Origin of the sequence: Steroidobacter flavus (assembly GCF_042651805.1) — a bacterium.
GTDB lineage: Bacteria > Pseudomonadota > Gammaproteobacteria > Steroidobacterales > Steroidobacteraceae > Steroidobacter > Steroidobacter flavus.
In genome coordinates, this window is the sequence record NZ_JBHSDU010000003.1 from 2,527,750 (window position 1) to 2,610,526 (window position 82,777).

Annotated in this window: 81 protein-coding genes (1 of these 81 cut by a window edge); 34 read left to right on the plus strand and 47 right to left on the minus strand. The window is 62.1% G+C overall.

The window, feature by feature from the left end; genetic code table 11:
- Positions 1-3,034: the 3' portion of an ABC transporter permease/M1 family aminopeptidase gene (locus ACFPN2_RS16550; RefSeq protein ID WP_380598415.1), read on the plus strand. 647 nt of this gene lie to the left of the window's left edge; the window shows 3,034 of its 3,681 coding nt (coding positions 648-3,681); its start codon lies beyond the left edge, outside the window; its stop codon occupies positions 3,032-3,034.
- Between the two features lie 184 nt (positions 3,035-3,218).
- Here the strand turns inward: ACFPN2_RS16550 and ACFPN2_RS16555 are convergent, their stop codons facing one another.
- Entirely contained in the window at positions 3,219-4,136 is a 918-nt protein-coding gene (locus tag ACFPN2_RS16555; RefSeq protein WP_380598417.1) for a pirin family protein, read from the minus strand.
- A 179-nt stretch (positions 4,137-4,315) separates the two neighbouring features.
- On the opposite strand from ACFPN2_RS16555, the gene ACFPN2_RS16560 reads away from it, so the two are divergent.
- The gene (locus tag ACFPN2_RS16560) at positions 4,316-4,747 is read left to right on the plus strand and encodes a VOC family protein (RefSeq protein ID WP_380598419.1); all 432 of its coding nucleotides are present in this window, start codon (positions 4,316-4,318) and stop codon (positions 4,745-4,747) included.
- 8 nt (positions 4,748-4,755) lie between these two features.
- The gene (locus ACFPN2_RS16565) at positions 4,756-5,136 is read left to right on the plus strand and encodes a hypothetical protein (protein WP_380598421.1); all 381 of its coding nucleotides are present in this window, start codon (positions 4,756-4,758) and stop codon (positions 5,134-5,136) included.
- 8 nt (positions 5,137-5,144) lie between these two features.
- Here the strand turns inward: ACFPN2_RS16565 and ACFPN2_RS16570 are convergent, their stop codons facing one another.
- Genes ACFPN2_RS16570 through gcvA form a run of 3 tightly spaced genes read right to left on the minus strand, consistent with a single transcriptional unit; the run spans position 5,145 to position 6,721 of the window.
- Positions 5,145-5,537 (minus strand): type II toxin-antitoxin system VapC family toxin, encoded by a 393-nt coding sequence (locus ACFPN2_RS16570; RefSeq protein ID WP_380598423.1) that lies wholly within the window; start codon positions 5,535-5,537, stop codon positions 5,145-5,147.
- Positions 5,534-5,770 (minus strand): FitA-like ribbon-helix-helix domain-containing protein, encoded by a 237-nt coding sequence (locus ACFPN2_RS16575; protein ID WP_380598425.1) that lies wholly within the window; start codon positions 5,768-5,770, stop codon positions 5,534-5,536. Before ACFPN2_RS16575 ends, ACFPN2_RS16570 begins: the two co-directional genes overlap by 4 nt.
- 42 nt (positions 5,771-5,812) lie before the next feature.
- Positions 5,813-6,721 (minus strand): transcriptional regulator GcvA, encoded by a 909-nt coding sequence (gene gcvA, locus ACFPN2_RS16580; RefSeq protein WP_380598426.1) that lies wholly within the window; start codon positions 6,719-6,721, stop codon positions 5,813-5,815.
- Between the two features lie 145 nt (positions 6,722-6,866).
- On the opposite strand from gcvA, the gene ACFPN2_RS16585 reads away from it, so the two are divergent.
- From ACFPN2_RS16585 to ACFPN2_RS16595, 3 genes are read left to right on the plus strand one after another with little or no spacing between them, the layout of a single operon-like run.
- Entirely contained in the window at positions 6,867-7,052 is a 186-nt protein-coding gene (locus tag ACFPN2_RS16585) for a hypothetical protein (RefSeq protein WP_380598428.1), read from the plus strand.
- Positions 7,049-7,255 carry a hypothetical protein gene (locus ACFPN2_RS16590; RefSeq protein WP_380598430.1) on the plus strand — a complete coding sequence of 69 codons (207 nt, stop codon included), beginning with the start codon at positions 7,049-7,051 and terminating at the stop codon, positions 7,253-7,255. Before ACFPN2_RS16585 ends, ACFPN2_RS16590 begins: the two co-directional genes overlap by 4 nt.
- Positions 7,256-7,267: 12 nt before the next feature.
- Positions 7,268-7,405 (plus strand): hypothetical protein, encoded by a 138-nt coding sequence (locus ACFPN2_RS16595; protein ID WP_380598432.1) that lies wholly within the window; start codon positions 7,268-7,270, stop codon positions 7,403-7,405.
- 40 nt (positions 7,406-7,445) lie between these two features.
- On the opposite strand, the gene ACFPN2_RS16600 is transcribed toward ACFPN2_RS16595, so the two are convergent.
- On the minus strand, positions 7,446-8,882 hold the full coding sequence (locus ACFPN2_RS16600; RefSeq protein ID WP_380598434.1) for an aminotransferase-like domain-containing protein: 1,437 nt from the start codon (positions 8,880-8,882) through the stop codon (positions 7,446-7,448).
- Positions 8,883-8,981: 99 nt separating this feature from the next.
- On the opposite strand from ACFPN2_RS16600, the gene ACFPN2_RS16605 reads away from it, so the two are divergent.
- The gene (locus ACFPN2_RS16605) at positions 8,982-9,950 is read left to right on the plus strand and encodes an EamA family transporter (protein WP_380598436.1); all 969 of its coding nucleotides are present in this window, start codon (positions 8,982-8,984) and stop codon (positions 9,948-9,950) included.
- On the opposite strand, the gene ACFPN2_RS16610 is transcribed toward ACFPN2_RS16605, so the two are convergent.
- Entirely contained in the window at positions 9,901-10,797 is an 897-nt protein-coding gene (locus ACFPN2_RS16610; RefSeq protein WP_380598438.1) for a DMT family transporter, read from the minus strand. The genes ACFPN2_RS16605 and ACFPN2_RS16610 overlap by 50 nt on opposite strands.
- A gap of 73 nt (positions 10,798-10,870) precedes the next feature.
- Here ACFPN2_RS16610 and pcaF point away from each other — a divergent pair, with 73 nt between their 5' ends.
- Entirely contained in the window at positions 10,871-12,073 is a 1,203-nt protein-coding gene (pcaF, locus tag ACFPN2_RS16615) for a 3-oxoadipyl-CoA thiolase (protein ID WP_380598440.1), read from the plus strand.
- Here the strand turns inward: pcaF and ACFPN2_RS16620 are convergent, their stop codons facing one another.
- Positions 12,074-12,526: a hypothetical protein gene (locus tag ACFPN2_RS16620; protein WP_380598441.1), complete on the minus strand. Its 453-nt coding sequence runs from the start codon at positions 12,524-12,526 to the stop codon at positions 12,074-12,076. It abuts the gene before it with no gap.
- Positions 12,527-12,778: 252 nt separating this feature from the next.
- Here ACFPN2_RS16620 and ACFPN2_RS16625 point away from each other — a divergent pair, with 252 nt between their 5' ends.
- From ACFPN2_RS16625 to ACFPN2_RS16635, 3 genes are read left to right on the plus strand one after another with little or no spacing between them, the layout of a single operon-like run.
- Positions 12,779-13,270, plus strand: coding sequence for a hypothetical protein (locus ACFPN2_RS16625; RefSeq protein WP_380598443.1), 492 nt, complete (start codon positions 12,779-12,781; stop codon positions 13,268-13,270).
- Positions 13,271-15,535, plus strand: a complete 2,265-nt coding sequence (locus ACFPN2_RS16630) for a tetratricopeptide repeat protein (protein WP_380598445.1) — start codon at positions 13,271-13,273, stop codon at positions 15,533-15,535.
- Positions 15,536-15,583: 48 nt separating this feature from the next.
- Complete coding sequence (locus tag ACFPN2_RS16635) at positions 15,584-16,945, plus strand: phospholipase D-like domain-containing protein (RefSeq protein ID WP_380598447.1); 1,362 nt, start codon at positions 15,584-15,586, stop codon at positions 16,943-16,945.
- Here the strand turns inward: ACFPN2_RS16635 and ACFPN2_RS16640 are convergent.
- Complete coding sequence (locus tag ACFPN2_RS16640; RefSeq protein WP_380598449.1) at positions 16,923-17,615, minus strand: response regulator transcription factor; 693 nt, start codon at positions 17,613-17,615, stop codon at positions 16,923-16,925. The genes ACFPN2_RS16635 and ACFPN2_RS16640 overlap by 23 nt on opposite strands.
- Before the next feature lie 30 nt (positions 17,616-17,645).
- A complete protein-coding gene (locus ACFPN2_RS16645; RefSeq protein WP_380598451.1) occupies positions 17,646-18,470 on the minus strand; it encodes a sensor histidine kinase in 825 nt (274 codons plus the stop codon).
- Between the two features lie 211 nt (positions 18,471-18,681).
- On the opposite strand from ACFPN2_RS16645, the gene ACFPN2_RS16650 reads away from it, so the two are divergent.
- Positions 18,682-19,776: a helix-turn-helix domain-containing protein gene (locus ACFPN2_RS16650; RefSeq protein ID WP_380598453.1), complete on the plus strand. Its 1,095-nt coding sequence runs from the start codon at positions 18,682-18,684 to the stop codon at positions 19,774-19,776.
- Between the two features lie 9 nt (positions 19,777-19,785).
- Here ACFPN2_RS16650 and ACFPN2_RS16655 read toward each other — a convergent pair whose 3' ends face one another.
- The 6 genes from ACFPN2_RS16655 to ACFPN2_RS16680 form a co-directional block, all read right to left on the minus strand.
- Complete coding sequence (locus ACFPN2_RS16655) at positions 19,786-20,652, minus strand: DUF481 domain-containing protein (protein ID WP_380598455.1); 867 nt, start codon at positions 20,650-20,652, stop codon at positions 19,786-19,788.
- Positions 20,653-20,730: 78 nt separating this feature from the next.
- On the minus strand, positions 20,731-21,876 hold the full coding sequence (locus ACFPN2_RS16660) for a DUF1513 domain-containing protein (protein WP_380598457.1): 1,146 nt from the start codon (positions 21,874-21,876) through the stop codon (positions 20,731-20,733).
- The gene (locus ACFPN2_RS16665) at positions 21,873-23,225 is read right to left on the minus strand and encodes a di-heme oxidoreductase family protein (RefSeq protein ID WP_380598459.1); all 1,353 of its coding nucleotides are present in this window, start codon (positions 23,223-23,225) and stop codon (positions 21,873-21,875) included. The genes ACFPN2_RS16660 and ACFPN2_RS16665 overlap by 4 nt, the downstream gene beginning before the upstream one ends.
- A 78-nt stretch (positions 23,226-23,303) precedes the next feature.
- Positions 23,304-24,515 (minus strand): imelysin family protein, encoded by a 1,212-nt coding sequence (locus tag ACFPN2_RS16670; RefSeq protein WP_380598461.1) that lies wholly within the window; start codon positions 24,513-24,515, stop codon positions 23,304-23,306.
- Positions 24,516-24,616: 101 nt separating this feature from the next.
- The gene (locus tag ACFPN2_RS16675; protein ID WP_380598463.1) at positions 24,617-24,811 is read right to left on the minus strand and encodes a hypothetical protein; all 195 of its coding nucleotides are present in this window, start codon (positions 24,809-24,811) and stop codon (positions 24,617-24,619) included.
- A 180-nt stretch (positions 24,812-24,991) separates the two neighbouring features.
- A complete protein-coding gene (locus tag ACFPN2_RS16680) occupies positions 24,992-25,600 on the minus strand; it encodes a superoxide dismutase (RefSeq protein WP_380598465.1) in 609 nt (202 codons plus the stop codon).
- Positions 25,601-25,953: 353 nt separating this feature from the next.
- Here ACFPN2_RS16680 and ACFPN2_RS16685 point away from each other — a divergent pair, with 353 nt between their 5' ends.
- Positions 25,954-26,319: a hypothetical protein gene (locus ACFPN2_RS16685; protein WP_380598467.1), complete on the plus strand. Its 366-nt coding sequence runs from the start codon at positions 25,954-25,956 to the stop codon at positions 26,317-26,319.
- On the opposite strand, the gene ACFPN2_RS16690 is transcribed toward ACFPN2_RS16685, so the two are convergent.
- On the minus strand, positions 26,316-26,993 hold the full coding sequence (locus tag ACFPN2_RS16690) for a nitroreductase (RefSeq protein ID WP_380598469.1): 678 nt from the start codon (positions 26,991-26,993) through the stop codon (positions 26,316-26,318). The two genes, ACFPN2_RS16685 and ACFPN2_RS16690, sit on opposite strands and share 4 nt — an antisense overlap.
- Positions 26,994-26,999: 6 nt before the next feature.
- On the opposite strand from ACFPN2_RS16690, the gene ACFPN2_RS16695 reads away from it, so the two are divergent.
- A complete protein-coding gene (locus ACFPN2_RS16695) occupies positions 27,000-27,869 on the plus strand; it encodes an alpha/beta hydrolase family protein (RefSeq protein ID WP_380598471.1) in 870 nt (289 codons plus the stop codon).
- 370 nt (positions 27,870-28,239) lie between these two features.
- Here ACFPN2_RS16695 and ACFPN2_RS16700 read toward each other — a convergent pair whose 3' ends face one another.
- Positions 28,240-28,650, minus strand: coding sequence for a hypothetical protein (locus ACFPN2_RS16700; RefSeq protein ID WP_380598473.1), 411 nt, complete (start codon positions 28,648-28,650; stop codon positions 28,240-28,242).
- 318 nt (positions 28,651-28,968) lie between these two features.
- Here ACFPN2_RS16700 and ACFPN2_RS16705 point away from each other — a divergent pair, with 318 nt between their 5' ends.
- Positions 28,969-29,589: a hypothetical protein gene (locus ACFPN2_RS16705; protein ID WP_380598475.1), complete on the plus strand. Its 621-nt coding sequence runs from the start codon at positions 28,969-28,971 to the stop codon at positions 29,587-29,589.
- 7 nt (positions 29,590-29,596) lie between these two features.
- Here ACFPN2_RS16705 and ACFPN2_RS16710 read toward each other — a convergent pair whose 3' ends face one another.
- The 3 genes from ACFPN2_RS16710 to galB form a co-directional block, all read right to left on the minus strand.
- The gene (locus ACFPN2_RS16710) at positions 29,597-30,340 is read right to left on the minus strand and encodes an AAA family ATPase (protein ID WP_380598477.1); all 744 of its coding nucleotides are present in this window, start codon (positions 30,338-30,340) and stop codon (positions 29,597-29,599) included.
- On the minus strand, positions 30,337-31,071 hold the full coding sequence (locus tag ACFPN2_RS16715) for a PEP-CTERM sorting domain-containing protein (RefSeq protein WP_380598479.1): 735 nt from the start codon (positions 31,069-31,071) through the stop codon (positions 30,337-30,339). The genes ACFPN2_RS16710 and ACFPN2_RS16715 overlap by 4 nt, the downstream gene beginning before the upstream one ends.
- A 118-nt stretch (positions 31,072-31,189) precedes the next feature.
- Positions 31,190-33,901 (minus strand): beta-galactosidase GalB, encoded by a 2,712-nt coding sequence (galB, locus tag ACFPN2_RS16720; RefSeq protein ID WP_380598481.1) that lies wholly within the window; start codon positions 33,899-33,901, stop codon positions 31,190-31,192.
- Positions 33,902-34,032: 131 nt separating this feature from the next.
- Between galB and ACFPN2_RS16725 the strand changes: the two genes are divergently transcribed.
- A complete protein-coding gene (locus ACFPN2_RS16725; RefSeq protein WP_380598483.1) occupies positions 34,033-34,890 on the plus strand; it encodes an alpha/beta hydrolase in 858 nt (285 codons plus the stop codon).
- A 71-nt stretch (positions 34,891-34,961) separates the two neighbouring features.
- Here the strand turns inward: ACFPN2_RS16725 and ACFPN2_RS16730 are convergent, their stop codons facing one another.
- From ACFPN2_RS16730 to ACFPN2_RS16750, 5 genes are read right to left on the minus strand one after another with little or no spacing between them, the layout of a single operon-like run.
- The gene (locus tag ACFPN2_RS16730; RefSeq protein WP_380598485.1) at positions 34,962-35,864 is read right to left on the minus strand and encodes an Fpg/Nei family DNA glycosylase; all 903 of its coding nucleotides are present in this window, start codon (positions 35,862-35,864) and stop codon (positions 34,962-34,964) included.
- Positions 35,865-35,888: 24 nt separating this feature from the next.
- Positions 35,889-37,082: an ABC transporter permease gene (locus ACFPN2_RS16735; protein ID WP_380598487.1), complete on the minus strand. Its 1,194-nt coding sequence runs from the start codon at positions 37,080-37,082 to the stop codon at positions 35,889-35,891.
- A 19-nt stretch (positions 37,083-37,101) separates the two neighbouring features.
- Positions 37,102-38,259: an ABC transporter permease gene (locus tag ACFPN2_RS16740; protein ID WP_380598489.1), complete on the minus strand. Its 1,158-nt coding sequence runs from the start codon at positions 38,257-38,259 to the stop codon at positions 37,102-37,104.
- Positions 38,260-38,263: 4 nt separating this feature from the next.
- Positions 38,264-38,956, minus strand: coding sequence for an ABC transporter ATP-binding protein (locus ACFPN2_RS16745; protein ID WP_380598491.1), 693 nt, complete (start codon positions 38,954-38,956; stop codon positions 38,264-38,266).
- Between the two features lie 4 nt (positions 38,957-38,960).
- Positions 38,961-40,205: an efflux RND transporter periplasmic adaptor subunit gene (locus ACFPN2_RS16750; protein WP_380598493.1), complete on the minus strand. Its 1,245-nt coding sequence runs from the start codon at positions 40,203-40,205 to the stop codon at positions 38,961-38,963.
- Positions 40,206-40,440: 235 nt separating this feature from the next.
- Between ACFPN2_RS16750 and ACFPN2_RS16755 the strand changes: the two genes are divergently transcribed.
- The 4 genes from ACFPN2_RS16755 (at position 40,441) to ACFPN2_RS16770 (ending at position 44,704) form a co-directional block, all read left to right on the plus strand.
- Positions 40,441-41,583, plus strand: coding sequence for an efflux RND transporter periplasmic adaptor subunit (locus ACFPN2_RS16755; RefSeq protein ID WP_380598495.1), 1,143 nt, complete (start codon positions 40,441-40,443; stop codon positions 41,581-41,583).
- Positions 41,580-42,248, plus strand: a complete 669-nt coding sequence (locus tag ACFPN2_RS16760; RefSeq protein ID WP_380598497.1) for an ABC transporter ATP-binding protein — start codon at positions 41,580-41,582, stop codon at positions 42,246-42,248. Before ACFPN2_RS16755 ends, ACFPN2_RS16760 begins: the two co-directional genes overlap by 4 nt.
- A gap of 99 nt (positions 42,249-42,347) precedes the next feature.
- Positions 42,348-43,505 (plus strand): ABC transporter permease, encoded by a 1,158-nt coding sequence (locus ACFPN2_RS16765; RefSeq protein WP_380598499.1) that lies wholly within the window; start codon positions 42,348-42,350, stop codon positions 43,503-43,505.
- Entirely contained in the window at positions 43,505-44,704 is a 1,200-nt protein-coding gene (locus ACFPN2_RS16770; RefSeq protein ID WP_380598501.1) for an ABC transporter permease, read from the plus strand. Before ACFPN2_RS16765 ends, ACFPN2_RS16770 begins: the two co-directional genes overlap by 1 nt.
- A gap of 119 nt (positions 44,705-44,823) precedes the next feature.
- Here ACFPN2_RS16770 and ACFPN2_RS16775 read toward each other — a convergent pair whose 3' ends face one another.
- Positions 44,824-45,885, minus strand: a complete 1,062-nt coding sequence (locus ACFPN2_RS16775; RefSeq protein ID WP_380598503.1) for a sensor histidine kinase — start codon at positions 45,883-45,885, stop codon at positions 44,824-44,826.
- A 582-nt stretch (positions 45,886-46,467) separates the two neighbouring features.
- Here ACFPN2_RS16775 and ACFPN2_RS16780 point away from each other — a divergent pair.
- The 4 genes from ACFPN2_RS16780 (at position 46,468) to ACFPN2_RS16795 (ending at position 52,987) form a co-directional block, all read left to right on the plus strand.
- Positions 46,468-47,037 (plus strand): TetR/AcrR family transcriptional regulator, encoded by a 570-nt coding sequence (locus ACFPN2_RS16780; RefSeq protein ID WP_380598504.1) that lies wholly within the window; start codon positions 46,468-46,470, stop codon positions 47,035-47,037.
- A gap of 124 nt (positions 47,038-47,161) precedes the next feature.
- Positions 47,162-48,340, plus strand: coding sequence for an efflux RND transporter periplasmic adaptor subunit (locus ACFPN2_RS16785; protein WP_380598506.1), 1,179 nt, complete (start codon positions 47,162-47,164; stop codon positions 48,338-48,340).
- A complete protein-coding gene (locus tag ACFPN2_RS16790) occupies positions 48,337-51,510 on the plus strand; it encodes an efflux RND transporter permease subunit (RefSeq protein ID WP_380598508.1) in 3,174 nt (1,057 codons plus the stop codon). Before ACFPN2_RS16785 ends, ACFPN2_RS16790 begins: the two co-directional genes overlap by 4 nt.
- Positions 51,511-51,520: 10 nt before the next feature.
- Complete coding sequence (locus ACFPN2_RS16795) at positions 51,521-52,987, plus strand: efflux transporter outer membrane subunit (RefSeq protein ID WP_380598510.1); 1,467 nt, start codon at positions 51,521-51,523, stop codon at positions 52,985-52,987.
- Positions 52,988-53,064: 77 nt separating this feature from the next.
- On the opposite strand, the gene ACFPN2_RS16800 is transcribed toward ACFPN2_RS16795, so the two are convergent.
- The gene (locus ACFPN2_RS16800; RefSeq protein ID WP_380598512.1) at positions 53,065-55,488 is read right to left on the minus strand and encodes a putative bifunctional diguanylate cyclase/phosphodiesterase; all 2,424 of its coding nucleotides are present in this window, start codon (positions 55,486-55,488) and stop codon (positions 53,065-53,067) included.
- 379 nt (positions 55,489-55,867) lie between these two features.
- Between ACFPN2_RS16800 and ACFPN2_RS16805 the strand changes: the two genes are divergently transcribed.
- The 4 genes from ACFPN2_RS16805 to ACFPN2_RS16820 all read left to right on the plus strand — a co-directional run bounded on the left by ACFPN2_RS16805 (position 55,868) and on the right by ACFPN2_RS16820 (position 59,936).
- Positions 55,868-57,427 carry a serine hydrolase domain-containing protein gene (locus tag ACFPN2_RS16805; RefSeq protein ID WP_380598514.1) on the plus strand — a complete coding sequence of 520 codons (1,560 nt, stop codon included), beginning with the start codon at positions 55,868-55,870 and terminating at the stop codon, positions 57,425-57,427.
- A gap of 120 nt (positions 57,428-57,547) precedes the next feature.
- Positions 57,548-57,874: a hypothetical protein gene (locus ACFPN2_RS16810; RefSeq protein ID WP_380598516.1), complete on the plus strand. Its 327-nt coding sequence runs from the start codon at positions 57,548-57,550 to the stop codon at positions 57,872-57,874.
- Between the two features lie 74 nt (positions 57,875-57,948).
- The gene (locus ACFPN2_RS16815; protein WP_380598518.1) at positions 57,949-58,932 is read left to right on the plus strand and encodes an SRPBCC domain-containing protein; all 984 of its coding nucleotides are present in this window, start codon (positions 57,949-57,951) and stop codon (positions 58,930-58,932) included.
- Positions 58,933-58,934: 2 nt separating this feature from the next.
- The gene (locus ACFPN2_RS16820; RefSeq protein WP_380598520.1) at positions 58,935-59,936 is read left to right on the plus strand and encodes an acyl-CoA desaturase; all 1,002 of its coding nucleotides are present in this window, start codon (positions 58,935-58,937) and stop codon (positions 59,934-59,936) included.
- Here the strand turns inward: ACFPN2_RS16820 and ACFPN2_RS16825 are convergent.
- The 4 genes from ACFPN2_RS16825 to ACFPN2_RS16840 all read right to left on the minus strand — a co-directional run bounded on the left by ACFPN2_RS16825 (position 59,838) and on the right by ACFPN2_RS16840 (position 63,400).
- Complete coding sequence (locus tag ACFPN2_RS16825; protein WP_380598522.1) at positions 59,838-60,920, minus strand: serine hydrolase domain-containing protein; 1,083 nt, start codon at positions 60,918-60,920, stop codon at positions 59,838-59,840. The genes ACFPN2_RS16820 and ACFPN2_RS16825 overlap by 99 nt on opposite strands.
- A gap of 37 nt (positions 60,921-60,957) precedes the next feature.
- Positions 60,958-61,989: a LacI family DNA-binding transcriptional regulator gene (locus tag ACFPN2_RS16830; RefSeq protein ID WP_380598524.1), complete on the minus strand. Its 1,032-nt coding sequence runs from the start codon at positions 61,987-61,989 to the stop codon at positions 60,958-60,960.
- A 49-nt stretch (positions 61,990-62,038) separates the two neighbouring features.
- Positions 62,039-62,950, minus strand: a complete 912-nt coding sequence (locus tag ACFPN2_RS16835; RefSeq protein WP_380598526.1) for an alpha/beta hydrolase fold domain-containing protein — start codon at positions 62,948-62,950, stop codon at positions 62,039-62,041.
- An 84-nt stretch (positions 62,951-63,034) separates the two neighbouring features.
- Positions 63,035-63,400: a cupin domain-containing protein gene (locus ACFPN2_RS16840; protein ID WP_380598528.1), complete on the minus strand. Its 366-nt coding sequence runs from the start codon at positions 63,398-63,400 to the stop codon at positions 63,035-63,037.
- Positions 63,401-63,541: 141 nt separating this feature from the next.
- Between ACFPN2_RS16840 and ACFPN2_RS16845 the strand changes: the two genes are divergently transcribed.
- Together ACFPN2_RS16845 and ACFPN2_RS16850 are read left to right on the plus strand one after the other, a co-directional pair.
- Positions 63,542-64,282, plus strand: coding sequence for a YceI family protein (locus ACFPN2_RS16845; RefSeq protein ID WP_380598530.1), 741 nt, complete (start codon positions 63,542-63,544; stop codon positions 64,280-64,282).
- A gap of 81 nt (positions 64,283-64,363) precedes the next feature.
- On the plus strand, positions 64,364-65,167 hold the full coding sequence (locus tag ACFPN2_RS16850; RefSeq protein WP_380598532.1) for an outer membrane beta-barrel protein: 804 nt from the start codon (positions 64,364-64,366) through the stop codon (positions 65,165-65,167).
- A gap of 3 nt (positions 65,168-65,170) precedes the next feature.
- Here ACFPN2_RS16850 and ACFPN2_RS16855 read toward each other — a convergent pair whose 3' ends face one another.
- From ACFPN2_RS16855 to ACFPN2_RS16875, 5 genes are all read right to left on the minus strand, one after another.
- Complete coding sequence (locus ACFPN2_RS16855) at positions 65,171-66,307, minus strand: dipeptidase (RefSeq protein ID WP_380598534.1); 1,137 nt, start codon at positions 66,305-66,307, stop codon at positions 65,171-65,173.
- A 77-nt stretch (positions 66,308-66,384) separates the two neighbouring features.
- Positions 66,385-66,912 (minus strand): GNAT family N-acetyltransferase, encoded by a 528-nt coding sequence (locus ACFPN2_RS16860; protein WP_380598536.1) that lies wholly within the window; start codon positions 66,910-66,912, stop codon positions 66,385-66,387.
- A gap of 2 nt (positions 66,913-66,914) precedes the next feature.
- On the minus strand, positions 66,915-67,676 hold the full coding sequence (locus tag ACFPN2_RS16865) for an ABC transporter permease (protein ID WP_380598538.1): 762 nt from the start codon (positions 67,674-67,676) through the stop codon (positions 66,915-66,917).
- A complete protein-coding gene (locus tag ACFPN2_RS16870; protein ID WP_380600153.1) occupies positions 67,673-68,608 on the minus strand; it encodes an ABC transporter ATP-binding protein in 936 nt (311 codons plus the stop codon). The genes ACFPN2_RS16865 and ACFPN2_RS16870 overlap by 4 nt, the downstream gene beginning before the upstream one ends.
- 91 nt (positions 68,609-68,699) lie before the next feature.
- Positions 68,700-69,614, minus strand: a complete 915-nt coding sequence (locus ACFPN2_RS16875) for a DMT family transporter (RefSeq protein WP_380598540.1) — start codon at positions 69,612-69,614, stop codon at positions 68,700-68,702.
- 71 nt (positions 69,615-69,685) lie between these two features.
- On the opposite strand from ACFPN2_RS16875, the gene rocF reads away from it, so the two are divergent.
- Positions 69,686-70,654 (plus strand): arginase, encoded by a 969-nt coding sequence (gene rocF / locus ACFPN2_RS16880; RefSeq protein WP_380598542.1) that lies wholly within the window; start codon positions 69,686-69,688, stop codon positions 70,652-70,654.
- A gap of 22 nt (positions 70,655-70,676) precedes the next feature.
- The gene (locus ACFPN2_RS16885; protein WP_380598544.1) at positions 70,677-71,717 is read left to right on the plus strand and encodes a YVTN family beta-propeller repeat protein; all 1,041 of its coding nucleotides are present in this window, start codon (positions 70,677-70,679) and stop codon (positions 71,715-71,717) included.
- Between the two features lie 282 nt (positions 71,718-71,999).
- On the opposite strand, the gene ACFPN2_RS16890 is transcribed toward ACFPN2_RS16885, so the two are convergent.
- The 5 genes from ACFPN2_RS16890 to ACFPN2_RS16910 all read right to left on the minus strand — a co-directional run bounded on the left by ACFPN2_RS16890 (position 72,000) and on the right by ACFPN2_RS16910 (position 76,152).
- Positions 72,000-72,680: an SOS response-associated peptidase gene (locus ACFPN2_RS16890; protein ID WP_380598546.1), complete on the minus strand. Its 681-nt coding sequence runs from the start codon at positions 72,678-72,680 to the stop codon at positions 72,000-72,002.
- Positions 72,681-72,830: 150 nt separating this feature from the next.
- Entirely contained in the window at positions 72,831-73,331 is a 501-nt protein-coding gene (locus tag ACFPN2_RS16895) for a metallophosphoesterase family protein (RefSeq protein ID WP_380598548.1), read from the minus strand.
- Between the two features lie 80 nt (positions 73,332-73,411).
- Positions 73,412-75,094: an RDD family protein gene (locus ACFPN2_RS16900; protein WP_380598550.1), complete on the minus strand. Its 1,683-nt coding sequence runs from the start codon at positions 75,092-75,094 to the stop codon at positions 73,412-73,414.
- An 18-nt stretch (positions 75,095-75,112) separates the two neighbouring features.
- A complete protein-coding gene (locus tag ACFPN2_RS16905; protein ID WP_380598552.1) occupies positions 75,113-75,565 on the minus strand; it encodes a hypothetical protein in 453 nt (150 codons plus the stop codon).
- Positions 75,566-75,576: 11 nt separating this feature from the next.
- Positions 75,577-76,152: an RNA polymerase sigma factor gene (locus tag ACFPN2_RS16910; protein WP_380598554.1), complete on the minus strand. Its 576-nt coding sequence runs from the start codon at positions 76,150-76,152 to the stop codon at positions 75,577-75,579.
- A 284-nt stretch (positions 76,153-76,436) separates the two neighbouring features.
- Between ACFPN2_RS16910 and ACFPN2_RS16915 the strand changes: the two genes are divergently transcribed.
- Entirely contained in the window at positions 76,437-77,690 is a 1,254-nt protein-coding gene (locus ACFPN2_RS16915; protein WP_380598556.1) for a fimbria/pilus outer membrane usher protein, read from the plus strand.
- Here the strand turns inward: ACFPN2_RS16915 and ACFPN2_RS16920 are convergent.
- Entirely contained in the window at positions 77,687-78,163 is a 477-nt protein-coding gene (locus ACFPN2_RS16920) for a GNAT family N-acetyltransferase (RefSeq protein WP_380598557.1), read from the minus strand. The two genes, ACFPN2_RS16915 and ACFPN2_RS16920, sit on opposite strands and share 4 nt — an antisense overlap.
- A 61-nt stretch (positions 78,164-78,224) precedes the next feature.
- On the minus strand, positions 78,225-79,013 hold the full coding sequence (locus ACFPN2_RS16925) for a DUF4159 domain-containing protein (RefSeq protein WP_380598559.1): 789 nt from the start codon (positions 79,011-79,013) through the stop codon (positions 78,225-78,227).
- A gap of 136 nt (positions 79,014-79,149) precedes the next feature.
- On the opposite strand from ACFPN2_RS16925, the gene ACFPN2_RS16930 reads away from it, so the two are divergent.
- Complete coding sequence (locus ACFPN2_RS16930) at positions 79,150-80,028, plus strand: acyltransferase (RefSeq protein WP_380598561.1); 879 nt, start codon at positions 79,150-79,152, stop codon at positions 80,026-80,028.
- A 1-nt stretch (position 80,029) separates the two neighbouring features.
- On the opposite strand, the gene ACFPN2_RS16935 is transcribed toward ACFPN2_RS16930, so the two are convergent.
- The 4 genes from ACFPN2_RS16935 to ACFPN2_RS16950 form a co-directional block, all read right to left on the minus strand.
- Positions 80,030-80,317, minus strand: coding sequence for a ubiquitin carboxyl-terminal hydrolase 14 (locus tag ACFPN2_RS16935; protein ID WP_380598563.1), 288 nt, complete (start codon positions 80,315-80,317; stop codon positions 80,030-80,032).
- Positions 80,318-80,401: 84 nt separating this feature from the next.
- Positions 80,402-80,971: a glycine zipper 2TM domain-containing protein gene (locus ACFPN2_RS16940; RefSeq protein WP_380598565.1), complete on the minus strand. Its 570-nt coding sequence runs from the start codon at positions 80,969-80,971 to the stop codon at positions 80,402-80,404.
- 97 nt (positions 80,972-81,068) lie between these two features.
- Positions 81,069-81,977, minus strand: coding sequence for a formylglycine-generating enzyme family protein (locus ACFPN2_RS16945; protein WP_380598566.1), 909 nt, complete (start codon positions 81,975-81,977; stop codon positions 81,069-81,071).
- Between the two features lie 95 nt (positions 81,978-82,072).
- Positions 82,073-82,645: a hypothetical protein gene (locus tag ACFPN2_RS16950; RefSeq protein ID WP_380598568.1), complete on the minus strand. Its 573-nt coding sequence runs from the start codon at positions 82,643-82,645 to the stop codon at positions 82,073-82,075.
- Positions 82,646-82,777 lie beyond the last annotated feature (132 nt).

Consider the following 82,777-nt stretch of genomic DNA (forward strand, 5'->3'; position numbering starts at 1 on the left):
CTCGCAGGTCATGCGCTATTGGTCGGTGGTCGAGCGCAACACGCTGTTGCCCGAGCTGAGCGGTCTGGTGCTGTTGAATCGCCTGATCTGGGCGGGCGTGGCGATTGTCATGCTGGTAGCAACGCAGCTGCTGTTCAAGCCGCAGCGGCAGCGGGCGAAGAAACATTGGTGGCAGCGCTCGGCGCAGAGCGAGGAAGTCTCCGTTGCCGCACCGGCGCGGCGTGGCGAAGTGCCGGCTTCCGTGCCTGCCCGGCCCGTGGCCCGGGCGTTGGCTGCACCGCATGACTTCGATGCCTCGGCGGCCTTCGGTCAATTCACTCATCTGGTGTGGTTCGACACCAAGTCGGTGCTCCGGAGCATTCCGTTCCTGGTGCTGCTGGCGTTCGGCCTGTTCAACTATCTCGGCGGCTCGCCGGCGATGGAGAACACCTTCGGTACTTCGGTGTATCCGGTCACGGCGCTGATGATGCAGTACATGCAGGGCAGCTATCAGTTCCTGTTGGTCATCATCGTCTCGTTCTACGCGGGCGACGTGTTGTGGCGAGAGCGCGATGCCAAGCTCGCGGAAGTGACCGATTCGCTGCCGGTGCCGAACTGGGTGCCGCTGCTGTCGAAGTTGGGCGCGGTCACCGCAGTCGTTTTCGCGTTCATCGTATTCGGTGTGATGGCGGCGATCGGTTACCAGCTGTGGCACGGCTACACGAGGCTCGAGCCGCTGCTGTATTTGCAGGCCGCGTTCATCGATTCCTGGCCGTTCGTGTTGATGGGCGCGCTGGCGCTGTTCCTGCAGATCATCAGCAATCATAAGTTTCTCGGCTATCTGCTGCTCATCCTGGCAATGCTGGCGCAGATCGTGCTCAGTCAGATCGGCTACGAGCACAACTTATATAACTACGCCGGCGCGCCGCAGATGACGTACTCCGACATGAATGGCTACGGTCATCTGTTGAAGCCGTGGGCTTGGTTCCAAACTTACTGGACGCTGTTCGCGGCGATATTGATCGTGCTCGCGAATGCATTCTGGGTGCGAGGCACGGCGTCGCGGTGGAGCCTTCGTTGGCGCGAGGCGCTACGGAGCTTGCGCGGTCCGCAGGCTGTGGCGCTCGCGAGTCTGGCATTGGCGTTCATCGTCACGGGCGGCTGGATTTTCTATAACACCAACATCCTCAACGAGTATGTGCCCGAGGACGTGGCGTTCGATCGCCAGGCCCGTCTGGAAAAGGACTATCGACAGTTCAAGGATCTGCCGCAGCCCCGGGTCGTCGACGTGCGTGCTGATGTGGATATCTATCCCGAGGAACGGCGCTCGGTGATTCGGGGTCACTATCATCTGATCAACAAGCACGACGTGGCGATCCCCGAGTTGCACGTCTATACCAATCCGCTGGCGCGCATTGAAGTGGTCGCGCCGGCCGGCGTGGTCATGAAGAAGGAAGATCGCGAAGCCGGCATGCGCATCTTCGCGCTACGCGAACCGTTGGCGCCGGGTGCGGCGCTCGACTTCGACTTCATCGTCGAGCGTGCCGAGCGGGGCTTCACGAACAGCGGTATGCCGCGCTCGACCGGGGGCGGCGATCTGCGCTCGACGCTCAATGCCAACGGTACGTTCTTCACCAGCAACGAAATGCCGCATTTCGGCTACGACGAGTCGCGCCAGCTCCTGGATCGCAACGAGCGTCGCAAGCGCGGCCTGGGCGACGTGCCTCGCAAGCCGAAGCTGGAAGACGAGCAGGCGCGTTACAACATCGGCATCGTCGATTCCGACTGGATCAACTTCGAAGCGACGGTGAGCACGAGCGCCGATCAGATCGCGCTCGCTCCCGGCTACTTACAGCGTGAGTGGACCGAGAACGGCCGGCGCTACTTCCATTACAAGATGGATCGGCCGATGTTGCCGTTCTACTGTTTCCTGTCGGCGCGCTGGGATGTGAAGCGCGGCGAGTGGCATGGCCTGCCCATTGAGATCTATCACGATCCCAAGCATGCCTATAACGTCGACCGCATGATCGACGCGACGCGCAAGTCGCTCGACTACTTCACGACTCAATTCTCGCCGTACCAGAGCAAGCAGGTGCGCATCCTCGAGTTCCCTCGCTACGCGAAGTTTGCGCAGAGCTTTGCGAACACGATTCCGTTCTCGGAGAGCATCGGTTTCATCGCCAATCTCACCGATCCCGAGAGCATCGACTATGTGTTCTACGTGACCGCGCACGAGATGGCGCATCAATGGTGGGGTCATCAAGTCGTCGGCGCGGATGTGCAGGGTCAGACCATGCTGATGGAGTCGATGTCGCAGTACTCGGCGCTCATGGTCATGGAGAAGGAATACGGACGCGAGCATATGCGTCGCTTTCTCAAATACGAGCTGGATCGTTATTTGCGTGGTCGCGGCGGCGAGCTGATCGAAGAGTTGCCGCTGATGCGCGTCGAGGATCAGCAGTACATTCACTATGCCAAGGGCTCGCTGGTGCTGTATCGGCTGCGTGACGAGATCGGCGAGGAGAATCTGAATCGCGCGCTGGCGAATTACATCCGAGATAAAGCGTATCAACAGCCGCCGTACACGACGACGCTCGAGCTGGTCGACTACATTCGCGCCCAGACGACGGCGGACAAGTACCCGCTCATCGACGAGTTGCTCGCGAAGATCATTTTCTACGACAACCGTGTGGTTTCAGCGTCAGTGACACCGCGCAATGGGAAGTACGATGTGACGATCGAGTACGGAGCTGCCAAGCGCGAAAGCGATGGCGCGGGACGAGAGACGCAGGTGGCGTTGGATGATTGGATCGAGGTGGGTGTGTTCGCTCGTGCGGCAGGCAAGGGTGAGCACACGGAGAAGCCGCTTTATCTGGAGCGGAAGCGAATCACGCAATCGAGCGGCAAGTTCACAATGACGGTGGACGCGATGCCTTACGAAGTGGGCTTCGATCCGTATAACAAGTTGATCGATCGGTTGCCGGATGACAATCGGAAAACCGTTGAGATTAGAGCGGCGGCTCCCGCAACGAATGACGCGCCGAGTAAGACCTAGATGCCCGCGCGGCGCAGTCGTAACGAATGACACGCCGGGTAGGAGTTAGATGCCGGCGCGGCGTCAGCCGTGCGCCGGGCAAGAGCTAGATGAAGCACCGGCGCGGCGTCAACCGCGCCATGAGCCGGGTAAGAGCTGGAATGAAATCGGCGCGGCTCGCATGAGCTGCGCCGGTTGCGTCGGCTCACGTCCGAGGCGGAATCAATCCAAACTGTCCGCTCTGATAATCGCGGAACGCCTGCTCGATCTCCTCGCGCGTGTTCATCACGAACGGGCCATATCGCGCGACGGGCTCGTTCAACGGCTTGCCCGAGAGCAACAAGATCTCCGCCGGACCGGTCTCATCGGCGCTCACACCGATGTTGACCGAGTCACCGGAGCCCAGCAGCGCCGCCTGACCTTCGACGATCTGGCGTTGATCGCCACCGATGATCGCCTTGCCTTTGAAGACATACAGCAAGCCGCTCTGCTCGGCAGGCACCGACTGCAGCAGCTCACCACCCGGCTGGATCGTGAAATGCAGCATCTGGATCGGCACTCGCGTGTCGATGCGCGCGGCCTTGCCAAGCGACTCGCCGGCAATGACGCGAACCTTCACGCGACCGTCGTCAGTGCTCGCCTGCGGAATGTCCGAGGCGCGCAGCGTCTGATAGCGCGGCGTCATCATCTTGTCGACAGCCGGTAGGTTGACCCAGATCTGGAAGCCTTCCTGATTGCCGCCTTCGCGATGGAAGCGCTCGGTCGGCATCTCGGAATGGATCACACCGCCGCCGGCGGTCATCCACTGCACGTCGCCCGGCCGCAGCACGTCGGCGTTGCCGTACGAGTCGCGGTGTTCGTTTTCACCGGCGAGCACGTAAGTCACGGTCTCGAAGCCGCGATGCGGATGATCGGGCGCGCCCAACGGGCCGCCCGGCGGCCACTGCACGGGGCCGAGGTGATCGATCAGCAGGAACGGATCGAAGTGGCTGAAGCCCTGGATGGGAAACGGCCGCCGGACCGGGAAGCCGCCGCCTTCGATGGTGCTGACGGACTGCACCACCCGGGCGACTCGCCGCGGCTGACTGGAAGTGTTCGAAGCTAAGGGATTGATGGCGTTCATGGGTAGCTATCCTGCCACCGATATTGAGGCAGATCTGCACGCGACAAGGCATGAGTGTTATCACGGCGCATCATGGCCCAGCGGTCGTCGTCCGTTGGCGACCTGCTGTGTTATAGGCAGGGACGCGTTAATCTCGCTCTCTTTTACGTAAGCGCTGTGCGCCGACCCCGAGGGATACGATGACCGTCAAAATGCTGGTCAATATCGACGTCGACGATTTGACCAAAGCCACCGATTTCTATTGCAAAGCTTTCAATCTGCACGTCGGCCGCCGCTTCGGCCCGGACGCGGTTGAACTGCTCGGCGGCACTTCGCCCATCTATCTGCTGGTGAAGCCCAATGGCACCACGGCGTCGGCGACCAGCCGGCACCTGCGCTCGTACGCGCGTCACTGGACGCCCGTTCACCTGGACTTCGTCGTCGACGAGATCGAGGGCGCGTTGGATCGAGCCCGAAATGCGGGCGCGCGTCTCGAGACGCAAGTGAAGACCAATAACTGGGGCAAGATCGCCATGCTCGCGGACCCGTTCGGTCATGGCATCTGCCTGATCGAATTCGTCGGCAAGGGCTACGACGAAATCGCCACCAGTCACGATCAGAAGCATCGATAGGGGTAGCCGTGGCATTGGTCTGCTGGAAATGCGGCGCGTCCCTGGCAGACCTCAGTCTGCCTCTGCGCCGCCTCGACGAATGCCGCGTGTGCCATGCCGAGCTCCACGTTTGCAAACTGTGCGAGTGGTACAGCATCAGCGTCGCGAAACATTGTCGCGAGACGGTGGCTGAGGAAGTGAAGGATAAAGAGCGGGCGAACTTCTGCGATTACTTCAAGCCTCGGCAGGACGCTTACTCGGCGAAGAGTACGGAGGCGACGTCGAAGGCGCAGTCGGAGCTGGATGCGTTGTTCGGCGGCGGTTCTAAAAAGGCAGACGACGCTGCTCAACCCTCGGCTGCGGACAAAGCGCGGGCTGAGCTTGAGGCGTTGTTTGGGAAGAAGTCTTAGCTGTCAGTTCAGGGTGTCAAGAACCGACACTTGGCGCTACGAGATTTAGCGAGTTTCGTGTCCAGTGTCGCGAGCGGCAGCTGCAATGCCTCGGCCAACGCCACGTACCAAGCGTCGTAGCTCGTGATGGTATGTCGCAAGTCCCAGATGCGTTCAGCGAACGGATCGAATCCGAACGTTTCCAGATTGAGTTGCATGAGGTCGTCCAGGGCGGAGTTGGCCTCTGCGGACGAGATGTTCTTGGAGCGTTCGAGTCGACGGAGAATGTTGGTGGCTTCGACCCGAGCGAGTTCCGGAGCATGCAGCGATCCGGAAATGAGTACGTCCTCCGCCCATGCGCCTCGCTGGCTCGAATCGATCAGCGCGGCCACCAGTACCGAGGCATCGACGACGACGCTCATCGTCGATCAGTGTCTCGGTGCCTGAGAATTTCGGTGGCGGACACTTGGGTATTCGCCGCTCGTTTTCTTCTGCGTACCTGCTCGACCCAGGATTCAACGGAGGGGCGCGCGGCAAGGCGCTCCAGTTCGGCGCGCAAATATTCCTGCATGGACTTGCCCTGCAGGGCGGCCCGGGAGGCCAGTTCATCCCGGACCTGTTCGGGGACGTCCCGAATGGTGATCTGGATGGTCATGCTGGCATTATGCCAGCGTCAGGGGCGATTTGCATTCCCGCCTTACTCCGACGGCGGCGGCGAAGCGTCGCGCGAGGACTTCGCTTCATTGGCCAGCCACTCCATGACTCCCGAGACCATCGGATCATTCAATCGCCGCGGCAGGCACACGGCGTAGATTGCATATTCCGACGCCACTTCATTCTCGAACACTTTTACCAGCCGTCCCGCTGCCAACTCCGAAGCTGCGAATACTTCAGACGCGATCGCCACACCTTGCGCGGTGAGCGCTGCTTGGAGCATGGAATTACGGTCGCCACAAACGATGCCCCGGCGGGCGTCGATTCCTTTGGCGCCGACGGCATTGAGCCAGCGTGCCCAGGAGTGGTGCGAGTCGTCGTGAAGCAAGGTGAAGTTGCGCAGATCGCTAATTGTTTTTAATGGCGGGCCGCCCTTCAGCAGGGCCGGGGCGCACACCACGATCTCCCGCGGCCGGAACAGACACATTACGTGAAGTCCCGGGTAGTTACCGCCGCCGAAACGGATGCCGATATCCACATCCTCACGCGCGAAATCGACTAATTGGGCGGTCGTGATCACTTGAAGATCGACGTCCGGGAACAATATAGAGAACGAGCGTACGCGGGGCATCAGCCAGCGCGCGTTGAAAGAAGAGAAAGTCGAAATGGTCAGCTTCCGCCGCACAGTCGGCGTCGATACATCCTCCAGTGCACTAGCCAGGCGGTCGAACGCGGCCCGCGTTCCTTCAGCCAGGAGCGCACCCTGAGCCGTTAACCGCAATCCCCGCGGTAAGCGCTCGAACAACTTTACTCCGAGGCGGTCCTCGAGCTGTTTCACCTGCCGGCTTACGGCAGCGTGAGTCACGTTCATTTCTTCCGCCGCGGCACTCAAGTTCAGGTTCCGGGCGGCAACGTCAAAAGCCCGCAGAGGGCCCACGGGGATGCGCTTCATGGCAGTCCACTGATGTCGGCTTGGGATGGCTACTGATATGACTTTAAATCATAGATCTCGGGTACAAAGTATCGCTATTCGCGGCAAATGGCCAGGGCCACACTACGCCTCCATTACCGAGATGCATATCTCGAAGGAGGCTCAAATGGACGAGTACCTGTTCATGACCCTGGCCAGATTGAAAGCCGACCGTCTGAAATTGGAGCGGGAACAGCGCCCCGCGGCGCCCGATCCCGAGCAGCTTCGTCTTGAGTGGGTCGAGCCGGTCGATAGCCGTCGACATTCGGCCCGTTGGTTTTCGCAGCAGCCCTTATGGAGGGAACAATCATGAGTAGTACGAGAACGGTATTGAGTCTGGTAGCGGCAGTGATCATCAATGCGAGCGCATTGGCCGCCTGGGAATGGAACGTGAACGAGCAGGTCACGCCTGCGGGTCAGGTCACCATTACTCAGATCGAGGAGCCGACCCCGGTGGCGTCATTGGCGCAGACCCAGGTCGACGGTCAGGTCGTGCAGACGACCCATCGTTTGTAACGGAGAAGTGCCATGGCCTTCGTATTGATAACGTTGACCGCGTCGCTGATTCTGAACCTGGCGGTGTTGGCCTTGTTGAAGATCGGCCTGAAAGACGATGTGCGTAGTGGCGGATCGGCCGGAGATTTTTCCGGCCGATTGCCGTGCTGAGTCACGCCCGCTCAATGCACCGATGCGCGCCTTCGCCCGCTCAAGCCGCCTTGGCGATTCCCGCCACGAGTCGGCCGAGCTTTTCGATGGCGCGCTCGATGGTCGGCGTCCACAGCATGCCGCAGCTGATACGGATGTAATTGCGATAGTCCGCCTTGGCGGAGAACACCAGCCCGGGCGCAATGCCGATGCGGCTGGCCAGCGCGGTACGAAACAACTCTACGCCATCCACGCCCGCGGGCAATTCGATCCACAGCACGATGCCGCCACTGGGCCTCGCCACGCGAGTTCCCGGCGGAAAGTAACGAATGATTGCATCGACCGCGCTCTGCGAATTTGCCGCGAGCGTCGTGCGCACTCGTCGCAGATAACGGTCGTAGCCACCGCTCCCGTAGTAACGAGCCAGCACCAGTTGTTGCAACGTCGGACAAGCAACCGACGAGAAGAATTTGGCCCGCGCGATATCGGTATGGAACTGTGGCGACACCGCCCAACCAATCCGATAGCCGAGCGCGATGGTCTTGGAGACCGAGCCGCAGGAAATCACCAGGCCCGCATCGTCATACGCACGCAACGACGTCGGGCGAGTATTGCCGTAATGCAGATCGCCGTAGATGTCGTCCTCGATGATGGGTACTTCGGCGGCGCTGAGAATCGAGACAATTTCGCGTTTCGCATCGTCCGGTGTGACGCTGCCGGTCGGATTGTTGAAGTTCGGCATCAGCACCGCCGCGGCCAGCCGCGTGGTGCGTGCGATGTTTCTAACAGCGTCGACGTCGATGCCCGTGCTGGTGTGATTCGGCACCTCGACCACTTTCAGTCCGAGGTACTCGACCACCTGCAACACGCCGAAATATGTCGGCGACTCCACCAGCACTGTATCGCCGGCCTTGCACAACACCTGCAACGACATGGTGATAGCATCCATCGTGCCGCTGGTGATCACGACGTGCGCGGGATCGGCGGGCGCGCCGGCGAACGTCATGCGCTTGGCGACCTGTCGGCGCAGCTCTTCATGGCCGGGCGGCAGCAAACATTCGCCCGCGTGAGCAGGATGATCGCGCAACACTTCACGGATCAGATTGTTCAGCCGTTGATTCGGATACAGCGTCGGCGAGGTGAACGCGCCGTTGAGCTGCAGGATGTCCGGCCGGGCCAGCGCTTCACGACAGGTGTCGAGCGTTTCCGCCGCGATGGACGTCGGTCGCCGCGAGCGACTGACTTTCGGTCGCGGTGGCGGCACGCTCGCGCGCGTCGGCGGGCGGACATAGAAACCGGACTGCGGCCGCGCTTCGATCAGCCCAATGTTTTCCAGGTGCAGGTACGCCTGCACGACCGTCGAGATGCTGACCTTCGCCGTGCGGCTCATGGAGCGCACCGAAGGAATGCGCTCATTGCCACGCAAGGCGCCGCTCGCGATCTGCGCTTCGACCAGGCGCGCGACGCGTTCGTAGAGCAGCGGTTCTTCGGCAGACATAAGCCACCTCAACTGTATTGGTCGGGGGTCAGTCTACCTGAGTCTGTACTGGTTGCCAGTCTTGGGTAAAGTGTCCAACCGCGCCAAAGGATTTTCTTGATGTCTCTTCCAGCCACCTCGACGCGACTGTCGGTGGGCATGCTCGCCGCTTTCGCCGCCATCTACTTTTTCTGGGGCACCACGTATCTGGCCATCGCGGTCGCGATCCGCGACATCCCGCCGCTGATCAGCGGCTCGATGCGTTTCGTGCTCGCCGCTTTCGTCATGTATGTCTGGCTGCGCTGGCGCGATGCCAAGCCGCTGGCCAATGTCGATTTGAAAATGGCCGCGCTCGCGGGCGTATTGCTCTCAGGCATAGGGAATGGTTTTGTGGTGTGGGCTCAGCAGGGCATCCCTTCGGGGATCGCGGCGCTGACCGTCGCCGCCATGCCGGTCATCGTGTTGCTGCTGGATTGGGCGTTTTTCAGTAAGCGTGCGCCGACAGGCCAGGCGTTGCTGGGCACGGCGGTCGCGTTGATCGGTGTCGTCACCATCGTGACTCACACGCGCTCGATCTCAGGCGAAGCGCACCCGTTGTATGTGGTGGCGTTGCTGCTGGCGACGGTGGGCTGGAGCTTCGGCACGTTGATTCAGAAACGGGTGGTGCAGCCGGGTGCGGTGCTGAGCTTCACCTGCGCGCAAATGTTCTTCGGCGGATTGTTTCAGCTGTTCCTATCTGTCGTGGACGGTGAGTGGGCGCACTTCGATCCGTCGGCCGTGACCTGGAGCTCGCTGGGCGCGGTGGCGTATCTGGTCGTGTTCGGCAGCATCCTCGGCTTGAATTGTTATTTGTGGCTGCTGACCAAAGTGGCCGCGCCGAAAGTCGCGACCTACGCGCTGGTCAATCCGGTCGTGGCGCTGCTGCTGGGAGCGGCGATTCTGGGCGAGCCGCTCACCTCGCTGGTGATCATGGCGACGGTGCTGGTGCTGGTCGGCGTGGGTCTGGTGGTGTTCCAGGGCGTGCTGAACCCGTCGCGGCTCAGGTCGTTTGTGTCACGGCGGGGGCCTGCAATCGCTCCCGGTGAATGACGTAGAGCCCGCTCGCGACGATGATGGCGGCGCCGATCAGCATGCGCTGGTTCGGCACCGTCATCCATAACAGCCAGTCGAACAGCATGCCCCACGCGAGCGCCGTGTATTCCAACGGCGCGATCACGGACGGCGCCGCCAATCGGAAGGCTTCCGTGAGGAAGTGCTGACCGAGCGCGCCGGTGACGCCGATGATGACGATCCAGTACCAGTGCTCCCACAGCACTGGAACCCAGCTGTCGATAGAGAAAATGCCTGCGAACGTGGCGGTCAGAAACAGCGCCCAGAACATGGTCGCCGCGCTGGTCTCCGTCGGCTTGAGCACTCGAATCAGCAGCACGCCCAGCGCATAGGCCGCGGCGGCGGCGACTGCGGCCACGCTGCCGAGTAACGCCGCTCCACCCAATGCCAGGCCGTCGCCGCCCGGTCGCACGACGACGAGCACACCGATCATGCCTACGATGACGGCGACCCACCGATGCCAACCGACGCGCTCACCGAAGAACGGCACGGACAGCGCCGTGATCATCAGCGGCCCGGACATGAAGATGGTGTATGCGGTAGCTAACGAAAGCCGACTCACCGCGTAGACAAAAAAGTACAGCGTCGCGACCTGCAGTACACCGCGCAACAGGTGCAGCCCCCAGCGATTCGGCAGCAGATCGCGCCAGCGCCCCATCGTGCCAGTTGCGAGCAGCAGAAAGGGCAACGAGGCGAGGCCGCGAATGAACGTCACCTGCATGGCAGGATAGGTTTCGGCCAGGCGCTTCATGCTCAGATCCATGACGGCGAAAATCGCCACCGCGGCCAGCATGCTGAGAATTCCTCGGACATTACTCGCGGGCATAAGAAACCTATGCTACGCGAGCCGTCCCAACGCGGCTAGAATGTTCCTTGCTATCAGTTATCGAGCCCGAGTCATGCGCCAAGTCTTTATCTGCGATGCCATCCGCACTCCCATCGGCCGCTACGGCGGCGCTCTCGCCGGCGTGCGTGCCGACGATCTGGGTGCGATTCCCATCAAAGCGTTGATCCAGCGTAACGCCAAAGTCGATTGGGCCGCGGTCGACGATGTTTACTACGGCTGCGCCAATCAGGCGGGCGAAGACAATCGCAACGTCGCGCGCATGGCGGCGCTGCTCGCCGGTTTGCCGGACGTCGTTCCCGGGGCGACCATCAATCGTTTGTGTGGCTCAGGACTGGACGCGGTGAATCTCGCCGCGCGCACCATTCGCGCCAACGAAGCTGAGCTGATGATCGCCGGCGGTGTGGAAAGCATGACGCGTGCACCGTTTGTGATGGGCAAGGCGGACAGCGCGTTTTCGCGGACCGCGAAGATTGAAGACACGACCATCGGCTGGCGCTTCGTCAATCCGTTGATGAAGGCGAAGTATGGCATCGACTCCATGCCCGAGACCGCCGAGAACGTCGCGGCGGAATTCGGTATCGCTCGTGCCGATCAAGACGCATTCGCTCTGCGCAGTCAGCAGCGATATGCACGCGCGCACGCCGCGAAGTTTTTTGAAAGCGAGCTCGTGCCAGTTGAGATTCCGCAGAAGAAGGGCGATCCCATCAAGTTCAGCGCCGACGAACATCCGCGCGAGACGTCGCTCGAAGCGCTCGCGAAGTTGAAAGGTGTGGTGAAGCCCGACGGCACGGTGACGGCGGGCAACGCGTCCGGTGTCAACGATGGCAGCTGTGCAGTGTTGCTGGCGAGTGAAGAAGCTGCGGCGAAGTACGGTTTGAAGCCGCGTGCGCGAGTGATCGCGACGGCGACGGCCGGTGTCGCGCCTCGCATCATGGGCATCGGCCCGGCGCCAGCGTCGTTGAAGGTGTTGAAACTCGCCAAGCTCGAGATCGGTCAGATGGATGTGATCGAGCTGAACGAAGCGTTCGCCGCGCAGGGTCTGGCGGTGACACGTCAGCTCGGCCTGCCGGACGACGCCGCGCATGTGAATCCGAATGGTGGCGCGATCGCCATCGGTCATCCGCTCGGCGCGAGCGGTGCGCGTCTGGTGACGACGGCGTTGAATCAGCTGGAGAAGACGTCGGGTCGCTATGCTCTGTGCACGATGTGCATCGGTGTAGGGCAGGGTATCGCCATGGTGATCGAGCGCGTTTGATTACTGGCAGGCAGCCTGGCAGTCGCGCAGCTCCGAACGACAAATGGTCTGCGCGTCGCGCTCATTGAGATAGCAGTCGTAGCGCATCGAGGCGATATTCTGTTGCATGACATCGATGCACAGGTTGTAGTGCTGGGTGAATCGATCGCTGAAATTGCCCGGGCCGCGCCGGCCCGGGTTGCGAAAATAGCTGCAGAAGTAGGTGTAGTCGCTATTGCGCATCGTCATCGGGTCGCGCCCGCTGTTGGCGGCCTTCTTCGAGCACTCCTGGCGCGCCTGACGCACTTTGCTGTTGCAAGTCCCGTTGGAGATTTCACACTGACTGACGCAGGACTTGCGCGCGGTGTCGGCGGCCGTTGGTGCTGCCTTGGCGGTGTCTTCAGCAACGCCGACGCCGAGCCATGCCAGCGCCACGCATAAACTTCCCAACCGGACCACGGCTTTGCCGTTCATTTTCTCATTGCCCCGCGTTTGATTGGCGCATCGTCGCCAGCGGGACACGGGCCGTCAAGGCACTGTCGGGCGACCTTGGACATCAGTACTAGTCGCTGCGCGCCGACTCGGGAACCCGCGGCGTCATCGCTGGTCTTCTTGGTATCCGCAAATATTCCTCGCCGCGACGGGTCCCACTAGTTGATCACGGGGCCCGCCGCGTTATGCTGCGGCGTGTCCCGTCCGCGAGACTGTCACCGAAAGCGCACCCTCATGAGTCAACAGTCCGAAGAGTGCCTGCCCGAATCGGCCTCAGCCGAGCAGAGCGATGTGCCCGGCGCACGCATACTGCATATGAAAGGGCGCCAGTACGACTTGCAGAAAGCCATTCAGCAACGCGCGCAGGAATCCGTCGAGCGTGAAGCCGCGATGGATCAGGAGCAGCGCCGGCCCAAGCCGCTCAAGTGGGCCATCGCCCTGCTGATCGCGGCCATTCCGATCGCCTTGACCCTGACCGCCGCGGAAACGTTCCTGCGAGCCTTTCACAGATACCTCGACGTGACCGTGGAAACGGCCAACAAGCAAGCTGAGGAGCAGGCGGCAGCCGCGGCTGCGGCCGCAGCGGCTGCTGAGGCAATGGCGCCAGTGACGTCCGATGATCCCGATGTCGTGATGCTGTCACCGTTGCTGGTTCCTCCCGACAACAAGGCGCAGTCGGCGGCTCCGCAGTCCCAGGCTTCGCCCGCGCCCGATCCCAAGAAATAAATGCGCCGGTTCGGGCGTCGCGCATGGGCCGCGTCGCTGGTTTTAATCGCCCTCGTCGGTGGCGGCCTCGCGCTGCTGCTGTTTCGTCAGACTGAATCGCCTGCCAAGACTGCCGCGCCAACTGCGGCGGTCCCCGCGCACGCGACTGTCGCGGCGACGTTCGTTGACGAGTCAGCATGCGCGACTTGCCATGCCGATCAGGCGAAGGCGTGGCATGGCTCGCATCACGACCTCGCCATGCAAGAGCCGAACGCGTCCACGGTGCTTGGCAATTTCGATAACGCCAGTTTCAGCAAGGACGGGGTCCGCACCCGATTTTTCCAACGCGATGGCAAGTACTGGATCAACACCGACGGCGCCGACGGCAAGCCCGCCGACTTCGAGGTCAAGTACACGTTCGGCGTCGAGCCGCTTCAGCAATATCTGATCGAGCTGGATCGCGGGCGACTGCAGGCGTTCACGATCGCGTGGGACGTGCGGGCGCGGCGGTGGTTTTCTCTTTATCCCAAGGAACGCATCGATCATCTCGATCCGTTGCACTGGACCCAGCCGTCGCAGAACTGGAACTTCATGTGCGCGGAGTGTCACTCCACCGACTTGAAGAAAAACTTCGATCTGCAAACCAACAGCTACAAGACCAGCTGGAAGCAGATCGATGTCGGGTGTCAGGCGTGCCATGGTCCCGCGTCGACCCATCTCGAGTCGCCGGCGCCGGGCAAGAAAGACTTCCCGGTGGACTTCGCCGGGCCCGACGCGACCGTCCAGGTCGAAACGTGCGCTCGCTGTCACTCGCGGCGGTCGGTGATCTCAGAAAACTATCGTCACGGCGAGAAGCTGATGCAGACTCATCTGCCGGCGTTGCTCACGGACGATTTGTATTTTCCGAACGGCAAGATTTTCGACGAGGTGTACGAGTACGGCTCGTTCCTGCAGTCGAAGATGCATGCCAAGGGCGTTCGTTGCAGCGACTGTCACGAGCCGCATTCGCTGAAGCTGCGTCGTGAGGGAAATCAGCTGTGCGCTGGTTGCCACAACGCCAGTGCGCCGGCGGCGCGGCCCAGTATCGACACGTCCGGCCTGCACAAGAAAGAATACGACTCGCCTGAGCATCACTTTCACAAACCGGGCACGCCGCGCTCGCAGTGCGTGGACTGTCATGCGCCATCGCGCGTGTACATGCAAATCGATGCTCGTCGCGATCACAGCTTCCGTATTCCGCGACCGGATCTGACGGACGGGCCGGATGCTTGCACGGAATGTCACAAGGCGCGCGGGCCGAAGTGGGCGGCGGAACAAATCGCCAAGTGGTACGGCCCGAACCGGCGTCACGAGACGATGTTTGGAGAAACCTTTGCCTGGTACCGCGAGGCGCAGGGTGTCAACGGAGTTCGTCCGGTTCGCTGGGCCACGCCCGAACTGGTGAATCAGTTATCTCACATCGCCACGGATGCGAGCGAACCCGCCATCGTTCGTGCTTCGGCCGTTGCTCGGCTGACGACCTATCCTGGCGAGACTGCGCTCAATGCATTGAATTCAGCCGTGCGTGATGCAGATCCGCTGGTGCGTGCGGCCGCGGCCGATGCGTTCAGTGCGTATCCGCCGGCGCAGCGTTCAGCACTACTGCCACTGCTTACCGATCCAATCCGCGCGGTGAGAGTTTCGGCGATCGCGTCGGCGCCGCCAGAAAGTTTGAGTGCCTCGGCGATCTCCGAATATGAGCAAGCTCAGCTGGCCAATGCTGACCAGCCGGGCGCTCATATCAATATCGGTAACCTGCGGGCCTCGCTCGGTCAGGTACCCGAAGCCGAGGCGGCCTATCAAACAGCGATTCGACTCGATCCCACCTTCGGTCCCGCGTATGTAAACCTGGCCGATCTGAAGAGCCGCACCGGTGAAAACGCCGTGGCGATCGCGGTGCTGAAGACCGGGCTGGAGGCTCAGCGCGAGGAAGGCCCGCACTCCGCCGCCTTACATCATTCGTTGGGCCTGGCGTTGATTCGAGAGCGTCGCTATGACGACGCCATCGCCGAGCTGAAGGCGGCGGCGCAAGCGGCGCCGACCTACACCCAATACGCATATGTGCTCGGGGTCGCGCTGTACGACACCGGTAAGAAGAAGGAAGGGATGCAAACCCTGGAGAATGCGCTCCGCCTTCGTCCCTATGACCGGAGCTTGCTCACCGCGCTGGCGGCCTACGCGCGGGAGGCTGGCAACGAGGCGGCGGAAAAGACGTATTTGGAAAGCCTGTCGCGGGCCCTGCCGTAGCAATTCTGCTACCCTGCGCCCCCTTCCGGGGCAGGGGATGCGAGCCCAATGATCGTCGATTGGCTGCCGACTCCTTCGCAGCACTTCCTGGTCAGCGCGATTGCGCTCCTCGTTTATATCCTCACCAGTCGCGCGCTGGATCAGCGGCGTGCGCCGACCTCCGCGATTGCCTGGGTGCTGGGCCTCGCGCTGGTTCCCTATGTCATGTTGCCGCTGTACCTGCTGTTCGGGCAGCGCAAGCTGAAGCCGGTCGCGATTCCGTATGCGGGTGTGGTTGTCGAAGGGCCGCATTGGGCGGCGGAGTTGATCGAGAGTTTCGGCCTGGCGCCTCCGTCCTCCTGCAACGTTCGGATGCACGCCGACGGCATGCAGGCGCGCGACGCGTTGTTCAAGCTCATCGACGACGCGCGTCAGACCATCGACATCAGCACATTCATCATTGGCAACGACGCATTCGGTAGTGACGTCGTCGCGCGCCTGGCCCGTCGTGCTCGAGAAGGCGTGCAAGTGCGACTGCTGCTCGATGGCTTCTTTGCCATTCTCGCGCCACGTCGTTACATGAAAGAGTTGCGAGGCGCCGGTGCGAAGGTGGCGGTGTTTCGTCCGTTCTTCAGCTTGCGTCGTCTCGGTCCGCGTAATTTGCGTAACCATCGCAAGCTGGTCGTGGTCGACGATCGTTTGCTCTGGTGCGGCGGTCGCAATCTCGCCGCTGAATATTTCCTCGGCGACGCGAGTGGCACGCTCTGGCCGGATCTTTCTTTCGATCTGGAAGGGCCGGTGGCTTCGGCCGCGGGCCGGCAGTTCGATCTCGATTGGAACACCACGCATCTGCGCGCACCCATTCGCGAGCGCGTGGCCGTAGATGTTGTAGGTGGCGAGCTGGCGCAATTTCTCCCGAGCGGTCCGGATCAGGTCGAGGACACGGCGCAGTCACTGCTGATCGACGGCTGTTATCGCGCGCGACGACGTTTGCTCATCGTCACGCCGTATTTCGTGCCCGACGACAGTCTGCGAGCGGCGATGCGCTTGGCGGCGCGTCGAGGCGTGAAGGTGACGATTGCGATTCCGCAGCGCTCGAATCATTTGCTAGCGGACTTTGTGCGTTCACGGCCGATGCGAGATCTGGCGGCTGCCGGCGTGGAGTTTCGTCTGCTGCCGCGAATGGTTCATGCCAAAGGTGTCGTGATCGACGAGACGCTGGCGATGTGCGGCTCGATCAATCTGGACTTGCGAAGTCTGCTGCTCAACCATGAAGCCGCAGTCGTGTTTTATGGCCGGCAGACCATCGACTGGCTGGCTGACTGGATCTCGGCGATGGCAGAGCAAGGCGAGTTGTATCGCGCCGAGCCGCCCGGGCTGCTGCGCGACATCGCTGAAGGCGTGCTGCTTACGGTTGCCTTTCAGTTGTAGGGCCGTTGTCGAACGACAGTTTCAGTCCCACCATCTCCGCTGCGCGAACCACATCCACCAGGCGCGTGAGCTGGAGCTTCTTCATCATCTTGGCCCGCTCGGACTTGATGGTGCGCTCGCAGGCGCCGACTTCCACCGCAACTTGTTTGTTGAGCTTGCCTTCGGCGACGCCGGCGAACACGGCGCGCTCCCGGTCGGTCAATGTTCTATAGCGTTCCAACAGATCGCGAACTTCGGTGCGCGCGGCATAACGCCGCAGGGCGACCTTGCGCGCATGCTCGATCGTTTCCAGCAGCAGTTCGCTGCGCACGGGCTTGGTCAGAATATCCAGCGCGCCCGATTTCATGACTCGGACGCTGATGGGAATATCGGCGAAGGCGCTGATGAAAATCACCGGCAGCACCGAGTCGTCGCCCATCAGCCGCTCGAACATTTCCAGGCCGTCGCCGTCGGGCAGGCACAGATCGAGCAACAGGCAGCCGGGCGTGCTGTCGACATCGGCGCGCTGAAACTCGGCGAGCGTGGCGTAGCCCACCGCCTGGATGTTTTTCGAGCGGAACAAGCGCAGCAGGCTGGTACGAAAGCTGTCGTCGTCGTCGATGATGTGTACGACGAAGCGTTCCGCCGCCGCGTATATCCGGTCGTCCGCGCGACCGTCCCCAGTTTCCATCCGCTGTCCCTCTCCCTCACTACATTCCGTTCACGCCGCCTGCAGTGGAATCGTGAACTTGAAGGCGGCACCCCCGGCGGAGGTTCCCTCCTGCCAGATTTTGCCGCCGTGTGCATGCACGATGGTGCGCGCGATGGCCAAGCCCAACCCCATGCCTTCTTTTTTGGTACTGAAAAAAGAATCGAAAATCCTGGGCCGATATGCCGCCGCGATGCCCGGTCCGGTATCGGTGACCGTGATGGCCGCGGAATACTTGTCATAACGGCTGGTAGCGACGTCGAGGATACGCTCGGTGGGGCCGTCTGCGGTATTAGAGGCCATCGCATCCATGGCATTCATCATTAGATTCAGTAACACCTGTTCGAGGTGGATGGCATCGCCTCGAATCGGAGGTATTGTTGCGTCGAGGGAACTGCGTACAGTCACCAGTCGCTTGCGGGCGACGGGTTGAATCAAACTGAGCGCGGTCGATGCGACCTCGTTCAGGTCGATCATGGTGGTGTGTAGCTCGCGACGCTTCAGCAGGGAATGCAAATGGCGCACGATATCGTTGGCCCGCAAGTCATCCCGCCGGATATCGGCGAGCATGCGACGGATTTCATCCAGCGGCGGCTGCGGCTCGCCCAGCAGGTTTTCGGCGGCGTCCGCATTGGTCAGAATGGCGCTGAGCGGCTGGCTGATCTCGTGCGCGATGGAGCCGGCGATTTCGCCGACCAGCGCCAGGCGGCCGGCATGGGTGTCGGCACTGTGGATGCGCCGGGCTTCACGGTGCGCCGAGCGGAACCGACGGTCCCTAAACCCCCAATAAATGAGCACGGCGCTTTGCGCCACCACCAACAACACCAGTAATGACAACAGGACCGGCTGCCTCACGGGAATGACGCCGCAAACGATCGATGGCGGTGTGGATCAGTAAACACACGACTTTGCCCATTCCGCGTATGTACGGCTGTGAGGATTCGGCAACAATTGCGTCCGCTGATAACAAGTTAACGGCAGATTACGGCACTATAGGAATTTCGACGGATCGTTGATCGGATCTCAGTCAGGCAAGGGAGGAAACGCCATGACAAGACTGGTATTTCGGGACTTCGATGAGTTTGCCGAAGCGATTACAGGAGTGGACGGTCGCTTCATTCCGACGGCGCGCTCGACCTCCGAATGGTGGTCGGAAGCGGTACGCCCCGGCGTGGTGTCGCTACAGCAGATTCAGATCGGCAGCCCGACCACGTTCGCCGGCGACGGCGAGCCAGGCCGCTTCACGCTCGGCTTGCCGATGACCGATCCCACCCAGATCCGCATCGACGGGCACTTTCTCGAGCCTGACGGTTTCATCACCCTGCACGAAGACCAGCCGTTCACGTTCACTGGCCAGGACGTGGTGCGCTGGGCCGGCATCAGCGTGCCCCAGGACACCAAGCTGGTTTCCCTGGAGCTGCTGAATACTGCGCGTGCCGGTGGCGGTCCACGCACGCGTTCCGCACTGTCGTATCTGGACCGGTTGCGCTGGGTCGCCGAGCGGGCGATCTCCGCCAACCTGGATCTGAGCGAGCCTGCGTCCGTGCAGGCGGTCGAGGAAGAGGTCGCGATCTGTCTCACTCACGTGCTCGAGCGGAGCATGAAGGTGCACGATCGTCACGTCGGCCGGCCGCAGTTCTCTCGCAGCCGGGTCATCGCCCGCACCTTGCAGCTGATCGAGGCGAACGAAGGCCAGCCGTTGTTCATCGACGATCTGTGCAAGGCGACCCAGGTCAGCGAGCGCACGCTAAGAAACATTTTCCACGAGTTCTTCGGCGTCGGTCCGATGCGGTTGTTGAAGGTTCGTCAGTTGCGCGAGATTCGCGCAGCGCTGTTACGAGCCGATCCGCAACGTGACACGGTGACGCGCATCGCCGCCCGTTTCGGCATCTGGGACTTCAGTCTGTTCGCACGTAACTACAAAGCGTTGTTCGGCGAGTCGCCGTCACGCACGTTGCGTACGCCGCCGACCGAAGTGAAGGTGCGGTCGTCGCTGTCGTGGCTGCACTATGCGTCGAAGATTTTTATCGATGACATGCGGCCCGCGGCCCATCCGCATGTCCTCGACAGCAATGGCGACGATGCCGAGACCCCGCTGGTGATCCAGCCGGTCGACTCGTTCCCGCTGCGGGCTAAGAGCTGAAAGGGGCGGTTACAGGCTGGCCCGCATGAACAACAGCGGGCCGGCCATCTTCATATCGAAGATGCCCGGATCGTCGACGTCGCGGGAGTCCACTTCCACGTGGAAGTCCCGATAACCCAGCCCGAACACCAGATACGGATTCATGCGCCAGGTGAGCGCGGCGCGTGCATCCAGCACCGAGCCGTCGATCTCGTCGAACTCCACCGACAGATATTGAGCGCGGGCTTCGAACGACCAGCGATCGGTGAAATCGAACCGGCCTTCGATGCCCGCCAGCGGCAGCGGCGTCACGCCCGTTTCAGAATCGCGCACCACCCGGCTGCGTACCACGGCGTTGGCTTCGACTTCGACGATCTGCACGCCGAACGACAGCGCCAGGTCCATGCGCCGTGTCTTGACCACGCTGTAGCCGTAGGTGAGACCGAACGAAGTCAGGTTGAGCGTGCTGTCGACGCGTTCGCCGGGGCGATAGGTCTGGTCGTCGAACACGATGGTTTGATCGATCGCCTTTTCGGCTGAGCGCCGCACGCTGAAGCCGCTGAGCCGGATCAAATGACGATCGCCCGGCAGCAACGTGAGCTCGACCAGCGGCAACAGCTTGTTGTCGTCCAGGCCGAGATCGTCCTCGGCATTGATCAACGTGCCCTGCGTGATCACGCTCGGATCGATGCGAATATCGGTGTCGAGCTCGGCGCTCAGCGTCATGACTTCGAGACGGAAGCGATCCTCGATGACGTGCGGCTTCGGCTTCGGCGCCCAGTCCGGCAGCTTGTCGTTGGTGGGCTTCTTGTCGGCGGCGTGCGCCACGCCGAGCAAGCTCAGCGCGAGGCTCAGGACGAGTGACTGACAGGCGACGTGGCGGCGTTCAGAAATCACTGCGGACTCTCCGATGGGTGCCGAGCCTCGTAGAGACCACTGGCTCTGGGATTTAGTCCAATTAGTATGCCCGTGCGCTCACGCGGTCGCGACCCAGTGATCGTCCCAACGGATCGGTTGCGCGCTCGCGATCTTTAGAAACTGTGAACGCAGTCGACTTTCATCCAGGCCGTACGCGGTGCCGTCGCGCTGAGAAGCGAGGATGGAGCCGTCGGCAACTCGCGACAAACCATATGTTTCCGACGCGGCGATGAAGCCGAGATAACGCTCGTCGCTGATCGACCAGCACGCGACGCCGTTGCCGTACGGACAGGCGGCGGCAATCAGATCGTGCGCTTCGCTGATCGCGACGCTCGCAACGTAGCCCTGGAACTTCGGCAGTTCCTTGGCGGGCGCCGTCAACAAGCTGAAGCGCGCCTGCTGGCCGGCCTGGGCGGGACGATACAAAGCAACGATGCCGGGGGCTTTGTTTTTATCCTCGCCTTCGTACTGCAAGCCTACTGCGGTGATGCCGGTGCTGGTCATCGATACGTGTCGAATGCTCAGCAGATGCTCCGGCAATCGCCACTGTTCCTTGCGTTGGCCGCTGGCGGCGTCGATCACACACAGCGACGGGTCCATCGTCGGAATGTTCAACTTGCGACGGAACGTGCGTGGGTGGGTCATGATGCCGCCATTGGCGACCAGCAATGACTCATGGCCGGGCATCCAGGCGACTTCGTGCGGATCGATGCCGTTCGTGTCGATCTCACCGACGACTGCAAAGTTACGAGCGTCGCGCACGACCACGACGCCACGTGCGCGTTCGTAGTCATGTTCAGGGGTGAGGATCAAGCTGCCGTCAGCTGAATACGTGCCGTGACCTGCAAGATGACGGCCCGGCTCGGTTGTGAACACGGTGCGTGCCTGCATCGTCGTGCGATCCAGCTCGAACGCCTGCGTTCCCGGTCGACGCGCGAAAAATAAAACGCGATTGGGATCGGTGGGATGAACGGCGCACCCGTGAGCTCGCATCGGCACGCGAGCGCCGAAGACTCGTTCATCCTGCAGTGACAAGCCGCCGATATATTGATCGCCGCGTGCATCTTCATACGCCGAGAGCAGCGTGTCCGTGTGCGCTTTGCTCTTCGACGAGAACAACAAACCGCCGGCCGCGACTGCACTCAACGACGCCGTTGCCAGCAGCACCTGACGACGCGACCACTTCATGTTGGGCGTGTTCATAGGGAGTCGATGAACCTCAACAAAGCCTCGCGATCCTGCTGAGACAGAGTGCGAAATGCTTCCTTGGCCCGTTCGCCTTCGCCACCGTGCCACAGAATCGCTTCACTCACATCGCGTGCGCGGCCGTCGTGAAGCAGACGCGTGTGACCATTCACCGTCTTCTGCAAGCCGAGGCCCCACAGCGGCTGCGTGCGCCATTCGCTGCCGCTCGCGGCGAAGTCGGCGCGACCGTCGGCCAGCCCTTCGCCCATGTCATGCAACAGCATGTCTGTGAACGGATGGATGGTTTGATCGCTCAGCCAGGGCTGGTCTTTGACCGTGCCGGTCTTGAATGTCGCGCGATGGCAGGACTCGCAGCCGGACTCGAGGAACACTGTGGCGCCACGTTTCACTTCGGGCGCGTCGAGATTCCGACGCATCGGCACCGCGAGCATGCGTTGATACGTGACCATGTGCTCGAAGATTTCGTCGCTGATCTCGGGCTCACCGCCACTCGGTGCCGCCAGACAGGCGGTTTGCACCGAGGTGCAGATTTGCGCCGGACGGAACGAGGAAGTCATGCCGATCTCGCTGGAGAACGCGGCGGCGGTTTGATGCGCGATGTCGGGTTGATTCAACTTCCAGCCGAAGCGTCCGAGCACCGCGCGGCCCACGAGCGGGTCCCACACGTGATTCGGCCGGCCCGAGATGCCATCTTTGTCGGCATCGTCCGGATCGCTGCGCTCCATGATCTGCGCTTCCGGAATCGCTTCGAGCAAGCCCGAGCCGAACACAGCAGGCGCGACCCGCGGCGACAACTTCGTATCGGCGGCGAGCCCGCCATAGGCCAGTTCTTCGAAGGAATATTCGGGTGCGAGCAGGGTGTACGACGTGCCGTCGCCGTAAGTGCCGGCGATTTCACGATGACGAATGCGCAGTTTTCCTTCCGCCGCTACGCCGCCAATACCGAATGGATTGAAGTTCACACCGTAGTTGGGATCGGCCTGGGGCTCGTTATTGGCGCCGGGCGTCGGCGTCGCAAATTGAATCACCATCGAGACCGGCTGCTCGTCGTCCTTCGACGGCGGTTGACCGCGACCGTCATTGTTGTGGCACTGATCGCAGCTGCGCGCGTTGAACAGAGGGCCCAGTCCGTCGCGTGCTCCGGCGCTCGCGGGAGCAACCACCCAAGGGCTGTTGAAGAACGCGTTGCCGATGAAGAACTCACCGCGCTGGGCGACAGTGAGATTGTTGGAGGGCCGCGAGAACGCGTGACGCGAGGACTCGCTCACGGTCATGGCGCCACCGGAGTTGGGTTGTAACAGCTGCTCGGTCGAATGGCCTTTCGAGCAGCCGCTGAGAAATGACATTGCGCTCCACACCGCCGCGAGGCTGATGAGCTTGGCGACGTGGGCTGGCTCTGGGGGAATGCGGATCATCGGAGTCTATTAATCTCCCAGCCCTTCCAGATCGGACAGGAAGATTTCAATCGAGCGGGCACCGCGCGAGATCGACAACGCTTGAGCGCGTAACGAGTCGATGGCGGCTTGCATGCGAGCGCGACCTTCGGCGTTGTCGGCCAGGATTTCGCGATCGAACGGATTCTTTACCGCTCCTACGGTTTCGCGTGTGCGTGCGAGGCGCGCTTCGATTTCCTCGGCCGCGCGTGCGTCCTTCGCTTTCACCAGATCGGCCAGGCTCGGCCCGCTGATAGTCGTGCCATCGAGCCGTTTGTATCGACCGAAATATACATTCTCGATGCCCTGCGCGTTGGCGCGCAGCTCGTCGGCGGTCATGTCGCTGAAGCAGGACTGCTCTTCCTCCTGGTCGGACGACAGCAGCGGCACGTTCATGCGCTCGCCGGCCATTTCCACTTCAGACAGCGCCGCGGCGCCCGTGAGCATGTGCTTCAACCCGGTGTACACGTCGCCGGTGACGAACGCGGTCCGGTAGTTCGGCTCCTTCGATTCCCGCCACTGCGCGGCCACCGATTCGAGATCGCGGATGATCAGTGTCGTCGCCGCCTTGAGATATTTGCCACGACGCGCATTCACGTCGGTCGCCGCATCGCCTTTGGGAATGAAGTCGGTGTACGGGCGCTGGCCGGCCGAGTCGGGCGGAGTGTTCCAATCCTGGCCCCACAGCAGGAACTCGACCGCGTGATAGCCGCTGGCGATGTTCTTCTCGCCCCCCAGCTCGTTCTGCTCGGCAATCAGCTCGGGCGTGATCTCCGGGAAGGTCTTCGCGTCACCGATGATGTTCAGGCCAGGGGCGGCGTTGTACTTGTCCAGCGCCACCGCGTCGATGTGGTTCTCGTCGAGCGGCCAGCCGTTGAGCTGACCTTCCGGGCCGTGCTCGCTATCGATAGGGCCGCCGTAGAAGCGGAAGGCCTCGCTATAGGCATACGGAATGCGCGCGGCCCGCCAGCGCTCGCGGGCGGCGTTTAACGTCGCCTCGCTGGGATTGGCGAGCAACGTGTCGACGGCTTGGTCCAGCTCACGGGCGGTCGCGAGCGTGTCCTCGTACGTCGCCAGCACGATCTGCGCGTAGTTCTCCAGCACGGGCTGGCGCGGATCCGGCGGCTCGGTGCGAGTGCAGCCGGCCGCCAGCGCCAGGCACAGGGTGGCCGCGGCGGCGGACTTGAAGACGGATGCGAGCATTGTTGGGGTCGCTTTGAAGTAGTAGTGCGGCCCGCCACGGGCGGGAGACACCCGATTTTATTCGCAATCGAGAATGACTCGCAATTAAGAATGAGTCGAGCTTAGTGCGGCAGCGGAGAGTCGCCGATCGCGTAGGGGCGGAGGCTTTGTCGACGATGAAGGATCAGAGTGAGCTCCTCGCCATCGACCCCCAGCCGGTCCGCGGCTTTTTCGATGGAGAGCCCCTCGCAAACGATGAGGCTGACGGCGGCCCAATACAGGGCGGCTTCGGTCCGAGAGTCGTGCTGTTGCTGCATGTTCGTTGCGTCCGTCCCATGGATCGAGGGACGCGCAAGGCAGCATGGTGCGAGCGATCAAAGCCCGGAGAAACCGGCACTTATACTGAAGCCGCTCGTGAGGGAGCGCGGTAAATGCCTATAAAAAAGGGGCGGATCGACGATCCGCCCCTTCGATGAGCTATCAACAGGCCGGGACGATCAGCGCTCGACTTCGGCGAGCCGCTTGCCGACGAACTGCCAGTTCGCGATCTGCTCCACCACGGCCTTCACGAAACCGGCGCGGTTCTGCTGATGGTCGAGGTAGTAGGCATGCTCCCAAACGTCGCAGGTCCACAGCGCGTGGCCGCTAGTGATCAGCGGATTGTCGGCGTCGTGGGTCGTGGTGATCTCGAGCTTGCCGTCCTTCGCGACCAGCCAGGCCCAGCCGCTGCCGAACTGGCCGACGGCCGCTTCGACGAACTTGTCGCGGAAATTCTCGAACGAGCCGAACGAGGCTTCCAGGCGCTTCTTGATCGGCTCCGGCGGCGCGCTGCCGCCGTTCGGCGCGAGCGAGTTCCAGAAGAAGTCGTGGTTCCAGACCTGCGCGGCGTTGTTGAAGATCTTGCGCTCGGTGCCGGTCTTGTTGGCAGTGGCCTTGATGATGGACTCGAGGTCCTGCTTTTCCAGCGGTGTGCCGGCGATGAATTCATTCAGCTTGGTCACATAGGTCGCATGGTGCTTGCCATGGTGATGATCCAGCGTGCGCGCCGAAATCGTCGGGCCAAGAGAGTCTTTGGGGAACGGCAGGGACATCAATTCGAACGCCATGGCGGGCTCCAGCTAGCGCTATAAACAGTGGGGGATAAAGGGGCCAACGTATCGCGGACCGCGAAGTTCCCGGCCAGTTCCGGGGTCCTTCGTTACCGTTCGATGACGACGGGGCCCGACAGAATACCTTCCCGGGCGGCCGCTTGGCCACCTGCCGCTGTCGGGATCGGTCGGTTGAGAAACAGTGAACATGCGCGGCGCTGCAAGAGCGTCTATATTCCGCTGGTTCCGATGCGCAGTCCACGAGACCGATTAGAAGTTTCAGGCCGCACGGGGCGCAAGGGTTCAACACGAAGGAGCAGGGGGCGTGTCCGCAGGGAGCGGTCAGCCACATGCACCTGGGAGGACAAGACATGGGCAAAGCGACACAGATCGCGGCCATCGTCGCCTTTGGCGTCGTGGCGACGATAGCGACAATAGCGGTTCAAGCGGCTCAACAGCCTCAGCAGGCTCAGGCGCCTCAGGCGCCGCCCGCGGCTGAAGAAGCCGCGCCGAGCACGTTCGTCACGCTCAAGCTCGAAGGCAGCTGCGATTCGCAGAACACGCGGCTATGGCTGGTCAATTCACACACGTACAAGACCATTGCCACCACCGTGCGCTGGCGCGCCGCCGGCGGCAAGGATCTCAGCGAGCAGTTCTTCCCGGGACCGAACTCGGTCCGCGAGATCGGCTGCGCGGCCGAAGCCGAAATCCTGGACGCCAAGTTCGCCGACTTCTAACTTTCAAAGCCTCGCAAGGTTGCGAACTCCTCGAGTACCGCGCGCTCGATGCGTAACGAATTGATGGGCGCGCTCTCGTCCATATAACCCAGCGCCATGCCGCTGAAGAGCATGACGTGCGGCGGCAGGCTCAAGACCTCCGCGATCGTCTTGTGCCAGACCGCCCAGGCTTCCTGCGCGCAGGTATGCAGGCCGCGCTCGCGGGCGAGCAGCATGACGGTCTGCATGAACATGCCCACATCGGCCCATTGATCCTGGCCCATGCGCCGGTCGATACAAAAGAACAATCCCACCGGCGCGCCGAAGAATTCATAGTTGCGCGCGAACTGACGTAGCCGCGCCGGCCTGTCGCTACGCGGAACGTTAATTGTCGCGTACAGGTCTTCACCGCACTTGAAGCGGCGGGCACGATACGGATCGTGCAACTCCGGCGGGTAGATGTTGTATTCGGTGCCTTCGCCGACCGGCAACAGCGACTGCTTGCTTCGGATCGTGGCGAGGAAGTCCGCGAGCGGTTGCCCGGTCAGCGCGTACACGAGCCAGGGCTGAAGGTTCCCGCCTGACGGTGCGCGCTTGGCGCATTCCAGGATATCGACGAGGGTCTGCTTCGGGACCGGCGTGTCGAGGAAGGCGCGACAACTGATACGGCTGGTAACGGCGCTGGTGACATTCATAGGACGATGGAGAGTCGAGTGCTCGATCCCGCTCAAGATAACATCACGCTGCCCGACGGCACGTCGCTGGTGTTTCGGGTTTTTTGTGCCACCGATTCGCCCAGGGCGGCGGTGATCATTCCATCGGCGATGGGCGTGGCGCAGAAGTTCTACACCCAATTCGCGCAATGGCTCGCGCAGCAGGGCTACCACGTCACGACGTTCGATTATCGCGGCATCGGTTTCTCCGCGCCTCGCTCGTTGCGTGGTTACCCCGTGAACATCTTCGACTGGGCGCGACAGGACTGCGCCACGGTGATCGATATGGTGAAGGCCACGCTGCCCAACGTGCCTTTGCATTGGATCGGTCACAGCCTCGGCGGCCAACTGATCGGCCTCATTCCCAATCGCGAGCGCATCGATCGCGTCATCACCGTCGCCACCGGCACGGGCTATTGGCTCGAGAACACCTGGCGCACGAAGTCGGTGGTGTGGTGGCTGTGGTTTATCACTGTGCCACTCGCGCTTCGCACTGCTGGATATTTTCCCGGCAAGCGTTTGCGCAAGGTGGGCGACCTGCCGTTCGGAGTGATGCAGCAGTGGCGTCGCTGGTGTCTCAATCGCGAATACGTCGTCGGCGCTGAAGGCGACGAAGTGCGTGCTGATTACGCATCGGTTCGCACGCCGATGCTTTCTCTTTCGTTCACTGACGACGAGATGATGTCCGCGAAGGGCATCAAGTCATTGCACGGCTTGTACGCGAACGCTCCCGTCGAATACCGCCGCATCACCCCTCGCGACGTCGGCGCCCGCCACATCGGCCACTTCGGCTTCTTCCGTCCCCAATTCGAACAAACCCTCTGGCCGCTCGTGCCTCAATGGCTGAGCGTGCGTTGAGCTCGAATCGTTGCGGGTGGTGGAGAAAAAAATAGCGTGCGCGAGGTTCATCACATCGCGCACGCCGGCATCCGAGATGGCTCAGGGGGATAATTGACCATCGTCGTAAGCACGTTGAAACCGAAGAAACTCGCGTCCTAAGACGCTCGGTTTCATAAATGCAGGACGCGTGCCAACTCTTCGCGGCCCGGAAGTGGCGAAAACTAAGGCTCTGCATGCGAGGAAATCGGCGTGGATGCACTCGCGGTGTGCAATGGGAGCGCAATCATGCGACGAGGTAGTGCGAGAGAGGGAGTTGTCATCGAAATGTCAATGAGAGAGTGGGCAGTTGCTGCCGCCGCGCGGATCTCACGGCGGCAGAGGGCGGCTGTCAGGCGGCGTGGTAAACAGCCGTGGGCTCTCTCACCTGATACGGTGGATAGTTGTCCGAGTCTCCCTGCTGCTTGATTGCATCGATTAATGGTTGCAGCTTCACGAGATCCAACTGCTCCGCCGAGTGGCTGATCCACCGCGCGACGGCCTGCGCGACTTCCGCGTGTATGACGGAGTCAGTGTCATCCGCGTAGAGAAGCACCTCGGACAGGCAGTGAAGCATCGCGCGGCCTTCGATGAGTTGGGTGCGCACGGTTTCGAGAGCTTCTTCAAGCGTGCGTGCGGAAAAAGGTGGTGGCTCGCCGCCGGGAGGCAGGCCGGAGTCGGACGTTGCGAGCACGGGTGGCGCGGACAGGATTTGATTGCGACGTAGGCGCGTGGGTCTGGACGTATCATCTTGCTCAGCCATGTCATCTACCTCTGTTAGTTGGCTTGGTCAGGCGTTCGGCGGTGTTGGCGCACCGCCGGGCGCCGCCTTGCATGCATTGAACTTTCTCTCGATGGGAATCTTCTGCGGGCCGCTCGAAAATTTCGGGGAGGTTTCGGGCGGTGGTGGGTGCGCTCTGGATTTGAGCGCGATTTGATCGTAGCTCGGAGCGACTTGTCTGTATATAGAAACAGTTCTGGGTGCGGCGCGATTTCGGATCTTTTTTGATACCGTTCGCGCGAGTTGACGCGCGGAAGACGTTCCGCGGCGGGCGGCGTCGGTAATGGAAATAACAAACAAATGAAACAAATGCTGTTGGCGATGCTCCTGCCTTTCGCGGCGATCCCCGCGGGCGCGCAGACGGATCGGCCGTCGCGCGAGCCGGTGAAGGGGTGTCAGTGGGAGAAGATGGCGGATGCGAAGGTGGGGCTCGCGCTGTGGGCGCAGCGGTGCGATTTCGGGTTTCGGAAGATCACGCCGTTGTTCCAGGGCTCTTCGTTTGCGATTCAGTACTCGGATAGTGGTGGCGGGCCGGACAATCTGATTGATGTCATTGATCAGCTACCGGATGAAGCGCCGCAAGCCACGTTGAAGCGATTCTTCTACGAGCACACCGCCGCGGATGTGCGTAATCGCTGCATCCTGGCTGAGTTCCGTGGGCATGCCGCCATGCCTGCGGGCAAGCAGCGGTTCACGTTCGTTCCGAATGCTGTCTATGAAAAGGAGTTGGTCGCGAAGGCGGATCCGAATGAAGTGCCGGAGCCGGCATGTGGCGAATGGGGAGAGCAGCCGGAGGGCATTCAGTACTTCGAAGTCTCAACGAAGACCAGCGCGCGAAAGCTGCTGTTCGTGAGAGTTGGGCAGGACGAACCGTTGTTCGATGAGCAGACGCTGCAGTTGATCGAGCCGGCCGCCAAATGACCCGAGCTCACGACAACAACCTCTCCATCTGCCCCTCAGGATCATTCAAGAAGCGCTTCGACACGATGTAATGCTCCGTGTCCCGATACTCGACGCGCTTCAAGCCGTCAGCGGTGATTTGGTATAGCCACGCGTCCGGATAAGCCATCAGAATCGGTGAGTGAGTCGCGATGATGAACTGCGAACGCAACTTCACCAATTGATGCAGGCGGGAGAGCATCGCGAGCTGGCGCGTGGGAGACAGAGCGGCTTCGGGTTCGTCGAAGATATAGAGGCCATGGCCGAAGAGGCGATGGTTCATCAGGGCGAAGAAGGATTCGCCGTGGGATTGTTCGTGAAGGGAGATGCCGCCGTAGTAAGTGATGATTTTCGGCCCGCCGCCGGGCTCCGCATCCATCCGCTCGATATCGGTCGCAACGTTGAAGTAGCTCTCGGCGCGCAGAAAGAACCCATCCTTCGGTCGGCGCACGCCTTTAACGAGCGTCAGACATTTGTACAGGCTCGAATGCGAGTTGCGCGTTTGAAAGCTGAAGTTCCTCGAGCCGCCTTCGGGATTGAAGCCCCACGCGACGGCAATGGCTTCGAGCAGTGTGGACTTGCCGCTGCCGTTCTCGCCGATGATGAACGTTACGGCGGGATGTAGCGGCAACGTTTGAAAATTGCGGACCGCCGGCAGCGAGAACGGATACTGGTCGAACGACTCGACCCGTTCTCGCCGCAGCTTGATCTCGTGAATGAACTGATCGTTCAAGCCCGCTTGCGACGGCCGAGCGTGGAGAAGCCGAGCACGAGCGCCACGCCGAGCAGTGCCGATGTGGTCGGTTCCGGAACGGACGACACCTGCGTCAGGCTGGTGACAGGCGCGTGGATTTGATACCAGTCGAACGAGCCCGGGTCGTAGATGGTGAAGAACACCGACCAGTTCGTCGACGGCATCAGGTTGCCCAGCAAGTCGGTCGAAGCGATGATGCCAGGATCGCGCTCGGTGCGGCTGAGGCTGAGCGTCGTTACCAGATGGCTGTACTCGCCCGAGAACAGTCCGGCGCCCAGATTGATGTCCACGCCGATCCAGTCATAGTTGAGGGTCGGATCGGTCGCGGGGCTCGGCAGGTCGATTACTGTACCGAGGCTGTACGCGTCGGCGCGTGAGCTGTCGAAGCTGAACTGTTGGCCGGCGACAGTGAAGTCCGCCTGAGTCACAGGGTTGTCGTAGGACCCGAGCAGCGTCAGCCACGAGCCATTGTGATCGATGCTGAAGGGCGTCGCGGGCGTGTCGCTCTCGATGGTGAACGAGCCTGAGATCAGCGAGCCCCATACGTTGGCAGTGTTGTTGAACGGAGCGGGGACGTCCGCTTCGCTGCCATTCCAGCCGACGCTATAAGGCGCGGCGTTGAACTCGAAGGTGATCGGGACTGCATCCGACTGGGCCGCGAACGACATGAGCACCGCGGCCGCGAACCAGCATCCAATGTTCTTCGTCATGAGAAGCCGTTCCCACTGTGAGTAATCCGTCGCGCGATTCTCTACCAACTGGCTGCGCGATGGGAAGGAACGTAACAGTAAGCGTCGCGAGTGTAAGTTCTTTCGACGCTAATGCTCTCTACTCGCGTTGCTTGGCTGAGCTCAACGTGACAGTCGCTGCTTCCAGCGCCGTCGACTCCGCTCTCACCGTGATCTTCCCCGCTCGATCTGGCTTGCCACGCACGATTACTAACGCCAGTCCATTGAACGCCTCGCGAACCGGCGATTGAAACGGCACGAAGCTGGTCGGATCGCCGTTGTCGGTGGCGACAATTTCGCCGGGGCCATCGAGAGAGAAGCGGATGGAGTTCTTCGCGGTCGGCGCGGGCTGACCGTTGTTGTCGAGGACGCGAACGGTGATGAACGACAAATCGAGGCCATCGGCCTGAATGCGCGAGCGATCGGCGGTGAGCTCGAGCTTCGCTGGTGCGTCGGTAGTGCGCACGGACGCTGTCGCCCATTCCTTGCCGTTCTTGTAACTCACGGCCCGCAGCTCGCCCGGCTCGTAAGTCACATAGTCCCAGCGCAAGCGGTACTCGTAAGCCGCACGCTTCTTGCGGCCTTGAGACTTGCCGTTGACGAACAGCTCGGCCTCGTCGCCGGAGGTGATCAAATGAACCGGCGTGACTTCGCCTTCGCGACCCGGCCAGGTCCAATGCGGCAGCAGGTGAGCGAGCGGCACGTCCGGGCGCCAGCGTGCTCGATACAAATAGAAACGATCTTTCTTGAACCCGGCCAGATCGATGATGCCGGAGTACGAGCTGCGCGATGAGTAGTACGGCGTTGGCTCGCCGAGATAATCCCAGCCGGTCCACACGAATTCGCCAGCGACATAGGGATGCTGATCCTGCGCGGCGAACGCGCGGTCGGCGGAGGAGCCAAAGTCGGCGGCGAACAATTCATAAGCGCTGACCTGGCAAGTCTTCGGGTCGCCGCCCGATCCCGGGCGCACCGGGCCGCTGATGGTGCCGGGCACGGGGAACTGATACTCGCCGCGACTGCTGAGCGCCGACGCGCTCTCGCTGCTGAGAATGAGCTTGTTCGGAAAGCGTTCGCGGAACGCGGGGAACTGACCGGGCAAGCTGCGAATGCCCGCGCCCTGATAGTTTAAGCTGATGACATCGACGGCGGCGGGCAACGGCATCTCCGGCTTCGCCCAGTTCATCGCCGTCGTCGCAAGCCGCGTCGGGTCTTCCTCGCGAACGATGCTCACCAGTCGGTTCGCGATGGCGGCGCCATGCTCGCACGTGTATTGCTCGCCGACTTCGTTGCCCACGCTCCACAGGATCACGGACGGGTGATTCCTATCCCGGCGCAACATCGAGCGCAGGTCCTGCTCGTGCCAGTCCGGGAAGATCAGGTGAAAGTCCAGCGGCGTTTTCTTGCGCTCCCAGACGTCGAACACTTCGTCCATCACCAGAATGCCCATGCGATCGGTCAGTTCGAGCAGCTCCGGCGCCGGCGGGTTGTGACTCATGCGCACGGCGTTCGCGCCCATTTCCTGGAGCATTTCCAACTGGCGTTCGGCCGCCCGCACGTTGAAGGCCGCGCCGAGCGCGCCGAGGTCGTGATGATTGTTGACGCCGTTGAGCGGGACGCGCTCGTCGTTTACGTACACCCCGCTGTTTGGATCCAGGCGCAGCGAGCGAATACCGAAGCGGGTTTCATAGCGATCGATGGCTTTGCCAGCACGCGATACGGTTGTCACGGCGACGTAGCGATTCGGCGTTTGTGTCGGGCGCGGTCCCCACAGGCGCGGATTTGCGAGCGTCGTCGAGCCCTGCACCCGAGCGTTCGATCCCGCAGCGATACGCGCGCTTCCATGGTTGATCTTCGCGACGACACCGCCGCTGCGTTTGCCGGCCTCGTCCAAGGCATAGAAGTCAGTCGATACATCGACCGATGCCTCGGTCTGCGAATCGTTGTCGATGGACACTGCTACGTCGATGGTTGCCGACGATCTGGAAACCTGCGGCGTCGTGACCTGCGTGCCCCACTGGCTCACATGCACGCGACTCGTCTTGGTCAACCAAACATTGCGATACAGGCCGCCGCCCGGATACCAGCGCGCCGAGTGCGGCGGATTGTCGAGCCGCACGACGAGCTGATTCGAGCCGCCGAAGGTTACCTGCGGCGTGAGGTCGAGGCGGAAGGAGTTGTAACCGTAGGGCCAGCCGCCAACGAGCTTGCCGTTGAGCCACACGGTTGCATACGACATCGCGCCGTCGATATCCAGAAATATCGAACGATCGCGATCGCTCGCAGGGATGTCCAGTTTCTTCCGGTACCAGCCGATGCCCCAGCTCGGCAGTCGGCCCATGCCGCCATAGGGACCGTTGGCGATGAACGGGCCGGCGATCGCCCAGTCGTGCGGCAAGGTGACGTCGCGCCAGGTGCCGTCGTCGAAGCTCGCCTGCACATAGGAAACATTACTGCCGGGATCGCCGGCCGGACGCTGATAACGGCGCGCGGGATCGTTGATGAAGGCATTGCCCGACGGCATGATCCAGGGCTTCAGCACCTGCTGTCGCGCGGAGTCGACTTTGGCGGCTTCTTCCGGTTTGGCGTCCGCCTCCTTGCCGTCTTCACTCAACGTGACGATGGGGCGCACGTCGTACATCAGCGGTGTCGCGAGGCCTTCGGGGTCGCCGAGTTGAAAACGCCAGCCGGCGTTGATCGAAATGCGCTCGCCTGGCGCGACGGTCTGAGCCGTGGCGAATGCAGGCACGGCGAGCGACAGCATGCAGATCAGAGCGCCCTCGGCGCGGCGAGAGCGGAAAGAATTTCGCATCGATGGAGCCCTTGAATGGCAGCCCGGCACGCGCGGCGCCGACTCTGGCATTATCTCAGACAAATGCACGCCCGTCTAAGTCGTGCTAGTACTGCAACCGTCGGACGGGACGGATCGAATGAGGAGACCTGATGAATTTTCGCTGTGCTGTGTTGATCGGGCTGTGGTGCCTGCTGTCGGGCTCGGTGTCGCTGGCTGAAGATGGCGGCGCCAAGCTGGAGTACGGCACCGAGAACAACATTGCTTACTACGACGCTGCGGCGTTGGCGCGTGCCGATCAGTATCAGAAAGAGCAGGGCAAGCTCGATGTTTACTATCCGAAGGGCGCCAAGGGATTTGCCACCGTGGTGTGGTTTCATGGCGGCGGCTTGACGGGTGGCAGTCGTTACTTCCCCAATCTGAAGGACCAGGGCATCGCACTCGTCGCCGCCAGTTATCGGCTGGCACCGAAGGTGCAGCCGCCCGGTTACATCGAAGACGCTGCCGCTGCTGTGGCGTGGACGCTTAGAAACATCGCTCGCTACGGTGGCGATCCGAGCAAGGTGTTCGTCGCGGGGCATTCCGCCGGTGCGTATCTTGCGACGATGATTGCGATGGATGCGAAGTGGCTCGGCGTGCACAAGCTGTCGAATAAATCCTTGGCCGGCGTGATCGCCGTCAGCGGCCAGATGACGACGCATTTCACTGTCAAACAACAGCGCGGCGACACCGGGCCGCAGTTGCGCCCGATCATTGACGAATACGCGCCGCTGTATCACACCGCGAGCGAGTTTCCGCCGATCTGCATGATCGTCGGCGGCCGGGACATCGAGTTCAAGTCACGTGTGGAAGAGAATCAGTTGATGGCGGTGACCTTGCGCAATCTGGGTCACAAGAACGTCGAGTTCTACGAAATGGCCGGGCTGGATCACGGCACGGTGGAACAAGGCGCGATGATCGTTATGCGCGGCTTCATCAAACGGACACTGCAGGCAAAGGACAAAGAATAGTTACATCGCCAGCCGTGCCGCTGGCGGACTTTCGCTAGGGAGCGATCGCGTGGCGCCGAGCTGGCGCATCGTCATGTTCGCCTCTTCGTGTTCTCCAGCGCATCGATCGTCCTCGGCCAATCATCTTTCAACAGGCGCGACAGCGCCCGATCGGCGAGTAACTTCCCGCCGGTCTGGCAGCGAGGGCAGTAGTTCGTTTCGTTCTCCGCGTACCGGATGCGTTGAACGGCTGTGCCACACACGGGGCACGGCTCGCCGTACTTCCCATGCACGGCCATCTCTTTCCGAAACGCGGTGACCTTCTCCGGAAACCCACGAGCCGCCTCCGCGCGCAATCGCTCAATCCACTCGTTCAACACTTCTTGAACGGCGTCATAGAGTCGGCGCCATTCATCATCATCGAGCTGCTTCGTCTGAAGCATCGGCGACAGCCGGGCCCGATGCAGAATCTCATCTGAATAGGCATTACCGATGCCACTCAGAATGGTCGGATCAGTGAGCGCCCGCTTGAGCGTGTGATTCCGCTCGCTCATACGCTCACGAAACAACGCGAGCCCGACGCCGAGCACTTCGAGCCCGCCACGGTCGTGTTCTTCGAGTTGCGCCTCGCCCGCGACTACATGCAGTGAAGCGCGACGTTTGGTGCCGGCTTCAGTCAATGTGAGCACGCCGTTGTCGAAATCGAGCTGAAGCAGCGGCGCGCGGATCTTGCCGCGATGGCCGGTCTCATACCAGTGCAGCCGGCCGGCGATCATGAGATGAATCACCAGCCACACATCATTGTCGAATCCAAGAGCGATCCGCTTGCCGAGGCGACGAATCCGCGTAACGACATGACCTTCGCAACTCTGCGGAGGCGGTTCGGCGGTGCGAAGCAGGAACGGATTCTTCAGCAGAATCCGCTCCAGCCGGTGCCCGACGATGCGGGCCTCGAGCGATTCGATATAAACGGCGACGTCAGGCAGTTCTGGCATACATGCCTAACGGCCGGGACGGCATCAGAGTTCGCGCAGACCGGTCGTGATCGGCAGCTTCGCCGCGCGCAGGCTGGGCAGCAGGCCGCCGATGAAGCCGAGGATCAGCGCATAGACCAAGCCTTGAATGAGCAGCTGCGGCGTCACGGTGAACGCGAAGGTCAGCTGACTGAAGGTTGCGAAGTTCATCGTCGAGGCACGCACGCCGTTGAAGGCGACGTACGACACGACCATGCCGACCACGCCACCGACCAATCCGATCAGCAACGCCTCCGCAAGCACCGACGTGATCACCGGTGCCGAGCCAAAGCCCAACGCGCGCAACGTGGCAATCTCACGAGTGCGCGACGAAACCGCCGAATACATCGTGTTGAGCGCCGCGAAAATCGCACCCAATCCCATGAGGACCGCAATCGCGCTGCCGATCGTGCTCACCAGCGTCACGAGAATCTTCGACTGCTCCGCGTAGTAATCCTGTTCGCTGAACACGCGAATGTTCAAGCGAGGATCGGTCGACAGCCCATCCTTGAACGCCTGCATGGCGCTCGCGCTGGTGAGCTTCACCCGCATCGATTGATACGAGGTGCCGCGGTTGTAAGCGCCTTGAAGCACAGTGGCATCGGTCCAGATTTCCGACTCGGCGACACTGCCGCGATCCTCGAAGATGCCTGTCACAGTCCAGTTGGCATTGCCCAGGCGCAGCTGACTGCCGACCGTGAGGCCGGAGAACTGCATGCTCGCGCCTTTGCCGACCACCACTTCAAACTTGCCGGGCGTGAAGTTCGCGCCTTCGACGATCTTGAAGTTGCTTCGCAGCTTCACGGCCTGCGGACCCACGCCGCGTAAAGGAACATTCGCCGCGGTGCCGGTGCTCTTCAGCGGCACGTCGACCACGACGTACAGCTCGGGAGAAACGACGGGCCCTTGCTCATCGCGCGCCGCTTGTTTGGCGTCGGCGATGATGCGGGTTTGTTCCTGCGACAGGCCGCTGCCCATTTCGTCGGTGGCGCCATTACGCAGCACGATGGCTACTTGATCGGAGCCGGAAATTTCCAGCACCGCGCGGAAGCCTTCGGCGATGGACAGCACCCCGATGAGCACAGTGACGACGCCGGCGATGCCGATGAGCGCCACGATGGAGGAAGCCGCGCGCTGAGACATATTGCGCACGTTCATGCTCGTGATCGCGCCAATCTGAGCCAGGGAATTGTTCGACATGTCTGGGTTCCTTCCTGGCTCAGCTCTTACGTAAGGCGTCGACGATCTTCAGTCGCGACGCCTGGGCGCAGGGAATGGCCGCGGCCAAACCGCCGAGCAGTACGATCAACACGACGCCGATGCCCCACGTCGCGCTCGGCATGCCGAGCACCGGGAAGAACTGCGCGACCGCTGCGCCGATGCCTTTGCTGGCCAGCGCCGCCAGGCCCAGCCCGATCAGGCCGCCCAACCCCGTGACCAGAATCGCTTCGGCGATGATCAGGAACGTGACGCCCGCGCCCGAGAAGCCGAGCGTCTTCATCACGCCGATCTCGTTGATGCGCTCACGAATCGACTGGCCCATGGTGTTGGCCGTCACCAGCAACATCGTGAAGAACACGGCGGCCGCTACGAATGTGAGCAGCTTGCCGATGTTACCCATCTGATTCGCGAAGCCCTGGATGAAAGCTTTTTCCGTTGAGGTCTTGGTCTCGGTGGAGGAATTGCGGAACAGATCGTCGATGGAGCGCGCGATGTCGGCCGAGCGGCCCGGGTCTCTCACCTTCACGACCACCCAACCGATCATGTCGCGGATCTCGGCGCGCGACTCGTTGAGATAGTCATAGTGGAAGTAGATGCTCTGGTTGTCGCCGTTCGTGGCGTGGTAGATGCCGGCAATCTTCATCGGCCAGACATTGCCGCTGCCGTCCTTGTGGGTCCAGATGTTGGAGCGTAATGGAATGGTGTCGCCCACTTTCCACTTGAAGCGCTCGGCGACCATCGGACCGACGATGGCGCTGGTCCGATCCTGCAGAAAGGCTTGTTTCTCTTCCGGCTTCAGCTGGTATTCGTTGTACACCTCGAAGAAGGTCGGTGCCTCGACCGCAAAGGTCGCCAGCTGGTTGCGATCTTCCTGGTACACGCCGCCGAACCAGTCCTGCGAAGTCGCGACCACCACGCCATCGGCGCCTTTGACTCGATTCAGATAGGCGAGCGGCAACGACTGCACGAAGGACGTCTTATGCATCGTGATCAAACGATCGATGCCGGCGAGCTCAGGGCTGCCGGTCATCGCGACGCGCAGCGTCTGCATCAGGCCGAACAGCAGAAACGCGACGATGATGGATGCCAGCGTCAGGCTGGTGCGCAGACGTTTGCGTCCCAGGTTGGCCCACAGCAAGGGTAGATATTTGAACATGACGTCACGCCGCCGCTTCGCGGCCCAGCTGACCCTTGTTCAAATGCAGGACATGTTTGGCGCGGGCCGCTGCGTGCGGATCGTGCGTCACCATGATGATGGTCTTGCCCTGTTGCTGATTCAGGGCTTGCAACAGGTCCAGGATCTCATCGCCCGACTTGCGGTCGAGATCGCCGGTGGGCTCGTCGCACAACAGGAGGGTGGGATCGGAAACGATGGCGCGGGCGATACCGACGCGTTGTTCCTGACCGCCGGACAGTTCACGAGGCTTGTGCTGAGCGCGCTCGCTCAAGCCGACCAGGCTCAGCGCCGCGTTCGCACGCTTGCGTCGTTCCGCGGCCGGCAGCTTCGTCAGCAACAACGGCAGCTCGACGTTTCGTTCCGCCGTCAGCACCGGCAACAAGTTATACATCTGGAACACGAAGCCGACGTGATTGGCGCGCCAGCGGCCCAGATCGCCATCGCTCATGGAATCGGTGCGGATGCCGGCAATCTCGATGCTGCCCGCGGTCGGCCGGTCGATGCCGCCGATCAGATTCAGCAGCGTGGACTTGCCGGAGCCCGACGGGCCCATCAGCGCCAGGAAATCGCCCTTCGGGATGTCCAGGTCGAGGGCGTGCAACACGTGCACGGTCTCGGCGCCGCGCTTGTAGTCCTTCGCGACCCCGCGCAGTCGAACCAACGATTCATCGGCCATGATGTCACTCCGCTTTCTTTTTGACCGGGGCGCCCTCGGCGAGGCCGTCGACCGGTTTCGCTACAAGGACGTCGCCGGCGGCGATTCCCGACAACACCTCTGTTTGTCCGCTGCGTTCGCCACCGGTCCGGACCGCGACGCGTTCCACCGACTGGTCGCGCACGCGCCAGACGAATGTCGTATCCCCATCTTTCATAACGGCTTCCGTCGGCACCCGCACCGCCGGGCGCGAGGCGGCCGCCTCGGTCGCTTCGCCGGGACGGTTGTCGAGGAAGCTCACCTTCACACCCATGTCCGGCAGGATGCGCGGATCCAGATGATCGAACCCGATGCGCACGCGCACGGTCGCTTTCTGGCGATCGGCGGTGGGCACGATGTTGATGACGTGACACGGGATGGTCCAATCCGGATACGCGTCCAGCACCGCTTCGGCTTTTTGTCCGGCCTGGACCCGGTTGATGAAGGCCTCGTTCACATCGACCTCAATCTCTCGCGAATCCATGTCAACGACTGTCGCGATTCCGGTGCGCGTGAAACCGCCGCCGGCGGAAATCGGAGAAATCATTTCGCCGGGCTGCGCGTCCTTTGAGACCACGACGCCGTCGAACGGCGCACGCACCAGCAAATCGTCGAGATCCTGGTTGCGCACGCGCACGCTGCTCTGAGCGACTTTTACTTCGCTCTTCAATGCTTCCAGGCGGGCCTGGAACGCGGCGTACTCGGCCTCCGCCGAATCGAGGGCCTGCTCGCTGACCAGCTTGTCGGTGCGCAGCTGGCGCGTACGTCGCAAGTTACGTTCAGCTTCGACCACGCGCACTTCCACTTCCTGCAGATTCTTGGTCGCGGCGTCGAGCTGACGTTCGGCGAGATCGAGTTGCGGACGCGCGGTCGTATCATCCAGGCGCGCGAGCAGCTGGCCTTCCTTGACCTCCATGCCTTCCTCGATGAGCACCTCGCGAACCTTGCCTGTGACTTTTGCTGACACTGTGGCCTGTCGACGGGCCACAACGTAGCCCGACGCGTTGAGCACCGAGCCACCGGCACTGCCGCCGCTCGAAGAGGCGACTGCAGTGACTGTTTCCACTTCGACGGCGTTATCGCGGAAGAAGGCCCATGCGGCCGCCACCACGGCTAGCACCAGTACAGCGACGATGAACCATTTATAGACACCGCCGGGGCGACTGTTACGAGTGGGTTCCGGGCTGCGTTCGATACGGAGGCTGTCGAGTGCGTTCTGGTCGAATGACATGGAAGCCTTCAGTCCTTTAGCAACCGCGCTCGTAGCGAACGACGGCGCGGTCATTGGAATATTCAAATACCTGAGTCCGGGCCAGCGGCCGGCAGGCGCACGGATTCTAATCCTGTGGGCCGGGCGGAGGTAAGGCGCGTCGGTGAAAAGCCGCGCAACACCGGTGAGTTGGGTCGATAATCCGCTCGGTGACTTCGATATCTGCGCTACCGGCCGGGCAGGACATCGCCAACATATGAAACGCCGCACCTTATATATAGCGGGTGGAGTGGCGCTCGTGGCGCTCGCGATCGGCATGCTGGTCAGCCGCCCCGATCCCATCGCGGTGGAAACTGCAACCGTGAGTCGCGGGCCGGTCGCTGAAACAGTGACCAACACGCGGGCCGGCACCATCAAAGCCTGTCAACGCGCCCGGCTCGCGCCGCCTTCGGGTGGGCAGATCGCTCGACTGCCGGTAAAGAAAGGCGATCATGTGCAGGCCGGGCAAGTGCTGCTCGAGCTGTGGAACGATGACATTCGCGCGTCGCTGAGCCTGGCTGAACGCGATGCCGTGGCCGCGCATGCTCGTGCCGAAGAGGCTTGTGTCGCGGCCACCGTGGCTCAGCGCGAGTCGGATCGTCTCGCGAAGCTGGTGACACAAAGTCTGGTTGCTATCGATACGGCCGATAGAGCGAAAGGCGATGCCGATAGTCGCGCGGCGGCGTGTCGCGCGATCACTCAAAATATCAAAGTCGCGGAGGCGCGCGTCGAGCAGGCGAAGGCGTCGATGGAACGTACGCTGTTACGAGCGCCGTTTGCTGGCATCGTTGCTGAGATCAATGGCGAGCTCGGTGAGTTTGTTACTCCATCCCCGGTCGGCATCCCGACGCCGCCGGCTGTCGATGTGGTTGACACCAGTTGTATCTATGTGACGGCGCCGATCGATGAGGTCGATGCGCCGCGCATTCGTGAGGGCATGCCGGCGCGAGTGTCGCTCGATGCGTTCCGGGATCGAACGTTTGCTGCTCGCGTGCGACGGGTGGCGCCTTATGTTCTGGATGTCGAGAAGCAGGCGCGCACGGTGGAAATCGAAGCTGAGTTGCAAGATATCCAAGCGGTGACACTGCTGCCGGGGTACAGCGCCGATGTGGAAGTGATTCTTCAGGAGCGGGCGGACACGCTGCGAATTCCTACTCGAGCGCTGATCGACGGGAAGCGTGTCTATCTCTACGACTCCGCGGATGGGCGCGTTCACGTCCGGGATGTGCAGACCGGTTTGCGAAACTGGGAGTACGTCGAGATCACGGGCGGTCTGTCGGAAGGCGATCTCGTTGTGACGACCGTGGATCGCGAAGGTGTCGTCGACGGCGCGCGGGCGACGCAGGCCGCCAAGCCATGATCGACTTGCGGAACATCTGCCGCCATTTCCAGATGGGCGATCAGCAGGTGCTCGCGCTCGACGATATCAACGTGCATATCGAGACCGGCGAGTATGTGTCGATCATGGGGCCGTCCGGGTCGGGCAAGTCCACGTTGTTGAATGTGCTCGGGCTGTTGGATCGGCCGACGGCGGGCACTTATCTGTTGGATGGGCGAGAGACGACGTCTCTGAATGACGAGGAGTTGGCACATACGAGGGCGCGGAAGATCGGGTTCATCTTTCAGTCGTTCCATCTGATTCCGAGGCTGACGGCGTTTGAGAATGTTGAATTGCCGTTGGTACTGGCGGGCGTGGCGCCCGAAGAGCGCCGCCCGCGTGTACAGGAGTTGCTGGCGAGCTTGAGCTTGGAAAGTCGCGCCAGGCATCGGCCGAATGAGTTGTCCGGCGGACAGCGGCAGCGCGTTGCCATCGCCCGAGCGATGGTCATGCAGCCGGCGGTGTTGCTCGCGGACGAGCCCACCGGAAATTTGGATCACGTCTCTGGGGCGGAAGTGCTTGCTGCTATTGAGGGCCTGAATGCCAAAGGCATCACGTTGCTGGTGGTAACACATGATGCGGAGGTGGCTCAGCGGGCTCGGCGGCATATTCGAATGAGGGATGGGAAGGTGGTGGAGGATGTGTAGTCGGATGAGCTTTCAGTGCCGGCGATGCATAGCGGTGGTGGGAGCATGCGCTTTCGCGATCTAATTCGCCTTTCTCTCGACTCCGCGGTGCGGGCGCGCATGCGGAGCATTATGTTGTTGCTGGCGATGAGTATCGGAGTGGCCGCGGTTATCGCGCTCACTTCTTTGGGAGAAGGTGCGCGACGTTACGTTGCGGATGAGTTCCAGGCGCTGGGCACGCGAATGGTCATTGTCATTCCCGGCCGTTCGGAAACTGGCGGCGTCTCACCGGGCATGCTCGCGGGTGAGACGCCGAGAGATCTCACATTGAGTGATGCGCTAGCGGTCCAGCGTCTGCCTGGCGTCGAGCGGGTAGCGCCGGTGGTTGTTGGTTCGGCGCCGGCGTCGGTGGGCTCGTTGGAGCGAGAGGCGCCGGTGATGGGGTCCAGTGCCGATCTGCAGCCGGTGCATGGCTTCAAGGTCGCGCGAGGCAGCTTTCTTCCTCCGGGCGATTTGAGTCGTGACACTGCGGTCGCTGTCATCGGCAGCAACATCGCTCGTGAACTATTCCCAGGCCGCGAAGCGATCGGCGGCAATCTCCGCATTGGCGATCGGCGCTTTCGAGTCATCGGGGTGCTTGCGGATCAAGGCCGCATGATCGGTATGGACTCGCAGGAGTTGATCATCGTCCCGGTGAGCGCCGCGCAGGCGCTGTTCAACACCGAATCGTTGTTCCGTATGTTGATTCAAGCTCACACGCGCGATGACATGACTCGCGTGCGCAACGCGACCATCGAGGCCATCAAGCTGCGGCATCAGGGCGAGGAAGATGTCACTGTCATCACGCAGGACGCCTTGCTTTCAACCTTCGACCGCATCTTCACCGCACTAACACTCACCCTCGGCGGCATCGCGTCCATCAGCCTGGCAGTCGCGGGCGTGTTGATCATGAATGTGATGTTGGTGTCCGTGAGTCAGCGGACCAGCGAAGTCGGTCTGCTCAAGGCGATCGGCGCGACACGAGCACAGATCACAGCGTTATTTCTAACCGAGGCGATCCTCCTGTCCGTGGCCGGCGCGGTCGCCGGTTTGTTCGTGGGATTCGGGGTCGATTGGATCGTGGGCAAGATCTATCCCTCGTTGCCGCTGAGACCGCCGACGTGGGCCGTCGTGCTCGCAGTGGTGGTCGCAGTCCTCAGCGGCGTCGTGTTCGGGTTGATGCCCGCGCGGCGGGCGGCACGACTGGATCCAGTAGCTGCGCTGGCGGGGAGGCGCTGATGCGTTTCGCCGATCTGGTGCGGCTGACGACTGGCTCGGTGCGAGCCCACCGACTGCGCGCGGCGTTGACTGCTTTGGGCATTGGCATCGGCGTGACGGCCGTTGTGTTGCTCACATCGATCGGTGAGGGCGTGCATCGCTTTGTGGTGTCTGAGTTCACGCAGTTCGGCACGAACATCGTCAGCGTCACGCCGGGCAAGACGAAGACCATGGGCGGCTCGATCGGGTCGCTCGGCAATGTGCGACCGTTGACCGTCGACGATGCCGAAGCGCTGGGACGCGCGCCCTATGTGATATCGACTAATGCGATGGTGCAAGGAAATGCGGAGGTCGAGGCGCTGGGTCGTAAACGGCGCACGACGGTGTATGGCGTCGGGCATTCGTTTGCCGAGGCGTTTCGATTTGAAGTGGCGGAAGGTGAGTTCCTGCCCGCGGACGATCCGCGGGCGCCGCGTTCTCTCGCCGTGCTCGGGAGCAAGATGTATCACGAGCTGTTTCGCGGCGAGAACGCGTTGGGGAAGACGATTCGCGTGGGCGGGCAGCGCTATCGAGTGGCTGGGGTGATGAAGCCGAAGGGCACGACGTTGGGATTCGATCTCGACGACACGGTTTACATTCCCACCGCGAAGTCGCTCGAGTTATTCGATCGGGACAGTGTGTTCGAGATCCAGCTGCGACATGAGTCGGGAGTGTCGGTGGACGAGGTCGTCACCGGTATCCGGAAGATCCTGTCTGCGAGACACGGCGATGAAGATTTCACAATCACGACACAGCAGCAGATGCTCGACACGCTGGGCTCGGTCTTGAGTGTGCTGACATTCGCGGTGGGGGCGCTGGGAAGTATCTCCTTGCTGGTTGGTGGCGTGGGGATCTTTACCATCATGACCATCGGCGTCAGTGAGCGCACCGCTGAGATCGGATTGCTCCGCGCGCTCGGTGCGCAGAAGAATCAGGTGCTGCGGGTGTTTCTGTCCGAGGCGGTTGTGCTGTCGGCGCTCGGAGGCGTTGCCGGCCTGGCGGCCGGGCTCGGGATCGCAGCGGCACTGGATATCGCCGTGCCGGCGCTGCCGGTGAGTTATTCGCCGATGTTTATTATCGCGGCGGAGTCGCTGGCAATAGCAGTGGGACTGCTCGCCGGCATCTTGCCCGCGGTGAGAGCGGCGGGACTAGAGCCGGTTGATGCGCTTAGAACGGACTGAAGACCCTCACCCCCTGCCCCCTCTCCCGCTGGGAGAGGGGGAACATATATTGGGTGGTGCCTCGATCGCTGGGAGAGGGGAGCATCGAGGGGGGGCCTCGATCGATCGGCGAGGGCGGGTTACGCCAGCGCCCGCTGCATCAACAAGAACTGCTCCGTAATCGGCATGGTCGGCATGGTGAAATAAAACACCGCGCCTTCGCTCGGCTTGCCTTCGGCCCAGATGCGTCCCCCGTGTCGATCAATAATGCGGGCGACGGTGGCGAGGCCGACGCCGGTGCCTTCGAATTCGGCGGCGCCATGCAGGCGCTGGAAAGGCTTGAACAGTTTCTGTTCGTGGGCCATGTCGAAGCCGGCGCCGTTATCCCGAACGAACAGGGTCGCCATCGAGCCGTGCTGAGACTGGCCGACTTCGATGCGCGCATTCTCGGTGCGCGAAGTGAACTTCCACGCGTTGGCCAGCAAATTCACGAACAGGTCGTTGATCAGCCGTCGGTCGCCATGAACGCTCATGCCGGGCTGAATCTCCACCTCGACAGTGCGGGACGGATCCTTCTGCCGCAGATCCTGGAAGATACTTTCCGCCAGCGCGCTCACATCGATGATCTCTCGATGCAGGGTGTGACGTGAAATGCGCGACAACACCAGCAGCGCATCGATCAGCTCCGACATCTGTTTCACGCTGCCTTGAATACGGGTCAGCCGTCGGCGCTGTTCTTCGTTGGCATTGGGCAGCGACAGCTCGAGCAAGCCCGCCTGGCCGGCGATGGTGGTCAACGGCGAGCGCAGGTCGTGCGAGACCGAGGCGGTGAACGCTTCGAGCTCGCGATTCGCACGGGCGAGCGAGTCATTGGCGTCGCGCAGCTGGCGCTGGCTGGGCACGGACAGGATCACGGGCAGGTAGCGCCACAACAGGATCGCGGTCGGCACCGAGGCGGCCGCGGTGATGACTTTGATGATCCCTTCGAGCCAGTAATCGGTGTGCCAGACATTCCACACGTCCATCACGTGGGTCAGTCCGCAGGACACGATGAAGATGCCGAAGGCCACCAGCAGCCAGTTGAACGGTAAATCGCGCCGCCGCCGTGCCAGATAGAGCAGCACGAACGGGATGGTGAAATAGGCCATCGCGATCAGGATATCGGCAATGACGTGCATCCACAGGATGCCTGGGGTCCACATATAGCAGTGTCCATGTGGCAAAAAGTGTTCGCCGCTAAACCAGGACACGTTGCTGTCGGGCATGCGCCTAGCCACTCCTCTGAAACGCCGCGCATTGTAAGCCGTCCATTGCGGCCCAAACGCACTCCCGGCGGGGGTTTGTGCTCATCGGCTGTCGCAAAAGCATGACCTCGTTCGTCTTCATTTCAGCGTTCAATGCGCGGCCGCATTGAAGCCATGAGGAACAGCGAAGTTGGCCGCTTCGCCGGGGCGTTGCAAATGCGCAAGCCCTCGGACTGTGAAGCGGACGTCCGCGGCTGACTAACTGGTACTTTACGCAGCCCGATTTCGCTGTTCGGATGGTTTAGAAAAACTCATAGGATTCTACCATTGAGCAATGGTGGCGAAGGAATGAACCCGAGCTGTATTCAATTTTCTGAACCGCTCCGAGCCAGAGTCGGGGCCCTGAGCGGGGCTCGCCGTGGGCGGCGAGGTATGAAATCGAGGGCTCTGCATAGCGGAAAGTTATTACAAACTGTACCGGCTGGACGGTATATTCACCGTCCAGTCGGTACAGTGCCAGTTGGTAGAGAGAGATCGTCCATGGCGGAGTTGGCATCCAATACGATGAGCCCGGCCCGCGAACGGATCCTCGAAGCAGCGGAACGAGTTGTCGGGGACGTCGGCGCGGCGCGCATGACGCTAGACGGCGTGGCTCAGGCGGCGGGCGTGAGTAAGGGCGGATTGCTCTACCACTTCCCCTCTAAAGAGTCATTGCTCGGCGCGCTGGCCAAGCGCTATGTAGAGAGCATGACCGACTGTGTGGAGCAGGCGAAGAGCGGCACCGGGGAAACCGATGGCCGTGACCTCAAGGCCTGCATCGTCGGGATTCTGTCGCAGCAGCCCCGGGCCAAGACGGTTGGCATGGGCGCGGCGCTGTTCGCCGCCGCTGCGAACGATTTGACGCTGCTGGAAGTGATTCGTGAGCGCACGGCTCAGTACACCAAGCAGCTCGAGAGCAGCAATGTGGATTTCGCTCGGGCCGCCGTCGTAACGCTGGCGATCGACGGCCTGATGATGCGCGAATCGTTGCGCATTTCGTGTTTCACCGAGGAGCAGCGTGAGCGCGTAGTGCAGCAGCTGCTGCAGATTGCCGATGAGGCGTATCGCTAAAGGCTTGCCCATGCGCTCACCCGGTAGTTAAGGAAGCCGGACACCCGTCCCAAGCCACCCGTGTTTCATCGCCCGAGCGCTTGCGCTCGCGGCCACGTTTTTTAGTTTTGTCAGGTAGACGCATATGAACGTCATTCGTCAGTCATTCGTGAGGTCTCTGGTTGCCATCGCTGTCAGCGCCGTGTTGCTGACAGCTTGCGGCAAGGGACAGGAACAGCAGCACTCGATGCCGCCGCCGGAAGTCACCGTTCAGACGGTGGAGAAGAATCCGGTGCCGCTGGATCTCACATACACCGCCCGCACTGTCGGCTCGCGCGAAGTTGAAGTGCGCGCCCGGGTCGGCGGCATTTTGATCAAGCGCCGGTATGAGGAAGGCGGGTCGGTGAAGCAGGGCCAGCCGATGTTTCTGATCGATCCGGAGCCGGTGCGTGCGCGCCTGGCGTCCGCTCGCGCCGACGTCGCCGTTGCCAAGGCACGCTTGGAAGAAGCGCGTCGCCAGCACGATCGCGTGTTGCCGCTGTTTGAGAAAAATGCGGTGAGTCAGAGCCGTCGCGACGAGGTCGTGTCGGCGTTCGAAGTGGCGCAGGCGAGCCTCGAGGCGGCGCAATCGGCGCAGAGAATGGCCGAGCTCGATCTCGAATATACGGACGTCCGCGCGCCGATCTCGGGCTTGACCAGTCGCGAAGTGATGTCCGAGGGCAGCCTCGTGTCCACCGAGCAAAGCTCCAGCCTGCTGACCAAGATCGTGCAGGTCGATCCGTTGTATATCGAGTTCTCGGTGCCCGAGGCCGAAGCTTCGATCATTCGTGGCTCGCTCGCACCGGCCAACAAGGTTGCGCCGCCGACCGTGCGATTGATACTCGAGAACGGCAAGGAATATCCGGATAGCGCCAAAGTGACCTTCGTCGATAACGCGGTCGATGTGAATTCCGGCACCGTGCGGGTACGCGCCGTGTTGAAGAACCCGGAGGCGCAGCTGATTCCCGGCCAGTTCATTCGCGCGCGTGTCGAGGGCGTGCAGTTGAGCAGCGTCGTGGCCGTGCCGCGCAAGGCCGTCATGTCGAGCGCGCAGGGTCAGTTCATCTGGGTGGTGAACGGCGAACAGAAAGTGGAGTTCCGGCCGGTGCAGGTCGGTCGCTCGTTCGGCAACAACATCATCGTCACCGAAGGGCTCGCGCCTGGCGATCGTTACATCGTCGAAGGCGTGCTCAAGGTGCAGCCGGGAATTCAAGTGAGCGCCGTCGGTCCCGACGCTCCGAGCAAGCAGGCTGAGCAGCAGCCCGAGAAGAAGGAGACCGCATGATTTCCAAGTTCTTTATCACGCGGCCGATCTTCGCCTGCGTCATCTCGGCCTTCATCGTGATCGCCGGCCTGGGCGGCATGATCTCGCTGCCCATCTCCGCTTATCCGAACATCATTCCGCCGTCGGTGACGGTGGCCGCGGTCTATCCGGGCGCGACCGCCGAGACCATCGCGGACACGGTCGCCGCGCCGCTGGAAAAGGAAATCAACGGCGTCGAAGGCATGCTGTACATGAGCTCGGTCAACTCGGGCAACGGCACGCTGATGATCACGGTGACGTTCAACATCGGGACCAATCCCGATATGAACGCGGTCAACGTGAACAACCGCATCCAGGCCGCCGTGCCGCGCTTGCCCGAAGAAGTGCGGCGTCAGGGCGTGGTGGTGCGCAAGGCATCGACCACGTTCCTGCAGATCGTGTCGATTCATTCGCCCGACAACAGCGTCGACATGCTGACCATGAGCAGTTACGTCACGCTCAACGTGGTCGACGAGCTGCGTCGTATTCCCGGCATCGGCGACCTGCAGATGTTCGGCCAGGATTACTCCATCCGCATCTGGATGCAGCCTGACAAGCTGGCGCAGCTCGGCCTCACGCCTTCCGATGTCGCCGCGGCGGTTCGCCAGCAGAACTCGCAATACGCGGCGGGTCAGGTCGGTGTGGAGCCTGTGAGTCAGCACGTCGACTTCACTTACGCGGTGACCGCGCAAGGCCGTCTGCAGGAACCCGAAGAATTCGAGCAGATCGTCGTGCACACCACCGAGTCCGGTGGCGTGGTGCGATTGAAAGATGTCGCTCGCGTCGAGCTGGGCGCGCAGACCTACAGCAATCAGGCGACGATCAACGGCAAGCGGGCCGTGATGATGGCGCTGGTGTTGCAGCCGGGCGCGAATGCGCTGGAGACCGGCTCGGCCGTCCAGAACCGCCTGGCGGAGCTGTCGAAGGACTTCCCGAAGGGTATGACTTACTCCATTCCCTACGACACCATCCAATACGTGAAGGTGTCGATCAAGGAAGTGGTCAAGACACTGCTCGAAGCGATGGTGCTGGTGTTCTTCGTGGTGCTGCTGTTCCTGCAGAACTGGCGCGCCACCGTCATTCCCATGCTGGCCGTGCCGGTGTCGCTGGTCGGCACGTTCGCGGCGATGTTTGCATTCGGGTTCTCCATCAACATGCTGACGTTGTTCGGCATGGTGCTGGCCATCGGTATCGTGGTCGACGACGCCATCGTGGTGCTCGAGAACGTCGAGCGCATCATGACGACCGAGAACTTGCCGGCGCCGCAAGCGACCGAGAAAGCGATGGAAGAAGTGACGCGCCCTGTCATCGCCATCGTGCTGGTGCTCACCGCGGTGTTCCTGCCGGTGGCGTTCATGGGCGGCCTGGTCGGCGAGATGTATCGACAGTTCGCGGTCACCATCGCCGTGTCGGTCGTGATCTCCGGCTTCGTGGCGCTGACCTTGACGCCGGCGCTGTGCGCGCTGCTGTTGAAGCACGATCACATGGTGAAGAACCGCTTCCTGGAAGGTTTCAACCGGTGGTTCGAGAAGGTGACGCATCGCTACGAGAGCGGTGTGCGCTTCGTGATGAAGCGTGCGGCGATGGCTGCGGGCATCTTTGTGGTGATGTTGCTTGTCGTGGTCGGTTTGTTCCGTGCCCTGCCGACGTCGCTCGCGCCGTCGGAAGACCAAGGCTACGTCTTCGTCATCGGCTTCTTGCAGGACGCCGCTTCGTTGGACCGTACAGTGAGGTCAGTCCAGGCCGTGGCTGCCGGTGTGCAACATCATCCCGCGGTTGCGAATGCTGTGGCCGTGGCGGGCATGGATCCGCTGACGCAGGCGATGAAGACCAACAGCGGCATCATCTGGTTGCCGATGAAGCCGTGGGAAGAGCGCAAGAGCAAGGACTTGTCGCCCGCTGCGCTGGTCGGTGCCGTGTTCGGTGCCGGCGCGCAGGTGAAGGACGGCTTCTTCTTCGCCGTCGAGCCGCCGCCGATCGAAGGCTTGTCGATGACCGGCGGTTTCGAGGCTTACATCCAGTCGCGCGGTAGCGGCTCGATCAAAGATCTCGAAGGCGTGACGCAGAAGATCGTGGCTGCCGCCAACAAGCGTCCTGAGCTTGCCGGTACGCAGACCACGTTCAGCGCCAGCGTGCCCCAGATGCGCATCGATCTGGATCGCGAGAAGGCGATCACGCTCGGCGTGGAAGTGGGCCAGGTGTTCGAAACGTTACAGAGCACGTTCGGTGCGCTGTATGTGAACGACTTCAACCGCAACGGCCGCGTGTATCAGGTGCAGTTGCAGTCGGAGCCGCGCTTCCGTGCGTATCCGGAAGATATTCGTAACGTGTATGTGCGCTCGAAGAAGGGCGACCTGGTGCCGCTCACCGCGCTCGCCAACATTCGTGAAGTGACCGGCGCGGAAATCGTCGAGCGCTTCAACGCGTTCACGTCGGCGAAGATCATGGGCGCGGCGGCGCCGGGCTACAGCTCGGGCGATGCGTTGAAGGCGATCGAGGCGGTGGCCAAAGAAACGTTGCCGCCGGGTTATCAGCTGGCGTTCACCGGCACGGCGTATCAGGAAAAGGTCAGCGGCGGCGCTTCGCAGGGCGTGTATCTGCTCGGCGTGCTGATGGTGTTCCTGATTCTCGCCGCGCAGTTCGAGCGCTGGACGTTGCCGATCGCGGTGATTCTGGCGGTGCCGTTCGCGGCGTTCGGTGCGTTCCTGGCCGTGTTCGCACGCGGTCTGGCGAACGACATCTACTTCCAGATCGGCATGCTGACGCTGATCGGGCTTGCGGCCAAGAACGCGATTCTGATCGTCGAGTTCGCGCTGATGAAGTATCACGAAGGCATGGGCCTGATGGAGGCGGCGATCGAAGGCGCGAAGCTGCGCTTCCGTCCCATCATCATGACTTCGCTGGCGTTGATCTTCGGCGTGCTGCCGCTGGCGTTGAGCACCGGTGCAGGTGCCAACAGCCGTCATTCGCTCGGCACGAGCGTGATCGGCGGCATGCTGGCGGCGACGTTCATCGCGACGTTGTTCGTACCGCTGTTCTTCAAGTGGATTGCCGGCGCCAAAGGCGGCGAAGCCTACGACGACGAACATGGCAAGGGTAAGCCTCATGGTGGCGTGCAGCCGAAACCGGCCGCGCCTCATGAGTCGAATTGAGAGTGACGCAATGAGCAGGCAAGTAATAAGAACAGCGGCTCGAGTGACGTTGGTGGCGGCAATTGCCGCCGCCCTCGGCGGCTGCTTCGTGTCGAAAGTGGATCCGCAGAAGCCGGAGCTGCCGCTGCCGGACGCTCTGCCGCAGCAGGCCGCTCAGACCTCGCCGCTGCCGAATCCGTGGTGGACTTTGTTTGACGACGCCAAGCTCAACGAGCTGATCGTCGAAGCGATGAAGCACAACCCGGATGCGCAGATCGCGGCGGCTCGGGTGCTCGAGGCGCGTTCCTATCTGCGCATCGCCAATGCGGATCGGCTGCCGACCGTGAATCTCGAAGGCAATGTCACTCGCACCAAGCAGAGCGAGTTGTCGTTGCGGGAGCAGGGGCTGGGCGAGAACGTGCCAGGCTTCGACACGACCCAGACTGGCTACACGGTGCAGGGTACGGTGGCTTATGAGCTGGACCTCTGGGGCAAGTATCAGCGCGCATCGGAATCGGCGCGTGCTCAGCTGCTGAATACTGAATATGGTCGCGAAGCGACCAAGCTCAGTCTCACCGGCGAAGTGGCTCGCACTTATTATTCGTTGATCGCGGCCGCCGAGCAGTTGGCTCGTGGGCGAGACACGTTGAAGTCGCGCGAGGAAGCGTCGGATCTCGAGAAGCTGCGGTACGAATCGGGCGAGAGCGATGAATTCACATTCAAGCGCGCAGAGGCCGATGCGGCGGCGACTCGGGTGTCGACGCGTCAGCTCGAACTGCAGGTCGTGCAGCTCACGAATGCGCTCGGCGTGCTGTTGGGTCGTTCGCCGAAGGCGTTGGTCGATGAAGCCATCAGCGTGCAGGGCATCAGCTTGCCGGCATCGGTGCAGTTGCCGGCGGCGCTGCCGTCGTCAGTGTTGTCACAACGTCCCGACGTCGGCGCGGCCGAAGCGGCGCTCAATGCGTCTGCGGCGGATATTGGCGTCGCGCGTGCCCAGTTGTTCCCGAGCATCAGCATCACGGGTGCGTATGGTTCCGCGAGCCCCGAGCTGGATAGCTTGTTCACCGGCCCAGCGAAAATCTGGTCAGCGACCGGCGGCATTCTGCAGCCCATCTTCCAGGGCGGCCGGTTGCGGGCGAATGTTTCTCGCGCAAAAGCGGTGAGAGAGCAGCGCAAGTCGGAATACGCGCGCACTGTGCAGCAGGCGTTCCGCGAAGTGCTGGATTCTCTGCAGGGGCAGGCGCTGATTGCCGGTGTGCGTGAAGCGAACGATCAGCAAGTCGCGGCGCTGAGCCGTGCCACTGAGCTGGCGGAGCTGCGTTACGGGCAGGGCGATATTTCTTATCTGGAGCTGCTCGATGTGCGCCGTGGGTTGTATCAGGCGCAAATCGATCTGGTCGCGGCCCGGCGCGACGCGTTGCTCAACACGATTGACCTGGCGCTCGCGGTGGGCGGCGGGTTGGGCGATCAGGCAGAGCCTCTGACGGCGCGGCGTTAAACAGTGTAGGAGCGCCTCCGGCGCGTGTTAACGGACACGGCGGAGGCTCCATCCAGCGAAATACTGCTGGATAACCCTCACTTGGATCGAAGTGTCGCAGGCCGGAGCACTGTGATCTTGCTGGACGTCTCTTCGGGGGAGACGTCTCTCGTAGCAGCTACCGGCCGCGACCACTCCGAGTGCTTCAGCCACTCTTCCAATTCTTTCGCCGGCAGCGGGCGGCTCATGAAATACCCCTGCGCTTGATCGCAACCATAAACGCGCAGGGTGCGTAGATCCGCTTCGTCCTCGACACCTTCCGCGACTACCTTCAATCCCAGGCTGTGACCGAGCTCGATGGTGGAGCGCACGATGGTCGCGGTCGTCGAATCGCTCATTTGTTTGACGAACGAGCGGTCGATCTTGAGCTCGTCGACCGGCAATCGCGCGACGTAACTCAGGGACGAATAACCCGTGCCATAGTCATCGATGGACAGCACGATGCCCAGCTCGTGCAACCGTTCCAGCACGCGCTGTGCGTGCGCCGGATCTTCCATGAAGCCGCTCTCCGTGATCTCCAGGCACAACAGCGAGGCAGGCGTGCCGTAACGATCGAGCAGCTGCACGATCAGCTCAGGCAGCTCGCGATTGAGCAGGTCGCGCGCTGAGATATTCACGGACACTTGCAGCGGCATGCCGTTCGAGCGCCATTGTCCGCACTGGCGAATCGCCTGTTCGAGCACCCAGCGTGTCAGCACCTTGATGTAACCGGTGTGCTCCGCGAAGGGAATGAATTCAGCCGGCGAGACGAAGCCGCGACGCGGATGTTCCCAACGGATCAGCGCTTCCACGCCTTCAACGATGCCTGACGTTAGCCCGACCTTCGGCTGATAATACACGCGCAGCTGATGGCCTTCGACCGCCTGGCGAATCTCACTGAGCAGCGACAGGTGTTCTTGCTGGTGAGTGTCGTAGCTCGCGTCGTATACCGCGTAGCCACCCTTGTTGCGCTTCGCTACATACATCGCGATGTCGGCGTTACGCAGCAGCTTGCTGCTGTTCTCGCCGTGCTCGGGGAAGTGAGCGATACCGATACTGCTGCCGACGTCGAGCGGCTGGTCCTCGTAGCGGATCGGATGCTCGAGCGCTTGCAGGATCTTGTTCGCCACCTTGGTGACGTAACGCTCGTCGACGTTCTCCAGCAGAATCGCAAACTCGTCGCCGCCCAGGCGCGCAATGGTGTCTGCCTGACGCAGCAGCGCGCTCAAACGGTTGGCCACTTCACGCAGCACGTGATCGCCGACGCCGTGACCCAGCGAGTCGTTGACGTACTTGAACCGATCCAGGTCCATCATCAGCACGCTCAGCGTCGCGCCGGTGCGATGCGCGTTGAGGATGGCGTGCTCGAGCCGGTCGTGAAACAGCGCGCGATTCGGCAAGTCGGTGAGCGTATCGCGATAAGCGAGTCGCAGGATCTCCCGCTCGCGCTCGGCGATGCCTTCGCGCATGTGATTGAGAGTGCAGGCGAGCGCGCCGATTTCGTCCGAGCGCGTCACGCTGACTGGATTGGAGTAGTCGCCGTCCTGAATGCGTGCGGCCGCCTTCGTCAGGTGAGTGATCGGGCGGGTGATGTTCATGGCGATCAGCACCGCGCCCCCGATCGACAGCAGCATGCTGACGATGCCAAGTGCGGCCAATGTCTGCTGCAAACGATTGAAGGCGGCGACGGCGGTCGCCACCGAGCGCTGTAACACTGCCACGAGCGCGCGGTCGCCGTGACGATCGAACGTGATCACCTTCAGCTGTTGCTCGTTGTCACCCCCGCCGATGGAGTGGACCTGCGCGGCGCCAGGCAGTGAGGGCAACTGAGCGGCGAGATCGACCGCCGAGGGGCCGAGCGTCGAGGCCAGTACGCCCCATTGATGATCGCCATCGTGTCGTTCGAGGAACGACACTTGCAACGAGGTGAGCTGCTGCAGCTCGGACACGACGTTGTCGTCGATGACGAAGCCCACCGCGATCCAGGCCGTCGGCATCGGGGTCAGCACGGGCACGACGACCAGCTGATAAGCGCGGCCGTTGATCACTTCGATGGACGAGGCGCCGCCTTCGCGAGCGGCTTGATCGATCAGCTGCGGGAATTCGAACAGGCGACCGCGCTCGTTGCTTGCGATCGTGTCGGCGACGACGCGTCGATCGAGCGACACCAGCAGGGTCATGTCGGCCTTGATGCGGCCGCCGTGATTGGTCAACGCCGAGACGACGGTGTCCTGATCGTCGCTGGCCACGGCTTCGCGCAATGCGTAGTCGGCCGCCATGACACGCGCTGCCTGCGCCAGCCGCTCGCGATTCTGTTCCAGCAATCGGGCGAAGACGCGTTCGCCGACCTCGAGCTCGGCGACGATTTTCTCGCGCGCGTTGGTCGAATTCGCGCGGCTCACGACCACATACGCCACGACCTGCACCACCGCCAGCAACGCCACGACGAACACGATGATGCGAGTGCGTAGTCGACGGATCATGGCGCTTCGGGTCAGGCGGCGGACGGCCGGAGATTGAACATAGCGGTGAGCCTACGCATTGCCGATTTCGACAAATGTTAACCCCCTCACAGCCGGGGTCACCCCGTAGTGGCACGGGACCGCTTTGTGATGGGGCTCTCATCCTCGTCGTCGTGGAAAAACATTCCCCGCGCAGGTCTGTTTCGTTGCAAAAAGTACAAGAGAAACATTCCAAAAACCCGCTGTAGCAAAGCATTCGCGTGTCGCGCAGCGACGGCACGCGAGCTGCATAGCCAGCCCAGGCTTTTTCTGACTTGGCCCAGGACCTTTCCGAAAGTCACAAGCGTTGTCTGCATCGCGCACTAGTAACAGCGCGAGAAACATGCGAGGGGAACATCGAATGCGCGTCATGTCGCGAGAGTCACAGCTCTCTCGTTCCGAATTGATTCGGCGCTGTCGCCAGGTGGCGATTGGCGTTTCATTGGCACTGTCCATTGCCGCGTGCGGTGGCGGTGGAGGAGGCGGCGGCGGTGGCCAGACCAGCGCGCCGGTTCAGCAACAGCCGCAGAATGCGGCGCCGACCGTGCAGGCCGGCAACGATCAAACAATCGAGTTGCCAGCCACGACCGCGCAGCTGAGCGGTTCGGCGACCGATGACTCTTCAACTTCGACACTCACCTACGCGTGGACCGCAACCAGCGGCCCGAGCGGTGTGACCTTCGGAACGGCGAACGCAGCCGCGACGAGTGTGACGTTTCCTGGCGCCGGCACCTACGTGCTCACATTGACAGTGAGCGATGGCAGCTTGAGCGGCACGGATACGGTGAGTGTCACGGTGGGCTCGGCGGTTTATCCGGCCTCCGATGTATCAAATGATACAACCGATCACGGTTGGACACGTGTTGCCGCGGCCGCCGACGTTGGCATGAACCAGACGCTACTCGAGCAAGCGGCAACTTACGCGCAGACCAGCGGCGACGCGCAGCCTGGCAGCGCCGGCATGATCGTGCGCAAGGGTCGGCTGGTTTACTCGTGGGGCGACATCGACGAGCGCTTCGATATGAAGTCGACCACCAAGTCGATCGGCGGCATGGCGTTGGGCATCGCCCTGGCCAACCAGACGCTGCAGCTCAGCGATCTTGCGTCTGCGAAGCTCACCGGCTTCGGCGAGAATCCGGCGTCTAATATCGCCACGGGCTGGTTGCCGAGCATCACGATTCAACAACTGGCGACGCATACCGCGGGCTTCGTCAAGATCCAGACCTACCCCGTGCTTCAATATCAGCCGGGCACGACGTTCTTCTACTCCGATGGCGGCTTGAACTGGCTGGCCGACGTGTTGACCAACGTCTTCAATGAAGACCTGGCGTCGGTGCTCAACAGGAATGTGTGGAGCACGCTCGGCGTGAACACCAGCGTCGGCGGTACGGGCAACAACGGCACGGCGATCTCGGACGTGCATTGGCGCGACAACCAGTCGGGGCGCACGGATCTTCGCAACCGGGAGCTCAACTCCGGCATCTACGCGAACGCGAACGCGATGGCGCGAGTCGGTCTGCTGTTCCTCCGCAAAGGGCTGTGGGCCAACGATCAGCGCGTTCTGTCCGAGGACTTCGTGTCGAAGGTGAGCACGCCGGTGGCTGCGAACACGGCACTTCCGGTCGGTGGACCGCAGGCCGCGGGCTTCCCGAATGCGCCGGCCCATTACGGCATGCTGTGGTGGACCAACGTCGATGGACAGTTGCCGAATGTGCCGCGCGATGCGTATTGGGCCTGGGGCCTGGGCGACAGTCTGATCGTCGTCATTCCGAGCCTGGATATCGTCGCGGTTCGTGCGGGAAACATCATCCTGACGGATTCGAACGCGAGCGCACGCACCTGGAATGACGCGGGTTGGAACGGCGATTACTCCGTCCTGGCTCCCTTCCTCGATCCGATCGTTCAGTCCGTGAGTCAGTAATAGTCGCGCAGGGTGAATCGAGGGCGCACGTCCGAATGTTCTTCGGCGTGCGCCTTTGACGTTTTCAGCTCCAGGGTAAAGCCCCGCGCCTGACCCGATCCCTCCTGATAGGAGGCGACGATGGCTGACAGTGGCGAGCAACTCGCGACCCCCGAGCAGTGGGCGGCGATGACGTTCGAGCCCGTGACGATCGATCCGGGCAAGTTCGGGCCGGCCTGGGAACAGGCGCGCGGTTCGATGGCGCGGACGGCCATCGCGTTACTGCGCTTCGACGATCGAGAGCTCACCGGCCATTTCTCCGAACATGAAGAGCCGCTGCTCGAAGCAATGGACCTGCACGCCGGCCTGCAGGCCGAGCTGGACTATCTCAAGACCCACATGGAAGCGCTCGAAATGGCCGCCACGCGCGTGCTGTGTGCGGCTTCACGTTTGTCGCTGCGTTCATAAACTTCGCTTCGGTCTCGAACTTGAGAACCCCGCCGCACGCGGGCAAGCTCCATCCACATCGAGATGGAGCCCGAATGCAGCCGCTGACCGAGCAGGAAAAACAGGAGAAGCTTCCCTTTCCCAAGTGGTGGCCGGTCGTGGCGGGGGCGCTGGTCGGGCTGCTATTGCGTCTGATCTATAGCGAGGGGAACGCCGGGTATGACGCGATGATGGGCTCCTTCATCTTCATCGCGCCGGTCGCGGTGAGCGCCGTGACGGTTTATCTCGCCGAGCGCTTGGCTCGCCGCCGTTGGGGCTACTACCTCGTTGTGGGCGCGGGTGCGAACGCGCTGTTCGTTCTCGGCACGGTGCCGGCGCTTCTCGAAGGCTGGATCTGCGTCATCGTCATCCTGCCGTTGTTCGCGATGGTCGGCATGGTCGGTGCGGTCATCATGGGGGCCGTGTGTCGCAAGACGAACTGGCCGAAGCAGGCGGCGTATAGCGTCGCTGTCTTGCCGCTGCTGCTCGGTGCGATCGAGCCGACCGACGGCTTGCCGGTGCGACTGGCGACCATCGAGCGCACTGTCACCATCGACGCGCCTCGCGACGTCGTTTGGGATCATCTGATGAACGTGCGGGACATCCGGCGCGAAGAAGTCGAAGACGGCCTCGCGTTCCGCATCGGGGTGCCGCCGCCGCTCGCGGCAGTGAGCGACGCCGTCGACGGTCAGCCGGTGCGGCGGATCTCGATGGGCAAGCACGTGCATTTCGATCAGATCCAGACCGCGCGCCGCGAGCATGAATTCATTCAATGGCGGCAGCGCTTCTACGAAGACTCGTTTCCACCCGGCGCGTTCGATCAGCACGTGGTGATGGGCGGTGCCTACTTCGATATCGACACGATTTCTTATTCGTTGCAGACCCAGGGCACGGCGACCGAGCTCACGCTCAGCATGCACTACCGCGTGAGCACGCGTTTCAACTGGTATGCCGATGCGGTTGCACGACTGGTGCTCGGTAATCTGGAAGAAGTGCTGCTGGGGTTGTATAGGCGGCGCTCGGAGGCGACGGACGCTTGAACATGGATTGGAATATCGGCTCGGGACGCATCGTCGATCCCGGCGATGCCGACGCGTCGGCGGGCAGCGTGCGCTGGCGTGCCGGCAAGTCGCTCTGGATGGGCGGAATGACGCTCGTGGCCTTGACGCTCGGTCCACTGACATTCACGCCGGGCGCTTTCGTTTTGTTTCTTGTGACAACGGCCATCACGTTGTGCGCCGGTCATTCGGTGGGCATGCATCGGCGGCTGATTCACAACAGCTTCGACTGCCCGAAATGGCTGGAGTATGTCTGTGTGTATCTGGGTGTGCTGGTCGGCATGGCGGGGCCGATCGGGATGATTCGTCAGCACGATCTGCGGGACTGGGCGCAGCGGCGCACTCACTGTCACGATTATTTGCGTCACGGGCGCGGCTTCTGGACCGACGCGTGGTGGCAACTGCATTGTGATTTGCAACTGACGCGCGGCCCGATGTTTCAGCTCGAGCCAGCGCTTGCGAACGATCGTTGCTATTACTGGATGGAGCGCACCTGGATGTGGCAGCAGTTGCCGTGGGCGCTGTTGTTCTACGCGATTGGCGGTTGGTCCTGGGTGATCTGGGGTATCTGCGTGCGCGTGTCTGTTTCAGTGACGGGGCACTGGCTCATCGGTCATTTCGCGCATCGACAGGGGCCGATGACCTGGGAAGTGCGCGGCGCGGGTGTGCAGGGGCGGAATGTTCCGATCGCCGCGCTGTTCAGCATGGGCGAGAGCTGGCACAACAATCATCACGCGTTTCCGGGCTCGGCGCGGCTCGGCTTGTTACGCGGCGAAGCGGATCCGGGCTGGTGGCTGATTCAGCGGCTGAAGTGTTGCGGCCTGGTGTGGTCGATCAATACGCCCGAGACCTTGCCGCCGCGGGCCGCTCTGCACCGAGTGGATCGATCACACCGGTCGACGGCGTCGATGCATCGATACGGCGATCAGCAGCAGGGACATCGCCAGCAACCCGCCGAAGGCCCAGCGAAAGTCGCTGCGCATTAACAACGAAGGTTTCGGCGACAGGTAGGATTCACCCGCCAGTATCGATTCGATGATCCCGCGGATTTCTTTTCCAGGCAGTGTCTCGCCGTTGGCAACAACGACGATGGCGCGTTGCTGCGAAGGATAGAGTGTCAGCAGCGCCGAGAAGCCGCGTCGTTTGGCGGCAAGGCTGGGCAACCACTCGCTGCCATGATGTTCGAGTTGCCACCCCAAAGCCATCGCCGTGTTGGCGCGCTCGCCATCGCGCTGATGTTTGAACATTGCGTCGTAGGAGGCGGGCGAGAGTAGCGCGGGATCGCGATTTACATGTAACGCCGCCCATCGGGTCAGATCGGCGACGCTCGCGCTCAGTCCGGCGCTCGGCAGCGTTTTCTCATCCCACGGATAACGAGGGGCACGGCGCACGAACAACTTGCCGACGTGAGGCCACGCGACGTTGTTGTCGACGAGCGGCACTTCGAAGGTGCTTTCCTGCAGTCCGGCCGCATTCAGTACGCGCGTCTGCAGGTACTGCGAATATTTTTCCTGAGACGCGCTTTCGATGATGCCGGCGAGGGCGTCGAAGGCGGCATCGTCGCGGGTCAGCAGCTGAGTGACAGTGATGGGCGAATCGGCAATCGAGTCGGTGAGCGCGAGCTGGCCGTGCTCGGCGAGTTGCATGATGGCCGCGGCGGTAAAGGTTCGGGTGAGGGACGCGACATGAAACAATGTATGCGCGTTGACCGGCTGATCCGTCCCCTGGTCGCGGACGCCGAAGCCGCGCATGTACACGGGCTGTCCGTTATCGACGATGCCCACCGCCAGTCCGGGAATGGCGAACTCCTGGAGAATGCGCTCGAACACCGCATCCAATGCATAGACACGATCGGGTGTGAGCTGGGGGAGCGGGTCATCGATCGGCGCGCCTTCCTGCGCAGCCGCGACGCTGGATGACGCGACCAGCGCGAGCATCGTCAGCAAGGTAGCGGCCGGGCGCCTCAGCATTCGTATCGATCCGTGATTCCGTGGCCTGGCCCGAACGCTACTTGGGTTTCGAATTCGGCGCCACGGCCGTCGAGTCCCGACGCACCAGGGTGTGCGCCAGTCGCGCAGGTTTCGGCGTGGTGCCGGAAAGCAGCATCTCGAGCAGCAGGTCGGCCGCGCGGTAGGCCAGTTGATAAGTGGGCTGACAGATGGTGGTGAGCGGCGGCCACACCGTGCGAGCGATGGCCGCGTCGTCGAAGCCGGCCACCGACAATTGCGCCGGCACGGCCACGCCCATTTCGTGGGCCGCCATGAGCGCGCCCGCCGCCATGTCGTCGTTGCCTGCGAAAATCGCCGTCGGCCGCTTCGGCAGCGCCAGCAGCTGACGGGTCATTTCCAGCCCCGAGTCGAACAGGAAGTCGCCTTGCCGGACGTACTCGGGAACGTAGGGAATCTTGTGGTTCTTCAGCGCCGCCTTGTAGCCGCGCAGGCGTTCGCCGCTGGCGAAGTGGCCGGGGCGGCCGATGATGAAACCGATACTGCGATGGCCGAGGCCGATCAGATATTCGGTCATCTCGCGCGCGGCGGCCTCGTCGTCGATGTCGACGTAGGGCGAGCGATGTTTGATTTCGTTCGGCGCGATGCGCACGAACGGCAGGGCCTGGGCGTCGAGCGCGCGGATCAGCTCGGCGGACTCGCTCAACGGCGGCGCGACGATCAGGCCGTCGAGATGGGTCTGGTTGGCGAAGGTCAGGATGTCCTGCATCACCTCTTCGGTGCGGCCGGCCACTTCATGGAGCAGCAACAGGAACTTGGCTTCGCGGCAGCGGGCCAGGGCGCCCCGCTGGACTTCGATGGTGTAGTTGGCGCTGGGATTGTCGTAGACCAGTCCCACCAGGTAGGAGCGGCGGCTGGCCAGGCTGCGGGCCGACAGGCTGGGGTGATAGTTCAGCCGTTTGACGGCGGCCAGCACCTGCGCACGGGTTTCTTCGCGAACGTTCGGTTCGTTGTTGAGAACCCGCGAGACTGTTTTGATCGCGACGCCGGCAGCCTTGGCGACGTCGTTGATGCTTGTTCTGCGCCCGGACATGGGCGCGATGTTAACTTAGATTTCGTCGCAATGGCTCTGGCCGGCCATGTCACCGCAGGATTCGACCGCCCCCGGATGTCTCCTCGGACAGCTTGGGTTTGGTCGCCCGCAGGTAGATGTCGAGGAAATCGATGCCGTTGTCCACCGGGCTGTCGACCATGAAGGTGCTCAGGTGCTCCAGGCCTCGGACCAGGTACAGCTCGGCCGGGATGTTATTGGCGTTCAACGCCTCGTACATGGAGTGCGCGTTGTTCACGCCCACCGTGAAATCGAACGTGCCGTGATACAGGAACATCGGCGGATCGTCGCTGCTCACCAGCGCCAAGGGCGAGGCCTCGCGCCACAGGCCGGGGTTTTCGTCATAGGAGACGCCGGTCAGCCCGTTGGTCAGCTTGCCGTCCTTGTAATAACGGATATCCACCGGCGTGCCGCCGGCCACGACCGCCTGCACACGCGTGCCTTCGACAAACCATTTGTCGCTCGGGCTGGTGACGCCGGCCAGCGCCGCCAGATGCGCCCCGGCCGAATAACCCCAGGTGCCGATGCGGTTCTTCAAAACGTTCAGGTCGGAGGCATGCGCGCGTAACCACAGCACCGCCTGTTGCACGTCCTGGAGCTGGGCCGGGAAGTGCCACTGCGGGGCGAACCGGTACGACATGTTCAATACAACGTATCCGCGCTCGGCCACCCGCTGCGAAATATCGTTCATGTCCTCCCGCGTCCGGCCTTCCCAGCCGCCGCCATGGATCATGACCACCGCCGGAAACGGCCCATTGCCCGCCGGCTTATACAAATCCGCTTTCAGCTCCTGCGGCCAGCCCTGCGGGGTGTAGACAAAATCCCGGGTCACCGTGACATCCACCGGCCCCACCGACCCGATCCGCGCATTGCTCGGCCTGCCTTCGTGCGAGGCACAGCCCGTCATCAACAACAAGGAAGCCAGCAACGCCTGCCTGATCATGTGCCCACCTTTCCAAGCTCTCGCGTGGCACTTCGCGGCCTCGGGGAATTTGGAGGCACCCCGGCGTTCAGGTGGCGAGACGGGTTAGATCCAAACGTCGTTCTGGGCGGTGAGGGAGCCGCCGGTGTCGCCGGTGTTTACGACGCCTTTGGGCTCGACCAGCATCACTTTACATTCGTCGGCGGCGAAGGGTTGGTGCTCGACGCCCTTGGGGACGACGTAGAGCTCGCCGGCGCGTAAGGGGACTTCGCGGTCGCGGAAGCGGAGGGTCATCGAGCCTTCGATGACGATGAAGACTTCGTCGGTGTCGGCGTGTTGATGCCAGACGAATTCGCCGTGCAGGCGCACCAGTTTGAACTGGTAGTCGTTCATTTCAGCAATCACCTTGGGGCTCCAGGTCTCGCTGAAACGGGCGAATTTGTTCTGGAAGTTGATGGCTGAGGGGTTCATGGGGAAATCATAGCCATTCCCGCACAGAAACGGGGGTTGCCAGGGACGAAATGTGCCGCAGACTTGTCGGCCGGGCCGAGGCTGGATCGTCTTCCAACCAGACACATCGAATTGGCCTTACCTTCGGAGGGGAACAAAGCAATGAACCGATTACTCGTCCTCGGCGTGCTCGCCGCACTGGCCGCCTGCTCGCCCAAGCAACAGACCGCGCAGGAGCCCGCCCCGCAGGCGAAGGAACCCGCGCCCGTAGCTGCACCGGCCGAACAACCGGTGGACGTGCCGGCCGGCGCGTACACGATGGATCCGATGCACACCAGTGTTCTGTTCCGAGTCGATCACCTGGGTTTCTCGAACTACACCGCGCGCTTCAAGAAGTCGACCGCGCAGTTGCAGTTCGATCCAAACAATCTGGCCGCGTCCACCGTCACCGTCGCGGTCGACGCCAAATCGTTGGAAACAGATTTCCCAGATCCGGCCAAACTGGATTTCAACGCCGAGCTGACCGGCGAGAAGTGGTTGGATGCCGCGAAGTATCCGGAAATCACATTCCGCTCGATCAGCGTCGAGCCCACCGGTGCGCGCACCATGCGCATCAATGGCGAGCTCACATTGCGTGGAGTGACACGTCCGATGGTGCTCGAAGCGCGTTTCAACGGCGGCTATCGGGGTCACCCGATGGATCCGAACGCACGCATTGGTTTCTCAGCGACGGGCGTGTTGAAGCGTTCCGAATTCGGCATCAGTTACGGCATTCCGGCGCCGGGCACCACGATGGGCGTGAGCGACGCAGTGAACGTCATCGTGGAAACGGAATTCTCCGGCCCGCCGGTGGCCAGGTCCGCTGAACCGGCGCCCACCGGCGCAGGCGGCCAGACTAAGTAAAAAATACTGCGCAGCGAATCGTCGTGCCGTACGATTGCATCGACCGGAAGATGCAATCGTACGATGTCACGGAGAGAGCTCATGCAGAGCGGAATGTTTCGATGCGCAGTCGCATCGGCGATGTTTGTAATTTCACTGGGATGTGAAATTGCCGAAGCCGCCGATCCTGGATTCTATGTCGGTGCCGCCGGCGGCCGCAGCGAGCAGAGCCTGGATAAGAAGGCCGGTGTCGGGCCGGTACCGCCGGTGGCCGATGCCACCTTTACGCCGGTCTTCGTTGTGGGCAGAGATCCGGTTGCCGGGATCATCGTGGGTAATCCAGGCGCGCCGATATTTTCGCCAGTGCCCGTGGTCGCGGTATATCGGCTCGCCGAGCTCACCGCCGACGAAACCGACGTCGGCTGGAATTTCTCGCTGGGCTATCGGGTCAACAAATATCTCGCGGCGGAGCTTGCCTATGTCGACTCCGGTGAGGCGTCGCTAGTCGAGCACTATCGGTGGAACCCGAGCCTGCCGCCCGTCTCCGATGTGAGCGAAATCACCCGCAGCTACAGCGTCACCTCGCGCGGGCCGGCACTGTCCGTGCTTGGCTCATTGCCGCTGGGCTCGCAATGGGAAGTGTTCCTTCGCGGCGGCGTGTTGTTCGCCAAGCAGGAAGTCGAGACGAGAGTAAACTCAGTCGGTGGAACAGTGGCGCCCGGCGCGCAGATCGATCGCGACTTCAGCGATGAAGTCGTCACCGTGGGTGCCGGTGTGCAATGGGCATTCCTGCCGCGCTGGACGGCGCGGCTCGAATATCAGCGCACCGACGACCTGCAATCCAATGAGATCATGGGCGAAAGCCACATCGATCAAGCATCGCTGAGCGTACTGTTCGGGTTGTAACGCTCAGCTGCGCCACACGTCGCCGAATACCCGCAGCAAATTACGACCGAGAATCTTCTCGATGCGGGCGGCGCTGTGGCCGCGGTCGGCCAGCATCTGGCCCAATGTTTCGAAACGACGCGGCGTGTTCAGATCGCTGGCGAACAAATAACCGTCTTCCGTTTCGCCCGGCGCCGCGATGCCCTTTTCCTTGCGTGCCTTGGTATCGGCGGCAAACGCATCTTTGTATTTCTGATCGAGCACGGCAGGTGAGATCGTGCCGTCGGTGCCCAGGGACACATGATCTTCGCCGGCGACGTTGATCATATGTTCCAGGTGTCGAATGACGTCCGCTGCCGTGGGCTGCTTGCCGCCGGATAGATAAGGCATGAAGAACACGCCGGACACGCCACCCTTGTCGGCCACCGCGCGCAGCTCCGCATCGGTGCGATGACGGGGATGATCGACGACAGCCGCCGCGCCCGTGTGCGTGAATGCAACCGGCTTCTTCGACGTGCGAATCGCATCCGCCGACGTCTGACGGCCGCAGTGACTGAGATCGACCAGGATGCCGAGCGAGTTGAGCCGTTCGATGGTTTCGATGCCGGTGCGGCTGAGGCCGGCGTTCGCCGGCTCCATGCAACCGTCGCCGATCAAGTTGCGACGATTGTAAGTCGGTTGCACGACCCGCAAGCCCAGCTGATATAAATCCTCGAGCAGGTCGAGATCGGTCTCGAACGCCACGCCATCCTGCACGCCGCAGATCAGTCCGGTGCGCTTGGCTTTCTTGGCCGCTGTGATATCCGCGGCAGTTCGGATGCGAGCAAACGTTTCGGGATGCCGCTCGATGTCGCGATCCACGTCGATGAGGCCGCGAACCAAATCTTTGAAGGCCGCGTCCGGCGCCGTCGTGCCGACCGGTCCGAGCGTGATGAGCACGGCGGTCAGGCCGCTGTCCCTCACATCTTTGAGGTGCGCTTCGCTGAGCTTCTCGCCGGGTTGCATGGTGATGCTGCCCGGTCCGCCCAAGCCATCGATGACGATGGCGTCGCGATAACCATTCCACTTCGCGGAAGCTCGAGCCCAGGTCATGGGCAAGGTCAGTGCGGCTGCGCCCGTGGCGAGCAGCATGGAACGGCGGGACAGGCTGGGTGCGGTCATTCGCAAATCTCCGTGAGTGCCAGAATCCGCTTGGATGCCAGATCGATGCTGAAGGTTGGCAGAAGTCGGGTCGAAATTCACGACCGGCGCAGGTCCCGGCTCATCACCCAGTCCGACTGGACTTCGGTGCCGAGGGTGAACGTTTTCGTGCCCACCGTTTCGAACTGGCAGCGCTTGTAGAAGGCGGTCGCATGCGTGTTCTGATCCCACACGCCCAGCCACAACACCTCCGCGTCCAGCGCGGCGGAGCGGGCGGCGAGCTCGTCCATCATTCGATACGCCACGCCTTTGCCATGTTGAGACGAGTCGACGTAGAACCTCAGGATCTCGATGCCGCGCTTGCCCGGCACGGGCGGACAGGCTTTATCCAGAATCAGCTGAGCGAAGGCGACGAGCTTGCCGTCGATCTCGCCCAACCAGCTCTCGCGCCGCGCATCCCGGATCTCCGCACGCTGAATTTCTTCGCCGAAGGACTTGGAGCAATGCGAGTCCATGTTCTCCGGCGTGTTGAACTGAGTGTAGGTGTCTCGGAATGTCTTCTCGGCCAGCTCCGCCAGCAGCCTGGCATCCTGCTCGGTGGCGCGACGAAAGCGAAGTGCGGTCATGATCAAGCCTTCAAGCGATAGCCGGTCTTGAAAATCCACCAGATCACGATCAGGCACAGCGTCAGGAACAGAAACGTCATTCCCAAGCTGACGCCGACCGCGACGTCGGAGACGCCATAGAAACTCCAGCGGAAGCCGCTGATCAGGTACACGACCGGATTGAACAGCGCCACCTTCTGCCAGAACTCCGGCAGCATGCTGATGGAATAGAAACTGCCGCCGAGGAACGCCAGCGGCGTCACCACCATGATGGGCACGATCTGCAGCTTCTCCCAGCCGCTGGCCCACAAGCCGATGATGAACCCGAACAGGCTGAAGGTGAGCGACGTGAGCACCAGGAACGAGACCATCCACAGCGGATGCTCGATGCTGAACGGCACGAACAGCCGCGCGGTCGCCAGAATCACCAGCCCGAGCATGATGGACTTGGTGGCCGCCGCGCCCACATAGCCGATGACGATTTCCATTCCGGAGATCGGCGCCGACAGCACTTCATAAATCGTTCCGGAGTAACGCGGCATGTAAATGCCAAAGGACGCATTGGAAATACTCTCCGTGAGCACGGACAGCATGATCAGCCCGGGCACGATGAACGCGCCGTAACTCACGCCTTCGATCTCGGCCATGCGCGAGCCGATCGCGGCACCGAACACGACGAAGTACAACGAGGTGGAAATCACCGGCGACAACAGGCTCTGCACCAGGGTGCGGAACCAGCGGGCCAGTTCGAAACGGTAGATGGCGCTGATGCCGTAAGTGTTCATCGTTGGTGCACCAGGCTGACGAAAATTTCTTCCAGCGAGCTTTCGCTGGTGTGCAGGTCCTTGAAGTCGATGCCGTGCTCGTTGAGTTGTCGCAGCAGGCTGGCAATGCCGGTGGCGTCGGCTTGGGTATCGAAGGTGTAGATGAGCTGCGTCTTGTCCTGCGACAGCTCCAGCTGACGGTTGGCGAGCTGCGCCGGAATCTGTTGTAGCGGCGCCTGCAGATGCAACGTGAGCTGTTTGCGCCCGAGCTTGCGCATCAGCATGGTCTTTTCCTCGACCAGAATGATCTCGCCTTTGCTGATGACGCCGATACGATCGGCCATCTCTTCGGCTTCTTCGATGTAATGCGTGGTGAGGATGATGGTGACGCCGCTGTCGCGCAGGGAGCGGACCATGTCCCACATGTCACGTCGCAATTCCACGTCGACGCCGGCGGTGGGCTCGTCGAGAAACAAAATCTGCGGCTCGTGCGACAACGCCTTGGCGATCATCACGCGACGTTTCATGCCTCCGGACAACGCCATGATGGTGCTGTCCTTCTTGTCCCACAGCGACAGGTCTTTCAAGACCTTTTCCAGATGCGCGGGATTGGGCGGCTTGCCGAACAGGCCGCGACTGAAAGTCACCGTCGCCCACACCGTTTCGAACGCATCGCTGGTGAGCTCCTGCGGCACCAGGCCGATCTTGGAGCGCGCGGCGCGGAACTCTTTGCGGATGTCATGGCCATCGGCGGTGACGCTGCCGGACGTGGCGTTGACGATGCCGCAGATGATGCTGATCAGCGTGGTCTTGCCGGCGCCGTTCGGTCCCAGCAATGCAAAGATTTCACCGCGGCGGATCTCGAGGTCGACGCCTTTCAGGGCTTGAAAGCCGGAGGCGTAGGTCTTGACCAGGTTTTGGACCGAGATGATGGATTGCACGCGGGCTCCGATGCTCGACCAGTCTCGAGTGAGGGAGCCGCATTATAAAGAAGTCACAATGAGCGCGGCGTGGCCGTCTGCGCACGGCGCAATTGCCGCGCTTTCACGAATCGGGCCGCATGCGCGACCGGGCCAGCAGCCAGACGCCGGCCACCACCAGGACCGTGCCGGCGGCAATCCAGACCGTAAACGGCTCGCCCAGCACCAGCACGCTCAAAATAATGGTGGACATCGGCCCGATCATGCCGATCTGCGCGGTGATCCCGGCGCCGATGCGCTCCAGCGCCATCATGGTAATGAGCACCGGCACGAATGTGCACAATACCGCGTTCATCACCGACAGCCAGATGACCTCGGGCGCGACGATCATCGCCGACGGCGGCTTCAGAATAAAAAACTGCGCGATACAGAGGAAACACGCAATGGTGGTGCCCAGGCCGGTCACGCGCATCGCGCCCAGCCGGCGTACCAGCTGGCCGCTGTATACCAAATAGATCGCGTAACTTATGGCGCTGCCAAAGACCAGCAGCGCGCCGAACGCGATGTCCGGGCCGGTGCGCAGATCGTGAGCGAACACCACCAGCACGCCGATATAACTTACGCCGAGCGCCAGCCATTGCCGCCGGCTCACCTCGGTCTTGAACAGCAGCTTGCCCGCCAGCAGCACGATGGTGGGATTCAAATACAGAATCAGCCGTTCCAGATTGGCGCTGATGTATTGCAATCCCGCGAAATCCAGATAACTCGCCAGGTAATAACCACAAAACCCCAGTCCGAACAACGTGCGCCACTCCTGCGCGCTGGGCGCGGGCTTGTTCCGTCCGGACCACCACGACAGCGCCAGGAACAACGGCAAGGCGAACAACATGCGGTACATGATCGTTGTCACCGCATCGACGTCGTGCCGATAGGCCAGCTTGATGATGATGGCTTTGCAGGAGAATGCGATGGCGCCGCCGGCGGCCAGCAGCACCCCGGTAAGCACATCGCGCCGCGCAGTGGTGTCAGGGCTGGGCATGGGCTGGAGTACAATCGGGGCGCGGTCAGAACAACGGCGTTCGACCCGATTCTAACGAGAGGGTGATGGTCATGAGCACGCAATTCGCGGGGGGCGATTCGTCATTGGCGATGGCTAAAGGGAAGGCGGTGACACTGATAGGTGCGCCGACTGACACCGGCGCCGCCGACCGCGGCTCGTCGATGGGGCCTGAAGCGTTGCGTGTGGCTGGGCTTCGCGAGGCTTTGGTCGGTCGCGGTCTGCAAGTCATCGATCGCGGCAATCTTAACGGCCCCGGCAATCCCTGGCAGCAACCTGTCGATGGCTATCGGCATCTCGCCGAAGTCACCGAGTGGAACCAGCTGGTCCACGATGCAATGTATGGAGCGCTGAAAAATGGTCAGTTGCCCATTCTGCTCGGTGGCGATCATTGCCTGGGCATCGGCTCGATCAGCGGCGTCGCACGCTACTGTCGCGAGCGTGGCAAGAAACTGCGCGTGTTCTGGCTCGACGCGCATGCGGACTTCAACACGCGTGAGCTTTCGCCCAGCGGTAACATTCATGGCATGCCCGTGGCGTGCTTGTGTGGCTTCGGTCCGTCGCAACTGACCGAGATGAGCGGCCACAAACCCGCCATCCATCCCTCGTGGATTCGCCAGATCGGCATTCGCAGCGTCGATCCGCCGGAAAAACGTTTCGTGCACGAGCAGGGGCTGGAAGTGTTCGACATGCGTTACATCGACGAGCACGGTATGCGGCAGACGATGGAACAGGCGCTGATGGGCCTCGACGACGACACGCATCTGCATGTGAGTTTCGACGTCGACTTTCTGGATCCGGAGATTGCGCCGGGCGTGCTCACGACCATTCCCGGCGGGCCGTCGTATCGCGAGGCGCAGCTGTGCATGGAAATGATCGCCGACACCGGTCGCATGGCGTCGCTGGATGTGATGGAGTTGAACCCGGCGCTCGACATTCGTAACAAGACCGCGCTGCTGGCGGTGGATTTGATCGAGTCGCTGTTCGGTAAGAGCACACTGATGCGGCGCTCGGCGCCTTGACTAGTACGGCAAGGGAAACAAGATGAAACAACTGGGCTGTTTGTTATTGCTGGCGCTCAGCGGGGCGGCGCTTGCCGCGCCGTTGGGCACGTTGCTGGTGCTCAACAAGTCCGACGACACGGTGTCGTTCATCGATCTCGCGGACAACCAGGTCAAAGCGACCTTGCCGACGGGCGATGGGCCGCATGAAGTCGCGGTCTCCTCCGATGGTAAGACCGCCGTAGTCACAAACTACGGCGACAATGCCAATCCAGGTAAAACGTTGACGGTCGTCGATGTGCCGGGCAAGAAAGTCGTGCGAACGATCGACCTCGGCACTTACAGCCGGCCGCACGGCATTGTCTGGCTGCAAGGCGATGACGTCGCTGTGACCGTCGAGGCGAGCAAAGCGGTGCTCGTTGTCGGCGTGAACGATGGCAAGGTGAAGCATGCGATCGCGACCGATCAGGTCGGTACGCACATGGTTGCGGTCAGCCCGAAACATCGTCGCGCGTTCACCGCGAATATCGGTTCAGGCTCGTCGACGGTGATCGATCTCGCGACTCACCAACGCATTACAGATGTCGTTACGGGCAAAGGCGCGGAAGGCATCGCGGTTGCACCGGATGGCAGTGAGGTGTGGGTGACGAATCGCGAGGCCAACACCGTGTCCATCATCGACCCGGGGACCTTGAAGATTACCGCGACTCTCGAGCCGGGCAAGATGCCGATTCGCGTGAAGTTCACACCGGATGGGACACGAGCGCTCGTGTCTAACGCGGTGTCGGGCGATGTTGCCGTGTTCGACACGGTGACCAAGAAGCAGATCACCAGCATTCCGATGCAGAAGGAAGGCGAGCAGCTGCCCAAGGACGATACGAAAAGGATGGCGTCGCAGTTTGGGACGGGTCCGGTGCCGGTTGGAATCTTGATGCCAGAGCCGTTGTCGGTGGTGTTCGTGGCAAATACGAATTTCGATACCGTGACGGTGATCGACCTGAATAGCTTGAAGATCGTCAATCGATTGAAAGCGGGTCGCGAGCCGGATGGATTGGCCTACACGCCGCTGACCGTCCAGAAATAAACCGTTCGCTCCGGCAAGAGCCGCGTTGCCGAGCGACTAGGCAAGCATCGCACGAGCGACTGAGGCGACTTAGCAAACAGAACGGAGAGGCGCGCCGGCGAAGGCCGGTCGCGCTGCTCAGGCCGGAGTGAATTAGCCAACGAGGCGCGCCGGCGAAGCCGATCGCGCTGCTCAGCCGGAGTGGATTAGCTAACGAGGCGCGCCGGCGAAAGCCGGTCGCGCCGCTCAGGCAGAAGTGAACTAAGAGGCGCACCGGCCGAAGGCCGGTAGCGCCGTTCAGCCTCAGCCGAAGAGCACCGGCTTGATCAATTGCTCATCGTTATATTTGAGCGAGTTGATGCGCGGGCTCACCGCGTGCGCGACCATCCTGTCTTGCGGATACGTTCTTAGCAGCGAGCGGGCTCGCGCTGTCGAGCCCCGCAGCCACGGTTCATATTCATCCCGGTGCAGAATCGCCGGCATCCGCTGCGCCGTATTGTGAACGTCCGCTAATAAATCGTTCGGCGGCACCGTCACTACGGCGCAGCCGTCGATGACGTCATCCTCATCCTTGTTGACCGTCCGATCCCAAATCGCCGCCACTCCGAACACCGACCGATTCACGAGTCGAGCAAAGTACGGCTGTAAATACTGCTGCGGCGTGAGCTGCCAGCCATAGAACCCCGACAGCGGCAGGATGCAACGCTGACTCCGCCACCACGCGCCGCTGAACGCTTTATTACGATCGAGCTCGTCGGCCGACGCATGCGTCGTGCAGGCCTTGCGCTCATCGCCTTCGGCCCAATCGGGCACCAGGCCCCAGCGCATCATCACGCCTTCGCTCTCGCCGTCGTGCAGGCGTACGACCGGCACGTTGTTACGAGTGGAGACGTTGAAGCTGGGCTCGAATCGCCACCACGCATGCAGCAGAGGGAACTCGCGTTCCACCGCGGCTTGAGGAGCTATGACGAATCGATCACACATAAGCTGTCGAGAATAAGAGCCGTCTCGTATCGGGAATGTGACGTCGCTCGGATTCCGGGCCGTTCACAATCTCGTTCGGCGTCGCCGGAAAATACCGCCGGCAACATTGAAACTGACATCGCGCCGCGCGCGAAAAGAGCCGAGCTCCGTTCAGCCGGGAATGCGCAGCTCGATGATCTCGGCGCGCACCGACTCGGCGGTGATATATAACTTCGCCAGCGCGATGGGCAGTCGGAAACGGCGCGGCCCGGGGCTGCCGGGGTTGATGAACAACACACCCTCGCGCTCTTCCACGACCGGCTTGTGCGAATGACCGCTGATGACCACCGACATGCCCGCGGCCGACGGGCTCAAGTCGATCTGATTCAGGTCGTGCAGCACATGAATGCGATGCCCGCGAATCTCGAGAAACAATGTTTCAGGAATCGCCTCGGCCCACGCGCCCTTGTCGTTGTTGCCGCGGACCGCGTCGACAGGCGCGATCGTCTGCAACTTCTCCAGCACGTTCGGTGCGCCGATGTCGCCGGCATGAACGATGCGGTCGACGCCGTTCAGGTGCTTCAGCGCTTCGGGGCGCAGCAGGCCATGAGTGTCGGAGAGCACGCCGATGACGGTCTGATCGGGCGTGTCGGAAGGGAGCGCGGGTTCCATGGACGGTTCAGCATGAGCGGCGACGGACCCGTAACTGTAGCCTCGCTACGCCGACGTCGCTAGCTGAGGAAATTCTCAGATCAGACCAGCGGCGTGTTCTTCGGCGCCCGCACCACCACGGTGCCGGCGATCTTGTCGTGCCAGGTCTGCCGACCGTTGTCGAACACCATCCAGATGAAGCCCAGGCCGGCCGGGATCAGCGACAGGAAACAACCGAGCGCGCGGACGATGGCGGTTTCCCATTCGATGTCCCGGCCGTCGGTGCGTACCACACGCAGATTGCAGACGATGCCGCCGATGGTCGTGCCCTTCAGTTTCCACATCAACGCACCGTAACCGGCGAGTGCGACCAGGAACAGATGACCGCTCGGCTCCAGCCAGTTCACGACGACGGCCACGATCAGCGCATCGAGCGTCAGCGCGCCCATGCGAATCCAGAACCCCGCGCGCGGCAGCGTGTTGAGCTCGACGTTGCTCGGGCTCACCGGCGGAGGAGAGGGCGGCGGCACCGTGCTGCCATCGCCAGCGATACCAGCCGACTCGATCGTCGGATCAAACCCAGCGGCCGAAGCAGCGGGAGCCGCGGCAGCAACAGGTTGCGCTGTCGGAGCGGCAGATCTCGAACGCTGCGCCAGAAGCAACGTGTACACGACGACACCGAAACCCAGCGCGCCGACGATGTTGGACACGATGAAGCCGACCACCGGCACCGTGTACAGCAACAGCACGATCAAGCCGCCGATCAGCGTCGCGACCGCGAGATGGCCGAACGCGCCGATGCCGGTGAAGCGAGTGATGCGCCGTCCGAGCGCAGCGAGTACAACCGTTTTGCCGAACACGGCTGCGCAGAACAATCCGAGCACCAGGAAGGGCACCAAGGCCGCGCCGATCACAGTGATCAGTGTGAGGATGATCAGAATCGGCGACAGCAGGACCGCGAGGATGGTCGCGATGGTCGATTCGCCGGGGCGCTCTTCCAGTGTGGTGACACAGCGCTGCACGGTGCCGTCGAACATGACCGCCAGCAATACATACAAGCCCAGGAAGCCGAACGCGAGCCACCACGCCCAGGCCACGCTCGAGTCGAACGCCAGCGGCCGGCCGTACAGCAGGCAGTTCTCGAACCACGCCTTCAGCCATTTCATATCGCCGAAGTTCTTGCCGAACGCGATCTGCTGCTGCCCGCCGTGCACCTTGGAAGCCGGATCGCGAGTGATCGCGCCACCGACAGAGACCGTTTCGCCGTTGACGACAGCGTGCGGCCCGAGCTGCACGTTGCCGAAGATCGCGACGACGTCCTGGCCCACTTCGCTGTCCACATACACATTGCCGAACAACGCGACGACGCCTTCGCCGACCGGACCGGTCGCCGAAGAGTTACCGCCGATGGCCACGACCGCTTCGCCAACTTCACCGGCTGAAGTGGCCGAGCCAAACACCGAGATCACCGCGTCCGCGTACTCACCAGCCGGCAGGGAGGAGTTGTCGCCGATGTTGACGATGACTCGGTCGTTCCGTGCGTCGAGGCGCCGTGCGGCACGATCGGCCGCGCGTTCGGCTTTGCGCTGGGCACGTTCGATCTCGCGCTCGGCCCGCTCCAGTTCGCGCTGGATGCCGCGCTCCAGATCGTCGTTCCGCTCCACCTCGGCCGGCGGCTCGGGCGGTGCCGGTGGCGTGATTTCTTCCTGCGCGAACGCAGGTTGAGTGCCGCCGAGGCCGGCGAGCATTGCGATCGCGAAAATACTGACAAACAAACGTTTCATACGAAACACCACGCGTCCTCAGCGGGCCGCATACAACGTTCGATAGGCAGCGGCGCTGACCCCGAACAACGTTAGATACAGCGCGCCGAGAATGGCCGCGCCCACATAAATCCAGAACGACGGCAGGTCGTGGAAGACCTGGCCGATCGTCGCGAACAAGGAAGGAATCCACGCCACATCGGCGAACAGCGCAGCGCTGCGTGCACTCGGATTGATCGGATCGAGGATCATCGCCGAAGCTTTCAACACCAGCGTGATGAAGCCGGCGGACGCGATGATGAACAACAAGCGGGCCGCGACCGGCCAGCCGGAGAAGCTGCCTTGCCACCACGGAGCGGCCGCGCGACGCGCGATCTCCGCCATCACCTTGGATTCGAGATCGACTGGCGCGCGGCGCAGAGGCTGATCGCGCAGGGCCCGGTCGATGAAGCGTTCCAGCTGCTGTTCGTTCGGATTGGAAGGAGTGTTCATGATGGCGGCCTCTAGAAACATTCCGCCGTCAGACCGCGGGCGGCGAGGATCTTCGCGAGCGCGCCGCGCGCCCGCATGATGTCGATTTTCACTTTGGGCAACGAAATGCCGAGCTGCTGTGCAATCTCGTCATAGGACATTTCTTCGAAGTGATACAGCACCAGCGGCAGCCGGCGATGATCGGGCAATTTCTGCAAGGCCTCGGCGACGATGGCCCGGCGCGTGTCGGCATCGAGATCGACCGCGGCGATACCTTCGCCCTCGAGTTGCGGAATCTCCATATCCGCCTCGTCGTCATCGTCGCCGCGCAGCTCGGAAAAGAACCGCCAGCGACGGCGGTAACGGGTGGCATGGTTCAAGGCCAGGTTGCGGGCCACGGTCTTGAGCCAGCCGCCGGCGGCCGGGCTGGTGCGTAACTGGGCGAAATTTTCGTAAGCCTTCAGGAACACCTGCTGGGCAATGTCCTCCGCCGGGCCGTCGCGGCCCGTGATCCGCGCGGCGGTGGAATAGACCATGTCCTGATAGGCACGCATGAAGCTTGCGAAGTCGTCCTGGCGCTCGGGGGTGTCCGGGGGTTGGCTGGCCACGGTGATGTCGTCGTTTAGCTTGAGAACACCGCGCGGGAGGGGAAGTTACAGTTTTCTTGCGCCCCATCCAGGGCCCGGAATCCTGGGTACTCTACCGTGAAAATGCGACGTAATCCGCACACTTACAGGGGCTGACTTATGGCCAGACCCGCGCCGGTTGCTTAGACTTTCGCGTGCTTCAGGGCAATGCCGCCCACCAGACCACCATGGTGTCGCCTCAAGAAAGGCGGGGCCCAGCTGCAGTTGAGTTTGTTGAGCTGATGACTTCGACGATACGGACTATCTTGATCCTGATTCCCGCGCTGGCCCTCACCGCCTGCGCCGTGCCCCAAGTCAGCGAGCCCGAGACCGTGGCGGTTCGCGCGACCTCGCTGAATCCCGCGTATTCGTCCGTCAACGCCCAGGTCCTGAGCGAAGCGGGCAAGGTCGATTACAGCTTCGCGGCCTCCCTCGATCCTAACGCCACCGCCAATACCCTGACCCGTCTGCAGTCCTCCTATACCCAGCAAAGAGGGGATGAGAGCCTGCGCGTCGGCGATGCTGTCAGCAGCGTCGGCATGTGGGGGACGTCGGTCCGTTACGGCGGCATGCAATTCGGCACCAAGTCCGAGACCCGGGACGATGTGATCAATTCGAGCAAGCTGGCCAGCAGCGGCATGGCTGTGTTGCCCACCGTCGCCGACGCGCTGTTCGCCTCGGCGGGCGAGGCTGGCACGAATCTCAGCCAGCAGAATCTTTCGGTGAATCGTTCGCTGCCGTCGGGCGACCAGGGCTGGAACCTGGCCGTGCAGGACGCGCTGGGTCATTCCGAATCCGTCGCGGCCCCGATGATTTCGCGGACTCGTCTGGCCGAGCAGGGCTGTTCCGATTTCTCGGTGGGCTTCGGCAAGGTGCGCGAGAACTACGCGCTCACCAGCAATTCTTACGGCCCGATGTTCGCGAACACGACCGTCACGTGTGGCGCGCCGATGGGCTTCACCGTCGAAGGACACGGCGAATATCTGGCGGACGAAGTGGCCGCGCTCGGCTTCGGCGTCGCGCGTCGCATCGGCTCGATCGGAACCGCATCGGTCGCCTTCGCTCAGAGCAACGCAGTGGGCGGCGGCTCGGGCTGGATGTCGAAGGTCGGTTTCGAGCACACCAACTCGCTGTTCAACCTGATGGTGCGCTCAAAGTTTCAGTCACGAGAGTTTCGTGACATCGGCAGCATGTCGCTTAACGATCCCATCATGCAGCGGGACCTGGCCAGCGTCGGTGTGAATGTCACTGAGCGTTCGAGCCTGTCGGTGGCGTACGCGACTCAAACGACGTGGGCACGCGAGCGCACGAATCTCATCGCCGTGAAGCAGAGCATGGGCGTGGGACGCGGCACCATGTCGATGAGCGCCGGTCATTCGCTCGAAGACAACTTCGGCTCGTCGGTGTTTATTTCCTACAAGCGGCCGTTCGGCACGCTCAAGCCGATGCTGCGTCCGGCGGTGGACGATCTCGAAGAGCTGAATCTGCAGTTGCCGCAGACGTCCGACGAAATCAACTAACTCACGCGGCCCGCGACCGGCCCCGGCGGCCGCAACATCTCGATGTGCATGATGCCGTCCTCGTCGTACGGCTCCGACGATTGCACGAATCCAAAGGATCCGTAGAACTTGTGCAGGTGAGCTTGCGCGCCGATGCGCGTCGGTAGCGTCGGATACAGCTCGTGGATCTTTTCCAGGCCGCGAGCGACGAGCTCCCGGCCGATGCCACTGCCGCGTGCCATCTTCGTCGTGACGATCCGACCGAGCGAGGGCTCGTCCGGATAACTCACGCCCGGCGCGAGCAATCGCAAATACGCCGCGAGCTGATCGCCGGCCCAACCGGCCAGATGCAGCGCCTCCAGGTCCTTGCCGTCGATATCGAGATACAGGCTGGCCTGCTCGATGACGAATACCGCCGACCTCGCGGCGAAGATGTCGTGGATCTGCAGCGGCGAAAGCTCGGAATATCGGCGCCATTGCCAATTGATGTTCATCGCGTAACGCGCCTGTCGTAGAAAAATCGGGAAGAAGGGCGTTGTGCCCGGCAAGACGCGTTCAATGCGTCATCGCGTAGAGAATATAGTCGATCGCGTATTTGTAAGCGCGGTTCGTATATAGCAGCGAGTATTCAGGCACGTCGGCGTGCTCCCAGGCATCGCCGAGGTCCATGTTGAAATTGATGACCACCATCAAGCGGCCGTCGTCGTCATAAATGCCGCGCCAGTGCGGGGTGAAGCCGTCCTTCTCGTAATTGCGGCCGCTGTACAACGATTGGATGCCGGGAATCTGCACGTGCTCGTTGATGTCGTACGCGACGTGGAACACGCCGTCGTCGGGCGGAATGTCGACGATGGCGCGATCGGGAAAAATCTGGTGCATGCCCTGAATGAACGTGGCCCACTCCAGCGTGCCGTGAAAATCGTCGACCATCAGGAAGCCGCCGCGTAACAAATATTCGCGCAGCCGCGCGGCCTCTTCGTCGGACAGCATCCAATGGCCGACTTCCACGGCGTAGATCCAGGGATAGTCGAACAGCGCGTCGTCCATGATGCTGAGGTTCTTGCTCTCCTCGGCGATATCGATGCGCGTGAGTCGCCGGATGCCGCGGATCAGGTGCTGCTCGGCCTCGGGAAAGTCGGTCAGCCAACGCTCGCGGCCGCCGAACAGGCTGGTGCCGGTGTATTGCAATCGTATGAACTGGAATTCGGGGTTCGGCCCGGCCGGACCGTTCGGGGTGGTGTCCGAGGCCAGCACGGCGAAGGGAATCGCGATGAGTGCGACCAGCCGCCAGGTCACCCGGTCGAGGGCACGCCGAAACAGAGTGGGCGGCGAACTGCGGCTCATGCGAGGCACCATGGCATCAACTTTCCCCGCTTGCAATGGGGTCCTCCGGACCGGACGAGCGAGGGGAAAATCGCCACATCCGCCTATCTTCAGTATGCTGCGCCCCGCCTCGACCCCGAGGCGACAGAGTCTCGCGATGAGCTGGTTACGAATCGCGTTCGGTGCGCTGCTGCTGGCGACGAACAGCCTGATCCATGTCCCGCCGCTGCTGGTAGTGGCGGTGGTGAAAGCCCTTCTGCCCCTGCGCCCTATCCGGCGCGTGTGCGACTGGCTGCTCACGGCCATTGCCGCCAGCTGGATCGGCATCAATACCGCCTTGATTCGCTGGTTTACCCACACCCGTTTCGTGTTCGACATCGACGCCCGGCTGCGGCCTGATGGCCATTACCTGGTGATGGCGAATCATCAGACCTGGGTCGACATCCCGGTCCTGCAGGCCGCACTCAACCGGCGCGTGCCGTTGCTCCGGTTTTTCCTCAAGAGTCAGCTGTTCTGGGTGCCGCTGCTCGGGTTGGCCTGGTGGGCGCTCGATTTTCCCTTCATGAAGCGTTATTCGCGGCAGCAACTGGAGAAGCGGCCGGAGTTGGCGGGGCGGGACATCGCCGCGACCCGGCGGGCTTGCGCGAAGTTCATGCACATCCCGGTGTCGGTGATGAACTTCGTCGAAGGCACGCGCTTCACGCGCACCAAACATGAACAGCAGGCCTCGCCGTTCGCGAATCTGCTCAAGCCCAAGGCCGGCGGCATCGCGTTCGTGCTGGATGCGATGGGACGCGCGCTGCATTCGATTCTGGACGTGACCATCGTCTATCCCGATGGCCGGCCGACCATGCTCGATCTATTCGCGAACCGCGTGCGCGAGGTGCGCGTGAATATTCGCGAACGGGCGATCCCGGCCGAGCTGCTCGGCGGCGATTATCAAAACGATCCAGCGTTTCGCGAGCGCGTACAGAACTGGTTGAACGGTCTGTGGCTCGAGAAGGACCAGCTCATCACGCAGCAGCGCGCTGCGTGATCTAGCGCAAGTATTTCAACGCGTCGCGCGGAATATCGACCGCTTCCTCATCGACGAAACACCAGGCCCAGCGCTCGTCCGGCTCGTACGACGCCACCACCGGATGTTTCGTGCTGTGGAAGTGCTTGGTCGCGTGCCGATTGGGCGAGCTGTCACAACAACCCACGTGACCGCAGGTCAGGCACAGGCGCAGATGCACCCATCGGCTGCCCGACTTCAGACACTCCTCACATCCTTGCGGAGTTTTCGGCGGCAACGGTTTGACGTGGCCGATGTGTTCGCATGACATGCAGCATCTCCCGGTGGAGCGCTATTGATACTGCACGCAAGCGGGCATGACAACCGTGGCGGAGTACGCGCGTGCTGTTATTTCTCAGCCCATTCGCCAGATGCCGTCGCCGTCGCGGCAGGCGCGTCCTTCGGACGTTTTGCTCTTCTTGCCCGACGTGGCCTTCAGCTTGAACTTGCGACAGCTCTTCGAATCGCCCGAGCTGAGCGGCGTAAGGATGTAGTCGACATGCGTGCGCTCGTTGATCCAGTGCACCGGGCGACCGGGGTCGGCCAGTTCCAGCGCGTGGCCGAAGCAGCTGCGATCCGCCTCATCGAGATCTTCACCGATCTCACGACCGATCAGTCCGCCGAGTACCGCACCGGCGATGATCGCTACCGTGCGACCGTCGCCTTCGCCGATCTGCGATCCGATCGCGCCCCCGGCAACTGCGCCGACGACGGTGCCGATCGTCTTGCGATGACATGAGCCTTCGCGCACGCCGTAGTCACGCTCCCATTCGCGGCCGGTGTAACCGACATAGTGGCGATCGTGTTTCTTACGCCAGCCGTACGCCTTCGCGTGATCGGGCGGATCGCTCAATGCCGGCGTGCTGCCAAGTACGGACGCGCAGAGAAGCGCAGCGAAAGCTGTCTTGAGTAATCGATTGAACATGGAATGCCCCGGAGGCTTGTTGGAATCGTAGGCCAGGGGCGCATGATATCAATCCCGTTCGGCGCAACCATGCTGTCGCCAAATGTTGACAAGGCAATCAGAACTTCGTGATCGCCTTCGCAGTCGTGGCTTTTACGGGTTGCGCTTGACCGCTCACCGACTCTGCGAGACGGAAGCCGACGGTGAAGTAGCCTTGATCCTCGGGGCCGCGAAGGCGGAAGCGCTCTTCGAGGAATTCACCGGCATCGCCGTAGGAGCCGCCGCGGACGACGTGATATCCCGGTGTGGGGCACGATTCGCGAGCGGTGCCATCGTTCGGCGCGCCATCGTAGTTGTCGTGATAGCAGTCGCGCTGCCATTCCCAAACATTGCCGCGGACGTCGTGCAGGCCGTAACTGTCGGCGGGGAAGCTGCCGACGGGTGCGGTTTGCATCCATTGGTCTTTGCCTTGCACCTTACCGCCACAGCATTCGACTTTGCCGAGATTGGCGTTGTCGTGCGAGACGGTGCGAGTGCCGCCATACGTCGCGGTGCTCGCGATGTATTCCCATTCGGCTTCGGACGGCAGGCGATAGGTGTGACCGGTCTTGCGATTCAACCAATCGATGTAGGCCTGCGCATCTTTCCAGCTCACGCAGACGACCGGATGATTTTCCGGTTGCGCGAAGCCGGGATTCGCCCAGTTACGTTCCGGATCGATGTACCAATTGGTGCCTTCTTTATAGATGTTGCATTTCTTCTCGGAGACGTAGCCGGTCTCGCGCGTGAAGGCTCGAAACTCGCCGAGGGTGACTTCGTGTTTCGCGACTTTGAAAGGACGCTCGATCGTCACGGTGCGCGTGGGGCCGTCGATCTCGCCGTAGCCGCGATTCACGGTCTTGCCCATCTGGAAGGTGCCGGCCGGCACGGTGGCCATCGGCACGTCTTTGTTATCCGCTTGCGCGATCTGTGTGGCTGCCAGGCAAACGAGGGCGGCCCACAGCGGTGCGTTGTTGTGTTCACTCATCGGCGTCTCCCCAAAAGTCGACGCCGATCTTAGGCATGGTGCGGCCCGACCACCGGCGCGTTCTCCGAACGCGTCGGTGATCGAGAAGCACCGGTTCAGAACTTGCTGACCGCGGTCAGGCCGAAGCTGCTCGCGTCGATGTCGCCTTGGAACTCGCCCTTGTACTTGAGGTTGGTGTACGACAGCGCGAACCAGCGCCAGCCCACTTCGATCGTCGGGCCGGTGGCGTCGTCGAAATCGATGTCGGGCGTCCAGCCGTCGCCGTCGAACTTGATGCCGGTCTGGTGCGTGATGCCCGCGCCGACCCACCAGGAATCCGAGATCAAATAGTTGCCGACCAGCTCGAACACGGTGCGGCCGATGCTGATGTCGGCATTGCTGGCTTTGGTCGTCACATATTTGTAGCCGATCGTGCCGCGTACCGAGAACGGCGAGTCGCCGGCGCGATAGTGGCCGCCCAATGCCAGCGAGACGCCCTGGCCAGCCTTGATGTCTTGCGAGGAGCCATCGACGAAGGACAGCGTGGCGATGTCATCGCCACCGTATTCGAGGTCGCCTTCGAACACGAAGCCGAAGCCTGTGTAGTCGGCGGCGTGGGCCTGCGACAGGCAGCCGAGCATCAACAAGGAACAAAGCGCGGCGCTGCGCGCCGGAAGTCTGCGAAGCATGAAAGTTTCCCGTTTGTGAGTTAGGGCCTGTTAACACTCATTGGATGGGCTGCGTTGCGCCTCCAATCGCCTGCAGCAAGGCGCAAAGCGCAGCCCATATGTCGATATGGGCAAGCTTTGTAACGCAGCTGC

What these genes read in the sequence shown, in the direction of transcription:
- ACFPN2_RS16555 (WP_380598417.1), bottom strand. Translation starts at nt 4,136, where the DNA reads ATGAACGCCATCAATCCCTTAGCTTCGAACACTTCCAGTCAGCCGCGG.
- ACFPN2_RS16560 (WP_380598419.1), top strand. Translation starts at nt 4,316, where the DNA reads ATGACCGTCAAAATGCTGGTCAATATCGACGTCGACGATTTGACCAAA.
- ACFPN2_RS16570 (WP_380598423.1), bottom strand. Translation starts at nt 5,537, where the DNA reads ATGAGCGTCGTCGTCGATGCCTCGGTACTGGTGGCCGCGCTGATCGAT.
- ACFPN2_RS16575 (WP_380598425.1), bottom strand. Translation starts at nt 5,770, where the DNA reads ATGACCATCCAGATCACCATTCGGGACGTCCCCGAACAGGTCCGGGAT.
- gcvA (WP_380598426.1), bottom strand. Translation starts at nt 6,721, where the DNA reads ATGAAGCGCATCCCCGTGGGCCCTCTGCGGGCTTTTGACGTTGCCGCC.
- ACFPN2_RS16585 (WP_380598428.1), top strand. Translation starts at nt 6,867, where the DNA reads ATGGACGAGTACCTGTTCATGACCCTGGCCAGATTGAAAGCCGACCGT.
- ACFPN2_RS16590 (WP_380598430.1), top strand. Translation starts at nt 7,049, where the DNA reads ATGAGTAGTACGAGAACGGTATTGAGTCTGGTAGCGGCAGTGATCATC.
- ACFPN2_RS16595 (WP_380598432.1), top strand. Translation starts at nt 7,268, where the DNA reads ATGGCCTTCGTATTGATAACGTTGACCGCGTCGCTGATTCTGAACCTG.
- ACFPN2_RS16600 (WP_380598434.1), bottom strand. Translation starts at nt 8,882, where the DNA reads ATGTCTGCCGAAGAACCGCTGCTCTACGAACGCGTCGCGCGCCTGGTC.
- ACFPN2_RS16605 (WP_380598436.1), top strand. Translation starts at nt 8,982, where the DNA reads ATGTCTCTTCCAGCCACCTCGACGCGACTGTCGGTGGGCATGCTCGCC.
- ACFPN2_RS16610 (WP_380598438.1), bottom strand. Translation starts at nt 10,797, where the DNA reads ATGCCCGCGAGTAATGTCCGAGGAATTCTCAGCATGCTGGCCGCGGTG.
- pcaF (WP_380598440.1), top strand. Translation starts at nt 10,871, where the DNA reads ATGCGCCAAGTCTTTATCTGCGATGCCATCCGCACTCCCATCGGCCGC.
- ACFPN2_RS16620 (WP_380598441.1), bottom strand. Translation starts at nt 12,526, where the DNA reads ATGAACGGCAAAGCCGTGGTCCGGTTGGGAAGTTTATGCGTGGCGCTG.
- ACFPN2_RS16625 (WP_380598443.1), top strand. Translation starts at nt 12,779, where the DNA reads ATGAGTCAACAGTCCGAAGAGTGCCTGCCCGAATCGGCCTCAGCCGAG.
- ACFPN2_RS16630 (WP_380598445.1), top strand. Translation starts at nt 13,271, where the DNA reads ATGCGCCGGTTCGGGCGTCGCGCATGGGCCGCGTCGCTGGTTTTAATC.
- ACFPN2_RS16635 (WP_380598447.1), top strand. Translation starts at nt 15,584, where the DNA reads ATGATCGTCGATTGGCTGCCGACTCCTTCGCAGCACTTCCTGGTCAGC.
- ACFPN2_RS16640 (WP_380598449.1), bottom strand. Translation starts at nt 17,615, where the DNA reads ATGGAAACTGGGGACGGTCGCGCGGACGACCGGATATACGCGGCGGCG.
- ACFPN2_RS16650 (WP_380598453.1), top strand. Translation starts at nt 18,682, where the DNA reads ATGACAAGACTGGTATTTCGGGACTTCGATGAGTTTGCCGAAGCGATT.
- ACFPN2_RS16660 (WP_380598457.1), bottom strand. Translation starts at nt 21,876, where the DNA reads ATGAACACGCCCAACATGAAGTGGTCGCGTCGTCAGGTGCTGCTGGCA.
- ACFPN2_RS16665 (WP_380598459.1), bottom strand. Translation starts at nt 23,225, where the DNA reads ATGTCATTTCTCAGCGGCTGCTCGAAAGGCCATTCGACCGAGCAGCTG.
- ACFPN2_RS16670 (WP_380598461.1), bottom strand. Translation starts at nt 24,515, where the DNA reads ATGCTCGCATCCGTCTTCAAGTCCGCCGCCGCGGCCACCCTGTGCCTG.
- ACFPN2_RS16675 (WP_380598463.1), bottom strand. Translation starts at nt 24,811, where the DNA reads ATGCAGCAACAGCACGACTCTCGGACCGAAGCCGCCCTGTATTGGGCC.
- ACFPN2_RS16680 (WP_380598465.1), bottom strand. Translation starts at nt 25,600, where the DNA reads ATGGCGTTCGAATTGATGTCCCTGCCGTTCCCCAAAGACTCTCTTGGC.
- ACFPN2_RS16685 (WP_380598467.1), top strand. Translation starts at nt 25,954, where the DNA reads ATGGGCAAAGCGACACAGATCGCGGCCATCGTCGCCTTTGGCGTCGTG.
- ACFPN2_RS16690 (WP_380598469.1), bottom strand. Translation starts at nt 26,993, where the DNA reads ATGAATGTCACCAGCGCCGTTACCAGCCGTATCAGTTGTCGCGCCTTC.
- ACFPN2_RS16695 (WP_380598471.1), top strand. Translation starts at nt 27,000, where the DNA reads ATGGAGAGTCGAGTGCTCGATCCCGCTCAAGATAACATCACGCTGCCC.
- ACFPN2_RS16700 (WP_380598473.1), bottom strand. Translation starts at nt 28,650, where the DNA reads ATGGCTGAGCAAGATGATACGTCCAGACCCACGCGCCTACGTCGCAAT.
- ACFPN2_RS16705 (WP_380598475.1), top strand. Translation starts at nt 28,969, where the DNA reads ATGAAACAAATGCTGTTGGCGATGCTCCTGCCTTTCGCGGCGATCCCC.
- ACFPN2_RS16715 (WP_380598479.1), bottom strand. Translation starts at nt 31,071, where the DNA reads ATGACGAAGAACATTGGATGCTGGTTCGCGGCCGCGGTGCTCATGTCG.
- galB (WP_380598481.1), bottom strand. Translation starts at nt 33,901, where the DNA reads ATGCGAAATTCTTTCCGCTCTCGCCGCGCCGAGGGCGCTCTGATCTGC.
- ACFPN2_RS16725 (WP_380598483.1), top strand. Translation starts at nt 34,033, where the DNA reads ATGAATTTTCGCTGTGCTGTGTTGATCGGGCTGTGGTGCCTGCTGTCG.
- ACFPN2_RS16730 (WP_380598485.1), bottom strand. Translation starts at nt 35,864, where the DNA reads ATGCCAGAACTGCCTGACGTCGCCGTTTATATCGAATCGCTCGAGGCC.
- ACFPN2_RS16735 (WP_380598487.1), bottom strand. Translation starts at nt 37,082, where the DNA reads ATGTCGAACAATTCCCTGGCTCAGATTGGCGCGATCACGAGCATGAAC.
- ACFPN2_RS16740 (WP_380598489.1), bottom strand. Translation starts at nt 38,259, where the DNA reads ATGTTCAAATATCTACCCTTGCTGTGGGCCAACCTGGGACGCAAACGT.
- ACFPN2_RS16745 (WP_380598491.1), bottom strand. Translation starts at nt 38,956, where the DNA reads ATGGCCGATGAATCGTTGGTTCGACTGCGCGGGGTCGCGAAGGACTAC.
- ACFPN2_RS16750 (WP_380598493.1), bottom strand. Translation starts at nt 40,205, where the DNA reads ATGTCATTCGACCAGAACGCACTCGACAGCCTCCGTATCGAACGCAGC.
- ACFPN2_RS16755 (WP_380598495.1), top strand. Translation starts at nt 40,441, where the DNA reads ATGAAACGCCGCACCTTATATATAGCGGGTGGAGTGGCGCTCGTGGCG.
- ACFPN2_RS16760 (WP_380598497.1), top strand. Translation starts at nt 41,580, where the DNA reads ATGATCGACTTGCGGAACATCTGCCGCCATTTCCAGATGGGCGATCAG.
- ACFPN2_RS16765 (WP_380598499.1), top strand. Translation starts at nt 42,348, where the DNA reads ATGCGGAGCATTATGTTGTTGCTGGCGATGAGTATCGGAGTGGCCGCG.
- ACFPN2_RS16770 (WP_380598501.1), top strand. Translation starts at nt 43,505, where the DNA reads ATGCGTTTCGCCGATCTGGTGCGGCTGACGACTGGCTCGGTGCGAGCC.
- ACFPN2_RS16775 (WP_380598503.1), bottom strand. Translation starts at nt 45,885, where the DNA reads ATGTGGACCCCAGGCATCCTGTGGATGCACGTCATTGCCGATATCCTG.
- ACFPN2_RS16780 (WP_380598504.1), top strand. Translation starts at nt 46,468, where the DNA reads ATGGCGGAGTTGGCATCCAATACGATGAGCCCGGCCCGCGAACGGATC.
- ACFPN2_RS16785 (WP_380598506.1), top strand. Translation starts at nt 47,162, where the DNA reads ATGAACGTCATTCGTCAGTCATTCGTGAGGTCTCTGGTTGCCATCGCT.
- ACFPN2_RS16790 (WP_380598508.1), top strand. Translation starts at nt 48,337, where the DNA reads ATGATTTCCAAGTTCTTTATCACGCGGCCGATCTTCGCCTGCGTCATC.
- ACFPN2_RS16795 (WP_380598510.1), top strand. Translation starts at nt 51,521, where the DNA reads ATGAGCAGGCAAGTAATAAGAACAGCGGCTCGAGTGACGTTGGTGGCG.
- ACFPN2_RS16800 (WP_380598512.1), bottom strand. Translation starts at nt 55,488, where the DNA reads ATGATCCGTCGACTACGCACTCGCATCATCGTGTTCGTCGTGGCGTTG.
- ACFPN2_RS16805 (WP_380598514.1), top strand. Translation starts at nt 55,868, where the DNA reads ATGCGCGTCATGTCGCGAGAGTCACAGCTCTCTCGTTCCGAATTGATT.
- ACFPN2_RS16810 (WP_380598516.1), top strand. Translation starts at nt 57,548, where the DNA reads ATGGCTGACAGTGGCGAGCAACTCGCGACCCCCGAGCAGTGGGCGGCG.
- ACFPN2_RS16815 (WP_380598518.1), top strand. Translation starts at nt 57,949, where the DNA reads ATGCAGCCGCTGACCGAGCAGGAAAAACAGGAGAAGCTTCCCTTTCCC.
- ACFPN2_RS16820 (WP_380598520.1), top strand. Translation starts at nt 58,935, where the DNA reads ATGGATTGGAATATCGGCTCGGGACGCATCGTCGATCCCGGCGATGCC.
- ACFPN2_RS16825 (WP_380598522.1), bottom strand. Translation starts at nt 60,920, where the DNA reads ATGCTGAGGCGCCCGGCCGCTACCTTGCTGACGATGCTCGCGCTGGTC.
- ACFPN2_RS16830 (WP_380598524.1), bottom strand. Translation starts at nt 61,989, where the DNA reads ATGTCCGGGCGCAGAACAAGCATCAACGACGTCGCCAAGGCTGCCGGC.
- ACFPN2_RS16835 (WP_380598526.1), bottom strand. Translation starts at nt 62,950, where the DNA reads ATGATCAGGCAGGCGTTGCTGGCTTCCTTGTTGTTGATGACGGGCTGT.
- ACFPN2_RS16840 (WP_380598528.1), bottom strand. Translation starts at nt 63,400, where the DNA reads ATGAACCCCTCAGCCATCAACTTCCAGAACAAATTCGCCCGTTTCAGC.
- ACFPN2_RS16845 (WP_380598530.1), top strand. Translation starts at nt 63,542, where the DNA reads ATGAACCGATTACTCGTCCTCGGCGTGCTCGCCGCACTGGCCGCCTGC.
- ACFPN2_RS16850 (WP_380598532.1), top strand. Translation starts at nt 64,364, where the DNA reads ATGCAGAGCGGAATGTTTCGATGCGCAGTCGCATCGGCGATGTTTGTA.
- ACFPN2_RS16855 (WP_380598534.1), bottom strand. Translation starts at nt 66,307, where the DNA reads ATGACCGCACCCAGCCTGTCCCGCCGTTCCATGCTGCTCGCCACGGGC.
- ACFPN2_RS16860 (WP_380598536.1), bottom strand. Translation starts at nt 66,912, where the DNA reads ATGACCGCACTTCGCTTTCGTCGCGCCACCGAGCAGGATGCCAGGCTG.
- ACFPN2_RS16865 (WP_380598538.1), bottom strand. Translation starts at nt 67,676, where the DNA reads ATGAACACTTACGGCATCAGCGCCATCTACCGTTTCGAACTGGCCCGC.
- ACFPN2_RS16875 (WP_380598540.1), bottom strand. Translation starts at nt 69,614, where the DNA reads ATGCCCAGCCCTGACACCACTGCGCGGCGCGATGTGCTTACCGGGGTG.
- rocF (WP_380598542.1), top strand. Translation starts at nt 69,686, where the DNA reads ATGAGCACGCAATTCGCGGGGGGCGATTCGTCATTGGCGATGGCTAAA.
- ACFPN2_RS16885 (WP_380598544.1), top strand. Translation starts at nt 70,677, where the DNA reads ATGAAACAACTGGGCTGTTTGTTATTGCTGGCGCTCAGCGGGGCGGCG.
- ACFPN2_RS16890 (WP_380598546.1), bottom strand. Translation starts at nt 72,680, where the DNA reads ATGTGTGATCGATTCGTCATAGCTCCTCAAGCCGCGGTGGAACGCGAG.
- ACFPN2_RS16895 (WP_380598548.1), bottom strand. Translation starts at nt 73,331, where the DNA reads ATGGAACCCGCGCTCCCTTCCGACACGCCCGATCAGACCGTCATCGGC.
- ACFPN2_RS16900 (WP_380598550.1), bottom strand. Translation starts at nt 75,094, where the DNA reads ATGAAACGTTTGTTTGTCAGTATTTTCGCGATCGCAATGCTCGCCGGC.
- ACFPN2_RS16905 (WP_380598552.1), bottom strand. Translation starts at nt 75,565, where the DNA reads ATGAACACTCCTTCCAATCCGAACGAACAGCAGCTGGAACGCTTCATC.
- ACFPN2_RS16920 (WP_380598557.1), bottom strand. Translation starts at nt 78,163, where the DNA reads ATGAACATCAATTGGCAATGGCGCCGATATTCCGAGCTTTCGCCGCTG.
- ACFPN2_RS16925 (WP_380598559.1), bottom strand. Translation starts at nt 79,013, where the DNA reads ATGAGCCGCAGTTCGCCGCCCACTCTGTTTCGGCGTGCCCTCGACCGG.
- ACFPN2_RS16930 (WP_380598561.1), top strand. Translation starts at nt 79,150, where the DNA reads ATGAGCTGGTTACGAATCGCGTTCGGTGCGCTGCTGCTGGCGACGAAC.
- ACFPN2_RS16935 (WP_380598563.1), bottom strand. Translation starts at nt 80,317, where the DNA reads ATGTCATGCGAACACATCGGCCACGTCAAACCGTTGCCGCCGAAAACT.
- ACFPN2_RS16940 (WP_380598565.1), bottom strand. Translation starts at nt 80,971, where the DNA reads ATGTTCAATCGATTACTCAAGACAGCTTTCGCTGCGCTTCTCTGCGCG.
- ACFPN2_RS16945 (WP_380598566.1), bottom strand. Translation starts at nt 81,977, where the DNA reads ATGAGTGAACACAACAACGCACCGCTGTGGGCCGCCCTCGTTTGCCTG.
- ACFPN2_RS16950 (WP_380598568.1), bottom strand. Translation starts at nt 82,645, where the DNA reads ATGCTTCGCAGACTTCCGGCGCGCAGCGCCGCGCTTTGTTCCTTGTTG.